A 113582-nucleotide genomic window follows, 5' to 3' on the forward strand; every position below is an offset into this window, starting at 1 on the left:
TGCTAACTCACGATATGCTCGCGGTAATCCGCAATATAAATTTGGAGGGGATTAGTCATGTTAAAACGAGTTTTGAAAATATGTGGCAAAAAGTTTTTTTGGGTGAAATGGTTCGGAGAAAAAACGAGAATGGTGACTTTTAGGTATCAAGAAGAATTTTTTGTTCCGATGGCTATAGTTATTAAGCAGCAGTTCCACCCAGTCCCACACACTTACAACAGATTAACGCAGAAGGGTATTCGTGGATGCTAAAACTTATTTACCAAAACCGCCTGATGAGGCTGGAGGGAAACCAGCCGAAACGCTGTGAAGCGTCGCGGATATCCGCTGCAATTAAATACAACGTCCTTAGTGGGGCAGAAGGGAATTCAGATGATTCGTGCAAGGGTATATGAGGAGCAACAGGGTGGTTCAATTATGGACCATGTTCAGTATTTTACGGACGAGCAAGCAGTTGATGCATTTCGTAAGGAGACAGGATGGCGCGTTGAAGTTTTAAAGGAGCCAATCGAAAAAATTGTGGCAAGTGGGGGAGTGGCTTTTATAGTAACGCTGGAAAAAGAAAATCGACTTCCAGTAATAAAATTGGTTAGCCGCCGCGAAGGTATTAACGCTAAATTCTGTCCACATGCTCGCACTGTAAGCGGTAAAGGGAGTAGGAAGTACGTAAAGGAGATAACCGCCGGATTCGATAAGGCCATGGCTTTATGGAAACTCGAAGGGTTAATAGTTCTCCTTGATCAAGGTAAAGTATGAAGACAAATATTGATCGGATTAGGTTCTATTTTCGAAAAGCAATGCAGTTTGCTATGATACCGTTTCATAAACGGAAGCTTGGCTCATTAAGGTATCACAGGTTGATCGCCTACAAAGAAGCTATGAATAAAAGGATTCATGAAGAGAGAGCTTCTAATCGAACTAAATAGATTGAATATTCTGATTTTTATGTGTTCAGGAAACTTTTCCTTGGCGCTATGAAAGGATTGCTATGAAGAATATTAACTTAACGGAACTGGATGATCTGCCTATGGAGGAGCGGGAAGCAATATGGTGCATATCATCAAAGGGCTTAAGCCGTATGAGCTGCCAGAAGCGAACTTTTACATTATTCATTATGGATTGTTGCGCGGATGGAAGCAGGCGCTTCCAGATTATCAATTCGAGTTTTCTGTTTTTGATGAGATTCAGGAATTACGGCATGCTGGCACAGAAAAATACAGTGCAGCCTCTGCATTCTATGCAGCGCAGTCGGTACTTCCAATCCGGTTTTCGGCAGAAGAAAGAGCGCGGCATTACGATGTTTTGGCAACTGCGGGTTATATCGAAAAGCTCTAATCGTTCAGAATCCGTAGTACATCCGCATTAGATGTGGATGACAATAAAAGTAGAAAAACAACAGAAAAGAGGTGAGCAAGGTTGATGTTTCCAAAGCCGGTAAAGAAGGAAAAAGGAAAGAAGCCATACAATAGCCTTCAACAGAAAAAGAAGGCGAAGAAGCCTTTGTTGGAGTGGAAACAGAACATCCTTGCTCATCATCTTACTAAAGCAGAAGTAATGGACGGTGATGATTTGACATCTAAAGCGTTTAAAATCTGTGGTGATTGCAAATGGTCAGGATTAACGCCTGTTAGAACAAAGAATTGTCCTCAATGTCTCGGAAAGGGAACTTTAGTCAATAACCCTGAAGGTTTGAAGAAGACAAAAGAAAGACTTTGCCTTTGCGGCTGTGGAGGAAAGGTATACACTCCTAAGCGGTTTGTTTCCGGTCATAACGGCCGATTGAATTCTAAGGAAGGCACATATCGGCGCGATGGAAGAGCGTACACGATGATTCACTGCTCTGAATGTAAAAATGATTTCGAACGTCGTGCAGATCAGGTGAATCGTCATGGGAGCAATAATTATTGCAGTAAAGTTTGTATGGGTATTGCTCAAAGTGGAAATCGGTTAGGTGTTCCTATCCCCGCATTGTTGAAAGGAAAAACTAAACAGTGCAAACAATGTTCCAAGGATTTTTATGCCAAACGCAGTTACCTTAAACGGAAGAATGGGAAATTCTGCTCCAAAGATTGCTATGGGAAGTGGCTCATAGATCACCCTATAAAGAATTTCATTAACAATTCTTTAGATAATCGCGGAAGTAAGAATGGTCGTTTTAAACATGGCAAGAGGGTGGGGCATCATATTTCAAAACAATCAGTTAGGAAAACAATATTTGAAAGAGATGGGAACTGGTGTCTTGCTTGTGGAAGACCCGGTCCAGGATTGCATCTTCATAGGGTTATTTATGGTTCACAGGGTGGTACGTATCGAACTGATAATTGTGTTTTGCTTTGCGCTGAACACCATGAAACTATTCATTCAAACAAGAAATTATGGCAACCTTTCCTATTGGCTTTTTTAGCAACTTCTCACACTAACCCAGAAATTACTAGGGAAATCAGATGGGATGTTTCAGACAAGCTTCAAATTGTAGAATTGACAAAAAAACTTGATTTGTATGTTGCTGCAGCTGTATCTGGGGGTCACTTTAATGATTGAGGTGATAGAAGATGGATATTTTTCCTGAAGAACTACATCAAATGGTGATCGATAATCTTAATCTTGTTCGTAAGATAGCCCGTCGTATGAGTTGGCGGCTGCGAGATCCAGCTCTCGACTATGATGATCTATTTTCAGCAGGCTGCATGGGATTGATGCTAGTTCTGCGATTAGAGTACCTCGACATATAGGGCAGCTAGCAGAACGAATCAAACGAATGGATTTAGCATCAATAAATTCAGCTGATCTGTCGGCGCAATTTGGTTGTCCTGTGGAGTACGTGGAACACGCTAAATATTATTTGCAACTGCGAGTGGTGTCTGCGGAAGGAAAAGATGATATGAAATATAGCTTGATAGACTTGTATGCCAGTAAGGAGTTGGATACATCCGAAGTAGTCGTATCTGATTTTCTAAGCCAGTTTCCCGCATCTGGACGCACTCACAAACGTGGACAGATGGTACAACTTATGCTTAAAGGATTGAACGCTTCTCAAGCTGGAAAACGTCTGGGAATAACCAAACAGGCGGGACATGCACATGCATTGGTTATTCGCAAGGCTTGGATTAATTACGAAACAAAATGAAAGGAGAAGAAATATGAATACCATCATCCACCTTTCAGGCAAAAGTTTCGCACATCGTAGTCAAAGGAAGAACTGCTTTCGTTTGAGGAATAAAAGAAAAAACTAAAAACCGTCCAAATGGACGGTGTCGATTATGAGGTTGTCCCTAGGTATCGCTATGATAACCCGTGCTACCATTACACCAACTCTCCGCAAGCCACCAGGGACAACAAGATAATGATTGCGCTCATTAGCAACATTCCCTTCTTAGATAAAGCTTCTAAAAGGTTGGCAACTGCAGCACTTACTAGTCCAGCATAGAGACTTAGCAAGTACACGTTGTGTTCTAATAGAACCGCCAAGCAGGAGAGCATTGGAATCGAACCAATTCCGGTGGCACATGAAAGTGTCGATCCCAATTTTACTGTAGACCAGACCAAAAATCAAGACTGCAGACAGAGAAATGGATAGATGAGAAAACCTCGCCTTTTTGCTTCTAAGCAAAGGCGAGGAGGATTTTCTTTAGAGTTAATTTACTAAGTCGAAGTCACCACAAATGTAATTTACTCCTGTTAAAGTTCAATGTTGAATTCCCCTAATTTATGTTTTGAAGAAAAGATAGGTTCTTTGGCCCAAATCTCTCCCTTAACATAGGCTGATGGGGTTATACACGCTTCGATTTTTTTGAAATATACTTTCACACCAAGCCATTCAGCTATTGAAACATCGCTATCACTATAACATACATTTCCTACAGTAATACAATTCTCGTATTTAACGTCACCATCATAAGACACGACTATACATATTTTGTCGTTATCTTTAATAACAGCAGCAATTTTAAATTTAGACCAACTAGGCCAATCAATTCTTAACAAGGATTCCAGTTCATCTGATTTTAAAATAGTTTCGTTTTTGATACTCACTTTTAAATTACCTCCATATTATTAGTTTTTATTTGCATTCAAACATGCTTAAGTATGTGCAAAAGACAAAAAAAAAATTCATTCCGAGACCTTTTGTAGGTGAAAATATGATCGTTCTAGTCATGGGTCTAGGCAAACAACTTGCCTAGTAGATAATTTCTTCTTGCCATCAAATAAATATGAGGAGAGTGTACAAATGGGCAACAAAGTCACGGAAAGTCAGCTTGAACAAATCAAGCATGCGCTTGGATTAAATTACAGCAAAGAGGCTACGCGGAATCTCTTTTACACTGATGCGAACAACAAGGAATGGAACGATCTTGTGGAAAGGGTCTTCGCTATAAAGCGCCCGGGTTGGGACGATGAATCAGCATATTACAGCGTAACGGAAGCTGGTAAGCAGTTAGTTTAGGGGCTATAGCTCCATACAGAGAGGAGGACACACCAAATGAGCGCACCGCGCATCTTACACTACCCCGGCAGCAAGTGGTCAATGGCCGATTGGATTATTAGCCACATGCCGCCGCATAAGACTTACTTAGAACCATTCTTTGGTTCAGGAGCGGTGTTCTTCAATAAAGAACCAGTCCCCTTAGAAGTGATAAATGACTTGGATGAAAATGTTGTGAATCTATTTCGAATCATTCGTGATCATCCAGACGAATTGGCCAGATTAGTAAACTGGACGCCATATAGCAGACAGGAATATTACGAATCATACGAACTAGAAGGAATCGATGATTTAGAGAGAGCCAGACGTTTCCTAGCTAAGCAATGGATGGCTCGGGGAGCGAGGAGCAGCGATCGAAATGGATGGCGTCATATCATCGACCATAACGGCCCGAGGCCGGTGAGGCAGTGGAATGAAGTCCCAGATAAAATCATGCGGTTAACTAACAGGTTGAAAACTGTACAGTTGGAGCATCAACTCGCTACTCAATTGATATCTCGATATGCAAGGCCCGAAGTGCTTATATATGCCGATCCACCCTATGTACTTAGTACAAGAAGGGGGCGTATGTACAAATGCGAAATGAACGAGGCTGATCATGTTGAGCTATTAGGAACTCTGGATAAACATCCGGGACCAGTTTTGTTAAGTGGGTATGCATGCGAGTTATATGATGACTTGCTGGGACATTGGCGGCGAGAGACGAGAGTTGCGCAAGCGGAATCGGCGGAGAAGCGAGAGGAAATTCTTTGGATCAACCCAATAGCAGCACAATATGGGCAGCAGAGCTTATTTTAACCCCCTATAGAGGGTAAAGGAGGCGGACACACGATGGCAAAGCGATTGAAATTCGCAATGTGGAAAGATCAGGACGGAAACATCATGTCACGATTTACGGATGGCCGCGGTATCAGCACCGACTCATACTGGAGCAGCCCGCCTGCTTCAATAGACCACGTAGGGCCGGAGTATTTAAAACAGCGGCACAGGCACCCGAATGTGGCAAATAAAAATCATGACGAGTTTATCAAGCAGCGGTACAAGGATGAAATGATTCACTTAAAAGAGTAGGCCTGCGGGTCTGCCATCCAATACAGGAGGGAACAAACATGAAAGCTATTACGATCATACAGCCATGGGCTACGCTCATAGCTCTTGGTGAGAAACGTTTTGAAACGCGCAGCTGGACGACGAAACACCGCGGGCCTATCGCTATCCATGCTGGTAAGAAGGTAGACAAAGAGGCTTGCGAGTCAGAGCCTATTAAATCAACGCTCGCTAAGCATGGTTATACGGCAGACAACCTGCCAACGGGAGTTGTTGTTGCAATCACGCAGCTGAGAGAGTGTTGGAAATGGGATGACCACGACAAAGTTCTGTTGCGGAAGCGTCCAGATATCGAATATGAGGTGGTCGGCGTTGTCTATAATCACAAAGTGATCAGCGACACGGAAAGGTCGTTTGGCTGGTATGATGACGGCCGTTACGCATGGGAGCTTACAGAGGTTCAGAGGATTGCGGAGCCGATCCCAGCCAAGGGGCAGCAAGGGCTCTGGAATTGGGACGGTCAGGCTAACGGGTACTAGGAGGACACTTAATAGATAGGTGGTGTTTGGTATGGGTTGTTCAGCAGCAACTGGAACAACATGCTCAATAACTGGCGACAGATGCATGTTTTTTATACCCAGCGGCAAGGCTTGTGCAGCAATATACAACGAAGGTCCCGATACTAGCCATGATAGATGTGAAGAATGTAAGTTCTTTTACTTAAAAGATGGGAAACGGTGTTGTACGTCTAAGCCGTTTTTTCATGAGCCACGAACGGAATATTTGGACGATGACCTAGTGAGTTGTGGTGGGTTTGAAAGAAAAACCGACACAACATATTGAATAATAGGGAGCGTGAATGAATTGGATCTCAAAGTACAGATTGCAGATTTGAATGAGCGTCGTAATTTGTTAGAGCAACTGGTCGGGTATGGTGACCTTATGGCAGAGGCTATTGAAAAAGGGGATTTGGAACGCTACGAAAAAATGGAACGTGATTTTAATAGTATCGTTGAACAACTGGAGTTCGTTGGAAAGCGTACGTAACGTATTGAAAACTCCGAATGTTTGTGGTTAATCCATACTACGAAGGAAAGACGAAGGGGTGAAAATGATTGGCATACACAGTCGAATGGAGTCCATTGCTCAAAAACGATGATTTAAAGCGTAACATGGCCAGGCTTCATGTTACTTTTATGACCCTTGGTTTTATGTCTATTGCTCAGGTTTTAAAAATCGTGATTATTAGCGTTGACAGAGTGGAAGTTTATACGAACAATGGTCAGATTTACTCTTACTGTGCAAGCAACAAACACAATGACCGCTTGGAGCAGTTTGAAGTAAAAGGACCATGCGAGTCTAAGGTGTAAGCTACCGAAGCCAAGTAATTGAATGAATAATCTTAGGTCGGACTGTCTAAATTATTCCCCCACTCTCAGGAAAAAAGCGAGGGAATAAGCTTTTTACTTTAAATATGAACCCGAAAGTAATTCAACTGATTCATTATTGCCAACAACTTTGAAGGAGCAGTCAGGTTCGAGAATGTTTCTTACATAGTGAACAACCATGTAAGCATTCCAATCTGTATTAAACGTAAAATTCGATTTTGTATTCACGATTAGATCTCCATTACTTTTTAAAATTTCAAATAACTGTTCTTCTCGTTTAATTGAATGTTCTCCATAGGCGTTCGAATCTCGTTCATAAGTTATTTTCAGATGTCCCATATAGATTTCACCTCACTTTCAATATAGAATACCTCAATAATAAGCCATAATTTGGGATCTGTAAATTGAACTGTGAAGATGTGGAGACAGAGGTGAGAGTCCTGAAAATACATTTTAAAGGAGCTGTGCGATGGGGAAACGAAAACTAGGGGTTACCGAGAAGTTGCCCGTTGCAGTACCTGAAGAGGATTGAAGAATTACTACACCTAGAGCGGTTTGCAGTAGTTCAACAGTACGTCGTAGACTGTTACACAGTTCGACGAAAGAGCGAGCGGCGATACAACATCTTTGAATAGCAGGTAAACATGACTGGAGGCGAAGCCAGTGGAAGTTGTGCAACCGATACGAAGCGTGGAGAAACTGGAGAGCATGAAGGCAGTGCTTAGGAAACGGTCAGAACGGGATTGGTTTTTGCTAGTCATGGGAATTAACGTGGGGCTGCGGATCGGGGACTTGCTGAAGCTGCACGTCCGCGATGTACGGAATAAATCGCACATTCGCATTATCGAAGGCAAAACGAAAAAGAAAAAGCGGTTCCCAATCAATTCGGAGCTGCGTGAGATCATCAACCAGTACACCAAGGGAATGAAGGATAGCGATCCGCTCTTTAAATCATATCGTACCAAGCAAAACATCGGCAGGGTACAGGCGTACCGTATTCTCAATTACGCGGCAGCCGAAGTCGGTCTGATAGAGATTGGGACGCACACGCTGCGCAAAACCTTTGGCTATCATTTTTATAAACGATACAAAGACGTCGCGTTGCTGCAGGAGATATTTAACCATTCGGCGCCATCGATCACGATGAGGTATATCGGAATTAACCAGGACATTATAGACGAGGCCGTTGGTGGCTTCCACTTGTGAGGTGAGAATATTGGGTGTACCAAGAATACTAAATTACCCTGGAGCTAAATGGAGTATGACAGACTGGATTATTAGTTATATGACAGAACATACAACTTATCTTGAACCTTACTTCGGATCCGGTGCGGTGTTGTTTCGTAAAAGGCCAGTTCCGTTGGAAACAGTAAATGATATTGATGGAGATGTCGTTAATCTATTCAAAGTTGTGCGGGATCAGCCAGAAGAACTGGCACATAAGATCAAGTGGACACCGTACTCACGGGAAGAGTATTACGATTCATATGAACATGTAGAAGATGAATTGGAGCGTGCGAGACGATTTTTAGTAAGGTGCTGGCAAGCTATCGGTTCAAAAACAAGTGACCGGACCGGATGGAAAAGCAACATACAGTATGACAAAGCTCCGAATAAGTCGTGCCCATTGCAATGGCAGGATCTACCGAATGAAATCACTGCAGTCTCTTCCATACTCAGGGATGTACAAATAGAAAGTCAGCCAGCACTTAAAGTTATCGAACGCTATCGTCATCCTGGAGTTTTAATTTATGCGGATCCTCCTTATGTCTTATCGACACGATCAAAACGGATGTATCGGCATGAAATGAATGAGGATGACCACGCTGAACTGCTTGAAGTATTAGACGCTCATTCCGGACCGGTAATATTATCTGGCTATACACATCCGCTGTACGATGATCGGTTGAAGCACTGGCACCGGGAAGAAAGAGCAGCAACGGCAGACCGAGGAAAACCAAGAATAGAAGTATTGTGGATTAATCCAGTGGCAGCAGCGGCCATTGAAGAACGGCAAATGACGCTGTTTTGATGAACATTCTCTGAATACAGAAATACATGGGAGGGATATACCAATGGAGTGCGAAAAATTGCCTCAAGGATTGCGTTGCGCTTATTGCCAAGCCATGGAAAAAGAAAAGCTGAAAAAAGCTAAATACTGGTTTGGCGACGGCGAGTGGGATGTTGATTTAATGATTGCCAGCGGCGCTGTGTCCGAACGTGGCGACTAGGAATTAGGCGACGATAAATCAAAGGAGAGATAAATATTATGACAAGCGAAAAAGTTATGGCGTTCACACCTGATCAAAAATCTGTTTTGCTCAAGACAACTAAAGATATGTTTTTTGCTGTTAAACAGCTTCACGAATGGATCGAAACGGATTCCTTAAGCAAGGAAATGAGCGGTGTTCTTCCGAGCTTAATTGAAAGTCACTTTGCTGAATTATCAAAAAGTCTTAACTATGAAAGTGTTCTGACTAAAGAAAAAGAGGAGCGTCATTTGCAGATTCGTAAAGCGAACGAGCGTATTCGTGAGCTGGAGAAACAACTAGGTGAGGGAAAGCCGATTGATGGTTTAAAAGAGCAGCTAAGATATTTAGCAAATATCGTTTCGGACTGGTGGAACAGATACGGATTCCATCATGTGTCGGATGAGGAATTCACAGAATACGGTCAATACAAAGCACGCTTCTGTTTCATGCTAGACCATATTTCTATGTTTAGCGATACGCCGGAAACTGATAAGAAGAATAAAAAGGACCGTCTCAAACAATTGTCGGATGAAGGTTGGGACATTGTGTATGAAGATAACGGACGGAGCCCCGAATTGCTCGATAATGATAATAACAGAAAGCGTTTGATTGAGTTAATCGAGGGACGCTTCCCTTCTGCAAAAGTAGTAAGAACCCGAAATCATTATTCCAATAAAAGTGGCGAATACAAGTTTAGGGATGTCGAAGTTTATATTTACGATCTGCGGGACATTCCAAGGGGAGGAGAGGGTAACAGTGGGGAAGGTAAACAAAGAGAACTGCGTTGAAGGCGCTTGGGCAGCCTTGGAGCCGCTTGTCGAACATAAGATGAGCGAGTTAATGCATTTCTTTAGCTGCATTGAGTATGATCTCATCTGCGCCGGCATTCAAAAAGCAGCAGCTCAAGGCTATATCTGGGGCAAATTCAATGATATTTATGCCAAGGAGCTTATTAAAGCGAACGTTCCAAAATCTAAGACGGCCAAAGCTAGAAGTATTGTCAGAGTGACGGATCATTGGCGCGAGCAGGCTAAGAAAAACGGCATTCCGATAGCTTCACCTCGTAAGAGAAAGGCCGAGAATCCGTAGTAAAAGAGCAACAAAACGGCTCTATACTAAAAGTAATAAAAAATCGCAAACGTATAGAGGTGAGAGTAATGAACGAAGTCGCCATTATGGACCGGAAGATAGATGAAGATGATACTCGGCAGATTATTCAAATCACTTTTTTTGATGATATTACTGAGGAGGATATTCGTAAGACAAAATGGCTGTTGGGGAAATACACATCTATGGTTGATGTGTGCCGCAACTATGAAATCGCAATGAAAGAACGGGTGAATGGTCTATCTGCATATGAACTCCTCGCAGCTGAAGGGACGGTCGGCAAACGAATAACCGGTCATGAGCTGACAGCGGACGTTACAGCCAATGCAGTCATTCTTAAAGACAAACGAGAGGCTAATTATAAATTCTATGTTTACCTCACCAATATCATCAAGGGCGTAATCAGCAATATTCGGGATGCACACGAAAAACAGGCTGCTGAGTTGCTTTATATTGAGGGGATGAAATACCTGAAGGCTCAGCGCTACATGGAGACAGGTTATAAAAAGGAAATTCCAAGGATAGCAGCAACGACTTTTGCGGACAAGCGTCGCCGGGCGATTGCCACAATAGCGGAAAGTCTAAAGCTTAATTCTACGCTGGACTTCGTTCTAATCGACTACGGACGAGGCCGCAATAAAGATGGGGAGATAGGCTTACGTCTTCCATCTACCGAGTAAGTATCAATACCGTAGCTCAACTGGAATGAAATCAATATAAAATGTTATTATAGGTCGCTCAAATGAGCGGCTTTTTATTTTGAAACAAAGATACTAAAAGAACGTTTGTTCGTGTATAATAACAGCGAGGTGAATGAAATGAGTAACATGACGTTGACTGAACCAGAATGGAAACTGGTAAAAGAATATGTGCTGCTCCCCTTGCTGCTGGATACCGTCAGGAAAAATCAGGAGAGCATTGCGGAAACGAAATGACCAGGGAATTATGTATGAGGTCAGATTAAGGGGCTATGTATCGGAGTATGCGCTGCTGAAGCATACAGTGCGCAATGATATGAGCACAAGGCTGAATCAGTATATCGAATCAATATTCAAGCAAAAAGCGCCTAGCGAATCTTGAATTCGCAGGCGCTTTTTACGTAGTGCATACCATTTATTATTACGGTGAGATCGGTAATCTTCTCTATCACGCCACCGTAGTCAATGATTTCTCCATCTTGCCAAGCTACCACATTGGACTTATTGTGCATAGCAGCTTCAAGGTGAGCGTCAGTTACCAGAGAGGAGCCTGACTTAAACATTATCCAAAAATTTAGCTGTCAACATAATTGCGGCAAAAGCTCCTGCTGCCAAGATGATAGGTAATAAGATTTTCATGCCTAGTGATTCTACAAGCCTCATTCATAACACCTCCTTTAGACCTATTACTTTCGACGCCAAAAGAGGGCTTTCCTTCCTGTTGTCGAATAGAAATTAAAATATGTGAAGATACAGGGGGATTTATGATGAAGAAAACCTTTAGAGATTATCAGCCTTTATTATGGATGGCTATGGGCGTGGTTGGATTATGGCTGCTTTCGTGGATATTTATCCAATCATATTATGGTACAGGAACAGGTGACGGAAGAGGTACGTTTGGAGATATGTTCGGTGCAGTGAACTCCCTTTTTGCTGGATTAGCTTTTGCTGGTATCATCTACACAATAATAATGCAAAGAAAAGATTTGTCTTTACAAACCAAGGCTCTTGAAATTCAAGGTTTAGAGATGGAGCATTTAGTTAAAGAAACAGCCATTATGGCGGAGGAATTGAAAGATCAAAGAGAATTAATGAATATTCAACGGGTTGAAAGCATTGTTTTCAGGCTCATTGATTCCATTTCCGGTTATTCAGAACAAATAGAGCATCCATCGCTTCATCCCGGCTCTAAAGGAATGAAAGCATTGGAATTTGTGCTTAAAGAAACTGATATTCAAGTTGATTCGGGTCAGAATCGTATATCTGCGTTTGAAACTCAGTTTAATGCAGTCAAAAAAACATATGACAGATACTACAGATGTTTTATGTATACAATTTGGTACATCCACAATTCGAGTATCAATGACGAAAGAAAACAAGAATTTTTCGATATTCTTCAGATTAGCATGCAAGATGTAGAAATAAGGATAATTTATGAATTACACTCTGACCACGCCATATATAGATCAAATAATTTATTCATATTAAAGCGCTATGGTTTCAAGGACAGATATGATGAAATTATCGCAAGGCTGCCACAATGAGCAGTCTTTTTCTTTTGGTCAGGAAAAGTTTCCTGACCTTTTAATAACAAGGTGGTGGTGAATATAGATGGGAAGACAACGTGATCCGAAGCGGGATGAAGCCAGAGAGATATATAATGCTGCAGCCGGGCAAATCAATCTTAATGAAATAGCATCGCAGCTTGGCGTGTCAGATGGAACGGTTCGCGGCTGGAAGGCAAAAGACAAATGGGAGAACCTTCTTACTGGAGAAATAATTGAAGTGGAACGGACCGATAAACCAATGGAGCGCTCCAATCCAAAGAAACGGAACGCTGATAAAGAATTTCCGTTGGACAAGATAGATGGGGGTGACGATGAACTATTTATACAAGCAGTACAAATTGTAGCCGAGGCGAAACAAGCCTCGGTTTCTTTATTGCAGAGAAGGTTACGTATAGGACATACGAGAGCTTCTAGGCTTATTGATACGATGGAGCAAATGAAGTTTGTTGGTCCGTTCGTAGGGGATAGACCAAGAGAAGTCTATGTAACCCAAGATACTGTTGAGCTTTTAAAGGAATGGGAAGAAGAAGCGCCAAAGGAACGGAACGTTCCAAATAAACGAATGGAGCGTTCCAATAATACGGAACGTTCCGAAAAACAAATAGAGCGCCCGATTATATCATTTGATTTTGACGATGTGAACGGCGAATTGACTGATAAACAAAGGCTTTTTTGTATCTACTATGTCAGAACGTTTAATGCGACGCAAGCTGCTTTGAAAGCTGGATACAGTCCTGATACTTCACACGTTCAAGGCTCACGGTTGTTGCAAAATGTTAAAGTGAGCGAAGAAGTCAAACGATTAAAAACTAACATGGCGAGTGCTCTATTTATTGATGCAATGGACATACTGAACAAGTATGCTGCTATCGCATTTGCGAACATGAACGATTACGTGGAATTCGGACAAAAAGAAGTTCCGTTATATACCAAGGAAGGACCAGCTCTTGATGAAAACGGTGATGCTTTAACAACAAGACAGAACTACCTAAACTTACGGGAATCCCACGAAGTAGATGGTAGCATGATCAGTGAGGTGAAGGAAGGCAAAGACGGGATCAGCGTCAAACTTCACGACAAGATGAAGGCTTTGGCTGTTTTGTCTAAATATTTTGATCTGCTGCCTGATACTCACAAACGTAGGCTGGAAGAAGAAAAACTCAAAATTGAAAAGGAAAGACTGGAGCTTGATAAACAAAAAGCTGCCGGTGAAGGCGATCTTGACGAAGAACTAATAAATGACTGGGTAAATGGGGTAATGGGCGATGAAGCAAACGGAGAACTTGACCAAACGGATGAAGGCATTCAGCACCAGGATACCGATCTATCGGAAGAGTCCAAAAACCTTCTTTAAAGAAATCCTCAACTTTAACCCGGACGAATGGCAAGATAAAGTATCACACGACATAGCTACTCATCGATTTGTCACTGTGAGGTCGGGGCAAGGGGTCGGGAAGACAGCGCTGGAAGCAGCTATTGCATTGTGGTTCCTTGCTTGTTTTCCTTTCCCAAGGGTGGTTTGCACAGCTCCAACACGGCAACAACTGAATGATGTATTATGGGCCGAAATAAGTAAATGGCAGTCCAAAAGCCCAATTTTAAAGCGTGTCCTGAAATGGACAAAGACGAAGATATACATGCGCAAGCACGAGGAGCGCTGGTTTGCAACGGCAAGGACGGCAACCAAGCCTGAAAACATGCAAGGCTTTCATGAGGATCACATGTTGTTCATCGTCGATGAGGCCTCCGGCGTTGATGATCGAATTATGGCCGCGATATTCGGTACACTATCTGGCGAATATAATAAACTTTTCATGTGTGGGAACCCGACTAAGACAAGCGGGTTCTTTTTTGATTCTCATAACCGAGACAGGGAGATTTATAAGACGCATCAAGTTTCCTGTCTGGACAGCCCACGTACCAGTAAAGATAATATTGCAATGCTCAAGCAGAAATACGGAGAGGGAAGCGATGTATGGCGCGTTCGTGTTGAAGGGAATTTCCCTCGTGGCGAAGCTGGGACATTCATCACTTTGGAAGCTGCAGAGTTTGCGGCGAGAGAAGTAAAGGTGACGACTACTGGTACAACATTAACAGTAGGTTGTGACGTAGCACGCTTCGGTGACGACGAAACATCGATTTACGCAGGGATAGGCAAAAAGACGGTCGGGCAGAAGCATCATCACAAAGAGGACACGATGGTTACTGCTGGATGGGTGGTGCGTTTGACAAAAGATATTTTGGAGCAGCATGCTGAAATTGAGCGGGTAATTATTCGCGTGGATGATACCGGCGTAGGTGGAGGCGTGACCGATCGATTAAATGAGATAGTAGCAGAAGAGGGTCTATATTGGGAAATCGTTCCGATCAATAATAACGGGAGAACACTTGAGGAGCATTATGGAAACTTAGGATCTGAAATGTGGGGAACGATCAGAACGGAGCTTGAAGCGAATATGACAGCTTTTATAAACGGGCTGCAACCAGAATTTGAGCTTCCCGATGATGATACTCTAATCTCACAGCTCTCAACCCGTAAATGGAGAATGACGTCAAAGGGCAAGATCATGCTCGAAAGCAAAGATGATATGAAAAAGCGTGGGCTTAAGTCTCCAGACAGAGCCGACGCTTTCGTTTTGACATTTGGAGAATATTTGATGGAGCCAGATACACATATTATGCTTCCTTCCATAGGTAGTGTGGCAGTGAAAAGATAAATTGACGGAAAGCTGTTGTCAGGCGTGAGGTGGCGGTTACGTAGACTTTTTTATACAGAGAACATCAATTTACAAATGTGATCAGCAAGCAAACCGAAGAGATTGATGCGGAGTTGGCAGCTAAGGATTGACCATACTTTCGGCTACGGTTCTCTGTCCTTCCTTTCCTTCAAGATACTTTTTTACAGCTTGTATTTTTTTCTTGTGCTGTTAATCTGGCCATAAAAAACTGCACCTTCAATGTTAGATCGTGTCTAACAATAGGGGTGCAGTTCAAAACGGGTGGTTATGATTGTGGTGAAAACTTCGTATCGATTTATCAAAACAGTTACGCAATTTATTTACCTTAATTTGAAACTAAACGCACGAACAAAAGCTTCTTAATTCACATGATCTAACAACACAATTTACTTTTATCCTGTGTGAACGCCGACACCGAATATTACTACAATCGTACAACTTTCAGGCTCATAAGGTTCAATTTTCACCTTCACATCAAATTCCATTTGTTCTAATGACGTTTCCTCATTTTCAAATTTACTCGCTGCTTCGAGAAGAACTTTTTCAACTAACGCCCGACCAAACGAACTGTAATCATGTACCTTCAATGCGTGCTCAGTAATGTATTTTTTTGTCAAATCAGCCAAATTTATGACCACCTTTCTTATTTTGCCTTACATAACTAGTATTGTTTATTTTGTGAAAATTATACATATTTATGTATGTATATTTGAATGGGTATTAGAAAATAATATATAAAAAAGGAGTGATAAATAATGGCGAATTTAAATGATATGGTCAGTAATAACGGAGAAATAATTCCATCACGAATTGTTAGTAATTCAATTACTTCTACTGCATCCAATCATGGCGCAGGTATTCCTGAACTTGATTTTACTCGCGAAGTCAAAAAATTACCATCAATAGAAGAAGTGGAGTTAAATCCCCCACAAGATGTTTGCCCACCTGATGAAAGAATAAAGGTATCAGAAACAACAAAGTTTCCTTGGAGGAGCATTTGCAGATTAATAATAACAAGAGAAGATGGATTAGTTGCTGTTGGAACAGGTTGGTTTATCGGTAAAAATACAATAGCTACTGCAGGACATTGCGTTTATAGTGATGATTTAAAAAAATGGCATAAATCAATAATAGTTGTTCCAGGATTAGACCATGATAAGGAACCGTTTGGTAACTTTAAAAGTACTGAATTTTGGTCTGTTAAAGGTTGGACTGAAAATGGAGACATAGAATATGATTACGGAGCTATTTTGTTGGATAATGAAATAGGTGAGAAAATTGGCTATTTCGGTTTTCGGACGGATCCTGATTCTTTGTTACAAAATAAAACAATAGTCAATTCGGGATATCCAACTGATAGAGATGATGTTTTGGTCGATACTCAATGGAGAATGAGCGGAACAATAAAAGCTGATGATTTAACTGAACGGAAAATTCAATATCTAATTGATACTCATGGAGGGAATAGTGGTGGGCCTCTGTGGCTAGAAGATGGATTATATCAGGCTATTTGTATCCATGCGTATGGTGGATGTCCAAATTCAGGAACCCGGATTAACAGAGAAGTTTTTAATAATTTAATGGAGTGGATAGCGATTGGAGATCGATGAAAGATTCTTATATCCAACTCAACTTAATTCCATCAAAAGGTTGAATTTAGTAGAATTGCATATAAATCAATAAACATTCTCCCCCATCGAGGAATGACAAACGAGAGGAAGGAAATAGCTTCAGATTTTTTAAATAGCGTAAAACTGTTAGTTAAAAATAATTTCGTTTTTAGGATTAGCATAGAAGCTGATCCTTTTTTCGTAGGGGTGGTGATTGTATAGCATGGTAAGAGAACTTGGTGATAGTAATAAGATCAATTAAATACTACTGCAAAGCCTATCTTTATAGTCAAAATGGAAAATCCGTAGTAATACTGTAATAAACCAATGATATTATTTAGACATAGAAATATAAATCTTAAGAAGGTCAGGAAACTTTTCCTAGCCTTCTTTTTTGTTAATTAAAGATGTATTTTGTTTGATATAGAGCCACAGAATTTAATCTATGGCCTGCTCTTTTCAATTTCTTCAATGACAACAAGATGAGCCTTAACCATATCGGTTCTTATTTGGACACACATAAAGTGAAATATTGTTATCCAAGCAAATACCGCCGCCATTATATATATGGATTCAACCATGTCACCATATTTTGAAAATGATGAGACTAAGCTCTTCATTGAATCCGCCCAAACTATGTTGTCTTTTTTAAATTCCTCATTACTCAAGACACTAACTAAGGCAGAGTTTGCGGTTAGGATAATCGTGACTAATGCGACCGTAGTTGCGAGAACTATTTTTGAAAAAACGTCCGCTACTTTTTCGATAGGACTGTCTAAACTTATCGATTTTACACCTAAGCTTACGGATCTAAATTCGTCTGGTGTTAAGGCTTTGTAGGCTAAATATCTTTTGTGTTCGGCTTTATACGATTTCACGGGTGGTGAAGTTTGGTGAGCTCCTGTTAGTTGTAGTGGGCTTTTTAACAGGTAGTAACGGCGAACAGTGCCGATTACATCCAGTATCGAACATGCTACTGCAGCTACAATGCTAGAAATGATCATTGACATTCTCCTTTAGTTTTTCTTAATACATCGGAAAAAAATGGGAGGAAGTTTATAGATGTTGGTTCATTGGTTGATGACACGTGCGAAGGAGAACAAACCTGCCACTAATTCACCGAACGTCATTAATCTCTGTATCATGTTTGATTAAGAAGGAATTTGTTACCTCCTGTCGAAGTGTGTTGTAGTGTGGAAAGGAAGGTGATTACAGTGAAGGTATCAGAATTAATTGAAGCTCTCAACCGGGTTTCCGATAAAAATGCTGAGGTGATTATAGAGCACTTCTTAGTAGCGACTAGAACAGATAAAGTTGTTGCTAGTCGTTCAAAGGCGACAGAAGTCCTTGTTCCACCGGATGGTTCAACCGATATGGTTGTAATTAGCAGTGAACAATATGAAGAAGACATTTAAGCACCCACATGGGTGTTTTTTTATTTTTCCGAAATGGTGAGGCGATGAGTAGTTTTAAAATAAATATCCGTAGTGATATCGAAGAAATACCATGTTATTCTTTATTTATAGAAATCCGCAAAGAGAGGCGGTGAAGACTTGAAATGGTATCAGCAAGCTATCTACAGCTTAGCTAATGCAGTGCTTCCGGCAGCGGTGAAGCGTCGGATGATGGGTGTTGGTAGAGCGAGTGTTCCGAAGAATGCGAACCCATTAGGCATATTTAATTGGCTACCGAAGAAATACCAGCAAGCTCATAACATTGATTTGACGAAGCTTCAAAGCTACACGGCAGAGGAATTGCTAGAGCTTCTTATATCTGTACATCCAGACGTATCCTACGCCCTCTATACATACTTGAGGATGGGGGATACGTCTTTAACGTTTACAGCGAAGAAGCCGAACGGAAATGAAGATAAAAGCGGGCAACGTGTAATGGATGAGCTTAAGAGCATGCTGAACACACCGTTGCCGTCACCTGGTTACCAGCATGGGCGCTCGCTGGATAAGCTGGATACGATACAACGTATGATGGTCATGGTGCGCGGTGCTTGTGCAGGAGAGGTTGTCCTGAATGAGCGCTGTAATGATGTAATTGACATCGTACCAGTCGATCCAGCGCTGATTTGGTTCAGGCGAGAAGCTGATACCAATAGGCTTACGCCATGGCAGTATGTCAAAAATCCACGCATGCGCCAAGGCGAGGAATGGTTTGGTCAGTACAAGAAGATCGATACTCCAACATTCATTTATGAAGAATTTGACCCGATGGTGGATGATCCATATGGACGAACTCCGATGCTGCCGGTGCTTCAAGTGGTGTTCTTTCACCTACAAGTGCTTCAGGATCTGAAAGCGGTAGTTCACAATCAGGGTTATCCAAGGTTGGACATCTCCATGATTGAAGAGATTATGATCAAGAGTGCGCCTCAGAATGTGAAAAGCAACCCAGCAGCATTGCAGAAGTGGCTGTCTGAACAAATGAACGAGATGCTTAACCACTTCAATTCACTTAATCCTGATGATGCGCTCATTCATTGGGATAGCGTAAAAGTAGAATATCTCAAGGGTGGTAATAGCGGCCCAATGATCGATATTAAAAAGCTAATCGACATTATTGATACCCAAATGGCAACGTCGCTTAAGACGCTGCTTACCATCCTTTCTAGGCACCAAGGATCGACAGAGACGTACAGCTCAGTCGATACCCAAATATATATCAAAAATGTAGAGTCCGCGCGGAGCGTAACCAAACGTTTCTGGCAGCGGGCTTTTTCTTTGTCTGCAAGGGTGTGGGGAACACAGACAACGGTTGAAGTGGATTACGCTCCAATTGATTTGCGGTCTGAGAATGAGGTTGAGCGGGATAGACGCTCTAAGATTGATAATTTCATCCTTGCAGAAAGTGAAGGATACATCACTCCGAAGGAAACGGCGGAAGAAGTTCGCTGGACTTTGGGGCTCAATCCTAAAATTCCAGCTGAGCTTTTAGGAAGGCTAGAAAAAAAGCATGTTGCAGTAAATGAAAACCAGACTCCACCGGAAGGAGGTGAATAAGCGAAGTGGCAAAACCAACTCCTGAGCAATTAACAAGGATTAATCAATTGGCTCGTGTACCGCTTACTGAGGATGAAGCTTACGTCTTCCCAGCAAAGCTTGTGGGAGATCAAATGATTCCGCGAAGGTTTTACCGTCTTACTCCTAACTTCTTGCGGAAAATGGCCGTGCAGGCCAAAGAAGGAGTTTCTTTGTTGCTTGATCATTCATGGGCTAACTTAGGCATTATGACGATCCCGCTGGGGAGAACCTTCGACAGCCGTTTGCAGATGGATGGAGATGAGCTGGCACTGTATGCAGACCATTACATGAAGTTGGGTCAGGAAGTCGGAGATATCAAGATTGACCAAATAGCTGAAGGTATTGATGCTGGAACTATATTTGATACTTCTATCGGCTTCACAGTACTCAGTCAAACATGTTCCATTTGCGGACAGGAATACTTTGGTGGTACTTGCCCCCATATTCGTGGCAGAGAGTACGAGACAAAGCTCTGCACCATCGATATTAATGACGGCGACCTAATGGAAAACTCACTCGTTTTTGATGGAGCCTATCCAGGTGCTGGGGTAGTCGGAATGAGCAATTCTTCCGAATCACAATCAAATGTAAAATGGGAAGCTTTATCTGAAGATGCGAAGTCACTACCAAGTGGCGGGCGCGTCTTTTATTCGTTTAGCGGCAAATCCGGTTTGGATGGGTTTGTGATACAGCAAGGCAAAAATAATGAGGCCGAAAGACAGGCCGAAGGAGATGACACAGTGACAGATGAACAAAAGGCTGCTGCATTGGCGGCGCAACAAACACAATCAATTTCTTTGACGGTGGCGAATGGACTTCTTGGGCAAGTCCGTATTGCATTAGGTGTTGAAAACGATACGGATATTATCAGCAAACTTGCTGCTTTAAGCGCTCAAGCAGTGGATGGTGCTGCTTATAAGGTGAAGGTAACTGAACAAGCGTGTGGAGCTGGCGTTCGCGCTCTTGGCGAAGCTTTTAATGTGGAAGCAATGAAGACGGCGCTTTCTCATTTGCCGGTATCTGAAATCGAAAAGGTAGCTGCTACCTATGAAGCACAAGCGCAAAGCGCTCTTGGTGGCGGAGGCCGTCATACTCAAGGGGATGATGTTGATCTGCCTGCGGGCGCGTTGGGTGGAGCTGCGCCAAGCAATAAGCAAAATGACGGAGCGGAGAAGACGCCTGAACAACTTCAAGCTGCTGCTCGTGAGGATGCAATAGCTTCTCTGAAGAAGACAGGTCACGGACATCTGATTAAGGAGGGTCAATAATCATGCCATACGCACAATATAATGGCGCACCTGGTCCCGGTCTGGTGCGAACGAAGGAATTTACCGAAGTTCTTGCAGCCACGGAGCTTCAAGCCAAACTACCGGGTGGCGTCCTCTTGGCAATGGGGAATGGTGTTATTAAAAAAGGGACAATCCTCGGCAAGGTTACTGCCACAAGCAAGTTCGTTCCTTACACATCAGCAGCGACAGATGGATCTCAAACGGCAGTTTGTATCTTGGACAACGATCAAGATACAACCATTTCTGATATTGGAGCTTCTGCGTGGATCGCTGGTATATTCACGGAATCAAAATTAACGGGCATTACTTCGGCTGCTAAAACAGCGTTGAAGCTTTGCTATTTTGCATAAGGGGGAAAACGAATTATGGCAATCAATGTACTTGATCCATTGTACTTGACAGAAGTTGTTCAAAATATTCGAACTGATATAAACTCCTTTCGTGGGGCTCAGCTCCTCACTGGCGGCGTCGACCTAAAAACGGAGAGAGGGTTAACCATTGAATACGATGTGACTTACGATGACACAGGTATGACTCCTCCTACATCATTAAACGATCCTTCGCCGATTCATACTCCACCTGTAGTGAAAGAAATGAGTTTTACCAATCAGGAGTGGAGAGAAAAGGTAGTTATTGATCGTGAAAAAATGGCCGTGTTACGAAAGCCTGGTTCTAAGCTGGATCAGCTTTGGGCTGAGGAGTATATGGTTGAACGAATGGTCGGTCTAAATGCTCGTCTTGAAACTCGGTTTGAGTGGATGCGCTGGCAGTCCCTTACGGGCACTCTTGTTATTCCGGCAACTTCAACTAAACCGGCTAGAACAATCGATTACGGTGTTCCGGCAAATAACAAGCCTACAGCGTCGGTTCTGTGGAGCAATACTGCTACTGCAGATCCGCTCAAGGATTTGGATGATTGGATTTTGCGTTTCCGTGGCAGTGGTGCAAGGGCAATAAAAATCATTGCGAATAAAAAGGTTGATACTTACCTCAAGCAAAATGAAAAAATTCGCGAGTTGCTTAAGCATACACATGGGAAAAATGTAGTTACAGCGGACACGCTGGCAACAATCATTGATCAAAACCTAAATGGCCTGCAATATGAAGTTTATGACGGCGGCTATATTGACGACTCCGGTAACTTCTTCCCATTCATCCCTGACAATGCAGTAATTATAGTTGGGCAAGGTATGACTGGATCAATGATGGATCTGGTTACGAGTCCTAACAATTACGAGGATATTTTCACTGGTCACCCTGGTAAGTTTGCATTGCCTAAACTAATTAGCGGTGATCCAGATCAATGGCAAGTTATCAACGGCGCTACCGTGCTGCCGCGTCTTAAATACGTCAATTGGCATATCTTCGCTACAGTGGCGTAAGGGAGGGGCATACCATGACAATCGTAAAAGTGTTGGTTGATGCTGTTGGGGAATACAATGCTGGAGATATCGTAACTGATGCTCCTGATGGTCTGGTGGAAATTGCACTTAAGCAGAGCCGCAATGCAGCCACTGGTGAGCTTATAGCGGTAATCGTAAATAGTAATGAACTTGTAAACGATAACCCGACTGAACGCGAACTTGAGCTGCAGTCCGAACTCCAGAAGGCTAACGACCGCGAAGCGGAACTAAGGGAACAATTGAATACCCTTCAAGCGGATGGTGAATTGAAAGAACTGAAATCAACCGCGAAGGAAATGAAAATCCCTGGTTATACCAAGATGACTGCTGATGAATTACATGTTGCGATCGCTGCTGCAAAAGCGGCTGGCGGTGCCGCTCATGGCGAATAAAATCCTAACAACAGAAACATACCATGATGAAATAAGAGGGCGTCTAGGCGTCGGTGAGGATATTGTATCCAATACCGATATAGACGCTCTTTCTGTTTTGCCGATAGCAGAAGCCAAGGTCATTGCCAGCGTACCTAATTACGCCGAATTGACGGATGACAATGCCATCTACCTATACGCAGCTGCTGTTTTAATGGTGGCTGCTATACTTGCCCCTGCTATGTGGGCGAGGGTTAAGCGAGCGAAAAAGGATTTTGATTTCTCCATTGAGAATCAAGCGGTCGATTGGAACGAGCGGGCAGAGCAATTATCCGGCGAGGCATATGAGTATATTGAGCTTATTGATGATGGGGGCGGCGATAAATCGCCTGCTCCTATTTTTGGTGTAGCGGGGCCAACTCGGTTTAAAGAATCGCTATGTAAGGGGTGAGGAAGTGTTTAGTGAGTTCTCGCACCGTCACACACCTTGTACAATCGGCGAGGAAGAAGAAAAGGTAATCTTATCGCGAGAAACCAAAGCGACGACTGTAATGGGCAAGGAATACGTCTACAACGGCTTGTTTTCTCCTAAGTCGGTTGTTGAATTGGGAGATGTGGTTCAGACGGATGCAACATTCCAAGTCCTGACCATGCGGCTGACAGTGGATCGCGATAAATACTGTTCGTTGTTAAAGAGCAATGTTTCAGTAGAGGTTCAGCGCTATAAGCGAAACTTTGATAAAAACGATAACTCGGTTGGCGATCCGGAATTCATTCCCGTTGCTTCTGATGTTGTCTGTTTTGCACAATTCGTAACAGCTGACTTACGGCGCGAGGAACCTGGGTTGCTGCCATCAACCAAGTATTTACTTGTCATACAGACGACAGTGGATGTTCGCAGGCCACAAGATCCTGATTTAGTGTCTCCAGATCGCATTATGCTGGATGGCCGTCCATATCAGGTTGATGTGGTTGAGGGAGTCAAGTATCCAAACCTATTGAACGTACAACTATCGGAGGATACGCGATGACGAATGGATACGTTGGCTATGATGGAGCGGGAGCTGCGAGAGATTTGAGAAACGCCCTTCTTGCCGAAACTATTTCCCTTGCAAATCTCATTGTGGAGACTGCAAAAGGGAATATCCGTTATTACCCTGCCGTAAGAGATCATGTGCGAGCCCATCTGGAGACCTTAGCTTCAGATATGTTTAATATGAGAATCACGGCAGACTATTGGCAAGCTTGGTTGGAGCAATTCGGTAAAGGTTCCATGATGGCGAGTGCTGCTGATAACCCTGGTTTAACTCGTTATATGTCCTCGGACCTTTGGAACTCTTACCGTTCACGCTCAAGCAAAGCTGTAGCAGGGCGCGGTAAAGGGAAATATCGTTCGATAGATGGAGAAATGCGAATGTCTGGAGGTAGTTACGCAGGCGTGGATTTAGAGGAGTTGGCAGCACGCGGTGATATTGACAGTAGCTTCGGGCCGACGCCCCCAACATTTTTCTTGCGGATCGCTTTGCAAAGTAATCGTCATCGAATTATACAAGGGCTACAACGTGTGATTGAAAACTTCCCATACCATAAATACTTCCGAATGAGGTGAAAAAATGAGCCAAGAGCTTATTGATGGCGTGTATAGCAAATTGAAGCAGGATGTTATATTTATGGCTTTCTTTGCTTTATCCCCGTCTTCCTCCGTCGAGAGTATTACAAACCGATTGATCAGGGAGTTAGAACCTGATGCTACTTTCATAGCCGAGCGGGTTCCTCATGTGCAAATGTATATTCCTCCAGGCAGATTTGGGAGAAACTATTTGGTGTATGAAGGAAAATTCTGTTTTGACTTCTATGCTAAAAGCTCAGCTGATGCTAGAAAAATAGCGCAGCGAGCATTCAAAATATTTCACGATGAATACATTGGAACAGATTCTTTTAATTCGTTTCGATGTCAATTGTCTTATGATACAGACTTCGCCACTGGAATCACCGGCGTAAAAGGTTACAAGGCCATTTACGATGTTGATTACGTGAGAAAGTGAGGTGAATGGTATGAAAGAACAGCAAGAAAACGTCGAACTCTCTGAAGCGATAAAACTCCAGAATGAAAAAATTACTTTAGCCAAGAAGCTGGGTATTTGGCAGTCTTTTAATCCGGTTGAAGGATACCAAGAGAAGAAGGAATACACACGTATCAAAGAGATTGATCAGCGCCTAGCCGAAATCGTTAACGGTTAGGTGTTTTTTATTTCCAGAGGAGGAATTTCAAATGTCTTTATCAAACAAACAATGGGTTGTTGACGATATTTCGGATGCAGCTCTCTTTGATGAGAACGAAAACCCAGTGGGATTTTTTGATCGACTTAACAAAATGACAATCGCAATTGACGCTAAACAGCAGCGCGTGTATGGGGGTACGAGTAAATATGCTTTCCATTTAACGGAGCAGGACGCTGAATCTGGCATCCAATTGGAAAATGCGGTACTGGATTACAACATGCTTTTGGCTGCTACAGGCGCGGAACTGACAAACGGTCAAGCAGTTGTGCCTTTTTTCGAAAAATTGACGGTGCTTTCTGATAGTACGGTTAACATTACGAAAGGCGCTGATATGGTTTCGAATTCCGACAGGGTAATCGTTGTATCAAAAGATCATGCAAATGCTGGGAAAAAATTAGAGCGTGTTGCGGCTACTCCTACAGCTTTGCAGTATACTGTGGCTGCTGGCATTATTACTTTTGGCGATGCAACACTTGTTGGTAAAGATGTAAGAGTATTCGGGGATTACAACTCTATGACTGCCTCTGGCGCCTCAATAACAACAACAACGCGTAATAAAGCATATAAGTTTGTTGCATACGGAAGAGCGCTGGATGATGATCTGAATGAATGGTTCGACGTTGTTGTTATTGTTCACAAAGCACAAATGCTAGGGACTTTTTCTATTGATCAGCAACGGAAATCGGCCACTTCAAATTCGCTGGAACTGGCCGTGCTAGATGCGAATAGAGCTGACAAGAAAGTAATTGACATTATCGCTACGTAAGTTTGGGAGAGACAGTATGTCTCTCTTACAATAAATTAATGGAGGTAGTTGGATTGGAACAAAAGCAAATGGATTTAATTATGGGGATTGGTCCTACAGTACAATTTTCTGCGGATATCAGTAAAACGATTCGGGTAGGAACTATCAAGCAGATTAAAGAGGTAGCAGCGATTTACAACAGTGGTATTTTTCGCATCAAGCCTTCTGTCGCCTTGGCAAAGGAAGAAGAATCTGAGGCGATGGTCAGTAAATGGGTGGAAATACTGAATATGATCTGCATTGATGGCTTTACGCGGGAGGAGTTTGACAACAGCATCCCTGAACTAATGGAATCTGCTGTTGATCGATTTCTCTTCGATCAGCAAGGGGCCTTCTAGTAAATCAAGTGGTAACAGTAAGGAAAGCAAACCTTTATCCATGGCTGAGTTATATGGTCGATTATCGCGGCGGAAATTGACAAAGCCATGGCACGACCACAATTGGTATGAAATTTCGGCAATTATGGACGATATGCACGAGGAAATGAAAGAGAAAATCCGTCTGCATGGCGGAGAAATTGATGAACCTAAAAAATTGACCAGATCCGGAATATCTGAGATTCTTGGATTTTTTAATAGATAGGTAAGGAAAGTTTTCCTTACCGAATAGCGCACTATACTCCGGTATGGTGCGCTTTTTTACGTTACCCAGATCCGAAGCGAATCAGTATAAAAACTGAGTCATAATCAAATCAGGTAAATAGGGACTATAAGGCAGGCCAATGCGGGCTGCCTATTTTGCATGTCCAATAAAGGACGATGATTATATGGATGCTATGAATAAGGATGTAGTTGGCGCAAGGTTACAACTGGATATGACCAAGATAACGCCGGCGTTTAAGGTTATCGACGGCGGTGCCAGAAAGAACGCCGAGTCATTCAAAACCTTAAATGTAGAAATAGACAAAACAGAAAAAAGTTTTACTTCTTTGGCTAAAGCAGCAGACAAGATGGCTTTAACATCTGATGAGCGACGAAAAAAGATTTTGAGTGAATCAAATGCTCTGGTTGCTCAAAGGAAAGCACAAGCCGATCTCCTTGTTGCAAAAAAAGAAGGGTTAAATAAATCAAACCAAATAACAGATGAGAAATTAAAAGCGCAAGAGGCTATTGTAAAAAAACGACATGATTCAATTGAGCAGCAAGAGCAGGCCCATCAGAAGAAGATGCAAGTTTTACAAAACAAGGTTACTACATCCGGAACAACTGCTGCGAAGGCAACAGGGACTGATGATACATCAAGGGAACGAGCTTTGCAATACGAACAACGCGTCCGTAGGCAGTTAATCCTTGATGAACAGCAGGGTGTTAACAAAGCGGCTAGGGAGCGCGAACAAACCCTACAGTATGAACAACGTATCCGGCGAGAGATTGCGAGACAGGAACAAATACAGGCCAATCAAGTGAGTGGCGGAGCGCAAAGCAGTGCGCTACTTGAAAGGGTTAAGAACGCTGCTCTGCACGCAACGGTTTATCAAGGGCTCTATACAGCTTTGCACACAGCACAAGAAGCTTTGCGTGAGGGCTTGGTAGGCATCGAGGCCAATATGGCCGGATACATGCAAACTAATGAAAAATATTTTGTCTCCTTTACCGAAGGCACGCATGAAATGGTAATTAACACTCAGAGGCTGCATGAGGAGACAACGAAATTTATTCATACGGCGCACGATCTGGGCGCGAGTGTGGATGATGTAACCGAGTCAGCTAGGCTATGGGGCCGAATGTACAAGGACGTTGGGATTGTACAAGAGCTTGTCCGGCAATCGACACAGTTATCTGTTGTTGATATGGTATCGCTGGAAGATGCTACGAAGGGTATGGAGAGCGTGCTGTCCCAGTACGGCGTGCAGATCGAGAATAGCAATGAAGCAATGGTCATTGGTAATCGCGTACTTGATTCCTGGTCAAAAGTAGCCCATGATACGATGGCTCCAGCTAATGACTTGGCAGCTGCGTTTCAACGGACAGGTAAAATTGCGCAAGAAACAGGCGTTAGCTTTGACTTTATGAATGGGTTAATCAGTGCTGGTGTGCGAAATACGGCACTCGGCGGGGCGAACTTGGGGAACATGTGGAAAACCGTTCTAGGCACGATCCGTACAGATAAAGCCGTGAGCGAACTCGAACGTCTTGGCGTGAAAACGACTGAAATAGTCGATGGCATGGAAAATTGGCGTAAGGCAGAGGACATCTTACTTGATTTGTCCGTTGCAGTTACAAACAAAAATTATGACTTAACGCAGTCCTATGCGGATATCTCGCGTGGTGTATACCAGTTTGCTAAATTAGCTGCGAGCATGAATGCGGGAGACATCTTGCTGGGAACAGCTGCATCCGTTGGTTCTTCAGGTGCTACCCTTGAGTATCTTAAAGTTCAAATGGACACTATCTCACGTAAAGCGAGTCAGGTCAAAACATCGCTGCTTGAAATATTTAATCAAGCGGGCGACGACGGTTTGAGACGCATGATTAAAAACGTGTTGGATGTACTTGACCGGATGCTTATCGGTCTGACTAAAGTGCCATCAGAAGTTTATGCGGTGACAGCGGCGCTCGGTGGCGCTTTTTTGGCGTTTAAGGCATTGAAAGAGCCGGTTATGACCTTGATTGCAGCGGTAGGAGTACTGACGCGGGCAAAGGCAGTTGATACAGCGGCTACGATAGCATCTACTGCGGCCAATGAGGTGCAAATTATATCTTCTAATGGCGCTACGTTATCCACTGTACAGCGCACGACGGCGACGACAGCAGGAGCGGCGGCGCAATCGGGTATGGCAACTGCTACAGGTGTGGCGACAGCTGCGATGACAACGCAAGCGGCAGTTATGACAGTGGTCACGGGAGGCCTAGTAGTTTTAGGGGCTGCTTTTGCGGGGATAACCTTCGCAATGGGCCAAGAGGAAAAAGCTCGACGCGATCGGCTTCAAAGCATGAAAGACGAGGATTCAGTAAATCAACAGCTTGTCAGCCAGTATGATCGACAAATTGACTTACTGCCTAAACTCGTTAACACCCATAGCTCTTATCAAAAAATGTTAGACAGCGGATCGCTATCAGTTGGCCAGCAAACAAAGGTAAAAAAGCAACTTGATGAGGTTTCCAAAGCACTCGTTATTACAATCGGCGAAGAAGGGGCGGCCCAACTCAAGGCTGCTGGTTATACTGACGAAGCAACCGAACAGCAAATATCAAAATTAAAAGAATTAATTGTTATTAAAAATGAAGCAAGGCAGGCAATGCTTCAAGACCAACGCGATGAAGCATTAGAACAACAGGTGAAGAAGCAAGAAGAATTAAATAAGGCGGTACAAAAATTAACTGAGCTAGAAGCGATCCTTGAAAGGAACAGGAACGGTTCTGCTGAAGGTGATTGGATACGAAGAGTAGAAGCAGCCAGAACTAAAGTGGATGAATTGAAATCTGCCAATAGTCAATTATCTACAACCTTGGCTGATACAAATGTCGCCATCGCGGAGCTTTCAATAGCACAAGATCAACTTGCAGGCTCAGCAGGCAAAGGTACAGAAAGCGTGAAGGACCAGGAAGAGGCTCTTGCTGACCTTCGCGGAGAAATCGAAAACAATGGTTCCGCTATAAGTGAATTAAACGGAGTATTGAAAGACTTGGCTAAAGGGCAGGCCTTGAACGCTGAGAACGCAGCGGATTTAATCATTCAATATCCACAGCTTGCAGACAAGATATACAAGACAGCAGACGGATGGGCCTTTGAGACGGATGCTGTCGAGACTCTGAGGCAGGCAAAGATTCAAAAAGCAATTGATGATGTGAAATCGGAAAAAGCTTCTGAGTCTGCAACTATGCTAGCGACGCAGAACCGAATTAAAGCCTACGGGGTTGAGATGCAAGGCATACGCGATCTGGCAACACTTAAAGCAAAGCTCAATGGTGCAGCTGCAAATCGTGAAACATGGGATAGACTCTCAACTGCACCTACTACCAGTCCGTATGGATTAGATTTAGGCATGTTTAACCCAGCTGAGGGGTTAAAGGATGCTCTTGCTAAGCAAATGGCGGAAGAAGATGCATCGCTAGTTGAAATTGAGGCGTTTTACACCGAATATTTTGCAAAAATGGGTGAGTACGACGCGAAAATTGATGCGCTAGGCAAACTTTATAATGATCCAACATATGGAGCTGGTGGTAGCGGTAAAGATAGTTCTTCGAAATCCGGTTCGGGCGGATCGTCCAAAAAAGAAAAGGACCCGTTAGCTGAAGCTTTCGCGGCTTCGCAAGCCTGGATCGAGCACAAGAAAAAAATGGGCGAGTTGTCTACCGAACAGGAGTTAACAGCTTGGAAAAGAATACAGGCACAGTACAAGGTGGGGACTGAATGGCGCATTAAGGCAGACGAACAAGTTTATGCGTTGCAACAACAGCTTGAAAAGGAAACTTACGATAAATCCATGGCATGGCTAGCTCACAAAAAGGCGACGAGTGAGATGTCAGTCAATGATGAGTTAGCAATTATGCTCAAACTCCAAGCTCGATATGCAAAGGGTACCGAGCAGCGCAAGCAGCTGGATGAGCAAGTATATGCGCTTGAAAAAGCTGCACGACGAGAATCGTTAAGTGATTCCGAGTCGTACTTATCCCATAAAAAAGCCATGGGTCAGTTATCGATCGCAGCTGAGCTGAAGGCTTGGGAAAAGATGCAAGCTCGATACCTTAAAGGCACCGAGGAGCGAGAGCAAGCTGATGAACGGGTTTATGCTCTTAAAAAATCATTGCTTCAGGAATCTATGAGCAACTCCGAATCTTACATTGCGCACGAAAAAGCCATGGGGCGTATGAGTTTAGAGCAAGAACTGATTGCGTGGGAAAGGGTTCAAGCGCGGTACGCCAAAGGGACGGAGCAGCGCCGTAAAGCCGATGAGCAAGTTTATGCGCTGCGGAAGCAACTTATGGAGAAAGAGCAATCCGACATGGAGAAGTTTGTTTCTGACCAAAAACCCTTGCTTGAAAAATTGAAAAATGAAGCGCTGGACAGAATCAAAGCTGAGCGGGATGCATACGTGGAAGCACAAGACGCCAAAATTAAAGCCTTGGATGATTTGCTCGCCAAGGAGAACGAGAGTAATGAGGATGAAGATTACGAAAAGGCACTGGCAGAAAAACAAGCTCGCTTAGCTCTACTGCAATCAGCGGTGGGTCCGGAAGGCATTGCTGAACGCAAGCAGGTCGAGAAGGACATTCAGCAGATGCAGGTTGAGCGCGAACGCATCCTGTATAAACGGGACATAGAGGCGCAAAAAGCGAAGCTGGAAGAAGAGAAGGCCTTGAAATTGAAGGACTACGATCAGCAGATCAAGGAAGCGGAAGACCACTTTGACGAGTTGCTTGCTGCTTTTGATGATTTTTCTTCTTCTGCAGCGGGTATGGCCGAAAGGCTCAAGCAGTTGCAAATCCTTCGCGAAAAAGAAAAAAATGCGGAAATCCTTGCTCAACTGGATCAGTTTATTTTGGAGTATCAGGCCAAAATGAGCGCCATTGAATCGGTGGGGCTCACTCAGGAAGAGAAGGACCTGAAAGAGTATAACAGTAATAAAGATGCTTACGATACTGCCAAGAAGGCGGGCGATACAGCAGAAATGGCACGGCTGACAGCTCGTAACCAGGAGCTGCGGAATCAGTATGGTGTGTCCAAAGACACAGGCAAGCTTCAGCATTTTAGTGGAGGCGGGTACGTTCAAGGGAGAAGGAACGAGGAGGTTCCGGTTATTGCGCATGGTGAGGAACTAATCCTAAACTCAAGCCAGCAAAGTAATCTATTTGATTTGTTGAATTTCAGAGTCCCAGCTATGAATTTCGCAATGCCAACGAGCATGGCTTCTGGTCAGAGTGTTACCAATCACTATTACTACAATTACGACATGTCTGCCGGAGAGGTAAACATTGGAGACGAATTAACAGCGAGGACGTATTGGGGAGAACGAGACGGCCTTGCTAGCAAATTTCAGTCGAGAGCGGGGGATAAGCAAAGATGATTGATGTAACCATAGAAGGAAACGGAATATCGGAAACCTTTGCATCCCTTGGTCTCGGGCTCAAGCGAAGGGATATCCCCGTGCTGCCGGATACGCGGGACTATAACGTAACGCTGTCAGATATGGATGGGGAAATTGATTTCGGCAGCGAATACGGACCGAGGATCATCAACCATGAATGCATTCTAATGGCCGATGATCCGACGACCGACTATCAAGCCAAGGTTATCAGGCTTGCTCAGGTATTTAACGCTAAACGGGGCGACCTGTACATTACGTATTCGGATCTTCCGGATCGACGCTACAAAATGAGGTATGCCGGAACGATGTCGATTGAGAAAATCATTTTCGACGGGAACTTGTCCATCCCAATGAAAATGCATGATCCGTTTCCTGAAGCTTTACGTGACACATCGGTTAATGAGTATGGTCAGGGACTGGAGTACGGTCAAGGTTATGAGTATAGCCCTTACTCCCAGTATGTATCATCCAGCGGCCAGACGTTCGAAGTTGAGAATCGGGGTTCAGTGGAAGTTCGACCAGTCATACGCATATCCGGATCGTTGTCGCAACTGGTGCTTAGTAATGGCGACCAAACCTTTACTTTCGGCGGCGTTATGTCAGCAAGTGACGTGCTGGAGATAAACGCGGAAAAGTACACAATCAAATTAAATGCACTAAACGCCTTCAGCCAAACGAATGGCGTTTTTTTGTTGCTCAAACCAGGTGTTACGACATTCACGCTCAACGCTGTATCTCCTAATGTCTCCATAGAATTTCTTTTCCGACACAAATATCTTTATTAGAAGGAGGACCAAATATGGCTTTCATTCCTAGAAATATTGATAAAGAGCTAGATATGGCCAACTTGGGCAAACACAACGCAAATTATAACGACATTAAGACAGAGTTGAACGCTAACGAAGGAAAAGTTTCAACTGCTCAAGCTAGTATCAACAATCATAAGGCAGATAAAAACAATCCCCACGAGGTGACGGCTGCCCAAATAGGAGCAGAGACGCCAGCGGGGGCGCAGGCTAAGGCAACGGTTGTACAAAACAGCTTAAACACTCACACGGGAAACAGCGCCATTCACACTACACAAGCTGAGCATGACAAGCTTGCAGGGATAGCGGCAGGTGCAGAGGTCAATCAAAACGCCTTTGCATTTGTAGCTGCCGATGGACAATCACAAATTGCAGCTGACGGCAAATCAGCGACGCTAAAATTTAAAAATGGAACCGGGATTACAATATCCACTAATCCGACTACCGGCGAATTAACCATTACGGCAACCGGAACGGCCACGCCGGGGCCACATGCCACAAGCCATGTTACGGGCGGCAACGATGTTATACCGGATGCCGTAGCTGGCGGCAATAGCGGGCTAATGCCTGGAGCGGACAGGGCGGCGATGGCAGGGGCCACTAGTGCGGCAACGCCATCGACTCTTGTTAAGAGGGATGCTGCTGGTCGATTTAAGGTTGCAGCGCCTGCGGCTGCGGATGATGCGGTCAATAAGGCATCTTTAGACAATATGCCATACAACGTTTATCAGCAAGCCGTCATTAATGGTAATTTTGATATTTGGCAGCGCGCGATCAGCTTTACTAACCCTACAAGCTATACGGCTGACAGATACCTTGTAGGGATAGCTGTTACTGGTACGCTTCCAACGTTGACGCATAGCCGTACTCAAATCACAGCGGGAGAAGTACCTGGAGCCTTTTATGCTTATCGTATTGCCTGGGGCGGGGCGGGTAGCGGGTTTGGCGTATCAGATGTTTACAATTTACAGCATCGCATCGAGCATGGGGTGAGGCTGCTGTGTGGTACTGGCAGAAAAATAACAATATCCTTTAAAGCCCGTTCGGACATTGCGGGCAAAAAGATCGGCATTACTGTATCTCAAAACTATGGTTCAGGCGGTTCGCCCAGCGCGGGCGACTCATTGGCCGGAAAGTATTTTGCTCTTACCACTTCATGGACTCAATATACACATACCATTGATACAGCTACCCTATCCGGCAAGGTGTTTGGTACAAATAATGACGATATGTTAGTCCTTGCTCTAGCTACCATGTGGGGATCAACACGCGCAACAGCATATGGCGACACAGTAGCCGAGACTTTTCGAGGCGCGGGATACGCAGAAATTGCGGAGTTACAGGTTAATGCGGGAGATACAGCTTTACCGTTCCAGCCGAGGTCTTTTGCAGATGAATTAGCTTTGTGTCAGCGCTATTATGAAAAAAGCTTTAGCTATGCCATAGCGCCAGCAGACAACATGGGTCAGGTGGGTTACGAGTTACTATTTACCGGATCGTCATTTCAGTATCACACATTCCCCAAAAGCAAATTTTTAGTTGTAAAAAGGACTACTCCCACAATGCAACTCTATAATCCTAGTGCGATTTCAATCGATAAAATCAGGAATGATTCGGCAGGGACAAATATTCCTGGAGCTATCATATCGACAAGTGAAAAAGGCTTTATTATACAGGTCAATAACACGTTAGTAAGCGAAGGGCAATTCTTGAGTGTGCAGTGGACGGCAGACGCCGAATTATAGGAGGGACGACATGGACGGATACAATCACTATTTTAGACTTAATGAAGCGGGCGTAATTGTTTACGGATTTACTGAAGCTTTTGAACAGCCTTTAGAGGGTGACATTCTTGTATTGGATAATGGACCACGACACTTTCACGAAGTGTTTCCTAGCTTGACCAATGATAACGGCCAGTTCCGTTTTAAATGGGTTGACGGCGGGGCTGTCGAACGGACAGCTGAAGAAATGGCGGCAGATATTGCAGAGCAGCCAGCAGCGCCGAAGACATATGAGCAGGAACTCGCCGAACTCAAGCAGGTTGTCGCCGATCTGGTGAGCCTGCAATTGGGGGTGTAACCGATGGATGAGCGCAAGCTGAGATTGTATAGATTTTTATTAGCGATGGAGCGGGTAACTCTGGAAGATATTCCGGAGACTTACCGAGCGGCCCTAACGGCGGGTGAAGACAATGCTTCAGGTACTTGATAAAAATCTTGTGCCGATCGGCGTACTGCCCGATGCGATCGAGGTTGTTCGTAAGCGGCGGCTTAATTCGGATTACGAGCTGAGCTTTTCGCTACCTATGATCAGTGACGATTATGACAAGGCGCAGCCGAAGGGACACATCAAAGACGAGCGCGGCCAGCTGTATGTAATTAATGACAGGTCGCGTAAGCGTGACGGCAAAAAGCGCATGGTGCAGTTTGACTGCATGCATGTCATGTTCAAAATGTCGGATTTCAAATTCCCGTACAGCTCATACATCGATGAGGCATACGGCGTTAATATCGTCACGCTGATCAATAGCATCTCGGCAGCGACGAACGGCAAATTTACCTTTGTCGTCGATAATGGATTTGACCTGAAGGACATTAAAGACTTCGGGCGCGGGAACACGCTAGAAGCTCTTAATTATGTGGTCGATAAATACGGTGCGGAAATCGAGCCGGATAACTTTGTCATACACGTTAAAAAAACTGTAGGCGCGGACAGGGGCCTACAGTATCGGCTTCGCAAAAATATCATTAACATCAACTTTAATGATAAAAGCCGAGCTTTGACCACGAGGTTATTTTCGCAAATGAAAGACGGCCGAACATTTATTGGTCTGTCGGCTTCCAATCTCACATCGGAGGAATATGCGCTCCTCAATGCTGTTCCCGGCGCAATCGTCGGTGGCGTCATCAAGGTCAATTACTTGATATCGCCGTATGCAGCTTATTGGAGCAATACCACAAACACATATTTTGATAACGAACTCATCGATCAGGACATCGAAGATCCACTGGAACTGCTGCTGGCGACGCGTAAGTCGTTAAGAGTACAGGAGGTTCCAGCGCTTGATGTTAGTGTGAGCGTGGCTGATTTACACAAAATAGACCCCGACGAGGAACAAGCGTATATTGGCGACACTGTTCTTTTGTATGATGAAGAAATGCAAATTAAGGGCATACAAGCCCGTGTAATGGAAATCAATGAGTATCCATTTAATCGCGATAAACAGCCTGACGTGAAACTAGCAAATTTCTATTTGCGAGATGATTATGATATTCTTGCGGATTTCAATAAATCCAAGCAACTCGTGGAAAGTATAGTGAGCGGCGGTAAAGTAAGGACTGCGGCGTTTGAGTCGTTTGCTGCTCAGGCGATTACAGATATCAATAATAGTAAATCACAGGTCATATACGACCAGCGCGGTATTGTACTGCAAAGCCTGGTTAATCCCTTGCATCAAGTCGTTGCTTCATCCGTTGGTATCTATATTACTAGGGACGGAGGAGTAACGGCAGACGCTGCCCTTACATCGGCGGGGCTGGTGGCCGAAAAGGTTTATGGCAAGCTGGGGAATTTTATAGAAATCGAAATAGGCATAGGCAATAACGTTTTTAAAGCTAACCAAAACGGCATTCATCTCGGCCACCAAACGTTCGCCAGCTCGCCGTTTCGCGTCAACATGGCAGGCCAGTTATTTGCCAAACAGGCAGACATAACAGGAATGATTCACGCCAAGGGAGGAAGCTTCGAGGGCGACATCACGGCCAGCGGAAGAATTACTGGTGGTACTATAACAGGAGCTCTAATCCAAACAGCAGCTAATGGCGTATACCCAAGAGTTCAATTAAGTACGTCTTCTAATATATTTGGAGCATATGGTAGTGCAAATAACTCGATTGAGATTTCCCCGGGAAATGGAGATAATCCTTCATTATATTTAAGTCAGAACGGGAGTATTGTTGGATATATTAGCTCTTTATTAAATGAAATGAATATTATTGGGGTGACAAGTAATTTAAAGTTAGGTTCAAACTATAATATCGACTTAACTCCCGGTCTTGGCTACAAAGTTAGGGTATCTAATTGGAGCAATATCTATAATACAGACGATAGTCATTCTCTTCAAGAAGCGCTGAACACCTTAACATTCGCTGTTCAATCTCTAACTTCACAATTATCAAACAAAGCAACGAAGGGGAATAGTACGGGCTCTGCTGGTGGACATAATCATGGTATAGCAAACGGAACAAAGCTAATGGTTGATGGTGGAGGCACAGTGACATGGAGTGTAGCTGCGTCGCATGATCACGGACAAACTTAAACGATTATGGTACAATAGTGACAAATTGTCACATATTGGAGGTATTCTCATGAAAAAGTTTAGTTATATGTTAATTGGTGCAGTTGCGGGTGCTGCAATTATGCTAACTGCAAGCGTGTCTGCCGATGGCATTAGCTTGATTGGTAAGAAGGTGCAAAGTGAAGCAGATATTTTGATTAATGGCGCTAGGCTTGATTCTGCTATCATTGTTGATGGTAAGAGTTACGCGCCAGTTCGTTCGATTGGAGAGGCAGCAGGATTTGAAGTGGGATTCAAGGATAAAAAGGTGATTTTAGACACTCCAAAAGTTGAGGAGGAGCAGAGCGTGAGCGAACTTACTTCTACAGAAATTCAGGCTAGAATTGATCGCATTGATGGCCAGATTGAGACCGAAAGGAATAGAATTGAAACAAATAAATTTGCATTAGAAAATTCCACTAACCCAACACAGGAATATAAAGATACACTTAATGGTATTATCGCTACAGCTGAAGCAAGAATTGTTGAACTTGAGAAAGAAAAAGCAGAGTTACAGAAACAATTAGAAAACAGCAGTAAATAAGAAATAATTCTATCCTACAATATAACTATCTAAAGCCCTCGAATTTATTCGGGGGCTATTTCTATTTGATTGATAGGGGAAATGAAGATGGAACAAATTGAAAAGGTATTTAGCTATGAGGGCTCTAAGGTACGCACAATAATCCTGAATAATGATCCGTGGTTTGTGCTTAAGGACGTTTGCAGCATTTTGGATCTCGACCAAGTTGCCGGAGTAAAGCGCAGGCTGTCCGATGATGTGATTACTAATCACCCCATCCCTGATACGGTTGGACGGAATCAAGACACAACCCTAATTAATGAAGATGGTCTGTATGATGTGATTTTGGACAGTCGCAAACCAGAAGCAAAGATTTTTAGGAAATGGATCACCAGTGAAGTACTTCCTTCCATTCGTAAACATGGGGCATACATGACAGAAAGTACTTTGGAGCAAGCCTTAACTAGTCCTGATTTTCTGATTCAGTTAGCAACGAAACTAAAAGAAGAACAGAATGCTCGCAAACAGGCGGAAGCCCAAGTAGCAATTATGCAACCCAAAGCGGATTTCTTCGATACAGTAGCAGATAGCAAAGACGCTATTGATATTGGGACGGCAGCTAAAGTGTTGAAAGTTCCAGGTATTGGACGCAATAATCTCTTCGATATTCTTCGCAAAAAGAAAATACTTATGCCTAATAACCAGCCATTCCAACGTTATGTGGATGCTGGTTATTTTCGTGTGATCGAACAAAAGTACGGGAAACCAGACGGAAGCACACATATCAGCATCAAAACATTGGTTTACCAGAAAGGGTTGGATTTTATCAAAAGGACGCTGGAAGCCGGAAAAGAGAAACAAGCGTGAAGTGTTAGATAGAAAGTAAGTATAGTCGGACGAAAGGGGTGATGGACTTGGCTAAAATCAAAAAGTTGCTAGAACTAAGTGTCGATGTAGATAAGCCAGTGGAAGAAATCAAGGAATGTGTAATTGCTATATCGTCGTTTGCGGGACCCGGGCAGCTACAGGTGCTTAAGGAATTAGAAATATGGCTAGGAGAGACCATAGTTGACGCAGAAAAACAACTTGATGAATTGAAACTAAAAGAAGGTGCTGACAATGGCGGATGAAGAACAAAGGCTCTTATCTTCTGCGCAAATTCTGACAGGAGCAACAACGAGTACAGGAGAGTTAAAAGTGGTTGTTGTATCAGGCGGCGGCTCAAAATCACACACGTTTCATGAAGCTACTACGGCGACAAGAGACGGCGTTCCTTTGGTTGTAGGAAACAAATCAACGCTTGTTATTGAGATTACGGGCACCGCCACAAGCAAGACTCTCGAATTTAAGGCGACAGGTCCTAGTGGCTCCCAATACGCGCTTATGGCATGCAGGGTATCAGACTATACACTTGCTTCTAGTACGACTGGAGGAACGCCAGTCACAGGAGAGATGTGGGAGTTTGGAATACAAGGACTAAACACAGTCTTCATTAAGGTGGTCGCAATTACTGGCGGCAATGTAACCGTCAAAGGGACGGTTACATAATGGACAAGGCAGCTAGGGGAATGGCTGAAAGGGCCATCAAATATGGGAACGTAATGCCGCAGGTGCTTAAGGAGCAAGCTGGGCTTTCAAAGGGTGGAGCAATCGGGATCGGCGACAAGGCCGCATTCGCCATTACCTTTGACGATTCGACGTATTTCATGAAGACCAACATACTCGCCGAAATGCGTTCCCGCTTCTTTCCGTGGACGATGGGCCTTATAACAAATCCAAGCAATGACAATAACAAAACGGTAACCGTTGCCGAATTCAAGACATGGGCTCATCGCTGGGGAATGGAGCCTTGGGCGCACGGCTACAATCATGACACACCTTATAATAGGGATGACCTAACCCGCGAGATTGTCCTTTCAAAAGAAACGATGGAAACATATTGGGGCCTAAAATGCCAAGGATTTATCCAAGTTGGAGCCACACCTTCTGGCGAGTATAAGGATTTGGACAAGAATAAGCTGATTAGCAATTTTTACAGCGAAGCCGGTCGAATGATATATGAAAATCATGCGCATTATTCGGCGTACATCGGGCCAATCATCCGCAGGCTGCCGACAGGTAATTATTTAGGAGCTGCTCGGTACACGGTCACAGCTATGCCGCCCGGGAAGACCAGCGCGCAGCATAGAGACGACACGCTGGCGCAGATTGCGCTTTGCATCAAGTACAAGCTCGCAATGGCCTTCCTAATCCATCCACAGCAGATCGACTACACGAATGCTGGCTCCAGCAATCAAATGTATTTTAGTGACGTCATCATCATTCTGGACGCACTCAAGGCAGCGAGGGACGCAGGCACTGCCGAAATGCTAACTTTGTCCGGTTTGTTATATGCAGATCATAGTACAGTGAGGGTAGATTTAGCTAAGGATAATCTGATTACCTTCGCAGGCGTTTCTTCGGAAACTCCAGGCTTTTGGTCACTCACGAATAGCTCTTATTGGGGAGATAAGATTTTTCATGCTTCCTCACCAATATGGGGAGTTCCGAGTTTTGAGCAAACCAATTTATATGACGTCACTGGGGACAAAAGCCTTGTAGGTCAGATTAATAACCTGTTTGCATTCGCTGGGGAATCGTTCGAGTTGCGTTGTCGTGTACGTTCTACCTCTGCACAGCAACAACGAATCAAGCTGCAGTTAACTGGTTCATCGGGGTTGTTTTTGGATATTCAAGCTGGAGCAACGAATATAAATTTGTGGGGCGAGTTTTACGCGCAACCTGGACAAGGTTCGTTCTTGCGAGTGCCGTTCACTCTCCCATTTGACACAACCTTTTTAAAGATAGCGTTAGGACGTGGAAACGGGGCTGCGGGCAGTGGGAATGGTATTGAGTGGGGGGAATTGAGCATCGTAAAAATTTGAGTGAAAGTAATGATATGAGTTTACTTTTGGCTGTGCTATAATACAGTTAGCAACAGCGTATAATGCAAGGAGAGCCGTGCTAGTAACACGACTCCCTGCGCAATAGCCGCTTTTAAGGCGGTAGGATTTAAAGCTGAATTTTATTCAATTAGACCGTATTCCTTTCCAGGGGGTAGCGGTCTAATTGCGTTTTTTTGACAGTATCATTACGACAAAAGTGCCAGATGCAACTATTAGTAATCCAAAAGTTAGCATTACCATAATTGATTCAAACACGGTCATGGGCATCCCTCCCTTCTAAGAGAGGTAGCCTACCAAACCTTAAGCCAGCCTATTGCCCATTTAGTATAGCATAAATTGTGCTGTCAATATATTCATTTTAAAGCTTCGCTGCGGCGGGGCTATTTTTATTGGTTCAGGAAAAGTTTCCTGACCACAAATTGGAGGGAGTATAAAGCATGTTTAAAGAGATATTTGCGGTAGATGTTACACCAGGTAAGACAATGGCTGCAGCGGTGGGAGCGTTTCTGGCCCCTTGGATTGGATTGTTTTATGGTCCGGACCGGCTGGCACCTATATTGGTTCTTATTGCAGCAATCATACTTGATTGGGTAACGGGGATTGCAGCATCTCAAAAGGATGCGACATATTCTTCTGAATACGGGCGTCGGGGTGTGCTCCGGACGCTTTTTTTATTGGCGCTGCCGGTACTGGCGAACCTGCTTGATACTATGATGGGTGTTCCAGGCTTGTTGTTTTATGCGATTACGCTCGGCATTATCTATCACACATGGCAGTCCTTGACCGCCAACGCTTATCGGGCGGGTTGGGAAAAGTGGATTCCTAAAGCTGTTCTTAGCCAGATTGAAAGTGAGCTAAAGGCAAAATCAAACAGAGCTTCACAGCGCGGAGCTACAAAGGAAGGAAGCGGTACAGATGAGCAGTAATCTTGTTTATTATAGCCAAGAAGATAGCCGCTGGAAGAACGTCATGTATTCAAATCATGGAGACAAGAAACAAACCATAGGTACATCAGCATGCGGACCAACTAGCGCTGCAATGGCGATCAGCTCGCTCACAGGCAAGGAATTGTTGCCGACTACTGCAGCTGCATATGCGGTTAGTAACGGGTATCGAACGTATAATGACGGAACAGCGTGGTCATACTTTGACGCTATCGCTAAGACCTATGGGGTAGAGTGCAAGCAAACATCAAGTTTGGAAGTTGTTAAGACGGCACTCGCTGAGGGGGCGCTTGTTGTTGCGTCCATGCGTCCAGGGCACTTTACTGGCGGGGGACATTATATCCTGCTGGTCGGAGCCGTCAAGAAAAACGGTGTGACGTGGATAGATGTTTTGGACCCTAACCATGACAACACTAAATATGGCTCTGACGGGCTTGTGGATCAGGGTATCCGAAACGATGGCAAGGTATCTGCTAAGGAGTCGGTGTTTAAGGCTGAGGCAAGACAATATTGGGTGTTCACGAAGAAAATAGAGGAGAGTGTGTTAGAGATGAAGGTAGAAGACGCAAATGCGATCATTACATTTCTGAAAGCTGAGTGGGCGGCAGCTCATGCTAAAGGGGATACATTTAGAAAGACGGAGGCCAATCGGCTCGCAAACGTGCTGCGGAAAGCCAGCGGACAAAAAGAGCAATAGGCTGTGTAATCATACAAAAGATAAATGGACATAATATATATTAGGTAATTTGTATAGGTATGGAAGGAGTGGGAACAAAGATGTCGAATAATAAAACTGAGGTAAAATTTAAAGGAGGAATCAAAATGGCAATTAACGATCGTGTTGAAGTAATATCTACAAATAACCTACATCTATACGGAAAAATTGGGACAATTATTGAAATCAAAAGTGATCGAACCGACGTCGATATTAGAATTAAGACTAATGAAGGATATGATGTTTGGATAGATGCAGACGATGTAAGTGTTATTTAATTTAAAAAGTGACAAATTGTATAAATAAAGGTATAATTGACCTAATTTTCGACAAAGGAGGTTAGGTCATTGGACTTTAAGGTGTATCAGGTTACCTATGCTGGTGAATTGGTGACCCGCAGTCAGCAATTATTTGATTATTTAAGAGGATTAGATAAAAGCAGAGGGGAACATGGTCTGCAGTATTGTATAACACAAGAAATAGATTTGGATGAAAATATCATTACTGGATGTATTAGTGAAGAATATTTGCCTAATATTAATTCTGTTGATGATGATAAAACAAGCTTTGTTCCAGATGTGGATCCTTATCTGCATACTTTTTTTGCATTTGATCTTCAAGAGAAGCGACTTTTGCTTCAAAATCGTGACTACCCAGCAAATAATTTGGATAAACACCAAACACGAACGCGCTTGTTTACAACAATAAAACGAGGGTTCGAAGATATTTATAATGCTGAATTTGATTATGTAGATACTTATCGGGAAACAAATGATGATGATTTTCTTGAAGTGTTTAATGATTACAGAATTTCTTATTTACGAGTTAAACTGTTTCCTCAAGGCAGACTACTTGGTGAAGAAACTGAAATCTTTGTAACCGAAAATGAAGATTTAAATGCAAATTGGGTTGAGGGATGGAATTCTGATACAAGTGGTATGCATGAAATTATTCTAAAAGCTCCTGGTCGTAGTGGGGATGGAGATCTGCGTCAATCTCCTATCGCAATGTCATTAATACAACTTCCACTTAAAGAAATAGTCGAGTTGAATTATTGGAATGACGATGAAGTTTCTACAGCAATGTCTCGAACGGATTCTAGAAGATTCCGCGTTGATGGTGTTGATCTTCATACCCAGCCTATTACTGCTATTGCTGAAATTAGCAGGTCAATCTTTCAACGTCGAACAGAACTGAGAGCATTCAGTTTGATAGCTGATATTAATTAATTACTTGTTGGAATATATTATACCATCTAGTGTTTAATTTTTGAAGTTTTAACAAGAAAAGCCCTAGCCATTTGGCCGGGGCTTTTCTCTATTCACACGCTACACCGTCGCCGTCTCTATCCATCTTGCTGCTATAACCCGGGCCGCCCTTATGCAGCGGGGGTCTCCTGCAGCTCATACAACGGTGCAGTTGTTGCATGACAAAAAACAATCACAGATAAGTCGTGGATTGAAGAAGTAACAAAAGGAACGTTGACGCTGTCTGAATTGACTTGGCTTAATACCATCATTTTATCTCGTAAGTAAAGAATAAGCCCTTGAGCTCTAACTCAAGGGCTTATTCTTGTAACTAATCAAAGTAATTATTGAAGTTATGCTCAAATGTTAGCCCACCTCTATCATAGACATTATTATAACATTGTATAACAGCATTTTTAAAAGTATTGTTAACATCACTGACTCTTAATTCTTCTATGTGACCGGACAAGTTTATCCAGTCATACATCCTGAAATAATTATAAAATGAGAGTAAGCAACTAATATTGCGTTCATGTAATATGTTTTGGTAAGCAACTTCATCTGATCTAGGTCCAAATAGCGCTATGTCATTTAAAAATGCCCATTCAACTATGTCTCCAAGATTAATTACTTCATCTTTTTCATGCGATTTTACAAGAATATACATTGAAATGGAGACAAATATAGGAAGGGTAGATAATAGCCTGTACAAAAATAAACCCTCATTTTCTCCAAGTTGGTGACCTTCATAATCTGATATATTTGAGTAATTATTTGTACTTAAATTATTAATCTCCTCCTTTAGGGTTTGACTGATGTGTTCAGTGTGTTGCTGAAAATCTTTAGACAAAGCGGAAGCCATATTATTCACAGCTGTATTAATATCATAAATGGCATTTTGGGTGTTTTCATTTAAATATGAAATAGACTCTTCGATGTCTCCAGAAATTCTATCTAACTTATCAAGCTTGCTTAAATTATTCGCAAAGTCTTCAATTTTAGTAGAGGCATCTTCGAGTTTCGAGTTTGCACTACCGAATGTGATTGATTGAGAAAAAGAATAAATCAACGCGACAATTGCTAAGATGATCCCTATGAGAGTGCCAGCAAAACCAAAGTAGGAGACTAAGTCGGTATCTGTCGCGAAATAAATTACAGTTAAAAATATTACAATCATAAACATCATCAAGATCCAATAAGTAAGATCCTTTTTCTCGATACCCTTAAACACTTTTCAAACTCCTCCTTAATATCGCCATCCAATAGTGAATATTCCTTCTTATATACACATTATTCACATGCTACGCCATCACCATCACGATCAAGCTTGCTACTATAACCTGGATCTCCTCTATAAATAGGATCAGCTCCAGCAGCTCTAACGGCCGTACAGTTCTTGTAATACACAGCAACAACGGTAGGCTCAGTCTTAGGCTCTTTAGTTGGCTTGGGAGTTGAGGTGGGCTTAACCGTTGGCTTAGGTGAAGGTTTTACAGTTGGCTTAGGAGTGGCAGTAGGCTCGCTTGATTCAGGGGCCGTTTTGGTTACCTCAGATCTAGTCACTTCAAACAGTACCTTTGTGCCGTCTTGATAGTCTTCCAACTTGTTGCCTACCCATGATCCAGCCCCACGATTGTCGGAGGGAGTAACATAAGCTATATCAGCTCCATCTCCGCCTTCTTTGCACATGGCCATCGGCCACTCATCCCGATCAAAACCCTTTTTGGTCGGCACACCCTGCAGGGATGCATCCCGGTTAGCCTCAGCTCCGGATCGGTCAATCGTACAAATTGCCGACTTGCCCTTACTGATAGCATCAACGATATGATTAGCGGTTTCAGGATACTTAGATGACGGGAAAGTAATCTTAACGTCATAAACATCATTTGAAGCTGTTGCTATTGAAGGAGTAGGGCTTGGCGTAGCAGTAGGAGAAATACTAGCTGTAGGGATTGATTTTACTTCTACTGCTTCTACTGGAGACTCTGATGGTTTTAGCTCAGCGGTTACAGGAGTTACTGTTTCAGCAGCAGCTATACCGAATGCAATGGATAATATGAAACTGGCTGCCGAAAATATAAAAAGCTTCTTTGCCTTTTTTTTGTTAATCGCGGCAACGATTCCGAGAATAATGAATACAAAAACCCCTGCAAAACTGAAAAATGATAGTAAACCCCACAACACCATACTGTATACATCCCCATTCTGTTTATATGAGACTATTCTACTATATGTGTCGTGATTTGGCGATATGTGGAATAGGAGGGAAGTTGAAGAATATGTGTCTTTTCAGTGGGTATAATTTCCTGATTAATAATGATATAATGTTTTGCGTGATGAAAATAAGAAGTATGGATTGATTAATATAAATAAAGGTAAACGTTTTAAGTATCCTCATTAATCAATTTATTGTAGCTAATTAACGGTCTTCGAAAATGAATATTTTTGATCCGGTAATATAGATATATAAACAAAGGGAGAGTGTCAAAATGAAAAAGAAGGTGCTTTTATTATCATTAGCTATTATGTTGGGTTTAACTGGGATCGTCAGTGCGGCATCCGGATGGGGGAAATATAAGGGTTATGATATTTTTAAGATTATTGTTGATGGGAAGACGATAAAAGCAACAAATGCCCCTGCTATTAGCCTCAATGGAAATATTATGGTCCCTGTTGATATGTTAGAAGATGCTGGGGTGGATTACTCTATAGATGTTAAAACAAAAACAGTTTCAATTGATAGTAGTGTGTCTGAAAGTGAATATATTGAATTGAATAGAGTAATGCAGTCTCATAGGGCTTTTATTATATTCATGGATCAAATTGAATTATCCAGTCTCTCTATTAGCTTATTAAATTCATCGACAACCAAAGATCAATTTAATCTTTCAATGTCTCAAGTCAAAAGAATAGATGTTGACGGATTATATGGCTGGGTAGGCACACTTGAAAATATAGGGGCAGCAGAAAGTAAATCATTCCAAAAAATAGCAGGATATATAGATACAGCTAAGACTTATTTACTATCTGCTGATACACAATCTGCGCATAAACAAATATTGCTTGCAAAATCATCTATGAACACGCTATATAATCAATTGGAAAGTAGATTTTCAGATACATTCGGCAAGGAAAATATTAAGGTGTCAAATTAACATCGTAGTATTATAACGAATATCCGAGGATTTACACATGCATAATTAGCAATGAGTATATTAAGCAGAAAAAGCTCTGCCAACCTATAGAGTTGGCGGAGCTTTTTGCATTCACAAGTCTAAATTGCTTATGAAAGGAAATCCTAATGTTAGGAGGGATGTACAATGTGCGGTCGTTTTACAATTACGTCAAGTTTTGAAGAAGTGGTCGAAGTTTTTTCTGTTGGGAAAACGAATTACGAATACATGAAACGTTACAATGTAGCTCCAACACAAATGGTGCCAGGAGTCATAAACAAAAATGGACAACGAGTAATGGAAGGATTTAAGTGGGGGCTCATACCGTTTTGGAGCAAAGATGCGAAGATCGCATATAAAACGATAAATGCACGGGCAGAAGGTATAGAAAAGAAGCCTGCTTTCAGGCACTTATTGAAACGTAACAGAATTTTGATTCCTAGTGATGGATTTTACGAGTGGCGCCAAGAAGAGGGAGGTAAGCAGCCTTTTAGGTTTCAGCTAAAATCCAAATCCGTCTTTGCCTTTGCGGGCTTGTATGATACCTGGCGCAATGCAGATGGCGAAGAGGTACAAAGCTGCACGATAATAACGACGACACCTAATCGACTAGTATCGGATGTACATAACCGCATGCCGGTAATTTTAACTGGAGACGCTGCTGCCGAATGGATAAATCACGACTTGGAGGACACTGGTGATGTCCTTAATTATCTTAAGCCTTACCCAGCAGAGTTAATGATTAAATATCCTGTTTCTAGGGATGTCGGAAATGTTAGAAACCCCGACGCAGCTTTAATTGAAGAAGTACCACTAAATTCTAAGTAACGCCCGCATCGGCGGGCTTTTATATTTCTTCAAGATCGTTTACTTCATGCTCTACAGTATGCTCCCAGCCACTACCCAATGTCCACGTAACAACAGCTTTGTTTGCTTTGATAGACTTCACAATACCGGGCCTATATCGGCTTGAGAATCCACATGGCTTGACCTTATTACCTTTTTTCATTCTCCAGCTCCGAATCCTAATAATTTAGGTTGTCTCAATAAACCGTTATCGTTAAACTCAAGTGCTGTTACTCTGCAGGGGAAGGGTACGGCCAACCAAGCTACATCGTACCATTTCTTCGCTTCGGAGAAAGGATTGCTCCCAGGATGCTCTTTCAGAAACTGCTCCAGTACGACTTTTGAAGCATTGTCCAAGCCCGATACATGACCTATATAACGATTCTCATAGCGCAATACTAGGCTAGATACGGAACCATCTTTAAGCTTAATCCCTACCACATCCGCGACTAAACGCACTTCTTTACGCTTTTTTAACCAATATCCCTTATGGCGCTTCCCTTCCACATAGGGACTGCTAAGCTGCTTACTTATTATTCCTTCCCATTCCCGACCATTTAACCAATCCCAGAGAGCTGGACCGTCCGAAAGTAGGTCTGAGACTAGCAGGCGGGGGTTGCCCTTAGGCAGGGAGTTAGCAAGGCGATTGTAGCGTTCAGAAAAGGGGAGCTGCCGAATGTCCTTGCCTTCGTGGTATAACATGTCAAAGGCAACGAACATGAGGGATTCGTCAAATTGCTTTTTATTGACGGCGGTCAGCACCCGGCTAAAGTTCGGGCGGGAACCGTCAAAATAGACAATCTCGCCGTCAAGCATGCACGGGCCGATTCGTAGAGTGCGAAGCAGCTCACCAATTTCAGGGAAGCGGGCGTCTTTAGGCTCTAGTCGGCGCGAGAATATCTCTACCCCACCCTTACCATCAAGCCTTACAAGCGTGCGGACGCCGTCCCATTTGATTTGATAGCCCCATTCAGGCCCCGTGGGTATGTCCGACGATGTGATGGGGGCCATGGGCACGGTAGGAAGCTGCATCATGTTCACGCTCCTTTTTTAAAATTAAGGTGCGCTTTTTTTGGAAAGATATTCATTTAGCCTTATAGGACTTATTATTCATTTATCGTAAAATTCTGTCTTGCCAACAGAGTTGAAGTCATGCAATGATGAAATTGTAAATATATTTGCGTTTTTTAAAATACATATAAAGACGGTGGCGACCTGGACACTATTAATTTTCTGATTTTAAGTATGTTTGATGCTCTCGCTGTCGTTGTTCTCATGTTTAAAATTTTTAGGCAGAGTCTATGGGATCACAAATATATAATCGCGTTGTTATGCGCTTTTAGTTCCTGCTCATCTTATTTATTTAGAGTTGTTTTAGAGCTGACGCCTGTATTGGACATGGTGGCGCAAATTGTTATTTTCTTGATATTCAGCCGTTACCTACTAAAGCTTAAATTATTTTATGCAGCACTGATGGTAGCAGCGGGTTTCGGCGTTTTTGTAGCGGTGCAATTACCAGTGTATTACACCGTTACATTATTCGGAGTAAGCGAATCAGTTGCAGCTCGTACCGGAGGATCAGAGGTAGCGATCATACAAATGTTAACTGATAGTGCAGCATTGATTATTGGAGGCACACTTAAACTGTTTAATCTCGGATTTGGATTCGTCGTTATTCCGCCGCATGATTTTAGCATCAGGGAACGTTTCAGTGGCACAAGTAGGCTAATTATCGTTTCTACCACTGCCCTTGCTATCGTTATTACCGCTGCATTATACATAACCGTTCATTTCAATGTGGTAATGTTTATTTATCCGTTATTGTTGTTGTCGTTGCTTGTACTATATTATTTAGCCAGCAGGAGAGAGCGGGAGGATGATAATGATTGAATACATCTCCACACAAATAGCATTGTCGATAAAGAGAGCTGATCCACAGGGCGACGTATCAGTCAATGTAATGGCCTACCAGTTGGGTTATTGGATTAACCCCACATTAATAACTCTCGTTACCTTAAGCGTAGGATGGGCAACAGGCGCATTTCTCGGGACGCTACTGGGAATGATCGTTTTTTGTGTATTGAGGCATCTTACAGGAGGTTTTCATTTCTCGTCATTGACTAAATGCTTTGTAGTCTCGACAATTGTACTGGTTGTCATTCCTCATATTGTTCTGAGTGATTCCCGCGTGGTAGTATTAACTTTGTTAAGTGCAATCATAGTGCTGATTTTTCGGAAGGGGAGCGGTATTCCTTTGCTGCTCGTATTGTCAAATATATTTATCCAATCTGATGTAATTGCGCTCGCATTTCTAGCGCAAATGCTTCTGGTATTCATCCAAGAAAAGAACGGGGGTGTTGGAAATGAAACAGAAACTAGCTCGTAAGCTTTCAAATATCCTTTCAAAAGAAGCGAAAAAGTCGGCTAAGGAAGCAAATTTCAAAATTTTTATCGGAAGCCAGCCGGTACCTAAGGAACTGAAGTAGTGTGAGCCCATGGACATGACAACGGAGATTTTAGGACAACGGGTTTGGGCTGATGAGGAAGAACGGCAGGGCGATCAATTCGATACTTTCAAGATCAGCGATATACAATTGATCGATGTGTTTAAGCCAAAAAAAAATTATGCTGTACCACGGTTCCATACTGTAAAAGGAGCCTATACTGTAATTTTAACGTTGGACGCCTGTAAGCAAATTTTCATGCCGCTGGGTTTTAAAGCGTTGGATAGCAACATTTTGGTAAACGTTAGCCACATTAAATATGTGAAGGTTGAAAGATTTGGTAACACCGCCTTTTTCGATGGTGGAGTAACAGCTAATGTAATTGGACGTAAGCTGTATTTAGTGGAGCACCTAATCAAAAAGGACTGATTCTCGGTAATTCGGGGGTCGGTCTTTTTTTGATCGAAAATTATACAATCGTAATGTATAAAAGTCAAGATATTCCTTGACTAGTGTTGAAATATGGGAGTCGTTCGACACCATACGACAAAAAGGCATATACTCCCTATGCTATATTAAAAATGTAAAACTGAGGGAGACAAATAAACAGTAGATAGATAAATAAAAGGAATGAAAAGACAACTCGGTGAAAATAACAGCATTTCAACACAAGCTACAGCCAACATTTGCAAGATTAAAACGTGAATGGTCTGGGCGCGGCCCGGATGAAATTGAGTTCACGGTAATTGGTAACCAAGCAACTTTATTTTTTGGGTCAACCTTCGGTAAATTCGAGTCCTATTGGCTAGATTTTGCTGATAGGCACAATGTATTTCACATTTTCCTGAGGGAAATGGAAGAAAAAATGGCCGCTGATTTTGAACCTGTATTTAATAGTATTTATCCTGGTCTTTCGATTACGGATATGACGACCTCAGCTGCAGGAGAGAACTTCCGTGATCAGACTACAATCATGAGGTTTAACATGGACCTACAGCACTTGGTTGAAACTAATCAAGTGAATATATAATCGAGAGCTGCTAAGGGACGCGGGTGCCGGAACGGAGATCGACAAAGCGCTGGGAGACCAGTTGTCTTGTCGATCTTTTTTTGTCTAACTTCAATAGAAGAATTTTGATGAAACTACACACAGGAGAGAATATTAATGAAGGAATATGAAATGAGTATAAGCTTTAATTTAAATGAAGAACATTTAAAATTATTGATAAGGGCATACCTTATTGAAAAAAAGATTTTGCTACCTGTAGCGGTTAATGTGGTAACACCAAATGTGATATCTAAGCTAATTATAGATTAAGGTAATAGTGAGTTGAGTGAATAATATAAGTCAAATTAAAGGAAGGGGACTTAAGCTATTTGCCTAAGTCCCAATCTAAAATTTGATTTAATGTTGCCCCCCACTTTGCCCCCCAAATGCCCCCCGGCTTGTGATCGAGTATGAACTTATACGATTAGTATAGAACTGCGTTATGCTAAATCGGCACATAAACACTTGAAATAACCTAGTAAAGTCGTATAGTACCTAAACAAAACGCAAGTCCATCAGTGGGAAAGAGATCAATATTTGACATTGTACTAAAATTAAAAGGATAGTATTTACAAAAGCCCTGTCAGCCATTAGGCTGGCAGGGCTTTTGAGTTTTGTTAGGATACATCGCCATAGGCCACTCGTCGCGGACATATCCCTTTTAAGTGGGCTTATTATAGAGATCGCATTCGTTATTCTCCTCCTAGCGCTTTATACGCTGCCTTCACATCATCCAGTTTATCTTGCTCAACAAGCTTCGCTAATTCCACGTATTTCTGTTTGTCTTCTCCTGTCAATTTTTCCGCTGTCGGTTCTTTTGAACCCGATTTGCTGGGAGCGGTTTCGATCAACTTAAACTCAACTTCACCCTTTTTCAGAGCCATCTGTACTTCGCCTTTGCTGGTAAAAGCCATCTTTCCAGTAGCTATGCGGGTTGGTTCACTACCTGGTGCATCCACATATACAAATACAGATTCAACAACCTGTGACTTTGCAGCAGCAAGAATAGCGGTGTTTCGGACAAGCTTTTGTAACTCTCGTTCATCTTTGCTCGACGTACTCATTGTCACGTACCATATGCCTGATTTATCCAAACGCTCTTCAGTAATTTTAAATTCAGGCAGCTTTGCTTCTTTATATGTTGGTTCTGGCGCAGTTGTTGGGGCAGGCTCAACGCTTGCTGCAGCTTCCGTGGTCGTAGCTTCATTTCCTCTACCACCATTAACAGCACCGGCTACAATAATGACGACAATCGCCCAGAACCACCATTTCTTATGAATCGACTTTTTCTCTCTCATATCCATTTTCCCCCTTGGAATATATGACATCATTCTACTGCAAAATTCGCATCTTGGCGATATGTGGAATAGGAGGGAAGTATGGAATGGAAGAGCCCGGAGGGGTTCTATATCTTCAAACTTACTGAATTTGTTAATTTTTTGTCATTCATCCGTTCTTTTGCTCAGATATAATTTTTATAGGTAGTTGAAAGGGGAGAGTAGGATTGAAAAAAGAGCTAGGTGTAGTGATGTTATTGGGTGCCGTTTTGCTTACAGGATGTGGATCAGAGTCTGCGACGGTTACTCAGGAGACGGGCGAGTCTACAAGTAAACAAGTAACCACACAGCCGGAACAAAATACTGATGAAAAAGTAAAACTTTATGCAACGACCGATGGGATAAAACTAGATATTAACGGTAATGAAAAGGACTTTGATTGGAAATTCCCCGGTGATACGGGAACAAATCCGCAGGTAACCTATACGGATCTTACGGGTGACGGGAAGGAAGAAGCCGTAATTATTATTCAGACTGGAAAAGGGACAGGATTAAATAACTATGATATTCATGTAGTTAATGCCGAGGACTTCTCCGAAATTAAAGTCCAGAATTATGAGGACATTGTCGCCGACCAAATTGATTCGCATGTTGTTAAAAATGGTGATGGTACATTAGGCATTACAGTTAAAACACAAGGGAAAGAATATAAATTCAACTATGATTTTGATCCAGCACCAGATTATAAGCAAGAGGATCTGGCTTTTGGCGGTGTATTTATTTATACATTGGAGAATCAAAAAATAAAATTGAACCTCTCGGGATCTGTTGGTATATCTACCACATATGTGTGTGATTTCAATATTACATATAAATTCGACAGCGCCAAAAATGAATTCGTTGCGGATCAAATTGAAGTGATACCTATTGAAAAATAAAATGATTAAGTTCATCATGAAAGGAAATCCTGAGTGGAGGAGGGATGAACGATGTGCGGACGCTATACGATAACTTCCAATATCGAAGAGGTAGTTGAAGTTTTTTCAGTGGGGAAAACGAATTATAAATATTTGAAGCGTTACAATGTAGCTCCAACACAATTGGTTCCGGGAATATTTAATAAAGATGGTCAGCGTATTATGGAAGGATTTAAATGGGGGCTTATACCGTTCTGGAGCAAAGACGCTAAGATGGCATATAAAACAATAAATGCCCGTTCAGAAGGCATAGAAAAGAAGCCTGCTTTTCGGCACTTATTGAAACGCAACAGAATTTTGATACCTAGTGATGGATTTTACGAGTGGCGTCAAGAAGAGGGAGGTAAACAACCATTTCGCTTTCAATTGACTTCAAAAGGAGTATTCGCTTTTGCAGGCCTATATGATACTTGGCAAAATCCAGATGGTGAAGTAGTGCAGAGCTGCACAATTATTACGACTACACCAAATCAACTGGTTGCCGATGTCCATAACCGCATGCCAGTAATATTAACTGGTTCAGCTGCTCACAATTGGATCGATCAAGATATAGAAGCAACTGAAGATGTTTTAAGCTTCCTTAATCCTTATCCAGCTGAGTTAATGATGAAATACCCTGTTTCCAGGCATGTCGGAAATGTCAGAAATGTTCATGATTCATTAATAGATGAGATAACACTTAACTCTAAATAGTAATCGCCTTTGACGATGGTGGGCTATTACAATTTGCTCCGACAACTGATTAAATTCAACAGATGAAGATGAAATCGGATTTTTCGAGTGGGGAACTCTGTACATGGATCGAATCGCCCGTGGAAACGATACACTGCTGTATGTTTAGTCATCTTAATAGGTGCTGCCGTTGTTCGTATTCTTTAGAAGAAGCATTCCAAAGCATTGACCATAAATCAAAAAAACAGCGGGCTAAGACTTGAAAAGTAAAGTCTTAACCTGCCGCTGTTGTCAACAAACTAAAGACTCCGTTAGCTTCGCAAACCTCACGTGTCCACGGTGATGGGGTTCCGCAATTTATAAATTCCAGTTATTAAAATTCGATTCCTTAGAGGAATGGATTCCTTCTTAATTCAGATACCGACATGACTCGCCCTTTATTCTCCGTTTCATTCGTCATTGATTGAATTTCTGATGAAGTGGAGGAACGTTCATCTTCCTCTTGCAGTACAATCTTGAATGTCCCTTTACCGGGAAGTAAGACTTGGCATAAAGAATTCTCTTTGTTCATGTTTGACAACTGTTCAATTAACTCTTCTGTCTTTTGAACTTCTATCATATGAATCACCTCTCCGTGTAAGATCATGACCAAGTTTGAATGCCTACATTATCCGTTCTCAAATGGGCTCTACGTATATACCCCAATTGCGAATGGGCGAGCTCCAACCGGAACGGTAGCAATCACTGTATTAGTGTCTCCATCAATCACTGAAACGGTATTATCATCCTGATTTGACACATAAATACGATTGGTTAATGGATTGACCCCTACTCCATTTGGATTAGTTCCGACCGGAATGGTAGCAATCACTGTATTGGTTAGTCCATCAATCACAGAAACATTATTAGTATCTCGATTTGCTACGTAGATGGCATTCGTAAACGTATTAACGCCTACTTCGGCTGGAGTAGTCCCAACCGGAACAGTAGCAATCACTGTATTGGTTAATCCATTAATTACAGAGACAGTGTTACTGGTGAAATTTGAAACATAAATACGGTTAGTATCTGGATTGACCCCAATTCTGAATGGATTAACTTGCACTGGAATAGTAGTAATCACAGTATTGGTTTCTCCATCAATTACAGAAACGGTATCCGAATTAAAATTAGCTGCATAAATCAGATTAGTTGATGGATTGGCACCTATCCCCGTTAATAAATTGAGACCCGGAATAATAATGGTATCTATAACCGTATTGGTCAATCCGCTAATTACCGTAACATCTTCAGTTAAGTCCAATGAATTAAAATTTGCCGTATAAATAGCATTAGTAGCTATATTGACCCCTACATCTCCTGCTTCATCCCCAGCTGGTATAGTAGCAATCACAGTGTTACTTTCTCCATCAATAACGGATACGTTGTCGCTGGCTCTGTTTGCTACATAAATACGTCCCGTTAATCGATCGACATCAACTCCCGCTGGATTAACCCCAACTGGAATGGTAGCGATCACAGCATTGGTTGCGCCATCAATCACAGAGACATCGTTACTGTTGAAATTGGCTACATAAATGCGATTGATTGATTGCGATCCTGCTGGTCCTGCTGGTCCTTCTTCTCCTTGAGGCCCTGTAAGTCCTGTAGGTCCTGTAGGCCCTGTAGGTCCTGTAGGTCCTATTTGACCCGTTTCACCCTTTGGTCCTGCTAGTCCAGCAGCGCCAATTACTCCCGCAAGTCCTGCCAGTCCTTGGGGTCCAAGTGCTCCTGCCAGTCCTTGAGGTCCAAGTGCGCCAATTGCACCTACAAGTAATTCTGCTACTCCTTGGGGTCCAATTGCCCCAATTGCTCCTGCCAGTCCTGCCAGTCCTTGGGGTCCAAGTGCTCCTACAAGTCCTTCAGGTCCGGCTTCTGCAATTGCTCCTGCCAGTCCTTGAAGTAATTGCTGTCCTTCTAGCGGGGGACACACCCGTACTGCTTTTTTTATAATTTTTTTTTTAATAACTTGAAGACGACGTTTCTTTTTTTTTTCTTTTGGATGGCACACAATTACTGTTTTCTTTTTACACCGTTTTTTTCTAACCGGACAACTCAACAACGGCACCTCCCTAATAAGTGTATATGAGTCGTTTATTTCAGGCAGGGACTAATAGCCGACTATTGGCTAGACTATAAACTATTTTTAGTATATTGGGCTTTATGGTTGAGTAGTGTTATACCACAATCTCTACTGCCCATTAGTATAATCATCTACACATTAAACTTTTCCAACTGCCTTTATATAGCTAGGAGCACAACGTCCCCGTACCAATAATTGTACTGCAGAAGTATTGAGGGCGGCCTCAATTTGACATTTGGAATTTTATTGAAAAAAAATTGTATTTCCCCCTCTATGCGATCTGCATAATAACAAGGTGTGCGGAATCTGGCCTTGTTCCTCCAGCTAATGGAGTGATCGTGAGTGCCGTGGAATTGCCAGCAGGATTTCGAACTGTGAGTATTGAATTAATGACCGTTGTTTGCACAAGTGCCATTCCTACTATTTGAGAAGTTCCTGTTGCACGCCCGACCACCGTATAGGCCAGATCAGCGCCATTTAGTGTTAAAATCAGTTGACCCGCTTCGTTTACATTTACCTGAAACAAAACCTGATATGTGCCAATTGCAGACAAGTTAAATGAGCTCGCATTTATACGGGTAATTGCAGTCCCACTAACTGGACCATCTTGCGGAAAACTTACATCCGTGTTGGGAGCAACAGTTGCTGCATTATTAGGAGGCATCAAGGCAAAAAAATCTGCAAAGCCTAATACGCCACCAGAAGGTCCCGTTGCTCCTGCTGGACCCACTGCTCCCGTTGCTCCTGCTGGACCCACTGCTCCTGCAGGACCTGCTGGTCCTGCCAGTCCAGCTGCGCCAATCGCTCCTGCCAGTCCTGCCAGTCCTTGGGTTCCAAGTGCTCCTGCAAGTCCTTGAGGTCCAAGTGCGCCAATCGCTCCTACAATCCCTGCTGCTCCTTGGGTTCCAAGTGCTCCTGCAAGTCCTTGAGGTCCAAGTGCGCCAATCGCTCCTACAATCCCTGCTGCTCCTTGGGGTCCAAGTGCTCCTGCAAGTCCTTCGGGTCCAAGTGCGCCAATTGCTCCTACAAGCCCTGCTAAACCTTGGGGTCCGAGTGCTCCTGCAAGTCCTTGAGGCCCAACTTCTGCAATTGCAGCCGCAAGTCCTTGAAGTAATTGCTGTCCTTCAGGCGGTGGACAATTTTTACAAACAATCTTTTTAATTACTCGCTGACGTCGTTTCATTTTTTTCTCTTTTGGATGGCACACCACTATGGTTTTCTTTTTACACCGTTTTTTTATATCAGGACAACTCAATAACTACACCTCCATATAAAGATGGTTCAGTGTACGTGAGTCGTTTTTTTAGGTATGGACTAATGACCTTCAATTGGATAGACTAGAAACTATTTCCTTAAATTTAGGCTTATGGTAGGGTAGTTTTATACCACAAAATCCAACACTCTTTCATTTATGATTACATAATTTAATATTAAGACAACTCAACCTTCCTTCGTCAACCCAAATCACATTTGGGTCTTTTTTTTATACCTTCAGTACCCAGCCTCAGGGAAGTGCTGAAGAAAAGCAAAACATAGCTTTCAAGCGATTAAGGATAATCCACCTCATGCACGCTTTGAACGCTGGGCTGAAGAAGAAACGGAGAGCCTGACCGCAGCACCAAGCTGGAAACGTAACCAACCTTAAGCTTGATACCTACCACGTCCGCGACAATACGGACCTCTTTGCGTTTTTTATACCAGTGTGTATGCTGCTTTGCTTCAACATAAGGACTATCTAGTCGCTTTGAAATTATTCCTTCCCATTCACGTTCCTTTACCCAGTCTCAAAGTGCCGGACCGTCATAAACCAGATCGGTCACAAAAACACGGGGATTTCGCTCAGGAAATTTTTCCTTAAGTCGGGCAAAGCGCTCCTTAAAGGGTAAGGAGCGGATATCCTCTCCTTTGTCGTAAAGCATGTCGAACATTACGAACATAAGGGAGTCGTCAAATTTCTTGCGATTTACACCAATTAAGACGCGCTGAAAGTTTGGGCGAGTCCCGTCAAAATACATAATTTCACCGTCCAGCACGCAAGCGCCAATTCGCAATGGCCTGAGTAAATCAACTATCTCTGGGAAGCGGTCATTTCGGTCCTGTAGGGATGTCAGGCGATGTGATAGGGGCCATGGTCACGTCGGGAAGTTGCATCATGATGCAGTCCTTTAGCCTTGGCTGCCCGTTTTTTCTTTGTTGCGGGCGACTTAGGAGGCGTAGAATGCTTTGTCGCATTCCAAAATCTGAATCGTCTTAGCAGAGTCCGGCTTGATTGCTTCAAGTCTTCCTCTTTGACAATTACAAATTTCCCAGCTTCGTATTCAAAACCCTTCACGATTTCGTTAGGGCCAATCTCTTTATTACAATGTCGGCATGTTTTGCGTAATTTATCGGCATACCACAATCCTTGTGTAAGCTGCGAAATGATATATCATTTACTAGAAAGAAATTCATTTATCATGAAAATCCGTATTGCATTCAGCATGTCCCCATGTAATGATGAGTTTAAAAGATATAGCGGTAGTAGACGTACCCAAGCCACTCACACCATAGAAGATACTAGGGCCGTAAAGGGAGACGATAAAATTTGTTGGAATTCATTTTATTTATGCTTTTCTCCATTGTTGAGGGTTTCGGCATTCTTTACTTAATGCTCAAGATATACCGATACGATGCAGCAAGCTTTTATCCAGCACTACTTGTTGTAACGTTAATGAGTTTGCAAAGCTTTTTTTTGAGGGAGGAACTTTCGCTCGAAAGTATCGTGCCAGTTATCAATATTTTTGTGTTCGTAATATTTCTATCGGTCGTTATCAAGATACCTTTTTTTGCAGCATTAATTATTACTGGTTTGGGATATTTTATTTTCGCCTCTATACAAGGTGCTATTGTTAATACCATACCTTTTTTCTCATTAGCAGAGATTAAAGTGCATCCATATATAGGGTACTTGCTACAGGTCATCACAGCCGGGGTTAACCTTTCTATTGCCTGGGGACTAAACCGTATGCGAATTGGCTTTATGGAGAGCATCTCAGAAAAGATGCGTTTTCCTCATGAACAGAGAGTGGTCGGAGGTTTTATCATTGTGATCTTGCTCGGATTCGGTTTTATACTCCACCAGCGGAGCGAGTTGTTAAATATTATTTACTATTTCCTAGCAGCATTATTTTTCTTTGTATATTCGTACCTCAAGGAGGTTAAGCCCCATGGTGGAAACTATTTCGAGAAGACTAGCAATAAGCATTAAATCAGTCGTTCCGGAGCATCCAGCATCGGAAGCTCGCTTGCAATACGCTTTGTCGTTTATCTTAAACGCTTTATTTATAATTACAGGTGCGCTGCTCATATCATTTTTCACTGGGCGGACAAGCGGCGTTGTAGCAGCGTTGATATCATTTGCGATACTTAGGCAGGTATCCGGAGGCGTACACCTAAAATCGGGCACTATGTGTGTCATAGTATCCGTAGGAGTGGCGACGGCATTGTCTTTCACGCCTAACTTTCCGGGAAAAATGTTGGTGATAATCAATCTCTTAAATCTATTGATTGTATTGATGTTTTCACCAACAGACATAGAAAAACAGTCTCGTATTCCAAAGCGTTATTACCCACTACTTAAGCTTTTATCTGCCTTAATTGTATGTAGCAATCTATTGATAGAATCGTCTATAATTGCATTAACTCTGCTTGTGCAGTGTTTGACTTTAATTCTGGCAAAGGTGGTGAGTACCCATGCTAAAAAATCTAGTATATAAATTGGCTTCATTATTGGACGGCGCGGCTGTTTTTTCAGTAAGAACAGCAAGCTTCCTCTATGTCAATCAGCCAGAAACCCCAGAAGAATTGTTGAAATAGTGGTGAACATCCATGCACTTATACACGATCGATACGTTGACCGTCTCCAAGGACGAGTTAGGCACATTAGGTCTAGGTTCTGTTAAGGTACAGGACATTATAATTATTAAATCCTTATCGGAAAAGAAGCGCATAATCATACACACTCTGACGGATGTTTACTATACTATGGGTACTCTTGTATACTGGGAAACGGCGCTTAACAGCAGCGGGTACAATTTCCTTGTGCTCGATCGTTCAGAAATGATTAATCAAGATAAGGTAATATTGCTGAATCCTAAAACAGGAGATGCTTACTTTGAAAGGATTGTTAATAAACAATCTAAAAAATGCGGCGTAGCATACCATAGAGTCAAAGATTTTGTCGAATTTATGCTGAAGTACAATCCGGAAATTCAACTAATGTAGCCCTTCCTACAGGAAAAGGGCTATTTTTGTGCGGTAAATTAACGTTCTTAATTTGTCAAGACTAATTCGACATAGTGCGACATAATTCACGATCGCCAATTTATATTTACTTCTTCCAGTAAGTCCCTGATAATACAGGTATAAGCCTATTACATCAGGGGGATGCAGGTCATGGAGATAGCAGAATTTGAAAAAAACGCCGCATTAAAGTTTGCTGAGTTCAAAAAGAAATGGTCTGGTAGAGGAGCAATACGAACAACTTTTCGGCTTGATACAGATTCAGCAGTCCTTGTCTTTGAACAGGATTTCACGAATTTGGAATATGATTTATTAGACTTTACAAAGTCTGAAAATCGAATGGACAAATATTTAAAAAGGATTGTGAATGTAATGACAGGGGACTTTAATCCTTTTCTCAATACGTTACATGAAGGTCTGCAAATTACGGCGATGAAGACGACTGTAGAGGGATGGGCATTCAGGTATCAGATCACCACAATGGTGTTTAATAAAAATTTGCGACAACTCGTGCTGTCTGATGATATAGACAAGAGTAAAATCTCAAAAAGCACTAAATAAAAAAGTTGGTGACTGTATGGTAAGAAGCCGGACCGGGCCGACACAATGACGCTGATAAGAAGCGTACTTTGTGTCGGCTTTCTTGCTAGATGGAGGGTTAGCGAAAGGGGGGGATGGATAAAAGAGAATCGTCTTTCTTTCTTGAGTATCTGTTGGATAAACTGACGATCCACTTCCAGTGCCCGTGCAAATTCGGCTTGTGTCATCTTCATGCGCTTTAAGTGTTCGGGCAGCCGGCTATCTCCCAATTCAATGGATGCCACAGGATTCGTCTCCTTTCGTTTGCCTATGGATCAAATTATAAATATAGTTTTAAGGAGATTCTACTAGTCGTTACTTTATATAGAAGATTCTTGATGAAACTACACACAGGAGAGAATATTAATGAAGGAATATGAAATGAGCATAAGCTTTAATTTAAATGAAGAACATTTAGAATTATTGATAAGGGCATCCCTTATTTAAAAAAAGATCGTGCCACCTGTAATGGTGAATGTGGTAACTCCAAATGTAATATCTAAGCTAATTATAGATTAATGGATTATTGAGTCGAGTGAATAATATGAGTCATAATAGAGGGTACTTGAGCTATTTGCTTAAGTACCCTTCTAATATTTGATTATTATTTGTCCCCAAATCCGAGTAGTTTAGGCTGGCGAAGTAGTCCGGAATCAGTAAATTCCAGAGCTGTAACACGAGCTGGGAAGGGGACTGAAAGCCACACAACATCAGATTTTACCATGCCATGAGTTAGCTCTTTAAAAGGGCACTCACCAGGATGATCTACCATAAACTGATGAAGTACTTGCTTGGATGCTTGATCCAAGCCCGAAACGTGCCCGATGTAACGATTTTCATATCGCAGGACAAGGCTTGAAACAAGTCCATCCCGCAGTTTTATGCCGACGACGTCAGCGACTATCCGTACTTCTTTGCGTTTTTTAAACCAATATTGATGTTTTTTCCCCTCCATGTAAGGGCTATCTAATCTTTTCGAGATAATTCCTTCCCATTCACGTTCATTGAGCCAATTCCAAAGTGCTTGTCCATCGGAATGCAAATCGGTTACAAAGAGTCGAGGCGTTTTCTCTGGAAATGAGGCTTTCAGTTTCTCAAAACGTTCTTTATAAGGGAGTTTGCGAATGTCCTCGCCATTCGAATTGATCATATCAAACATTACAAATATAAGGCCATCATCGGGGGTGCGTTTTCGCACCCCTAACTTGGCCCTTTGAAAATTTGGACGCACTCCATCGAAATAGGCGATTTCTCCATCCAAGATACAAGGGCCAACGCGGATCGGCTCTAATAATGCCACTATTTCCGGGAAAGTATGATTACGCGGCTCCAGCCTTCGTCCGAATAGTTCAACCCTCCCTAAACCATCTAAGCGGACCAAAGTGCGCACGCCGTCCCATTTAATTTGATAACCCCATTCGGGTCCTTGGGGAATATTGGAAGAGGTTATTGGAGCCATAGGGACAGAAGGGAGCTGCATGGTCATGATACGTTACCCTTTGCTTTGGCTGTTCTCTTTTTCTTGGTTGAGGGAGCACTTGGAGGCATGGCGGCGGATTTTGTAGCATCCAAGCTTGCTTGTAGCGCGGCCATAAGATCAATGACATTGGTCCTTCCTTCAGCTGTTGGTGCAGATACAATATCAACACTCTGTCCTGCTATTTTTTGTTGAATCAATTCAGTTAATGCGATACGGTAATCGTCCGTATATTTGGCAGGATCAAACGGTTCGCTGAGCTGTTCTACCAGCATCTTAGCCATATCGAGCTCTTTATCATTAATCGTTGTTTGCACAGGTATGTTAGGAACCTGGGATATGGCCCTAATCTCGTCTGGAAAAAACATCGTTTCCAAACATAAGCAATTTCCCACTACTCTGACAGCTGCTAGGCTGCTTTTACTGCGAATAGATATTTTGGCTATGCCGATTTTTCCAGTTTGTTTTATGGCTTCAAGCAACAAGCTATATGCGCCAGCACCTGCCATGTCAGGGGAGAGGTAATAGGCTTTTTGATAATAGACCGGGTCAATTTCGGCCAAGTCTACAAAATCAAGAATCTGAATAGTTTTGGCGGAATCAGGCTTGATAGCTTCAAGCTCTTCTTCTTTGACAATTACATACTTACCTTTTTCATACTCAAATCCCTTAACGATCTCTTCCGGACTAATCTCCTTATTGCAATGACGGCATGTCTTAGCGTAATTAATCGGCATGCCGCACTCTTTATGGAGACTGCGAAATGATATATCCTTGTCTTCCGTTGCAGAGTGCATTTTGATCGGCACGTGCACCAACCCGAAACTAATAGCGCCTTTCCAGACGGTATGCATAATAATTCACTCCTTATTGTTTTATTTTTAGAGTGTACATTTACTGGAAGGATATTCATTTAGCATGAAAATCCGTATTGCATTCAGCATGTCCCCATGTAATGATGAGATTAAAAGATAAAGCGGTAGCAGACGTACCGAAGCCACTCACACCATAGAAGATATAGGGCCGTAAAGGAAGAAGATGAAATTGTATTTAAAATAAATGCTCCTGTACGGGGTGATTTATGTTTCTTATCTAAGTTAATTTATAGTTAAACTAGACCACGAAATGAAATGTCCATATCCTCAGTTGTTGAGTGTATCTTAACAGGTACATGGACCAAGCATAAGATATAGGACGTATTATTCATTTAGCATAAAATTTGATATTGCCAACAGAGTTGACGTCATGCAATGATAAAACTATAATTTTACTTTTCTAAAATTTCATTCAAAGACGGTGGTATTTCCGGATGGATACGATTGGTTATTTAGCCTTTAGCATGCTAGATGCTGTTGCAACGGTTACTCTTATGTTTAAATTTTATCGACAGCCCTTGTTCGCGCATAAAATATCATTGATTTTAATTTGCGCTTGGGTTTCATGCTTATCTTACATAATTCGAGTGGTGCTTGACTTGGGTCCGATGGTTGATATACCTATCCAGTTTGTTGTATATACATTGCTATTTAGATATGCACTGAGTATTAAGGTTTTGTATTCGGGCATGATGGTCGCCGTAGGATTCGCGGCATATGTAAGTTTGCAGTTCCCAGTGTATTTCCTTGCTACGGCCATCGGCATAAATGATGCTGTTGCAGGAATGTCTGGCGGTGTAGCTGTATATACCATTCAGTTGCTAACCGATATTACAGCCTTATTGCTGGGGACATTTTTGAAGAGACGTAACTATGGGTTTTCTTTTATCCAGATTCCTCCTCACGAATTTAGTATTCGAGAGAAGATGTTTACAGGAATAAACAAAATTATTATTATATCTGCCTTGTCAACAGCTATTATCATAACTGCGACCATATATATGACAATTCACTTTAATGCTGCAATCTATGTATACCCTTTAGTTTTAATCACTTTCAGCATTCTTTACTTTTTATCAAGGAGGCGTGATCGGGAAGATGATAGAATATATCTGCAGAAAAATGGCCAATTCAATAAAAAGGGCTGATCCTCAGAGCGACGTATCTGTCAATGTGATGTCCTACCAACTCGGAATCTGGGTAAATCCAACAGTCATAATATCCGTTTCATTAGGCATTGGATGGGCGACAGGCGCTTTCTTATTGACGCTGTTAGGCATGCTTGCCTTTTGTACCTTGCGGCATTATACAGGTGGATTTCATTTTAGCTCTCTAACCGTTTGTGCTGCTGTCTCCATTACGCTAATAAGCATCATCCCACATGTTGTATTAAGCGATTCCCACTTAGTAGTATTGAACTTATTAAACGCGAGCTTATTATTGATTTTTCTGGGAGGGAACGGCGTTCCTTTGCTGCTCGTATTATCAAATATATTTTTTCAATCAGATGTAATCGCGCTTGCATTTTTGGCCCAAATGCTTTTGGTTATTATCGATCAGATTGGAGGTGTTAGAGATGATGCAGAAACTAGCTCGTAAAATTGCGGTGAAGCTGCTAAAAGGTGCTAAACGTTCAGCAGAAGGCAAAAGCTTTAAAACATTCATCGGAGCGCAACCTATCCCGAAAGAACTTCGTAAGTAGATGGTCCGCTAATGAATATGACAACTGAAATTCTTGGACAACGGGTGTATGGCAATGTGATAGACGGGGAGCAATTTGATACATTCAAATTGGGTGAAGTTTTTTTCGTAGATGTTTTCCAGCCTAAGAAAAACTATTCTGTCCCGAGATTTTATACAGCCAAAGGTGTATTTACGGTAATACTGACACTGGAAGGCTGTAAGCAAATATTTTTACCATTAGGCTTTGTTCTATTGGATAGCATTAATCTTGTTAATATCAATTATATTCAAGCTGTAACCGTCGAAAGCTATGCAATCACAGCGCATTTCCCCGGGGGCTATGAAACAAGTGTGGCGAAAGGGAAACTTTATTTGGTAGAACACCTAATACAAAAGAGCTGATCCCATCACGGGATCAGTTCTTTTGTATAAAACATATATCCTCGTAAATGTACAGCAAATTTAGGAGGTTAATAGAACATTTTATTCCATAACTGAGTATTTCGAAGGCTGTTATACAGCGAATGAAGCTAAAGGAAAATTATCTTTAGAGGAACACCTGCTTAAACAGAGCCAATCCAGAAGTGGGTAGAATCATTTTAATACACATTTTCATTATTATGTCAATATAAATCGATACTAGTATAGAATGCGCAAAACGTTTCGACAAAAAACGACAAAATGGTATGGGATCCTGTGATATATTAAAAATGTAAAACAGAGGGAAACAAATATCATTATAGAGACAGAAAGATATTAAAGCAGGAATGATCGAGTTCCAGGCAGCGGGGAGATAAAGCCGCATTCATTTTCGTCTCACAGTCCAGCGAATTGAAACTAGTTTCACTGCGCTATACTGTTGATTACGGGATGTTGAGCTCTTCCTCGCTGGGTTCGATCAGATCCATGACATCAAATGAATGATGAAACAATAGCATACATACCGGTAACCGATTGTAAATTTGGAGAGGGCTGACACGAGTATTACTGATGTAGATATCAGTAGTGCTTTGTGTCAGCCTTTTTATATGGTGGTAGTTATTGTGAAAATCGACACAACTGACCGTGAGGAAACAAAGTTAAGTGAAGTGAGTAGACTCGAGCGTTTTTATATTTTTATTATTAAGTATAAATTCCTATTATATTTTCCGATATAAGGTATATTATGTTGAGCGAAAGGGATCTAAATATGGCAAAACGTAGAAGGAAGAAACAGGAGTTGGACCCAGTACAAGCATTTGTGCTGCTTCTTATGCTGGGTGCAGGTTTTGGTGCGTACAAGCTTGCAAATTCTTTTATTTTTGCGGGTGTGGCATTTGGTGCGGTTATGTTGTTGTATGCAAATGTAGTGATATCAATTGCTCGCAAACGTAATGAACGCCTTAAGCGTTCCGGTATCGCAGAAATAGATAAGATGGAGGGCCGACAGTTCGAGAAGTATCTTGGACATCTTTTAGAGGCTCATGGCTACAAGGTAACGGTGACGCAGCTGCAGTCACATTAGCAAAGTCAAATGCCGTTCGGCTTATTGATCGAGCAGAGCTCATTGAAATGATTTTGAAGATCAATACCGATAAATCAATTCCAACACCACAAACCAATACAGAACAAAACAATACAGAGAAAATAATTACCAATCAAATAAGAAATGAAGTAGCATGTGCAAAATGTGGCCAGCCATTAGTTCGTCGTAAAAGTGCGCGTGGGGAGTTTTTGGGTTGTTCAAGCTTTCCCAAATGTCGTCATACCGAGGCAGTCTGAGGAGGAAGACCGATAGCTGGAAAAAATCCTCTGACTAAATTAAAAAGCTGCATCCAACCCGTTTCTAGTGCGGGCAAGGATGCAGCTTTATTCTTGTATGAAGGGTATGAAATTTCTAGGATTAATGAAAATCACGGAACAAGCCGATGACTTTGCCTAAAATCGTAACGTTCTTCAGGCGGATAGGTTCCATGGTTACATTTTCCGGTTGGAGACGGATATGATCCTTCTCGCGGTAAAAGGTTTTGACTGTTGCTTCATCGTGCTCAGTCATGGCGACCACAATATCACCGTTAGTAGCGGTCTGCTGCTGGCGTACAATAACGTAGTCGCCGTTATGTATGCCGGCTTCAATCATGCTCTCGCCAATGACATTAAGAATGAATACATCATCATCTCCTACGTAATGGGAAGAGATGGGAAAATATTCTTCAATATTCTCAGTAGCGGTAATCGGTACACCTGCAGTAACTTTACCGACGATTGGTACATGGGTAACAGCAGGACGGATAATCCCGTCGACATCTTCCTGATCCAAAATCTCGATAGCGCGAGGTTTAGTCGGATCGCGGCGGATAAGCCCTTTCTTCTCCAGACGGTCCAGATGACCGTGTACAGTAGAGCTTGAAGCAAGTCCAACTGCTTCTCCAATTTCACGTACGGAAGGCGGATAACCCTTCTCGCGAACTTCGTTCTTTATAAATTCCAGAATCGACTGCTGGCGATTGGAAGCTTTGGACAACACGATCACTCCAGTTCACGCACTCCATGATGAGTGCGACATGAATTTTGATTGAAACTTTGATCCATGCACTTCATCTGAAGTGCAATATGAGTATTTATTTCTCAAATTATAACATGGAACCGCCGTTCGTACAAACATAAGTTCCTAAAAACAAAAGTTCGCATTGTCTGTTGACCACAAACAAATGTTCGTGTTAATATCGAAACAGAACAAACGTTTGGGAGTGAGGGCAATGATCATTTATCCAGAATCCTATCAATCTATTTTCTCAGAGAAAGCGCCTGTTAAGGCGGCAAAGATGAAATGGCAAATCAGCATGGCTGGATTTAGCAACTATGCTTTGAAGTTGGCGGTGTGTCTGACTCTGTTTATCGTATTGTTTTCTGGTTTTTTATTGGTGCGCACAGAAGCTTCAGTGAATCATGTTGCGCCAGCGTCTGCTGGAGAACAGACGGTAGTGGTTGCGCAAGGCGATACATTATGGGAGCTTGCACGTAAATACTCGGACAGTTCTGATGATATACGCTGGTCCGTTTATCAAATACGGGAACGCAACCAGCTGTCGTCGCCAGATATATGGCCTGGGCAGAAGCTGGTCATTCCTTCTCCATAGCTTCATTAAGAAGCATGCCTCTATACTATACGCAAGCTGTTTGCATGACGGAAATCATGTAGCTGTTCTTCGTAACTTTTGAAGCGTGAATACTCGACCTAAATACAGAATAGATCGGAACAATGATAGCATTATCGTTGTACGATCTATTCTGTATTTAATTATAGCCCCATTTTCTTGAAATATAGGAAAGGATATGATTTTCTCATCCATTCTCTATATTTCTCGGACTGAAACGCGCTGCGCCGCCAAAGGACGGCGACAGCCGTTTCACCTTGACAACAGCGTATTGGTAATGTCAAAGTAGAAAGAGTTTGGGAAAAGTACAGCAAGTGAGGTGAGCAATCAATGGAAGAGCTTATTGCCAGAATTAATGAATTATCCCGTAAAAATAAAACAGTCGGTTTGACGCCCGAGGAACTGACGGAACGGGCTGAGCTGCGCAGTAAATATATGGAGCAGTTTAAAAGCAATTTTCGCCAACAGCTTGATACGATTAAATTCGTAGAAGATGAAGAGAGTGAAGCGGGAGACGAGAAGCCACAGCATTAATTATTTTAATGGGAGAGGCGGTCATCATTTTATGAAATACCAACTGCTTGGACGTAGTGGACTAGCTGTTTCTGAACTTTGTCTTGGAACGATGACATTTGGCAATACAACGAATGAGCAGGATTCGCTTGAGATGATCAATCGTTTTGTGGAGCGCGGCGGCAATTTTCTCGATACGGCGAACGTTTATGTAAGCGGACGCTCTGAAGAGATCGTCGGAAAAGCGATTAAAGGCCGTCGTTCTGAGATGGTCGTTGCTACAAAGGTTAGAATGACAACATCTCCTGATATTAATGGAGTAGGGCTGTCCCGCAAGCATATTATGGACGGCGTGGAAGCGAGCCTCAAGCGACTGCAAACCGATTACATTGACTTGTATCAGGTTCATGTATGGGATCATGCTACGCCGATTGAAGAGACGCTGCGGACGCTCGATGATCTTGTCACATCAGGCAAGGTGCGTTACATCGGCTGTTCTAACTTTTTTGCATGGCAGCTTATGAAATCTTTGGCATGGAGCGATGCTAATAGGTATGTACGCTTTGTTTCGCTGCAGCCTCAATATAGCCTCGTTAGTCGCCAGATGGATCGCGAAATGATGTCGCTTTGCCTAGAAGAAAACGTTGGCGTTATTCCATGGGCTCCGCTTGGTGGCGGTTTTCTGACCGGCAGGTATGATCGCACAGAGCCGACAGAGGGCAGATTGACAAGCAAAGTAGGCGAAAGTGCTTGGGCAAACCGGGCAAATGAGCAAAACTTTGCTGTTTTGGATGCTGTATTAGCAGCTGCCAAGGAACTTGATAAAACACCTGCTCAAGTTTCACTGAATTGGCTGCTGCAAAGGGAGGGCATTACGTCCCCAATCTTTGGTGCTAGTACGCTTGCGCAATATGAGGATAATATGGGAGCTGTCGGCTGGACGATGCCTGAAGAAATATGGAACCGTCTGGATGAGGTCAGCGCGCTTGCCGAAGACTATCCGAATCGTTTTATTGCAAAATTCAAACGTCCGTTTTAACGAATTACTGTGAAACCTGGAGATATACGGTGTCAGCCTGCATCACTTGTCTGACTTGATTTATTAAGCGTGATTTTGTGCTGCAGCCATAATAAGGAGGAACGAATTTGTCACGTACATGGGAGCGCAAGGTGCGCCGAAATACGAACCAAATTAACAAAAATCGCAAAAAACAAGGCGGCCCAAGCTTTAAACCAGCTGGCCCCCAATCAGATCGTTTTGTTGGCCGCAGCTATATTGCGCCGATTTTACTCCTGCTGTTTATTGCCATGTACGTTATACTTGCCCAAATGGACCCGCAATTTAAATTCGATACCTTGCTAGGTGTGACAATTGGCTGCTATGTATTTCTGGCAATTGTATTTTTCCTGCGGCGCCCGTATATTACAATCGGTAAAAACTATGTTCAAACACGCAAGATGACTGGCGACAAGCGTCTAGGTGCAGAAGCGATCAAGACGATTCGCGTACAGCCTGGCTATGTGACGATTGAACCGCAAAAAGGATCGACGTGGGCTTTTTCGCGAGTATTTCATCGTTATCCAACGGATGAAATCAGCGCAAGATTAGAGCAATTTGCCAAAGATAACGGCATAACATACGAACAAAAATAAAACGACCAGGAGCGTCAGTGAACAATGGCAAAGCTAGCGGTATTATTTGATTTGGATGACACACTGCTATGGGATGACCGTAGTGTAAAAGAAGCATTTGATGCGACCTGTCAAGCAGGTGCGGAAGCAGCGGGCGTAGATGCGGTAGAGCTGGAGGAAGCTGTTCGCAAGGAAGCTCGCAGCTTATATGAATCGTATGAAACGTTCCCTTTCACGAAAATGATCGGAATTAATCCTTTTGAAGGCCTATGGGCTAACTTCCGTGAGGGAGAACAGGAGGAGTTCAGAAAGCTGGAGCAGCTTGCACCCGCTTATCGTCGTGAAGCATGGACGAAAGGGCTAAAAGCGCTGGGCGTAGACAATCCAGAGCTTGGCGCCATACTGGCCGAGCAGTTTCCGGCAGAGCGCAGAGCGCGCCCGATTGTATATGATGAAACGTTTCGATTGCTAGATGCGCTAAAAGGCAAGTATAAGCTGCTGCTGCTAACGAACGGCTCACCGGATTTGCAGCAGGAGAAGCTTACAGGCGTTCCACAGCTTGCGCCTTATTTTGACCACATCATTATTTCGGGCGCTTTCGGTGAAGGCAAGCCGGCCGCTTCGATTTTCCGCCATGCGCTGGAGCGCCTTGGTATTGAACCGGAGCAGGGTATAATGGTTGGGGACAAACTGACTACGGATATTTTAGGTGCAAATGCCATTGGTATGGATTCGGTATGGATTAATCGCCATGGCGCTGTTCGGTCGGATGAAATTGTGCCTACATATGAAATTAAGCATTTAGAGGAATTGCTGCCGCTGCTGGGATAGTCGCGCATACTCGCGCCATTACTGCTGCAAAAGCATAAGAAGAAGCCCCTTGGTCCATTGGACATGGCTCAAGGGGCTTCTCTGTATAATGACGCAATTCAATGAAGGAACGATCAAGCTTTAGTGAAAGCAGGGTCTTCGAACGGGTGGGCAATCCAGCCCTCCGTTTCAATAAACAGGCGAACAGCAACGATTTGACGGTTATCCATCAATGTGAAGAAGTGAGGAATTGTTTCTGGAACCGAAATAACGTCTCCCGCTTCCAGCTCAACGTCGAAATAACCGACTTCTTCGCTGCCTTTAATAATAAAGATTCCGCGTCCAGCTGTAATCGCCCGCACTTCATCTTCTGTGTGCGTATGCACTTGCTCAAAACGTTTTAAAATATCATCAAGACCTGGGGTAGCATCTGAAAGGGCAACGATATCCCATGTTTTGTAACCGCGACGCTGGGCAAGCTCGCGAATTTCTACATCGTAAGTAGCGAGAATTTCCGCTTTCTCTTCATCGGATAATACAAATTTATCTTGCAGATGGCCTGGCAACTTGCTAGCATCCCAGTGTTCATAAAGCACTTCTTGGCTTTCTAAAAACGCGCGAACGTTCTGCTCGCCAGATATTCTTTCCTCAGTATTGCGAATTCTAATCTCAGCCATCACAATTCCCTCTTTTCCTATTGAAATTAAATGTTATATTAAATATATAATGATTATAATGCAAAAACAAGCGATTGTCGATTGCAATTGCTTTTCACATTGCGTCGATTCTGTTAAACTGAACTTTAGTGATTTTCACAGGAAGGGTGCACATAATTGTCGAAACCAACCATACAAGAAATGATGCAAAAGCGGATATTGATTTTGGACGGCGCAATGGGAACGATGATTCAGCAAGCCGATCTTACCGAGGATGATTTTGGCGGTGAGGATATGGACGGCTGTAATGAAATACTCGTGTTGACGCGTCCTGATGTCATCCGTACTATACATGAACAATATTTAGAGGCAGGCACGGACATTTTGGAAACGAATACGTTCGGAGCAACTAGCGTCGTGCTGGCTGAATACGATATACCGGAAAAGGCGCGCGAAATCAACCTGGCTGCGGCGAAAATTGCCCGTGAAGCGGCGGATAAATATTCGACGCCTGAGCATCCGCGTTATGTGGCAGGAGCGCTTGGTCCGACGACGAAGACGCTTTCTGTAACAGGCGGGGTTACTTTTGAAGAGCTTGTGGACAGCTACTACGAGCAGGTCATTGCGCTCATGGAAGCAGATGTAGATGCGCTGCTTCTTGAAACCTCCCAGGATACACTTAATGTAAAAGCGGGGAGCATCGGCATTCGCAATGCGTTTGAGACGATGGGTCGTGAGCTTCCGATCATGATTTCGGGAACGATTGAGCCTATGGGAACGACGCTTGCGGGCCAAAGCATTGAATCGTTTTATATTTCGCTGGAGCATTTGAAGCCAATATCTATGGGGCTAAACTGTGCGACAGGTCCTGAGTTTATGCGTGACCATATTCGTACGCTTAGTGAAATTGCCAATTCGGCAGTAAGCTGTTATCCGAACGCGGGCTTACCGGATGAGAACGGTAATTATCATGAGTCGCCAGAATCGCTAGCGAAAAAAATGTCTGCTTTTGCCGAGCAGGGCTGGCTTAACATTGCTGGCGGCTGCTGCGGTACGACGCCGGACCATATCCGCGCTCTTGTCGAGACGATGGCGAAATATCCGCCGCGTACCAAATATGGCGAGCATCCTGCAGCAGTATCCGGCATTGATACCGTCTATATTGAGCCGGAAAACCGCCCAATTATGATAGGGGAGCGCACGAACATTTCCGGCTCGCGGAAGTTCAAGCGTCTGATCAAAGAAGAGAAGTTTGACGAAGCTTCGGAAATTGCCAGAGCGCAAGTAAAAGGCGGAGCCCATGTCATTGACATTAACTTGCAGGATACGGATATTGATGAAGCGTACGCCGTTCATCATTTTTTGCCGCAAGTTGTCAAGAAAATTAAAGTGCCGCTCATGCTTGATTCGACGTACGATCATATTATTGAGCTGGGCCTTAAATATTCGCAAGGAAAAGCGATCATTAACTCCATTAACCTGGAGGATGGCGAAGCCAAGTTTGAAAAGATTCTTCCGCTTATCCATCAATATGGCGCAGCTGTCGTCATGATACTAATTGATGAGCGCGGTCAGGCGGTTAGCCGTGAAGCGAAGCTCGAAGTGGCAGAGCGTTCCTACCGTTTGCTTGTTGATAAGTATGGCATGAACCCGGAGGATATTATTTTTGACCCGAATATGTTCCCGGTTGGCTCTGGTGACCCGCAATATATTGGCTCCGCAGTGGAGACGATTGAGGGTATTAAACTAATCAAAGAAAAATATCCGCTTGCCAAAACGATTCTAGGCCTGAGCAACATTTCCTTCGGCTTGCCGGATGCGGGTCGCGAAGTATTGAACTCGGTTTATTTGTACCATTGTACAAAAGCGGGACTTGATTATGCGATTGTGAACACCGAGAAGCTGGAGCGTTACGCTTCGATTCCTGAAGAGGAGCGCAGACTGGCGGAGGAATTGATTTTTAATACGACAGACGAGACGCTGGCTGCTTTCGTTGCCGCCTTCCGCGAGAAGAAAGTGGTCAAGAAAGAGAAAATCTCCAACCTGACGCTGGAGGAAAGACTGGGTTCTTATGTCGTTGAAGGTACGAAGGAAGGACTAATTCCTGATCTGGATTTGGCGCTTGCCAAATATACGGCGCTGGAGGTCATCAATGGACCGCTCATGCGGGGGATGGAAGAGGTCGGCAGACTGTTTAATAATAATGAGCTCATTGTGGCGGAGGTACTGCAAAGCGCAGAGGTCATGAAAGCTTCGGTTGCTCATTTGGAGCAGTTTATGGAGAAGGATGAATCGTCCGTAAAAGGGAAAATTATATTGGCGACGGTAAAAGGCGATGTGCATGACATCGGCAAAAACCTCGTTGAAATTATTTTGTCCAACAACGGTTACAAGATTATTAATCTCGGCATTAAAGTACCGCCTGAGAAGCTTATAGAAGCTTACCGCAATGAGAAGGCGGATGCGATTGGCCTGTCGGGCTTGCTTGTCAAATCGGCGCAGCAGATGGTCATTACAGCGCAGGATATGCGCAGCGCAGGCATTGACGCGCCAATTCTGGTCGGTGGTGCGGCGTTGACCCGGAAATTTACAAAGACACGGATTGGTCCCGAGTATGACGGCTTGGTGCTGTATGCGAAGGATGCAATGGACGGGCTTGATATTGCCAATAAGCTGATGGATAAAGACCACCGTCAACGGATGGAAGATGAGATGGCGGAATACAAAGCATCGGGCGGCGAAGAAGAGGTTCAAAGCAAAGAGCTGCCTAAGCTTACCCGAATCGAGCGTTCAAAAATTTCAGTAGACGCGCCGGTGTACATTCCGCCTGATTTGGATCGCCACATTTTGCGCGATGTTCCGCTGCCGCATATTATTCCTTATATCAATATGCAGATGCTGCTCGGTCATCATCTAGGACTGAAGGGCAACGTGGAAAACCTGCTGAAGGAAAAGAACGAGAAGGCGGTTCATCTCAAAGAAACGGTTGACGGCATTTTGCATGAAGGAACGACGAACGGGATTTTGAAGGCTAACGGCATGTACCGCTTCTTCCCGGCGCAGTCCTCAGGCAACGATATTATTATTTACGACGCTAACGATCAGACGAAGGAAATCAAACGTTTCACCTTCCCGCGCCAGCAGGTAGAGCCATTCCTTTGTTTGGCGGATTTCCTGAAGCCTGTAGATAGCGGCATTATGGATTATGTCGGTTTCCTTGTAGTAACGGCAGGCGAAGGCATTCGCGATTTGGCGGGGCAATGGAAGGATCAAGGCGATTACTTGCGTTCGCACGCGCTGCAATCGGTGGCGCTTGAAGTGGCGGAAGGACTCGCTGAGCGCGTCCACCATATGATGCGGGATATTTGGGGCTACCCGGATCCGCATACGATGACGATGAAGCAGCGCCACGGCGCACGTTATCAAGGGATTCGCGTATCGTTTGGCTATCCAGCCTGTCCGGATCTGGAAGATCAAGGGCCATTATTTGAGCTGATGAAGCCGGAGGATATTGGCGTTGAGTTGACGGAAGGTTTCATGATGGAGCCGGAAGCATCGGTATCTGCAATGGTGTTTTCCCATCCGGAAGCGCAATATTTTAACGTTGAGAAGGTTGAACGTTAGGTGCATAAATAGCATCATGAATAGCAGGGAGAGCCTCCGCAAAATCGTTTTTAGCGATTGGCGGAGGCTTTATCCTATTTTTGAACAGGAGGCGGTAGGGGCATGGAAATTTGGTTTCTTGGAACAGGTGCGGGACGGCCGTCGAAAGAACGCAATGTAACGTCGATTGCGCTGCGGCTGCCAGAGCCGGATGGCGGGCTTTGGATGTTCGATGCAGGCGAAGGCACTCAGCATCAAATGATGCGATCCCCGCTGAAAATGGGCAAGCTGAATGCACTATTCATTACGCATCTGCATGGTGATCATACCTTTGGGATTCCAGGTCTGCTTAGCACAAGATCTTATTCCGGCGGCAAAGGTCCGCTCCATTTGTTTGGTCCTGTAGGCATTGAAGAGATGGTGCGAACCGCGCTGCGGCTGAGCGGAACCCATATTGACTATGAGCTGATCATAACCGAGATCCAAGGGGATGGCGTTATTCATGAGGATGAGCGATTCGTTGTGGAAGCTTGGTCATTGGATCATCGCCTGCCCTGTTATGGCTACCGCTTGCTGGAGCGAGATTGTCCGGGCAAGCTTAATACAGAGCGTTTGAAAGCGCTGAGTGTTCCGTCAGGGCCGCTATATGGCAAGCTCAAGCAGGGCGAGGATGTGCAGCTGGCAGATGGCACGACGGTGCGTGCTGCTGAAGTAGCTGGAGCTCCATTAAAAGGAAGAATCATTGCAATTGCTGGCGATACCAGCCCATGTGCCAACATGGCCCGGCTTGCTGAAAATGCAGATTTGCTCGTTCACGAAGCGACGTTTGCTGCAGGACAGGAAGAGAAAGCGCATGAATATGGGCATTCGACGACGATTGAAGCAGCGCAGGCCGCTAAAGATGCAGGTGTGCAGCAGCTGATTATGACGCATTTCAGCTCGCGTTTTCTACTTGAGGATATGCCGATGCTGAAAGAAGAGGCCCAGCGTATTTTTCCGCAATCCGAAGCGGCCTATGATCTGTTCCATGCCAAAATAGCAAGGCGCAGCGACTGCTAGCCTTAGGGGACTTCCGTCCAGTCTGCTACACCCTAAGTCCCTCTTACGAAATCAACATATGCTGAAAATAATGCGTTGACATTCCCCCCGTATGATGGCTGTGAACAGCAGTATACACATCGGGAGGCTGATACGTGATGGATACAGCAAGCCATTTATTGTTCGGCGCAACACTTGGGGGACTCGCGATGCTCGACCCTGCGCTCGCTGCGCAGCCAGCCGCGATGCTTGCCGTATGGACAGCAACGCTGCTCGGCAGTCATGCGCCGGATTTTGATACGGTGATGCGCTTTAAAGGGCAAGCGGCCTATGTGCGCCATCATCGCGGCATTACGCATTCACTGCCTGCGCCAGCCATTTGGTCGCTGCTGGGCTTGCCGATTGCGTGGCTTTATGGTGTGCCAGAGCTTGCCTGGCAGGTTGTAGGCTGGATGTTCGTTGCGGTCTGCTTTCATGTATTGCTGGACCTGCTCAATTCCTTTGGCGTGCAATGCGCCAGACCTGTAACGCAGAAATGGCTGCATTTAGATACGTTATGCTTATTTGATCCGTATTTGTTTGTTTTGCATGTATCTGGCTGTATCCTTTGGGCGTTAGACCTAGCCGAGCCAGGCCCGATGTTTGCTATCATTTACGCTATGACGGCTCTCTATATCGGATGGAGGCTGCGAGTAAGCCGTAAGGTGAAACGGCTGCTGCGAGAAAGCTTCGGCCTCCGTACGGGCATAACGCTCGTACCGTCACTGCTAGGCTACAGCTGGCAGTTTACAGCAGACTGCGGCGACCATTATGCAGCGGGCACGGTTGCCGGAGGTTTGGTTAAGATAGAGACGACAGTGAGCAAGCTGGATGACGCGGAATTGGTTCCAGTTGTGCGTGCGGCGATGAACGAGGAAGGCGTGAAAGCTCTATTGTCATTTTCCGAGCGGGTTCATGTGAATGTGCAGGAAAAGCTCGATGGTTACGAAGTGACCTGGAGCGATGTGCGTTTTTGGAATAAGCAGCAAATGCCGTTTGGGGTAGCTGTGACGCTCGATGCGGATATGAAGGTGCTGAATCACCGACTAGGTTGGAATAAAAAAACGTGGGAGCCTCCCCACGTTTAGTGAAATATTTTGAGAAAAAGCACGTATAGCGCTCCTCCAAGGGCGCTATATTTTTTTGTCAACAAATACAGTCGAGATGACCGATAGGATGGAGACGAGCACAATCAACGTCAGAAAGCTGATCAGCTGCACCATGCCTGGCAGGAACACCGTCACTATAATGAGAAAGCCGCCCCAGAAAAATATTTTGGCCGAAAGCTGATGTGTTTTGCGCCATACATGCTCGTTATTCAGCGTTATCGGTGTTTTGATGCCGATAAAGCGATTGGGCTTCATACGTGGCAAATAGTTCCCGATCGTAATGAACAAAATGCCGATAAACGGGATGACGACCATCTGAATATCAAGCTCGACGCTATAGCCATATGCGATGATAAAGCCTTGAATGGCGGCTAGGCCAAGCATCAGCACTTGATTGATAATATCGGTGCTTTTAATCGTGCTGGAGCTTGCAGCCATTTTGGGATCGATTTTCGGCAAATATTTAAACATCAGAGTAAGCAGCACCATCAAAGCCGGGATGAAAAATAAAGCAAACATTTTGCCGGCATAACGGTCAGGCTCGCCAAACGCATTCCAATGTACGGGCATAGTGGCAGGCAGAGAAGAGTAGAAGATTAACCCGGCAATAAATGATAGTGCGATAATGAGCCAAGTCCAAAAATTCTTTTTCATCATTCATCGTTCCTTTCCAAGTCAGGTCATAAATCGGTTGATGTTCATTGAAACGAAGCAATCCATTTGAGTAAATCCTGAAAGACGGTCGTATTCAGCGAGTAGTAAATATGCTGCCCTTTGCGCTCGTCCGATACTAGCTCAGCCTGCTTCAGCAAGCTTAAATGATGGGAAATGCTCGGCTTGGTCATGTGAAAATGGTCAGCAATTTCCCCCGCTGTCAAGTCCTGTTCTCTTAACAAATCAAGTATGGTGCGTCTTGTAGGATCGGATAACGCTTTAAACGCCTGGTTAATCGACAATGAGGGATGACCTCCTTTCGATATTTAGATAATTATCTAACAATCTAATATAATCACATTGTAATGGCTACGCCTTAAGCTGTCAATAAACGGATACCCAAAAAATAAAATTGCAGGCCGAACATGTATTCTTGTAAAATGAAAGAAACGAGTGTACTAGAAAAGTCAGGATACAAGGAGAGAAACAGTCATGAACCGCTGGACGGGAAAGACCTCGGGACTCGAGGAGTGGCTGGAGCTGCTGAAGCACGATCAGGACATAACGGACAATATTACCCACTGGCGGACCATTCCGCCTCGCGAGGCCTGTACCGCAGCATTGCCTGCGGATCTGCATCCTAAGCTTGCGGAAGCGCTGCGCTCAAAGGGAATTAATGAACTATATACGCATCAGGAAACGGCCTATCGGTTCGTTCGAGAAGGCCATAGCGTTGTAGCGGTCACCCCGACTGCCTCTGGCAAAACCTTATGCTACAACCTGCCGGTGCTCCAGTCTTTATTAGAGGATGAGGAAGGCCGGGCTCTGTATTTGTTTCCAACGAAGGCGCTGGCGCAGGATCAGGTGGCTGAGCTTCAGACGCTTGCCGACCTGATGGACGTCGACCTCAAGACGAATACATACGACGGGGATACCCCTCCGACTGTGAGGCAAGTGATCCGCAATGCTGGACATATCGTCGTAACGAATCCGGACATGCTGCATTCGGCGATTTTGCCGCATCATACGAAATGGGTTAAGCTGTTTGAAAATATTAAATATATCGTGATCGATGAGCTTCACGCTTACAGAGGCGTGTTCGGTAGTCACGTTGCCAATGTTATCCGCAGGCTCAAAAGAATTTGCCGGTTTTATGGGTCTAATCCGCAATTTATTTGTGCATCAGCGACCATTGATAATCCTGCCGAGCATGCAGCAAAGCTAATAGGCGAGCCTGTGCGGCTCGTCGATAATAATGGCGCGCCAACGGGCGAAAAGCATTTTATTTTTTATAATCCGCCTGTTGTGAACAGGCAGCTCGGCATTCGCCGCAGCAGCGTGCTGGAGACGAGGAAGCTGGCAGGCTTGCTGCTGCGGCAAGGCGTTCAGACGATTGTGTTCGCCCGCAGCCGGGTGCGCGTGGAGCTGCTGCTGACCTATTTGCAGGATATCATTAAGGACAAGCTCGATGCGAAGACGATTCGCGGCTACCGCGGCGGGTATTTGCCCAAGCTGCGGCGGGAAATTGAGCGCGGCCTGCGCAGCGGCGAAATTCGCGGCGTCGTCAGCACAAATGCGCTGGAGCTCGGCATTGACATTGGCCAGCTTCAAGCTTGCGTGCTGAACGGTTATCCGGGCACAGTAGCCAGCACCTGGCAGCAATCGGGTCGTGCGGGGCGCCGGCAGGGCAGCGCGGTTACTTTTTTAGTGGCAAGCAGCAATCCTTTGGATCAATATATGATTCAGAATCCTGACTTTTTCTTCAATCGCCCGCCAGAGCGCGCGCTTATCCATCCTGATAATTTGCTCGTGCTCATTGATCATGTGAAATGTGCGGCATACGAGCTTCCTTTTGAAGAGGGCGAGAAGTTTGGCGAGGAATCGCTTGCGGATATGATGGAGTTTTTAACGGAGGAAAAGGTGCTTCACCGTGCGGGCAGCCGCTGGTATTGGATGGAGCAATCGTTTCCCGCCCATAACATTTCGCTGCGTTCTGCAGCGCAGGAAAACTTCGTCATCATTGATATGACGGAGGGCAGCCGTGTACTCGGCGAAGTTGATCGCTTCAGTGCCCCAACGCTTATTCACGAAGAAGCGATATATATCCACGAGGGCGTGCAGTATCAGGTCGAGAAGCTGGATTATGCTGAGAAGAAAGCTTATGTGCGCAAAGTCGATGTCGATTATTACACCGATGCGAATCTCGCAGTGGAGCTGAAGGTGCTTTATGTAGACAAGGAGCGCGAATCGGGCGAGCTGACGAGGCAGTATGGAGAGCTGGCGCTGAATGCCAAGGCGACGATTTTCAAAAAAATTCGGCTGCGCAGCCATGAAAATATTGGCTCTGGCCCGATTCATTTGCCGGAGGAGGAGCTGCATACGAGCGGCTATTGGTTCTCGTTCAGCGAAGAGGCTGCTGCGCGCAAAAGCAAAAATGAGATGCAATACGCACTGCTGGGCATTGCGAATGTATTGGTTCATATTGCACCGCTCTATCTGATGTGCGATCCCTATGATATTCGCGTCGTGCCGCAGGTGAAGGCTGTGCATACACAGAAGCCGACGATTTATTTTTATGACCGGTACCCGGGCGGCATTGGACTGAGCGAAAGACTGTTTGAGGTGCATGATGAACTGATCCGTCAGGCAAAGTCGCTTATTCGCGGCTGTACTTGCTTGAGCGGATGCCCAGCCTGTGTGGGGCCGATTGAAGAGGTCGGACTGCTCGGCAAGGAGCAGGCGCTTAAGCTTCTGGAGGAAGCGGAGGGAAATACATGAGCAGTTTGCGAGAGCGAATGAATCGTCTGCGCAGCAGCGCAGCTGGATCAGCAAGCAGCACAGGCGAAGCGATAGAAAGTGCAGGGCAGCAGACTTCTAAAGTGCCTGATTTAGAAGTCTCTCTAGAAGCCTCTTTAGAAGGTAATAAAGAAGTCACAGAGACAGAAGCAGAAGTAGAATTAGAAACAGAAGCGGGCGCGGAGCAGCTTCCAGATAGCTGGCTCGCCATGGGCGTCAAGCTGCAAACGAATGAGGTAGGAACTTTTTTGCTGCGTGAAGTGAAATATCCTGCGGCCCATCAGCATGGCATTCATCGGCTTTCGGAACTTCAGGAAGCCAGCAAAGGGCTATCCGCTTTTCACGGGGAGCAAATTGGCGCAGAGCATTTGCTCATTCTGGATTTGGAGACGACCGGCCTTGGAGTCGGGACAGGAAATGTGCCGTTTATGGTGGGCATTGCCTATTGGCAAGGGCAGCAGTTTATTGTAGAGCAGGCGCTAATTCGCCATCCGGCAGAGGAACGGTCGATGCTGGCCTATTTGAAGGAAAAGCTGACGGCTTATGCGTATCTGGTAACGTATAATGGACGAACGTTTGATTGGCCCGTTATGCTGAACCGATTTATATTGAATGGCTTCGGCAGCAAAGTGTGGGCGCCGCTGCATCTGGATTTTCTGCATCCTGCACGCAGCGTTTGGCGCAATACGCTTGCTTCATGCAGGCTAAGCCATGTGGAGGAAGAGCGGCTTGGCATTGAGCGTGTGGATGATGTCCCGGGCTCGCTTGCCCCGCAGCTGTATTTTCAATATTTAGCTGATCAAAATCCGGAGCCGCTGGAAGGCGTATTCCGCCATAATGAAATCGACATGCTTTCTCTTGCGAGCTTAGCGATCCGATTTGGGCATTTGTTAAATGGCGAAGCGGGCTGCGGCCCGCTGCCGATGCCGGAAGAGCCGGAGGAAATCGTGCGAACAGGGCTGTGGCTGGAGAAGATGGGACAGGCGGAGAAGGCGGAACGATTATTTGCGGTGGCAGAACAGCTTCCGGGTATGACGCTTAATGCATTGCTGCTGCTCGCGGCACGTGACAAGAAGGCTGGAAATTGGCGGCGAGCTGTGTTATTGTGGCAGAAGGCTGTAATGTTGCCTCACAAATTTGGGGCAAGCGATGACAGCGCCTTTATCGAGCTCGCTATGTATTACGAACATAAGCTGAAAGATTATGATTCGGCTTTATTATATGCGGACGAAGCGCTGCAGATGGCGCTTAGCCATCCGCTTCGGGGGCGTCAAACTGCCAAGCAGCGGGCGGAGCTTGCAGAGCTTCGCAAGCGGTCATTGCGCTTGCAGGGCAAGATAGGAAGGAAGCTGGGGAATCATGGGACATAATTTGCCTGAAATGCGGGGCCTGCTCATCGATCTCGATGGCACGCTTTATCATGGAACTAGAAGAATTGAAGGTGCAGATGCTTTGCTGCGCAAGCTTAAGGAGCTAAATCTTCCTTATCGGTTCGTTACCAACAACTCTTCGGCTACGCCGGGGGATGTAGCGGAGCGATTGAACAGGATGGATATTCCGGCGGAGGAGCAGGATGTGTGCACATCAGCGCAGGCTGCTGCTGAATATGTGGCTTCTGTAAAGCCGGGGGCTTCTGTTTTTGTTATTGGAGAGGCTGGCTTGCGCGCAGCTATTGAAGAAGCCGGCTTGCGGCTAACGGAAGAACAGCCGGATTTTGTTATTCAAGGTATCGACCGTGAGCTTAGCTATTCGAGGCTTTCGCTTGCGGTTCGCTATATTCATGGCGGAGCTCCGTTTATTTTAACGAACCCTGATTTGCTGCTTCCATCGGAAGGCGGTTTAATGCCGGGGGCTGGTTCAATTGGAGCGATGCTGCAAGCAGCAGGGGGCAAGGAGCCGATTGTCATTGGCAAGCCTTCATCGATTTTGATGGATTATTCCTTAAAGCAGCTCGGCCTTCCGGCTTCGGACACATGGGTAATCGGTGACAATCTGGCTACGGATATTGCAGCTGGCCGCGCTTCGGGCTGTGGGACGCTGCTCGTTTTGACAGGACTTACAACGGAGCAAAATTATAAGCACTATTCGGAACGCGCAGGCTGCGAACCGGATAAAATATGTAGAAATTTAGATGAGCTGATCTCTTATATTACGGAAACTGCAAACAGCTGACATAGGGATAGCGTACAGACAGGAAGGAAGCGAACAGCAATGCCGGAATTGCCGGAAATCGAAAATTATCGCGTATTATTAACAGAACGGCTCGCAGGAGACCGAATTACAGGCACACAAGTGCTGCAAGAGAAGTTTCTAAATGTTTCCGCTGAGCAGTTTGACGAAGCGCTAACGAATAGAACGATCTGGTTTGTGGAGCGTCGTGGCAAGCATTTGCTTCTGCATCTAGACAATGGCAAACGTTTGCTTGCGCAGCTTCATGCGGGTGCGTCCCTGTTTTATGGGCAAGGCGAGGAACGCCCGCAGAGCGAGGCGCAGATCGTCATTCATTTGGAAAAGGGCAGCCTTTATGTTGCAGGAATGCGCCAGGGCTTTGTTCATCTTTTATCGGTTAAAGAAACGCAGCAGGTGCTGGCAGAGCTAGGGCCTGATCCTTTAGATAAAAGGCTGACGCTTGAAAAGTTTGTTCAGCTGTTCCGTAAAAAACGCGGAGCTTTGAAGGCTGCTTTGGCTGATCAGCAAGTAATTAGCGGAATCGGTTCCTTTTATGCCGATGAAATTGCATTTGCTGCCGCTGTGCGTCCGGATATCAAAATTCCGCTTATTCAAGAAGACGCATGGCAGCGTCTATATGAGGCGATGCATGTGGTGCTGAAGGATGCGGCGGCTAAGGGAGGCAGCATGGAGCAGCCCCTTACGATGGACGACAAGCTGACAGGCGGCTACTATACACAGCGCCGTGTCTACGAGCGTGCAGGGGAAGCATGCGGTACTTGCGGTTCTCAGATTGAAGTCGTTGGCACTGCTGCGCGCAAGGCATTTGTCTGTCCTTCCTGCCAGCCGGAGCAAGTGGAAAGCTAAAAGTCGCGAACGGGGGAATCGTTCATGATACATCTTTTTTTAGACGATTACAGGCATTGCCCAAAGGGATTTGTACTGGCTTTGACAGCTGAGCAATGCAAGCAAATGATTGATACGGAAGAAATTGATATTTTATCGCTTGATTATGATTTAGGCTGGAACCAGGATACGGGTGCGGAGGTTGTTCGCCATATGGTGAGTACCGGACGTTATCCAAAGCAGGTTTTCCTGCACACTTCCAGCGCAGCAGGACGGGTACAAATGTATCAAATGCTGTACGCCAATGCACCGAAGGAAACGAAAGTGCATAATGGGCCGATGCCGTTCTCGCTGCTGGAGGAAATTGCTTCATTGTAAAGGTTTGTGTGATGTTAGGGAGGTGGCGTTATGAGCCGGTGGATTGGTACGGCTAATCAAGGATATGCTGCCTATGCGGTAGAAGAGCTGAGGCGTTTATTAGGACAGCTGAAAGTGACGCAGCTTGCAGCTGGAGAAGTGTTTTTGTTTGAAAGTCCGCTTTCAAGGGAAGAAACCTTGGAAGCGGTTCAGCGGCAGCTGCCGATTTTTTTAAGGCATTTGCAGCCGGTTGACCGCGTCATTGAGGCAAGCGGCGATGCGGATGATTTGGAAGAGCTGTCCAGAGTGGTGCGGAATGCACAGCTTTCTTTTGTGGACAAGCAGGTATCGATTCATTTGCGCAAGGCGAAGGTTACCGTCTATCCGTATTCTGCGGCAGATACGAAAGCGGTGCTGGATGCGGTGCTTGAGGAAATCGGAGCCGAATCTGCGAGACAATCGCCGGATATGATTATTGCGATTTATGCTGCTGCAAGCCAGCTTTATGTCGGCTGCGGCACACCAGTGGAGATGTTATCCGATTGGCCGGGCGGCGCTGTGCGTTTTCAACGGGAGGAAGGGCAAATTTCCCGGGCGAAGTTTAAGCTGCTGGAGGCGGAACGGGAGTTTGGTCTGCACTATGAAACTTTCCAGCAGGCGCTGGACATTGGTGCGGCACCGGGAGGCTGGACGTCGCTGCTGCTGGAACGAGGTCTCCGAGTGACGGCCGTCGATCCTGGCGAGCTGCATCCTTCGTTAAATGGCCATCCTGCATTAACCTACCATAAGCGTAATGCGTCGGATGTGAAGCTGCCCGCAGAAGCTTATGATTTGCTCGTCTGCGATATGAGCTGGAGCCCGATGCAAATGAGCAGGCTCGTGCTTGATCTACAGCAGTCCTTAGCGCGTGAAGCTACAGCGATTATTACCATTAAGCTCATGCACCGCAAGCCGCTGCAAACGATTCGAGATGTGTCAGAGCGGCTCAGCTCCGCTTTTACGATTGAGAGGGCCAAGCAGTTGTTCCACAATCGCGATGAAATTACATTATATTTAAAATATCGCAAGGCTTAGTTATAGAAGCAATTCGTGATGAGCGCTCCAACCGGGGCGCTTATTGTCGATAAGGGGGCAGTTCCTTTGCGTAATATGAGAGCGCTTTATGCGAATTTGCGTATTAAACATAAGCTGTTCCTTCTCCTCTCCGCCGTGCTATTAACCGTTGCGGTACTTGGCGGCGTTCTTCAGCAATATGCCTTCGACATCTACGATCAGAAAATCTATGAGCAATCTGCCAAAGCGTTAAGTCTCTCTGCTGTAAGCATTGAGAATGAGCTTCGAAAAATCGAGCAGTTGTCCTATACGATTGCAACAGACACCAAAGTACAGGAATATTTGCGGACTATTAAGAGCGGTGGAACGGAATACGATAACTATGTGCTTCAAATGAATATACAGGACCGCGTCGTTAATTTGGGCGGCTTGGATAAATATATTCATTCCGTTCAGCTATATGATGTGCATGATAAGGCTTATGCAACCGGCGTGCGCACGATAAATTTATCCAGTTCCAGACTGGAGCGGCTCAAGCTGGAAACGAAGCGAAATGAAGGGGGCAATACGTGGGTAGCGCCTGGCGAAGGCGACAGCTCGCTATCGGCAGCCCGTGAAATTCGCAGCTATAAAAATTTGGATATGGATTATTTAGGCACCATTGTCGTGCGCGTAGATGCGGTCAAGCTGTTCCATGACTTGTCGGCTGGCCTTGACAGCAGCGGAGCTAATATGATGATTGCCAGAGGTGCAGAATTAATTTATCCAGACAAGGCTATTTTTTCTGTCGAAGAGCTCTTAAGTTTGACAGATGGGTCAAGCGGATACCGCATTATGGAGCGGGAAGGCAATTCTTTTTTTGTCACCTACGTCGCTTCCAGCCGCATGAATTGGTATTATTATACGATCATCTCGTTTGATGATATTTTTCGCAATTTAGTTTGGGTCAAAAATTTCGTTATTGCCGCTTTTGGCTTGCTGTTTATTATTTCAGGCATATTTGCGCTGCGCGTCGCTAATGGGATTACTAAACCGATTGAACGGCTTAATGCCAATATGAAGCGCATTCAATTAGGGTATTTCGATTATGTTGAGGACCCGGCGGAGCGGGCGCTTGCGATGGATGAGGTAGGCCAAATGCAGCGAAACTTCCGTATCATGGTTGAACGCATCAATGAGCTGATTCATGAAAACTATGTCAAGCAGCTTGCGATTAAGGATACGCAGTTCAAGGCGCTCCAGGCGAACATTAATCCGCATTTTTTGTACAATACACTTGATTCGATTAACTGGAGCGCCAAAATGAGCAATCAGCTGCAAATTTCGCAAATGGTGGAAGCGCTCGGCTCCTTGCTTCGCACATCGATCAACTTGAAGGAGTCGATTATTCCGCTGCGCAAGGAACTGGAAATCGTCAATCATTACATTACGATTCAAACGTTCCGCTTTGAGGAGCGCCTCGACTTCAAGCTTGATGTTCCAGAGGAGCTGCTCAGCTGCGGTTTGCCAAAGCTGGCGCTGCAGCCGCTGATTGAAAATGCCATCCATTATGGATTGGAAGAAATGATTGACAGCTGTACCATTAGCATTCAGGCTTATATAGAGGAAGGGTACCTGTATATCGTTGTGCGGGATAATGGTCCCGGCATGGAGCAGGCTTATGCGGATAAGCTGTTAAGCGGCGAGGTGAAGACGAAAGGAACAGGGCTTGGGCTGCGAAATATTGATGAGCGCATTAAGCTGCTGTATGGCGAGGAATATGGCCTTCATGTGAGCAGCCAGCCGAATGAAGGGGCAGCGGTCAGCCTGAAGCTGCCTTATGAAAGGAAGGATTAGTTTGTTCAAAGTGCTGTTGGTAGACGACGAACGTATTATTTTGGAAGGCATTTCACAAATTGTTCCATGGACAAGCTCTGGCGCAGAGTTGATCGGCACTGCCCGAAATGGTTTGGAAGCGTTGACTTTTATTGAAGAACAACAGCCTGACATTATTATTTCAGATATCAAGATGCCAGGCATGGACGGACTTCAGCTTGTAGAGCGGGTAAAAGAGCTGTATCCGCAAATGGCATTCATTTTGCTTTCTGGGTTTAGTGAATTTGATTACGCGCGCACCGCGATGGCTTATGGAGTCAAACATTATTTGCTTAAGCCTTGTAATGAGACGAAGATTACGGAGGCGCTCATCGAGGTTATCGAAGATCTCCAGACGCAGCGCACGCAGCATCAATTCGTTCAAACGATTCAAAGCGAGCTGACCAGGGTGCTGCCCCATGCGAAAGCGCAATTTCTTAAAGAGCTCGTTACGAATAAAACGTATGGCAAGCGCGATTGGGATACGTATCGCCGGATGTTTCATATTACGCATGACACATTGCCAATCAGGCTCATCTTGATGCAGGTGGAAGGGATGTTTGAATACGAGCATATTTTTGCCCTGACGAACATTGCCGAAGAAAAGCTTGGCGAGGAAATTGTGCTGCTCAGTACAACGATCGGTCGGCACGTCCTGCTGCTTATTCAGGAAACAGAGCAGGAGGAGCAGCTGTTCTCCCGGCTGTCAGGCATGAAGTGCACCTTCACTGATTTTTATAAGCTTGAAACGACGATTGCCGTCAGCGGTGCTGGAGAAATTACGGATGCACGCAAAATGTACCGCGAGACGCTTGAATGCCTGAACTTCCGCTTTCATGTAGGAGAGGGCGCGATTATTACGCCTCAGGATCTTTCTACCGCAGCAGCAGTGCTGCCTTCGAGCTTCGATTATGACGAGGAGCAGCTTGGCATGGAGCTGAAAGCGGGGAACTGGGAAGCCGCGAGCGAGGAATTGGCCCGTTTTTTTCAATTGCTTGCCGATCAGCGCATGGATACGGTGCTGACAAAATCATATGTCATCCCGCTCTTTGTTACCATCTCCCGGCAAAGCGCACCGGATCGGTTAAACGATTATTTGCAAATGCTGGCACGGCTTGATGAGCTGGAGACGCTGAAGGCTATTGAAGCTTTCGTGAGACAAGCAGCTAAAGACATATGCGAGGCGAATTTTGATTCATTTGCCAGCAAGCAATCGACGGTTATAAAAAAAATGATCGAAGTTATCGCATCCAATCTCGCTGATCCGGCATTGTCGCTCAACTGGGTAGCGAATGAAATTTTATATATGAATGCGGATTATTTAGGCAAGCTTTTCAAGAAAGAAACGGGTGAGCGCTTCTCAGCCTACGTCATGAAGCTGCGTGTAGAGAAGGCGATGGAGGAAATTATGCGGACGGAGGACGTTAAAGTTTTCGAGCTTGCGGAGCGTTTTGGCTTCGGAGACAACCCGCAATATTTCAGCCAAGTTTTTAAAAAACATACCGGCTATACGCCATCCGACTACAAGAGATCACTATAAACGTATAGTGATCTCTGTTTTTTTAACAAAAAAAGCGGTTTTCTTTATTAAGAAAACGCATACAAAACGCTATACTTTGATTTGTAAGCAACATAAATAATCACTAAGAAGAAATAAGGGGGAATACGAAATGAAGAAGCAAGCTAAAAAAGTTGTTCTCGCCCTCATGGCGTCCGCACTCATGCTGGCTACCGCTTGTGGCAGCAACGCAGGAACGAATTCGGAAACAGGCACTAATGCAGGAACGAACAGCGGTGGCGGCGACAAGCCGATAACGCTTCGCATGGCATGGTGGGGTTCTGAAACGCGCCACGAATACACGAAAAAAGTCATTGACCTTTACAAAACGAAAAATCCAAATGTAACGATTGAAGTTGAATATGCAAACTATGATGATTATTGGAAAAAAATCGCTCCGCAAGCAGCAGCTAATGAGCTTCCGGACATTATGCAAATTGATACCGGCTACTATGCACAGTATGCAGGCAAAGGCCAACTGGCAGACCTGACTCCATACTTCGGCAAAGAAATTGATGTAACCAACATTTCTGAAAATGCTTTGAACGGTGGTAAATTGGGCGATGGCGTGTTCGGGATGAACCTTGGCGTCAACTCTCTCGGCTTCCATTACGATCCAGCAACGCTAGCTAAAGCTGGCGTAGACAGCATCCCGGAAAATTGGTCGTGGGATGATTATCTGTCCATCGCGGCGAAAGCGAAAGAGAACGGCATTTATATCGACAGCGGCATGCGCGCAGAAGTATTCTTCGGCTACTACCTCCGTACAGTAGGCAAGAAGCTTTACAATGAGGCAGGCAATGGACTTGGCTATGAAGATGACCAATTGTTCGTAGATTTCTTTGGCAAACTGGCTGATCTTGTGAAATCCGGCGCAGCGCCAACTCCAGATACACTCGCTCAAATTAAGGGTGTTGAAGATGATATGACGGTGAAAGGCACGCAAATCGGCGTATGGCAGTGGTCCAACCAGTTTGTTGCCCTTCAGCAAGCGGTTAACCGTCCAATGAAATTTGCTCCAGCGTTAAACCCAGGCGCTAAAGAAGGTCTGTACCTGAAGCCAAGCATGTTCTTCTCAATTTCGAAAAACTCGAAAGCGAAAGAAGAAGCAGCGAAATTTATCAACTTCTTCGTTAACGATACAGAAGCAAACAAGCTGATTCTTGGCGAGCGTGGCGTTCCAGTATCCAGCGTTATTAAAGAAGAGCTTAAACCGCTATTGTCCCCAGAGCAAGTTCAAGTATTTGATTATGTAGCTTGGTCGGAAGAAAACAGCTCCCCAATGGATCCAGTTGATCCAATCGGTGCTATCGAAGTATTTGCATCGCTGAAAAGCTTGACGGAGCAACTGAACTACGGACAAATTTCGGCAGAAGATGCTGCTAAGAAATTTAGAAGTGAAGCAGAAAACGTATTGAAGAAAAATAAATAAAAGTTGGAAAAGCGGGCGATGGCGCTTATAAGATGGCCTATCGCCCTTCCCTTAAACCGACTTAATAGACTTCACTAGGAGCAGGAGCTGGTAACGATGAAATCATTGTCCTTCCGTAACAATCTCGTTGGATACACGTTTATATCACCGTTTGTCATTGGCTTTCTAATTTTCACCCTCATACCTGCAGCCGCGTCCCTTTATTTCTCCTTTACGGATTATGATTTGCTGTCATCGCCCAGCTGGATAGGGCTTGAAAATTATACGTCCATGTTTACTTCGGATGACCGCTATTTGCAATCGCTTAAGGTTACGATGCTTTACGTGTTTCTGGGTGTTCCACTGCGGCTGATTTTCGCTTTATTCGTCGCTATGATCTTGAATACAACCTCGAAAGCTGTCGGGTTATATAGAACGGTGTATTACTTGCCTTCCATTATTGGAGGAAGCGTCGCAGTATCGATTATGTGGCGGAACCTGTTTGGCGATCAAGGGATTATCAATGTGATGCTTAATTCGTTAGGCGTAGACAGCGTACGCTGGTTCGGTGATCCAAATGCCGCATTGTTCATGCTCGTCACGTTATCGGTATGGCAGTTTGGTTCCTCGATGTTGATTTTCCTGGCGGGACTGAAAAATATCCCGAATGAATTGTACGAAGCATCCGGTGTTGACGGTGCGGGCTTCTTTACAAAGTTTTTCCGCATCACCTTGCCAATGCTGACGCCGATTATTTTGTTCAATCTGATTATGCAATTAATTAGTGCATTCATGACCTTCGTTCCGGCCTACATTATTTCCAAAGGTGAGGGCGGTCCGCTAGATGGCACGCTGCTGTACTCCTTGTATCTGTTCCGTCAAGCCTTCGTATTCTTCGATATGGGTTATGCTTCTGCAATGGCATGGGTCATGCTCATCATCGTTGGTATTTTGACAGCAGTCGTATTCGCAACATCCAAGCTATGGGTTCACTATGAATCGGAAGGAGGCCGCTAAACATGATATTGAAAAAATTTAAGTGGCCGATTTATCACATTTTCGTTGGCCTGCTGGCGATCGTTATGGTGTATCCCGTTATTTGGCTGCTCATGAGCTCTTTTAAGCCTAGTAATCTTATTTTCACAACTTCCAGCTCGCTCATTCCTGATCCATGGATTTGGAGCAACTACGTTACAGGTTGGATTGGGTCCTCTGGGCAATCATTTATGGGTTTTATTACAAACTCGCTGAAAATCGTTATTTTCTCGACGATCGGTGCCGTATTATCATCAGCTTTTATCGCCTTCGGTTTTGCTCGTCTGCAGTTTAAGGGCAGAGCGATCTGGTTCGCGGTGATGATGGTTACGCTGATGCTGCCGCATGACGTTGTACTCGTTCCGCAATACATTATGTTTTCCAAGCTGGGCTGGATCGGTACGATTTCACCGATTGTTGTACCTCAATACTTTGGTGTTCCGTTCTTCATCTTCCTGATGGTTCAATTTATTCGGACCATTCCAAGAGAGATGGATGAAGCGGCTACGATTGACGGAGTTGGGAAGTTCGGATTGTTTTTACGCATTATCCTGCCGCTCATTATTCCGGCGCTGGCAACAGCTTCGATTTTCTCCTTCTACTGGCGTTGGGAAGATTTGATGGGACCATTGCTTTATCTGAATAAACCAAGCTCTTATACCGTATCGCTCGGTTTGAAAATGTTCCTCGATAGCGAAAGTGTATCCAACTGGGGTGCCATGTTCGCAATGTCGATCGTAAGCTTGATTCCGGTTTTAGGCGTATTCTTCTTATTCCAGCGCTATATCGTTGAAGGAATAAGCACAAGCGGGTTGAAATAGTGACGATGAATAATGAGGAGACGATTGAAATGCCACAACTGCAATTTGATGAACAACATTTACGCGAAGTGATCGATAAAGTCGTAGACCGTACATTCCGCATGGATTTTGGCTGGGATTGGCCCGGCGGCGTCGCATTTTTCGGTGTATGCGAAGCTTATGAGGCAACGGGGAATGAAAAATACTTAACGCTGCTTAAAGAATGGGTGGACGAGAAGCTTGAGGATGATCTTCCTAAGCTGTCGGTTAACGGCGTATCGATTGGTCACGCTCTCATTACGTTATATAAGGCAACCGATGACCGCAAGTATTTAGATATTGCGATCAAAATGGCAGATTATTTGCAAAACGATGCGGTACGGTTTGCCGAAGGCATTTTCCAGCATACGGTTAATTCTGAAACGTACAATTTCCCTGAGCAGGCTTGGGTCGATACGATGATGATGGCGGGTTACTTCCTCATTCGCATGGGCGAGCTTCTGGGACGGGAAGACTATTTGGAGGACGGCTTGCTGCAATACCATGGTCATGAGCGTGTATTGCAAGACCCTGTCAGCAACTTGTATTATCATGGCTGGGATAATATTGCGCAAAACCATATGTCGAGCATTTTCTGGGCACGCGGCAATGGCTGGGCTGCGCTTACGATGGCCAAAGCGCTCCCGCTCATTGCCGTACAGCACCCATCCTTTATGATTATTGAAGGGTCGCTGCGCGATCAGGCCGCTACGCTGGTGCGCCTGCAATCAGAGAAGGGACTCTGGCATACGATTGTGACCGATCCTACTTCCTATGAGGAAACTTCCGGTTCGGCAGGCATCGCGGCAGGCTTGTTCACTTTCGGGTCGCTGTACAATAAATATATCCAGAAGTCGATCGACGGTATTTTGGAGCAAATTACCGAAGATGGCGCTGTACAAGGCGTATCGGCTGGAACGGCTGTTATGAATGATGCGGAAGGCTATAAAGGAGTATCCTACAAACGGATTCAAGGCTGGGGCCAAGGCTTGACACTCGCTTTCCTGGCTGCGGTGCTGCAATCGAAAAAACGCGAGTTTTCGTAAGAGACAGCCTGTGCGATAGCTGGACAAAAAAATGCAGTAAAAAACGCTTCTCCACTTAAGGTGGGGAGGCGTTTTTTACTGCATGCTTATTTACTCAGTCAAAGCCTTCTCTGCTGCAGGAGTAATGCCGCTCTGCAACTTAAACAGCGGGAGGAGTATAGCTACACCTAGTAGGAAAAATAAACCTGCAATGATGTACATAGGCACGAGTGAAATCGCATTTTTCATCAAGCCCGACAACATCATCGTAACGACCATCGAGCCCATGAACATAGGTGTTAAGATGCCATTTACGCGACCGATAAACGACTCCTTCGTGTTTTGCAAAATTAAAGTGTTAATTCCGATTTGGATGCAAGGCAAAGCTAAACCGCTAATAAATTGAAGGCTAAGCGTGAACCAATAATCCTTCGAAAATCCCATTCCGATCATCGCGATACTATCGATTGTCATGCCAAGCGCTATTAGCTTCTGCGGCGATAGTTTACTGGAGAAGCTCATCGCAAGCACGCCGCCGATAATCATGGCTATCCCATTTACTAATAGAAACCACTGCAAATAATCCTCCGGTTTCCCAAGCCGCTCTGTAATAAGGAAGATACCCATTGGCTGAATTAAGCCAAGACCAAGCCCAGCAGCAATGAAGCCGCCGCCAAGTGTACGCAGTATTTTACTGGACCATACGTAGCGAAAGCCCGCTTTAATGTCTTCTAGCACGCGGGATTGCTGCTGCTGCTCTCCAGCATCATCTCGATCACGAGGCAGGAAAGCTAGCGAAACAGCAGATAACAGAAAGGCTGCGCCCATTACGCCAATGGCCGTCTCGATGCCATAGCTTTGGTAAACAAACGTACCAACGACGGGGCCGAATATCATAAAGACGGCGAACAGTGTCTGATAAAGCGACATACCCGTCTGGACTAGATGTTCGGGTACATGCAGCTTGAACAGCTTCATGCCAGCAGGCTGAGAAAATTGCGACAAAATAGCTGAAATTAAGGTGGCAAAAAAGACGGCATGCCAAGTTCCATTTTCCATGGCGAATAATACGGCCAAAATGGATACGGCGCTTAACAGGTCGCACCACACCATCGTCTTCTTCGGCCTCCAGCGGTCGGCGAACGTCCCGCCAATAAACGAAAATACGAAGATTGGCGCGAACTCCGCAACGGATATGAGCGATACGGCGAATGCATCATCATTAGTCATTTTTTTTACATAAAGCAGAACCGCGATATTTCGTACCCAGATGCCGATTTGCAAAAATAAAGTGGACATCAATATTGCTTGTACAAATCGATTGCTTAACAGCGATAATGCTGAAGCAGGTTGATTGGCTGTCATCCTTTTCACCTATCCTTTTTCACTTTTTAAGCAGCGTTGTATTCAATGGAAATTTTACAGGACATTCCAATGTGAAAAAAGGCTCCCTAGAACGAAAGTGTACTCCGCCTTAAGACGGATAAATGGGAGCTTCTGGCATCTAAACGGTATATCCATTACTATATTATTTTGTATTTCTAGCAGGTAAATATAGTATTTTTGTCGAAATTTCATGGATGTTGTTGAAATCTATCGAATACAGACAAGGGGCTTGTTTACATGCATTTGTTTTTGAGAAAAAAGACGTTATTATGGCTGCTTATTTTGGCGATTGTGCTGCCTACTCTAGTTGCAGCGAGTGGAGGGGGCTCCAAGCAAGCGATTATAAATCCAAAACAGCTCTACAGCTATGAAATAATGACGCGTGATATAAAGAAGCTCGATGAAGCTTATCCTGAGCTGATCCGTTATCGGAGCCTCGGAAAAAGTGAATATGGGCGCGAGCTGTGGGTAATGGAAATTGGCAATGGGCCTGTTAATGTATTGCTGAATGCATCCCATCATGCAAGGGAATGGATGACGACCATTACGGTCATGAATATGGCGGAAACGATGGCTGCAAGCGCAGCTAAGCAGGGAGTGTGGAAGCAGCTTAATACGGCTGATTTATTCGATCACATCACGTTTCACATTGTGCCTATGGTTAATCCCGATGGCGTAACCCTCCAACAAAAAGGGCTAGCTGCTTTTCCGCAGCAAAATCATGCCGAATTAATCAAAATGAACAAAAATAGCCGGGATTTCAAGCGCTGGAAAGCTAATGGCAAAGGTGTCGATTTGAACAGGCAGTATCCCGCCGATTGGGACACGATACGCCAAGCCGAATATGCGCCTTCCTATAAAAATTATAAAGGCAAAAAGCCGCTGGAAGCGAAAGAAGCCCAGCTTATGTACAATTTCACCAAACAAATAAAGCCGGAAATCGCAATATCCTATCACTCGTCCGGTGAAATCATATTTTGGAATTTTAAGACGAAAGCATCTAATTTGCCAAGAGACCGGGCATTTGTCCAAGCTTACGCAGCCATGACGGGCTATCGGGCGGTAGCTCCAGAAGCTAATCCTTCGGGGGGCGGTTTTACCGATTGGTTTATTACCGAGTTCGGCAAACCGGCCCTTACGCCAGAAATAGCTCCTGCTGTAGGGGAGACGAATGTACCGCTTAGCTACTGGGATCGGATCTGGAAGCAGCACAAGGACACGATGTGGCTTATTGGGACGACGGCTTACGAGCAAGCGATGCTGACAGAAAAAGCAAAAAAAGCGTCTGCCACCATTGAGCTGACCTCGCCAGCGACATCTTATCGTTATCCGGTTCTGAACAGAGAAACAGCTAGCAGCGTAAAATCAGGTGTCTATAAGGTGACGAGGGAAAAAGGAAGCTGGTATGAGATCCAAATAAGCGGGCAAGGGAGCAGATGGATAGCTAAAAGCGTGGCGAATCCGTGGAGCAAGCCAGTTCCAACTCCAACATCAAGTACAAGTCCAAACCCGACACCGACTGCAAGTCCTATTGTGACTCCGCCTTCACCTAGCCTGGCGGCACCGATTGCGTCGGAGCCATCAGCAGAGCAGGCGTCGACTGCTCCTTCAGCAACTGAAATTCCAATAGTGGAGGGGGCGCCGGTGGAAGATTCGGGATCGAGCGTGATTCCAACACCGATTCCAGCCCCCAGCTCAACTTGAAACTAAAACCATTCAAGGTGAAACGGCTGTCGCCGTCCTCTGGCGGCGCGGCGCGTTTCATTTCGAGAAATATAGAGTGAGGATAGAAAAATTATATACTTTCTTATATTTTTAGAAAGCATGCAGAGAGCGAATGAGCAACACCCTGCATGCTTTTTTGCTGCGCTTTTTTTGGCGGGAAAAGGACCGGATTGGGGGTATAACCGCTATAATCCTTAGCTCACATTTGGCTGTAACCCTTGCGCCACAAGGGATTGCGCCACAACATATGGCGTGGTGATTATAGGCAAACCGCCCCAGCGGAGTTTACGATAAAAGGGTAACAAGCGCACCTAAATGAATTCCAAATTCGGGAGGTCAAAGCATGAGAAAGAAACAAGCGGCAACAACATTTCGCGTCTTATGTACAACGACATTAGCAGGCTGCATTTTGGCAGGCTGTGCATCAGGCTCAGGCGTGAACGAGGGAAGCGCAACTTCAGGCACCAATCAAGGAGGCGCACCTACGAGCGAAACACAAGCTCCTTTTAAACTGACAATAATGACAAACTTGCATACACCGGAGGTTCCTACGGATGCCATTGAGAAAATGCTAGAGGAAAAAACGAACACGGATTTGACGATTAACTGGGTGCCAGACGGCAGCTATGAAGAAAAACTAAACTCGTCATTTGCAACCGGTTCCTTGCCTCAGGCCGTATACATGAAAAATCAGACGACCTACATTTTATTCCGCGACGCCATTCGCAACAATCAATTTTGGGAAATTGGCCCATTCATTAAGGACTACCCGAATTTAAGCAAGCTCGATGAGCTGGTTGTGAAAAATACAGCGGTAGACGGCAAAACGTATGCCATCTATCAAGAGCGTCCGCTATCGCGCCAAGGCATTATTTTCCGCAAAGACTGGGCGGATAAGCTAGGGCTCGCTGCACCAAAAACGACAGATGAGCTTTACAATATGCTGAAGCAGTTTAAGGAAGGCGATCCGGACGGCAACGGCAAGGCCGACACGATGGGTCTGACCGACCGCAGCGATTTGGTGTATGGCGCATTTAAGACGGTCGCCTCATATTTTGGCACACCGAACAACTGGGGCTTGGCAGATGGCAAGCTGCAGCCGGAATTTATGTTCCCGCAGTATAAAGAAACGATGGATTTCTTCAAGAAGCTGTATGACGAAGGCCTAATCAATAAAGATTTCCCGGTTACGAGCAAGGAAGATCAGCAAAATCTGGTCATCACAGGAAAAGCGGGCATGTACATTGGCTCGATGGCGGATGTGCAAAGCTTGCATCAAAAAACCGTCGAAATTAATCCAAATGCCCTTTACGATGTAGCGAACCACATTAGCGGACCGGACGGCAATGCGGGCATTTGGTCGATTCCAGGTTATGGAAACCTAGTATTGTTCCCGAAATCGTCCGTTAAATCGGAAGAAGAGCTGAAAAGCATCCTGGCTTTCTTTGACAAGCTGATGGAGCCAGAGCTGGCTAACCTTGTGAAATGGGGAGTTCCAGACAAGCATTACACCATTGTTGAAGGCGGCTTAGTCCAAAAAATCGAAGATACAAAGATGACAGACCGCGAGCAAAAGCCATATGAAATTTTGCAAGTGGGCGGCGAAAGCACGATTGATATGCTGCGTGCCTACAATAAGCTTCCAGCTAAAGCAAAAGCTGAAGAACTTATTATCGAAAACAACAGCATGCTGATTAACGATCCAACAGCAGCGCTTGATTCCAAAACATTTGGCTTGAAGGGCGTAGAGCTTCAGCAAATTATTAACGATGCGACATACCGCTATATTTTGGGCAATCTGGACGCGGCTGGATTTGATGGTGAAATCGAGCGTTGGAAAAAAGGCGGCGGCGAGAGCATCATCACGGAATACAATGAATCTTTGGCTAAATCGCAATAGGGCAGTAGGAATAGAACTCCTGTAAAAACAGGGAACCGAAAGGATGTTTCACATGAGCAGCAACTCAGCTTCGGCAGTAGCAGCCGTTAAGCCGGACATGAAGAAGCATGACCTTCGCCGGCGCATATTGAAAAACAAAGCCATCTATCTCATGATTTTGCCGGGACTGCTGTATTTTGTCTTATTCAAATATTTCCCCATGTGGGGGCTTGTGATCTCCTTCCAGGAATACCGTCCATACGACGGTATTCTCGGAAGTGATTGGGTAGGCTTCAAGCATTATCAGCGCTTGTTTACCGAGCCGATGTTTTGGACGATTTTTCGCAATACGATCATCTTGTTTCTGATGAACTTAATTTTCTTTTTTCCCGTCCCTATCATACTCGCGATTTTGTTAAATGAAGTAAGGCTGCAAGCCTTCAAGCGTTTTGTGCAAACGATTGTGTACATTCCGCATTTTATGTCCTGGGTTATCATCGTATCGATTTCCTTCGTCATGGTCACAATGGATGGCGGGATGATCAATGAGGGCCTTGATGCGATGGGCATGCAGAAAATCAACTTTCTGCTAAGCGATGAATGGTTCCGGCCCATGTACATTGTGCAGGTCATCTGGCGTGAAGCAGGCTGGGGAACGATTGTGTACCTGGCGGCCATCGCGGCCATCGATCCACAGCTGTACGAAGCATCGCGGATGGACGGTGCCAACCGTTTCCGCCAAATTTGGCATATTACATTGCCGTCGATCCGCAGCGTTATTGTAATCCTGCTCATTTTGAAAATTGGCGATGTGCTGGAGCTAGGATTTGAGCATGTGTATTTGCTGCTTAACGCGATGAACCGGAATGTGGCGGAAATCTTTGATACGTATGTGTATACAGCAGGGCTTAAACAGGGGCAGTTCAGCTATAGCACCGCGGTAGGCTTCTTCAAATCCTTCGTCGGTTTGGTATTGGTAATGTCTGCGAACTGGCTGGCCAAAAAATTCGGCGAAGAGGGCGTTTATTAAGCTCCACGTTTGCCGCCGAAGCAACATCTTGAGGAGGAAAGGCTATTATGGTGCATGACAAAACGATTGGCGGCCGCCTATTTGATGGCGCTGTCTATGTAATATTATTTTTAGTTGCGTTAGTGACGATTCTTCCTTTCCTGCATATTATTGCCGGATCGCTAACGACGGTTGATGAGCTGGCGCAAAAGCGATTCGTCCTGTTTCCAACGAAAATTAGTTGGGATGCGTACACCTATATTTTCTCAACCAATACCATTTTTCGAAGTATGCTGGTTTCGATTGGAGTTACTGGTTTTGGTACGCTGTTCAGCATGATACTTACATCATTGATGGCCTATGGCTTGTCAAGACGTGATCTGGTTGGTCGCAAGCAGCTGATGTTTATGATTGTGTTTACGATGCTGTTCAGCGGCGGGATGATTCCGACCTTCATCGTCGTGAAGTCGCTAGGGATGATCGACAGTTATGCGGCGCTAATTGTGCCAACGGCGATTAATGCGTTTAACCTGATTATTTTGCGCAGCTTCTTTCAAAATTTGCCGGATGGTCTTGAGGAGTCGGCAAAAATCGATGGCTGCACGGATTGGGGTATTTTATTTCGCATTGTCATTCCGCTCTCCATGCCGGCAATTGCAACGATTTCCCTCTTTTATGCCGTAACGTATTGGAACACATATTTGCCAGCGATTTTGTACATTGATAGTGCTGAAAAGTGGCCGATTCAAGTGTTGCTGCGGCAAATTGTTATTTTGGCAAGCGGCTTGACGGCGGATTCATCGGGCTTCTCGGGTGATTTCGTTACACCTCCAGATCAGACGATCAAAATGGCCGTCATCGTGGTAGCGACCGTTCCGGTACTGCTCGTGTATCCATTTTTGCAAAAGTATTTTGATAAAGGCGCTTTACTGGGCTCGGTGAAGGGGTAGTCTGCCTGCAGACACTTCCCTTCGGGGGTTCACAGTTTGTCATCCTTGTATCCTATATGAAGAGAGGTTGAAGTCAAATGAGTCTATCCACTTTAGCTGAAACGATGCGTGTACGCGATGCGTTAGCGCTGGAATGGGGCGTTGCCGCCTGCGATTCCTTAATGGCGAGATTTCCCCAAGCGCATGACTTGCCTCCAGCAAACCGCTGGCATTACCATCAAGGTGTGTTTTTGTATGGTATGCTCAAGGTATGGGAGCAAAATGGCGACGAGCGATATTTGCTTTATATTAAAAGCTACGCGGATGCCTTGATCGATCCATATGGGAATCTAGCTTTTGAACGCGGCGAGCTGGATGCGATAATGGCAGGGCTGATTTTGTTTACGCTGGACGAGCAGTTTGATGATCCACGGTATCGGCTGGCGGCAGATCGCCTGCTCGGACTGTTCGGAACGCTCAATCAGACGTCGGAGGGAGGCTTCTGGCATAAGGATAAATATCCTTATCAAATGTGGCTGGATGGCCTCTATATGGGCGGCGTATTTGCAATGATTTATGGTGCGAAATATGACAAGCCGGAGCTACTGGATATGGCGCTCAAGCAGGAGCGATTAATGAATCGGCATATGAAGGATACACGTACAGGATTGCTGTATCATGCGTGGGATGAGACGCGAAGCATGCCATGGGCTAACCCGATGACGGGATGCGCACCCGAGTTTTGGGGCCGGTCACTCGGCTGGTATGGGATGGCGCTTGTCGACTTTCTCGATGTAGTGCCAGCTTCTCATCAAAGCAGAGCTGTCATCGAGCTGGAGGTTGCAGCGCTTGTTGAAGCGCTCGCCGAGTTCCAGGATGAAAACAGCGGATTGTGGTATCAGGTTGTCAATAAAGGCAAGCGTGAGGACAATTGGCTGGAAACCTCGTGTACAAGCCTCTTCCTATATACGATAGCGAAAGCGATCAAGCATGGCTGCATTCCGAAGGCTTACTCAGAAATTGCAGCAAAAGGCTATGAAGGTCTGCTCCGTACGCTGCGTTCCGATGAGGCGGGGCTGATTGTAACTGGCATCTGCATCGGAACGTCGGCGGGGGATTATGACAACTACGTGACACGGCCAACAAGCGAGAACGATTTGCACGGTGTAGGTGCTTTCGTACTCGCTTGTGTAGAATTGGATGGCATACTCGGTTTGCAGTCTGCTCAAGCACAAAAGGAATAGGCACTTAGGCTGGGAAGCAGAAAGTAGTCACCCCGGCTGATGCAGCTCCCGGTATTTGCCGGGAGTTGTTCCTTCGAACTTGCGGAAGGAGCGAATGAAATTTTGCGGATTCGTATATTGCAGCCGCTCGGAAATTTCCTTGACCGATATGTTCGTATCCTGAAGGAGGCCAAGCGCAATGCGATGACGGTGTGCCGCCAAATATTCACTGAAGGAAGTACCTGTTTCCTTGCGGAATACGCTGCTCACATAGTTCGCATTGTAATGCATGCTGGCCGCGATGGCTTCCAGTGTAAGCTCCTGGTCATACTGCTGGTGAATCAAATGAATGATCTCTTCGGAAATATTTTTATACTGTGAATTGGTTCGCTCCTCAACGGATACGATAATCGGTTCCACAATGTTTTGAAGAAACCAGTTGCGAACTTCCTTCGGAGAGTGCGGCTGGAACAAATATTCAAACAAGGAAGAATGGTCGCCAAGCTCCATCTCGTGAATGCCGAGCGACTGGGACAGATGAATCAAATCAATTAACAGCCGTGCAGTCGTCAGCTCAAAATCATGGGCGCTCAGCTGCTGCTTAAACACCGCTTCGAACAGCTCCGCCAGCGCTTCGTCGCTTTTGGCCCGATCCCCAAGCTTAATAGCATCATTCAATTCGGTCTGCAGCCGTACTGGATAAGAGGTGTTGAAGCTCAGCTTCTGCGGCAGATCCCGATAAAACATCGCCGACGAGTCGCCAAACCGCTTTAAATGCTTATAAGCCTCCATACTTTCCTCAAGGGCTGTACCCGCTGATTTCAGCTTGTCATGGTAACCGCTAAAGCCGAAGCTGACTGACAGATTCAGCACTTCTTTTACGGTGTGCGCAATTTGCTCAGCGAGTGGAACCAATTGGGCAAAAAAAGCATCCTGATTATGCTCACGGTTCAGCAGCAGTGTATTTTGCGACTGCTCGTAGACGATAGGCGCCAGCCTGTCGCTCGCATCAACCAATTCCTCCACAATATTATTCACGGCGAACAGCAGCAAATCCGTATCGCCCTTCGAATAGCTCGTCCCTTCAAAAAAATCAATGCGCAGCGTCATAACAGCATATCCTTTAAATGACGTAGGGAAAGCCAGCGTCTTAAGCCGTTCTTCAATGCTCCGGCTGTTGCTTTTTCCTTGGTAGAGCTCCATCATAAACAACGTGCGCAAGCTGTCAATCTGATTGTTCATCGTGCTTTCCAGCTCGCTTTTCTCGCGAATAACATGCCGGATTTGATCCGCAATATAGACGAAGCCGTCGCGGCTTGGTTTATCATGCTTGGACGGAAACAGCTGGAAGACGCTCACAAACAGCTGTTCAATCGGCTTGTACAAGCGTTGGGAGCCGAACCACGTCACTAGCAGCGTTATGGCAAGCAGCGTTAGGCAAATAATTACAGTAAACCAGCCAATGGCACGGGATTGCTTTGACAACGCATGGAGCGATGTAATGGAAGCGTACGTCCAGCCATTATAATCAGACTTGCGGTAAGATACCGTATAGTCTGTCCCTTCGAGCTGCGTATCAAATTGGGCAAAGGCTAAGTCCGATTCGGCAATATCCTGATAAAGCGCGGCAAATAAGCCATCAGACGGCAGCAGCTCTTCATTTTGCCCAAACAGCAGCTCGCCTCTATCATTAAATACGAGTACGGCCTCGCTATTTTTGTCAAAGGAAAGCAGCTCGTTCAAATAACAGGAAGGGATCGTCGATACCGCAAGCCCATTTTTGGTTGAAGCCGTCAGCGGCAGCTTCTTTACGAGGCTGATGCCGTATGTACAACGACTGGAAGATTGCCCTAGCAGCACGGTATTGCTGACAGGCTCCGTAATCCATTGCGAATCGAAAGGAAGCTCCTTATATTGAAGCAGCCTGTCTTTTTTGTCCAAATCACTCAGCCGGTATAAGCCGGAGTTGTCAATATACCAATTTTCAAGAGTGCTTAACAAAATAATATTTTCAATTCCTGTATCAAATGTCTGTAAATGGTTGACTTCTTGCTTGATTTGGTTAAATAATTGAAATTGTTCCACATTAAGCGGTTCCAAAATGGCAGACTTCAAAAAAGATGAATTGACGAAATATGTCATGGAATGGTCTACAGTGCGCATGACCTGTTCCACATTCATTTGCATCTGCTCCAGCTGTAACAGTTTGGATGCGTTTACATTCTGTTGAATGGTGTCGGAGGATTTCATGTAGGAGAATAGTCCAACAATAATGACTGGCAACGAACTGATTAGAAAGCCGAACAGCAAAATGCGCAAAAAATACCGATTAGGTGGGGCTGCCATCATATCTCCTCCAAAACTATTGCGAGCCACTCGCTGCACGGCTTCGCAAACTATAATTACTAGGGTATTATACCAGAAAGTGGGTCATGTTGCCTATGAATTTTGTGAAGAGACAGATTCATCGCTGCGCGAAATCGGTTTTAACGGCGTTAGCATTCGGAGCAGCTTTGCTTATGGCATCCTGCCAACTGCTCGATGAGAGCGGGAGCGCCCTGACCATGGAAGCGCCGCTTGCTTTAACTTGGACGGCCGTTCAGTACACAACGAGCCCCCCGTCTGATGTCGTGCTGGGCCATATTGAGGAAGCGACCAACACGAAGCTGTCCATTATATGGGTTCCTGATGCGATGAAGGAGGACAAGCTGAATATTGCGCTAGCCTCAGATGCGTTGACAAAAATCGTCACGATTCAGGACATTCGCAATTCTGCTTTTTTGAGTGCGGTTCGTGCCGGGACTTTTTGGGAAATCGGCCCCTATTTATCGCAATTTTCAAATCTGAACGCGATGGACAAAACCATTTTGCAAAATACATCAATCGATAACAAAATATATGGCATTTATCGTGAGCGAGACTTGTCCCGGCAAGGCATTATTTACCGCAAGGACTGGCTCGACAAGCTGCATCTGGAGACGCCGACGGATCTGGAAAGCCTATATAAAGTAATGGAGGCATTCACGAAAAATGATCCTGATGGCAATGGCATAAATGATACCTATGGCCTAACGGATCGCAACGATTTGAAGTTTGGCGCTTTTCAAACGCTGGCCTCGTATTTTGGCGCGCCAAATGAGTGGGGCTGGATGGAGGGAAGTCTGCAGCCGGCATTTATGTTCAGCGCATACAAGGATACGATGAAATTTATGCGGAAGCTGTATGAGGAAAAATTGATGAATGAGCAGTTCGCAGTCACTAGCAAACAGCAGCAATGGGAGGAATTTACGGAGGGGCGTGCGGGCGTTTATATCGGCAATATGGATGATGCCCGAAATTTATATAAGGCGCTCATTCAGCGCAACCCGAAGGCTGAGCTTGATTTGCTGAACCGGATCAACGGGCCTGACGGCAAGCCGCATGTATGGTCGCAGGCGGGGCATAACGGCATATTCGTATTCCCAAAATCGCAGGTGAAAAGCGAGGCTGAGCTGCTGCGTATTCTTGCCTTTTTTAATCGGCTTGCTGATCCAGAGCTTATTTATATGCTGAATTATGGCGTTGAAGGCATTCACTACAAGCTGGAGAATGGGGATATGGTTGAGCTGCTCTCCAATGAAAGCGAGCGATGGGAGCAGGAGGTGCGGCCGCTTATTTCGCTGATGGGGGTAAGGGCGCTTGCTATTCGGCCTCAGGGTGATCCGCTTAGGGAAAAAAGCGACCGTTTGACAGAGGAAAATCGCAGCTTTCTCGTTATTAACCCTGCAGCCTCGCTTGATTCTCCTACTGCTAACGAGCGTGGCGGCGAACTGAATATTATTATTCAAAACGCGACTAATTCCTTCATTCTTGGCTTGCTTGACGAGCAAGGCTTCAACAAGGAAGTACAGCGGTGGAAGCTGCTTGGCGGCGATCAGATTATTCAGGAGCTTAATGCGGGATATGCAGGAAGATCGTAATATTTGCTTAGTGAATAATGCTCAAATAGTCATTCATTTTTTTATGTTTGCATGTTATACTAGGCGTTAAAACTTAGCGTTTTTTCTAAGGATTATAAATAAGCGTCCTTATAATGTTAACTGAATATAAGTATGGGAAAGCATCCCGGCTGAAAGACGAACGCCATTCGTCTGTCCAGTCGGGATTTTTTGCATTCATACGGAAAGGGTGGGATGAATGGAAGGAAGCGGAGCGGAGGTTGAACTCCCGCTTTGGGAGACGGGTTCAATAATAGCGGATCGCTATGCAATTATCTCAGTGCTCGGCAAGGGTGGAATGGGCATCGTATATGCGGTGGAAGATCGAAAGCTGCAAGGCAAGCTGCGGGCCATTAAAATTACGCCTATATCTATAGAGGAGGTTGCGGGCGGGACTCATTCGTTTAACGCAGAAGCAGCCATGCTGGTGCGGTTAAATCATCCGAATCTCCCTCATATAGTGGATGCGTTTCCGATACATAAACAATCTGTCTATGCAGTTGTGATGGACTTCATTCATGGAGAAACGCTTGCAGCACAGTTTCAAAAACGACAGCGCCAAATAACACTGTTAGAGGTGACCCAGCTTGGACTTCAGTTGTGTTCGGCACTTAACTATCTGCACCGTCAAACGCCGCAAATGGTTCACCGGGATTTAAAACCATCTAATGTCATGATAGAGGATGGGAGCGGACATTTGCGCCTGATTGATTTTGGCATTGCAAGGCAGGTTAAGGCAAATGGCGAACAAGATACGGCAAAGCTTGGAACGCTGGGCTTTGCTGCTCCCGAACAATACCAGGGCAGCGGCCGAAGCGATTCCCGAACCGATGTATATGGGCTTGGCGCACTGCTCTATTATTTGGCGAGCGGGGGCGAGTACTATGAGCCTGTACCCGTTGTTCCACGCCTAGAGTCTCATTTCAAGTGGAAGGGGCGAATGAAGACAGAGGGCTCTGCCATGCTGGCTCATGTACTTAGCCGGATGCTCGCCTATCGGCTTGAGGAGCGCACCGCAAATATGGAGCAAGTAGAGCGCGAACTGCTGGCTATCGTTCAACTGAGTGGCGATCATGTCCGTCTGTCATCGGGCTTCCCAGGCAGGCAAGGTCACATTAGCGCGGCAAATGGAATAACGATTGGCGTGTGGCCATTGTCACCCGGAGCGGGGGCAACCTTTGCAGCTATTACATTAGCCAAGCTGCTTGGTCAAGGGGGATTGAGCTGTCTTGCAGCTGAATTTCCAAGTAATCGGCCGGAATGGCATGCGCTCCTGCCCTCCCAATATGCGAGTGGAAGGCAGGTCTTCCATCATTATTGGACTTGGCAGGAAGGCGTTATTCAATGGCTTGCCCAAAAACCTGCCCAAATGGAGCAAGAAACGTTCGACTTGGAAAAATGGGAGCTTTATTTGCATCAGCGGCATTATGATGTGAAAATTGTCGATGTTTCCAGCTTCAATGAGCCGGCAGCAGGCGAGTGGTTAACTCGGTGCCAACTGGTCTGTATAGTCGCCGATCCTTTTCCGGCAAAATGGCAGCAGCCACAGCTGCGCCGCCTTCAAACGCTTCAGCAGAAGCTGAATGCTCAGGAAGGTCGTCTCGTATGGCTGGCGAATAAGGATAACCGCTTCGTGGAGCGGGAGCAATGGCTGCAATTACTGCCGGAGCGGCCACTAGCAGCGCTGCCTATGCTGCCAGCAGCTGAATGGCTTAAAGTGCTTTGGAGCGGCAAATGGGTGACGGAGGACAAACGGCTTTGCATGCCTGTAAAGCAGTCATTTGATCCGCTGCTTGTGTTAATTAGCCGAATGCTGAATAAGGGGAAAGGGAAATGAGGATGCCGAAGATGCCGAAGATGCTAGACAGTACCCTTCAAGAGACAAAATCCGCATTGATTTTTACACAATAGCGCAGCTCTTGTGGTACAATAGGTCGGGCATAAACATATATAAGCTTAAAAACGACAAGTATTGCGTACCGACACGAAGACCGAATAGGCTAGGTGTTGCGGGCGTTTTCATACGATGAGGCTTTGTTTGTCATACACCCAACACGGGAATGGAGCAAATCCTCGCGATAAACAAGTGCATGAATGGAGCTAAGTAGAAATGAGTTTATTAACAGTAGAGCAACTATCCCATACGTTTGGCGACCGCGTTTTGTTCAAAAACGTATCGTTCCGCCTGTTGGCTGGCGAGCATGTTGGCCTTGTAGGCGCTAACGGAACGGGAAAATCGACAATGATGAACATTTTGACCGGAAAGCTGCTGAAGGATGAAGGCAAAGTAGAATGGACACCACGCGTGCGCTATGGCTATCTAGATCAGCACACGAAATTAACGCCAGGCAAGACGATTCGCGATGTGCTGAAGGATGCATTTTCACCGATGCTGCTGCTGGAGCAGGAGCTGAATGATATCGCGCTGCAAATGGGCGATGCCGATCCGGATACGCTGGAGCAGCTGCTCGAGCGGATGGGCGAAATTCAGGAAGAGCTGGAAATTGGCGATTTCTATTTAATCGATGTCAAGGTCGATGAGATGGCGAATGGGCTAGGACTGAATGCGGTTGGGCTTGAACGCGACGTAACGGCTTTGAGCGGCGGACAGCGGACGAAAGTTTTGCTTGCCAAGCTGCTTCTAGAGAAGCCGACCGTCTTATTGCTCGATGAGCCTACGAACTATTTGGATGAAGAGCATATTAATTGGCTCACGAACTATCTGAAGTCGTACCCTTATGCGTTCGTCCTGATTTCCCATGATACGGGCTTTATGAACCAAGTGGTAGATATCATTTACCATTTGGAGTTTGCCAAGCTGACGCGTTATTCTGCCAACTATGAGAAATTCCTTGAGATGGCAGATATGAACAAAGCCCAGCATATTGATGCCTACGAGAAGCAGAAGGATTTTATCAAGAAGCAGGAAGACTTTATTTCGCGAAATAAAGCGCGTGCTTCGACTTCTGGACGGGCGAAGAGCCGTGAGAAGCAGCTTGACCGGATCGATCGTATTGACAAGCCGGAGGAAGCGGCTAAGCCGACCTTTGGTTTTAAAGAGGCCCGTACTAGCGGTAAAACGGTATTCGAGGCGGACGGTTTGTCCATTGGCTATAATAAGCCGCTGCTGCCTAAGATGAACATGCTCATTGAGCGCGGTGACAAAATTGCCATCGTAGGCTGCAATGGTGTGGGCAAATCAACGCTGCTCAAAACGATTCTTGGCGTTGTTCCGGCGCTAGACGGTAAAGTTTATCGCGGGGATTATTTGCATCCGGCCTATTTCGAACAGGAAGCCAAGGCGCCTACGATGACGCCGCTGGATGATGTATGGAATGAATTTTCGCATATGACGCAAAGTGAAGTTCGTGGAGCTCTTGCCCGTTGCGGCTTGAAAAATGAGCATATTACGCGGGCGCTCAACCAATTGAGCGGCGGCGAGCAGGCGAAGGTTCGTCTTTGCAAGCTGATGCTGCGCGAAAGCAACTGGATTTTGTTCGATGAGCCAACGAACCATTTGGATGTCATTGCAAAAGCCGAGTTGAAGCGCGCGCTTAGCGTATTCAAAGGCACCGTCGTTCTCGTATCCCACGAACCTGATTTTTACGAGGATTGGGTTACGAAAACTTGGGATGTCGAAAGCTGGTCCATGCAAACCCAAATTTAATCGGGTTGCAGCCTGAAATATAGGAAAGTATATGATTTTGCCATCCTTTCTCTATATTTCTCGGAATGAAACGTGCCGCGCCGCCAGAGGACGGCTTTCGGCCGTTTCACCTTGATCGTAATAACGCTTGAAGAAAACAAGCAAGCCGGACTGCAAGCGGCAGTAGTCCGGCTTGCTTGCATTTCAATTGAATATTCCTTTATGATGAGTACAAAACGGGTCCATGCAGACTATTTGCTAAGGTAGGTGAACGCTTAAGATGAAAGAACGTGTCCTGGTAGTAGAAGATGAAGCAGGCATATCCCGCATTTTACAGCTTGAGCTTGAGCATGAAGGTTATACAGTAGGCACGGCTTTGGACGGACGGACAGGCTATGAAATGGCTTCGTCAGGGGAGTGGGAGCTCGTGCTGCTTGATGTCATGCTGCCGGAGCTTAACGGTATTGAGGTGCTGCGCCGTCTGAGACAGGCGGGCAATGCAGTTCCAGTCATATTGCTTACAGCGAGAGATACCGTTCCCGATAAAGTAAGCGGCTTTGAGCATGGAGCTAACGATTATATTACGAAGCCGTTTGCGATGGAGGAGCTGCTGGCGCGCGTTCGCAATATTTTGCGCATATTCCAGCAAAATCCCCGTGAATCCGAAGGCTCGGATATGATTAAGGTAGGCGATTTGACGATTGAATTGCGTACGCGCAAAGTTTTCCGCAAAGATATTATAATCGAGCTGACGCCGCGAGAATTTGAATTGCTCGTTTATTTGGTTGAGAACAAAAATGAAGAGAAATCCCGTGAGGATATTCTCTCCGAAGTATGGGGATATGATTTTATCGGCGAGACGAATCTGGTCGATGTGTATATCCGTTACTTGCGGCAAAAGCTGGACAAGGGCTACCGCCACAAGCTTATTCATACCGTTCGGGGTGTTGGTTATATGGTCAAGGAGCCTGACGCATGACGCTGCGTAAACGATTTACGCTCTTCACGATTTTCTGGCTCATTTTTATATTGATTTTGTTTAACATTTTCGTTTATTTTTATGTCATTAAAATTACGACAGAAAGCGAAGAGCGCGTCATCGCGAACAAAGTCAATCTCATGCTGGAAAATCCGCAAATCCAAAGCGGCAAAGGGCTTAACAATTCGGATTTGCTTAGTGAATATTATAATGTGAATGAAATGATTCGCATTGTGCAGCCAGATAGCAAGGTCGTCAATATTACAGGCTCGGACCCTGTGCTGCTGGGGCTTCCAGCAGCTTTCGACAGCCAGCATGATACCGGAATGATTTCGAAGGGCGGCGAACGTATTTTGTATATGCGCGTTCCCCTATACGATGGGACCGAAATCGTCGGCATGCTGGAAATTAACAGAGTACTTAACGAGCTGGACAATTATTTGCAAATTTTAGTGGCCGCTCTCACGGTAACAAGTGCGGGTGCGATTTTGTTCGCGATATTCGGTACGTATTGGTTTACGTCCAGACTGACAGCGCCCATCCAGCAAATGGTCACGACGATGCGAGAAATCGACCGAAGCGGGAAGCTGCGGGTTATTGAGACGACCAGCCACGAGGAATCCGCGGAGCTGCAGCAGCTGATCCGAGCTTTCAATCAGATGATTGAGCGGCTCGATCGTACGTTCGAGAAGCAGAAGCAGTTCGTGGCAGACGCATCTCATGAGCTCAAAACGCCGCTGACGGTCATTTCCAGCTACGCCAATATGCTTAAGCGCTGGGGACGCGACGATGCCGCAGTGCGAGATGAAGCGATTGAAGCGATTGACCGAGAAGCGAAGCGGATGCAAAATTTGACCAAGTCCATGCTTACGCTTGCTGAAGCTGAGCAAGAGGATTGGCTGAAGCAGGAGCAGTTCGATGTCGTTCAGGCTATTGATGAGCTGGCAGGCATGCTGCAGACGACGTTTCATCGTCCGATTCGGATTAAAACAAGCTCGAAAATCATCAGAATGTATGGCGATAAAGAAAAAATTAAACAACTGTTCGTCATTTTGCTTGACAATGCCATAAAGTATAGTAAGGATTCGATTGATGTTTCGGTTAGCCAAGTGAAAACAATCGTCAAGATTGAAGTCAAGGATAGAGGCGTAGGCATTCCAGAGAGTGACCTGCCGCATTTGTTTGAACGTTTTTATCGGGTCGACGGTGCTAGAAGCCGTGCGACTGGCGGGGCCGGACTCGGTCTTTCCATTGCGAAGCGAATTGTTGATTTGCATGATGGCAAGGTAGATGTATTCAGCCAGCAGGATATTGGCACGACGATTACATTGCAATTTAAACAACGAAAGTAACGGTAGGAGGGTCGGTTTTGAAATATAGAGTAGCGGCCGTTCAATACAAATTGGCCGACATCAGCTCATTTGAGCAATTCGCCGAGCAGGTCGCGCATTATGTGCGCAATGCCTCAGAATACGGCACACAGTTTCTGTTATTTCCTGAGTTTTTTACAACGCAGCTGTTGTCCATCAGCGACAACAGCGGCAAACCCTTATCATTTGACAAACTCCCGAGTTTTACAGCTGCCTATGAAGAACTGTTCGCCAAGCTGGCGGCGGAATACAATATGCACATTGTAGCAGGAACCCATGTCGTAGAAGCGGAAGGCGGCAAGCTTCGCAATGTTGCGCATTTGTTTCATCCGGATGGTAAGATCGACCGTCAGTCGAAAATCCATTTGACGCCAACGGAAGTGAGCGATTGGGCGATGTCGCCGGGAGAAGGGCTGGAAGTGTTCCAAACCCCATATGGCACGATTGCCATGTTAACCTGCTATGATATCGAATTTCCGGAAATTGTGCGGATGGCGAGGGCAAAAGGGGCGGACGTCATTTTTTGCCCATCCTGTACGGATGATCGCCATGGCTTTTATCGCGTTCGATATAGCGCTCATGCACGGACGATAGAGAATCAAGTCTATGTGGTGACGACTGGTACAGTGGGCTCGCTGCGGAAGGTCGATTTTATGCGGGCCAACTTTGGGCAGGCGGCGATTTTGTCGCCAAACGATATCCCCTTTCCGCCGGGCGGCATTTTGGCAGAAGGAATCATTAATGATGATATGCTCGTTGTGGCTGATCTTGATTTGAAGCTGCTGGAAGATGTGCGGACCGCAGGCTCCGTTACGACATGGCGGGACCGTCGCACCGATCTTTATACCGATTGGTATTAAAGCTTTCCCTGGCAGAAGGGATGTGGCATTATTCGTAAGCAATTATATGTATATCATGAGGGCGTACCAGTAGAGGCAGTAATAAGACAATACACGGAGTTGGATTTTGAAGGGCTGATTGATGTGCAGCGCGAAAGCTTCCCGCCACCATTTCCTGCGGAATTATGGTGGAGCAAGGAGCAGCTTGCCGAGCATGTTTCCCGGTTTCCCGAAGGAGCGCTTTGCGCTGAAGTTGGTGGCAGGCTTGTCGGCTCGATGACAGGCCTTATCGTTCATTTGGACGATTACGGACATTCGCACAGCTGGGAAGCGATTACGGATAATGGTTTTATTCGCAATCATAACCGCAGCGGCGATACGCTTTATGTGGTAGATATTTGTGTAATTCCAGAGTACCGAAAGTCGGGCATTGGAAAATGGCTAATGCAGACGATGTATGAGACGGTCGTGCACCTGCAGCTTGAAAGGCTGCTTGGCGGCGGGCGGATGCCCGGCTATTATCGCTATGCAGAAGAAATAACACCGGAAAGTTACGTTAGCGGGGTCGTAGCTGGAAAATACAGCGACCCTGTTCTTTCATTCCTGCTCCGCTGCGGCCGTACGCCGACAGGCATAGCGGCAAATTATTTGGAAGATGAGCAGTCCTGTGGCTATGCCGCACTGATGGAATGGCGCAATCCATTTTTTGCTGCCGATTAAATAACAACCGATACATAAGGAGAGGGGATATTTTATGCTGTACCATCGAATTACCTCCATTGATGACCCTTATTTTGCTGAGCTGCATAAGCTGCTTCAAACGATTTTTCCGCCGGAGGAAGTGCTGGCTTATGAGCTGTGGAGAGAACCGCTTGAGGATGCTGGCATCCATGTTTATGTTGCGGTAGAAGATGGCAAAGTAGTAGGCTCCACCGAATATCGTTATTATCCTGAGCTGCGCGTAGCGATGACTGACTTCACTATTATCGGACAAGCGGGCAAGGGCATTGGCCGCTTCCTGCTGCGTGCTAGAGAAAAGGATTTGGCGCGTCTGGCTGAACAATCCGGTACAGAATCAATCGGAATGTTCGCGGAAATTTATAACCCCTATGAAACGAAGGAGCAGCATGCATTTGGCGGCGTAACGCCCATGAATCCATTTGTGCGCCGCGAAGTATTGTCGCATATTGGGTATAACCGATTGGATTTCCCATATGTGCATCCTTCTTGGGATCATGAGGGTCAAGCGGTAACAGGACTTCAGCTCAGCTTCCTGCCTGCGGATGAAAATATGGCATTTTTGCCGGCTTCGCTCATCGTAACTTTCCTTGAAGGCTATTATGAGGCGCTGCCTAACAAGCCGCAAGCTTGGCTGGATATGATCAATCAGTTGCGACAGCAGGAGCAGGTC

The 113582-nt window shown here is 44.9% G+C and carries 126 protein-coding genes (1 of these 126 cut by a window edge); 103 read left to right on the top strand and 23 right to left on the bottom strand.

The window, feature by feature from the left end; translation table 11 throughout:
* Positions 1 to 372: 372 nt before the first annotated feature.
* From AC50Y5_RS08875 to AC50Y5_RS08890, 4 genes are all read left to right on the top strand, one after another.
* On the top strand, positions 373 to 756 hold the full coding sequence (locus AC50Y5_RS08875; protein ID WP_494859920.1) for a hypothetical protein: 384 nt from the start codon (positions 373 to 375) through the stop codon (positions 754 to 756).
* Positions 757 to 1047: 291 nt separating this feature from the next.
* Positions 1048 to 1335 carry a hypothetical protein gene (locus AC50Y5_RS08880; protein ID WP_494859921.1) on the top strand — a complete coding sequence of 96 codons (288 nt, stop codon included), beginning with the start codon at positions 1048 to 1050 and terminating at the stop codon, positions 1333 to 1335.
* A gap of 84 nt (positions 1336 to 1419) precedes the next feature.
* Entirely contained in the window at positions 1420 to 2541 is a 1122-nt protein-coding gene (locus AC50Y5_RS08885) for an HNH endonuclease (RefSeq protein ID WP_494860680.1), read from the top strand.
* Positions 2542 to 2758: 217 nt separating this feature from the next.
* Positions 2759 to 3127, top strand: coding sequence for a hypothetical protein (locus AC50Y5_RS08890; RefSeq protein WP_494859923.1), 369 nt, complete (start codon positions 2759 to 2761; stop codon positions 3125 to 3127).
* Positions 3128 to 3678: 551 nt separating this feature from the next.
* Here the strand turns inward: AC50Y5_RS08890 and AC50Y5_RS08895 are convergent.
* Complete coding sequence (locus AC50Y5_RS08895) at positions 3679 to 4032, bottom strand: hypothetical protein (RefSeq protein ID WP_494859925.1); 354 nt, start codon at positions 4030 to 4032, stop codon at positions 3679 to 3681.
* Between the two features lie 196 nt (positions 4033 to 4228).
* Here AC50Y5_RS08895 and AC50Y5_RS08900 point away from each other — a divergent pair, with 196 nt between their 5' ends.
* The 6 genes from AC50Y5_RS08900 (at position 4229) to AC50Y5_RS08925 (ending at position 6900) form a co-directional block, all read left to right on the top strand.
* Entirely contained in the window at positions 4229 to 4444 is a 216-nt protein-coding gene (locus AC50Y5_RS08900; protein ID WP_494859927.1) for a hypothetical protein, read from the top strand.
* Positions 4445 to 4480: 36 nt separating this feature from the next.
* Positions 4481 to 5281 (top strand): DNA adenine methylase, encoded by an 801-nt coding sequence (locus AC50Y5_RS08905; protein WP_494859929.1) that lies wholly within the window; start codon positions 4481 to 4483, stop codon positions 5279 to 5281.
* A gap of 33 nt (positions 5282 to 5314) precedes the next feature.
* A complete protein-coding gene (locus tag AC50Y5_RS08910; protein ID WP_494859931.1) occupies positions 5315 to 5554 on the top strand; it encodes a hypothetical protein in 240 nt (79 codons plus the stop codon).
* Between the two features lie 38 nt (positions 5555 to 5592).
* A complete protein-coding gene (locus tag AC50Y5_RS08915; RefSeq protein ID WP_494859933.1) occupies positions 5593 to 6069 on the top strand; it encodes an ASCH domain-containing protein in 477 nt (158 codons plus the stop codon).
* A 325-nt stretch (positions 6070 to 6394) separates the two neighbouring features.
* Complete coding sequence (locus tag AC50Y5_RS08920) at positions 6395 to 6577, top strand: hypothetical protein (RefSeq protein WP_494859935.1); 183 nt, start codon at positions 6395 to 6397, stop codon at positions 6575 to 6577.
* Positions 6578 to 6645: 68 nt separating this feature from the next.
* Entirely contained in the window at positions 6646 to 6900 is a 255-nt protein-coding gene (locus tag AC50Y5_RS08925; RefSeq protein WP_494859937.1) for a hypothetical protein, read from the top strand.
* 93 nt (positions 6901 to 6993) lie between these two features.
* Here the strand turns inward: AC50Y5_RS08925 and AC50Y5_RS08930 are convergent, their stop codons facing one another.
* The gene (locus tag AC50Y5_RS08930; protein WP_494859939.1) at positions 6994 to 7257 is read right to left on the bottom strand and encodes a hypothetical protein; all 264 of its coding nucleotides are present in this window, start codon (positions 7255 to 7257) and stop codon (positions 6994 to 6996) included.
* 324 nt (positions 7258 to 7581) lie between these two features.
* Between AC50Y5_RS08930 and AC50Y5_RS08935 the strand changes: the two genes are divergently transcribed.
* The 10 genes from AC50Y5_RS08935 (at position 7582) to AC50Y5_RS08980 (ending at position 15260) form a co-directional block, all read left to right on the top strand.
* Complete coding sequence (locus AC50Y5_RS08935) at positions 7582 to 8124, top strand: site-specific integrase (protein WP_494859941.1); 543 nt, start codon at positions 7582 to 7584, stop codon at positions 8122 to 8124.
* Between the two features lie 10 nt (positions 8125 to 8134).
* The gene (locus AC50Y5_RS08940) at positions 8135 to 8950 is read left to right on the top strand and encodes a DNA adenine methylase (RefSeq protein ID WP_494859943.1); all 816 of its coding nucleotides are present in this window, start codon (positions 8135 to 8137) and stop codon (positions 8948 to 8950) included.
* A gap of 43 nt (positions 8951 to 8993) precedes the next feature.
* On the top strand, positions 8994 to 9149 hold the full coding sequence (locus AC50Y5_RS08945; RefSeq protein ID WP_494859945.1) for a hypothetical protein: 156 nt from the start codon (positions 8994 to 8996) through the stop codon (positions 9147 to 9149).
* A gap of 38 nt (positions 9150 to 9187) precedes the next feature.
* A complete protein-coding gene (locus AC50Y5_RS08950; RefSeq protein ID WP_494859947.1) occupies positions 9188 to 9958 on the top strand; it encodes a hypothetical protein in 771 nt (256 codons plus the stop codon).
* A complete protein-coding gene (locus tag AC50Y5_RS08955; RefSeq protein WP_494859949.1) occupies positions 9927 to 10259 on the top strand; it encodes a hypothetical protein in 333 nt (110 codons plus the stop codon). Before AC50Y5_RS08950 ends, AC50Y5_RS08955 begins: the two co-directional genes overlap by 32 nt.
* Before the next feature lie 68 nt (positions 10260 to 10327).
* Positions 10328 to 10957 carry a hypothetical protein gene (locus AC50Y5_RS08960; protein ID WP_494859951.1) on the top strand — a complete coding sequence of 210 codons (630 nt, stop codon included), beginning with the start codon at positions 10328 to 10330 and terminating at the stop codon, positions 10955 to 10957.
* Positions 10958 to 11222: 265 nt separating this feature from the next.
* The gene (locus tag AC50Y5_RS08965; protein WP_494860682.1) at positions 11223 to 11357 is read left to right on the top strand and encodes a hypothetical protein; all 135 of its coding nucleotides are present in this window, start codon (positions 11223 to 11225) and stop codon (positions 11355 to 11357) included.
* A 382-nt stretch (positions 11358 to 11739) separates the two neighbouring features.
* Entirely contained in the window at positions 11740 to 12519 is a 780-nt protein-coding gene (locus AC50Y5_RS08970; RefSeq protein ID WP_494859953.1) for a hypothetical protein, read from the top strand.
* A gap of 67 nt (positions 12520 to 12586) precedes the next feature.
* Positions 12587 to 13897, top strand: a complete 1311-nt coding sequence (locus AC50Y5_RS08975; protein ID WP_494859955.1) for a terminase small subunit — start codon at positions 12587 to 12589, stop codon at positions 13895 to 13897.
* Complete coding sequence (locus AC50Y5_RS08980; RefSeq protein ID WP_494859958.1) at positions 13809 to 15260, top strand: DEAD/DEAH box helicase family protein; 1452 nt, start codon at positions 13809 to 13811, stop codon at positions 15258 to 15260. The genes AC50Y5_RS08975 and AC50Y5_RS08980 overlap by 89 nt, the downstream gene beginning before the upstream one ends.
* A gap of 413 nt (positions 15261 to 15673) precedes the next feature.
* Here the strand turns inward: AC50Y5_RS08980 and AC50Y5_RS08985 are convergent, their stop codons facing one another.
* Entirely contained in the window at positions 15674 to 15907 is a 234-nt protein-coding gene (locus AC50Y5_RS08985) for a hypothetical protein (protein ID WP_494859959.1), read from the bottom strand.
* A gap of 129 nt (positions 15908 to 16036) precedes the next feature.
* Here AC50Y5_RS08985 and AC50Y5_RS08990 point away from each other — a divergent pair, with 129 nt between their 5' ends.
* A complete protein-coding gene (locus AC50Y5_RS08990) occupies positions 16037 to 16891 on the top strand; it encodes a trypsin-like serine peptidase (RefSeq protein ID WP_494859961.1) in 855 nt (284 codons plus the stop codon).
* 443 nt (positions 16892 to 17334) lie between these two features.
* Here the strand turns inward: AC50Y5_RS08990 and AC50Y5_RS08995 are convergent, their stop codons facing one another.
* Entirely contained in the window at positions 17335 to 17895 is a 561-nt protein-coding gene (locus AC50Y5_RS08995; protein WP_494859963.1) for a hypothetical protein, read from the bottom strand.
* Positions 17896 to 18105: 210 nt separating this feature from the next.
* Here AC50Y5_RS08995 and AC50Y5_RS09000 point away from each other — a divergent pair, with 210 nt between their 5' ends.
* The 24 genes from AC50Y5_RS09000 to AC50Y5_RS09115 all read left to right on the top strand — a co-directional run bounded on the left by AC50Y5_RS09000 (position 18106) and on the right by AC50Y5_RS09115 (position 40694).
* A complete protein-coding gene (locus AC50Y5_RS09000) occupies positions 18106 to 18306 on the top strand; it encodes a hypothetical protein (RefSeq protein WP_494859965.1) in 201 nt (66 codons plus the stop codon).
* A 138-nt stretch (positions 18307 to 18444) separates the two neighbouring features.
* On the top strand, positions 18445 to 19902 hold the full coding sequence (locus tag AC50Y5_RS09005; RefSeq protein WP_494859966.1) for a hypothetical protein: 1458 nt from the start codon (positions 18445 to 18447) through the stop codon (positions 19900 to 19902).
* 5 nt (positions 19903 to 19907) lie between these two features.
* The gene (locus AC50Y5_RS09010; protein WP_494859967.1) at positions 19908 to 21191 is read left to right on the top strand and encodes an HK97 family phage prohead protease; all 1284 of its coding nucleotides are present in this window, start codon (positions 19908 to 19910) and stop codon (positions 21189 to 21191) included.
* A 2-nt stretch (positions 21192 to 21193) separates the two neighbouring features.
* On the top strand, positions 21194 to 21562 hold the full coding sequence (locus AC50Y5_RS09015; RefSeq protein ID WP_494859968.1) for a head decoration protein: 369 nt from the start codon (positions 21194 to 21196) through the stop codon (positions 21560 to 21562).
* Between the two features lie 15 nt (positions 21563 to 21577).
* Entirely contained in the window at positions 21578 to 22594 is a 1017-nt protein-coding gene (locus AC50Y5_RS09020; RefSeq protein ID WP_494859969.1) for a major capsid protein, read from the top strand.
* Between the two features lie 14 nt (positions 22595 to 22608).
* Entirely contained in the window at positions 22609 to 23007 is a 399-nt protein-coding gene (locus AC50Y5_RS09025; RefSeq protein ID WP_494859971.1) for a hypothetical protein, read from the top strand.
* A complete protein-coding gene (locus AC50Y5_RS09030; RefSeq protein WP_494859973.1) occupies positions 22946 to 23437 on the top strand; it encodes a hypothetical protein in 492 nt (163 codons plus the stop codon). The genes AC50Y5_RS09025 and AC50Y5_RS09030 overlap by 62 nt, the downstream gene beginning before the upstream one ends.
* A gap of 4 nt (positions 23438 to 23441) precedes the next feature.
* Positions 23442 to 24017, top strand: coding sequence for a hypothetical protein (locus AC50Y5_RS09035; protein ID WP_494859975.1), 576 nt, complete (start codon positions 23442 to 23444; stop codon positions 24015 to 24017).
* On the top strand, positions 24014 to 24595 hold the full coding sequence (locus AC50Y5_RS09040; protein ID WP_494859977.1) for a hypothetical protein: 582 nt from the start codon (positions 24014 to 24016) through the stop codon (positions 24593 to 24595). The genes AC50Y5_RS09035 and AC50Y5_RS09040 overlap by 4 nt, the downstream gene beginning before the upstream one ends.
* A gap of 4 nt (positions 24596 to 24599) precedes the next feature.
* The gene (locus AC50Y5_RS09045; protein ID WP_494859979.1) at positions 24600 to 25031 is read left to right on the top strand and encodes a hypothetical protein; all 432 of its coding nucleotides are present in this window, start codon (positions 24600 to 24602) and stop codon (positions 25029 to 25031) included.
* 10 nt (positions 25032 to 25041) lie between these two features.
* On the top strand, positions 25042 to 25227 hold the full coding sequence (locus AC50Y5_RS09050; protein WP_494859981.1) for a hypothetical protein: 186 nt from the start codon (positions 25042 to 25044) through the stop codon (positions 25225 to 25227).
* Positions 25228 to 25258: 31 nt separating this feature from the next.
* On the top strand, positions 25259 to 26035 hold the full coding sequence (locus AC50Y5_RS09055; protein ID WP_494859983.1) for a YomU family phage tail tube protein: 777 nt from the start codon (positions 25259 to 25261) through the stop codon (positions 26033 to 26035).
* Positions 26036 to 26088: 53 nt separating this feature from the next.
* Entirely contained in the window at positions 26089 to 26412 is a 324-nt protein-coding gene (locus AC50Y5_RS09060; protein ID WP_494859985.1) for a hypothetical protein, read from the top strand.
* A gap of 428 nt (positions 26413 to 26840) precedes the next feature.
* A complete protein-coding gene (locus AC50Y5_RS09065) occupies positions 26841 to 32081 on the top strand; it encodes a phage tail tape measure protein (RefSeq protein WP_494859987.1) in 5241 nt (1746 codons plus the stop codon).
* Complete coding sequence (locus tag AC50Y5_RS09070; RefSeq protein WP_494859989.1) at positions 32078 to 32887, top strand: phage tail domain-containing protein; 810 nt, start codon at positions 32078 to 32080, stop codon at positions 32885 to 32887. The genes AC50Y5_RS09065 and AC50Y5_RS09070 overlap by 4 nt, the downstream gene beginning before the upstream one ends.
* 14 nt (positions 32888 to 32901) lie before the next feature.
* Entirely contained in the window at positions 32902 to 34653 is a 1752-nt protein-coding gene (locus tag AC50Y5_RS09075) for a hypothetical protein (RefSeq protein ID WP_494859991.1), read from the top strand.
* Positions 34654 to 34663: 10 nt separating this feature from the next.
* Positions 34664 to 34990, top strand: coding sequence for a hypothetical protein (locus AC50Y5_RS09080; RefSeq protein WP_494859993.1), 327 nt, complete (start codon positions 34664 to 34666; stop codon positions 34988 to 34990).
* A gap of 3 nt (positions 34991 to 34993) precedes the next feature.
* Entirely contained in the window at positions 34994 to 35119 is a 126-nt protein-coding gene (locus AC50Y5_RS09085) for a hypothetical protein (protein ID WP_494859995.1), read from the top strand.
* Positions 35103 to 37229, top strand: coding sequence for a phage tail spike protein (locus AC50Y5_RS09090; protein ID WP_494859997.1), 2127 nt, complete (start codon positions 35103 to 35105; stop codon positions 37227 to 37229). The genes AC50Y5_RS09085 and AC50Y5_RS09090 overlap by 17 nt, the downstream gene beginning before the upstream one ends.
* A gap of 49 nt (positions 37230 to 37278) precedes the next feature.
* A complete protein-coding gene (locus AC50Y5_RS09095; RefSeq protein WP_494859998.1) occupies positions 37279 to 37791 on the top strand; it encodes a hypothetical protein in 513 nt (170 codons plus the stop codon).
* A gap of 87 nt (positions 37792 to 37878) precedes the next feature.
* Positions 37879 to 38637, top strand: a complete 759-nt coding sequence (locus AC50Y5_RS09100; protein WP_494860000.1) for a phage antirepressor KilAC domain-containing protein — start codon at positions 37879 to 37881, stop codon at positions 38635 to 38637.
* A 47-nt stretch (positions 38638 to 38684) separates the two neighbouring features.
* Positions 38685 to 38900 (top strand): hypothetical protein, encoded by a 216-nt coding sequence (locus AC50Y5_RS09105; RefSeq protein ID WP_494860002.1) that lies wholly within the window; start codon positions 38685 to 38687, stop codon positions 38898 to 38900.
* A complete protein-coding gene (locus AC50Y5_RS09110; protein WP_494860004.1) occupies positions 38890 to 39318 on the top strand; it encodes a hypothetical protein in 429 nt (142 codons plus the stop codon). Before AC50Y5_RS09105 ends, AC50Y5_RS09110 begins: the two co-directional genes overlap by 11 nt.
* Positions 39318 to 40694 carry a polysaccharide deacetylase family protein gene (locus tag AC50Y5_RS09115; RefSeq protein WP_494860005.1) on the top strand — a complete coding sequence of 459 codons (1377 nt, stop codon included), beginning with the start codon at positions 39318 to 39320 and terminating at the stop codon, positions 40692 to 40694. Before AC50Y5_RS09110 ends, AC50Y5_RS09115 begins: the two co-directional genes overlap by 1 nt.
* Before the next feature lie 180 nt (positions 40695 to 40874).
* Here AC50Y5_RS09115 and AC50Y5_RS09120 read toward each other — a convergent pair whose 3' ends face one another.
* Complete coding sequence (locus tag AC50Y5_RS09120) at positions 40875 to 40982, bottom strand: putative holin-like toxin (protein WP_494860007.1); 108 nt, start codon at positions 40980 to 40982, stop codon at positions 40875 to 40877.
* A gap of 170 nt (positions 40983 to 41152) precedes the next feature.
* Between AC50Y5_RS09120 and AC50Y5_RS09125 the strand changes: the two genes are divergently transcribed.
* The 4 genes from AC50Y5_RS09125 to AC50Y5_RS09140 all read left to right on the top strand — a co-directional run bounded on the left by AC50Y5_RS09125 (position 41153) and on the right by AC50Y5_RS09140 (position 43603).
* Positions 41153 to 41641 (top strand): phage holin family protein, encoded by a 489-nt coding sequence (locus AC50Y5_RS09125; RefSeq protein WP_494860009.1) that lies wholly within the window; start codon positions 41153 to 41155, stop codon positions 41639 to 41641.
* Positions 41631 to 42356 (top strand): C39 family peptidase, encoded by a 726-nt coding sequence (locus AC50Y5_RS09130; RefSeq protein WP_494860011.1) that lies wholly within the window; start codon positions 41631 to 41633, stop codon positions 42354 to 42356. The genes AC50Y5_RS09125 and AC50Y5_RS09130 overlap by 11 nt, the downstream gene beginning before the upstream one ends.
* A gap of 125 nt (positions 42357 to 42481) precedes the next feature.
* Positions 42482 to 42652 carry an ATPase gene (locus AC50Y5_RS09135; RefSeq protein WP_494860013.1) on the top strand — a complete coding sequence of 57 codons (171 nt, stop codon included), beginning with the start codon at positions 42482 to 42484 and terminating at the stop codon, positions 42650 to 42652.
* 69 nt (positions 42653 to 42721) lie between these two features.
* The gene (locus AC50Y5_RS09140) at positions 42722 to 43603 is read left to right on the top strand and encodes a hypothetical protein (protein WP_494860015.1); all 882 of its coding nucleotides are present in this window, start codon (positions 42722 to 42724) and stop codon (positions 43601 to 43603) included.
* Between the two features lie 88 nt (positions 43604 to 43691).
* Here the strand turns inward: AC50Y5_RS09140 and AC50Y5_RS09145 are convergent, their stop codons facing one another.
* The 3 genes from AC50Y5_RS09145 to AC50Y5_RS09155 all read right to left on the bottom strand — a co-directional run bounded on the left by AC50Y5_RS09145 (position 43692) and on the right by AC50Y5_RS09155 (position 45808).
* On the bottom strand, positions 43692 to 43802 hold the full coding sequence (locus AC50Y5_RS09145) for an excalibur calcium-binding domain-containing protein (RefSeq protein ID WP_494860017.1): 111 nt from the start codon (positions 43800 to 43802) through the stop codon (positions 43692 to 43694).
* Positions 43803 to 43952: 150 nt separating this feature from the next.
* Positions 43953 to 44852, bottom strand: coding sequence for a hypothetical protein (locus tag AC50Y5_RS09150; RefSeq protein WP_494860020.1), 900 nt, complete (start codon positions 44850 to 44852; stop codon positions 43953 to 43955).
* A 59-nt stretch (positions 44853 to 44911) separates the two neighbouring features.
* A complete protein-coding gene (locus AC50Y5_RS09155; protein ID WP_494860023.1) occupies positions 44912 to 45808 on the bottom strand; it encodes an excalibur calcium-binding domain-containing protein in 897 nt (298 codons plus the stop codon).
* 302 nt (positions 45809 to 46110) lie between these two features.
* Between AC50Y5_RS09155 and AC50Y5_RS09160 the strand changes: the two genes are divergently transcribed.
* Both AC50Y5_RS09160 and AC50Y5_RS09165 read left to right on the top strand, forming a co-directional pair.
* Positions 46111 to 46776 (top strand): hypothetical protein, encoded by a 666-nt coding sequence (locus tag AC50Y5_RS09160; RefSeq protein ID WP_494860028.1) that lies wholly within the window; start codon positions 46111 to 46113, stop codon positions 46774 to 46776.
* Between the two features lie 165 nt (positions 46777 to 46941).
* Positions 46942 to 47622, top strand: coding sequence for an SOS response-associated peptidase (locus AC50Y5_RS09165; protein ID WP_494860032.1), 681 nt, complete (start codon positions 46942 to 46944; stop codon positions 47620 to 47622).
* 177 nt (positions 47623 to 47799) lie between these two features.
* Here the strand turns inward: AC50Y5_RS09165 and AC50Y5_RS09170 are convergent, their stop codons facing one another.
* On the bottom strand, positions 47800 to 48675 hold the full coding sequence (locus AC50Y5_RS09170; RefSeq protein ID WP_494860034.1) for an ATP-dependent DNA ligase: 876 nt from the start codon (positions 48673 to 48675) through the stop codon (positions 47800 to 47802).
* A gap of 357 nt (positions 48676 to 49032) precedes the next feature.
* Here AC50Y5_RS09170 and AC50Y5_RS09175 point away from each other — a divergent pair, with 357 nt between their 5' ends.
* From AC50Y5_RS09175 to AC50Y5_RS09200, 6 genes are all read left to right on the top strand, one after another.
* Positions 49033 to 49530 carry a hypothetical protein gene (locus AC50Y5_RS09175; protein WP_494860036.1) on the top strand — a complete coding sequence of 166 codons (498 nt, stop codon included), beginning with the start codon at positions 49033 to 49035 and terminating at the stop codon, positions 49528 to 49530.
* Entirely contained in the window at positions 49523 to 50026 is a 504-nt protein-coding gene (locus tag AC50Y5_RS09180) for an accessory gene regulator B family protein (RefSeq protein WP_494860038.1), read from the top strand. Before AC50Y5_RS09175 ends, AC50Y5_RS09180 begins: the two co-directional genes overlap by 8 nt.
* Entirely contained in the window at positions 50004 to 50126 is a 123-nt protein-coding gene (locus tag AC50Y5_RS09185) for a hypothetical protein (protein ID WP_494860040.1), read from the top strand. Before AC50Y5_RS09180 ends, AC50Y5_RS09185 begins: the two co-directional genes overlap by 23 nt.
* 15 nt (positions 50127 to 50141) lie before the next feature.
* Positions 50142 to 50513, top strand: a complete 372-nt coding sequence (locus AC50Y5_RS09190; RefSeq protein WP_494860042.1) for a dipeptidyl aminopeptidase — start codon at positions 50142 to 50144, stop codon at positions 50511 to 50513.
* Between the two features lie 217 nt (positions 50514 to 50730).
* Positions 50731 to 51114, top strand: coding sequence for a hypothetical protein (locus AC50Y5_RS09195; RefSeq protein ID WP_494860044.1), 384 nt, complete (start codon positions 50731 to 50733; stop codon positions 51112 to 51114).
* Positions 51115 to 51249: 135 nt separating this feature from the next.
* Positions 51250 to 51402 (top strand): hypothetical protein, encoded by a 153-nt coding sequence (locus tag AC50Y5_RS09200; RefSeq protein WP_494860046.1) that lies wholly within the window; start codon positions 51250 to 51252, stop codon positions 51400 to 51402.
* Between the two features lie 422 nt (positions 51403 to 51824).
* On the opposite strand, the gene AC50Y5_RS09205 is transcribed toward AC50Y5_RS09200, so the two are convergent.
* A complete protein-coding gene (locus AC50Y5_RS09205) occupies positions 51825 to 52430 on the bottom strand; it encodes a hypothetical protein (RefSeq protein ID WP_494860048.1) in 606 nt (201 codons plus the stop codon).
* Between the two features lie 206 nt (positions 52431 to 52636).
* Here AC50Y5_RS09205 and AC50Y5_RS09210 point away from each other — a divergent pair, with 206 nt between their 5' ends.
* Together AC50Y5_RS09210 and AC50Y5_RS09215 are read left to right on the top strand one after the other, a co-directional pair.
* Complete coding sequence (locus AC50Y5_RS09210; RefSeq protein WP_056040806.1) at positions 52637 to 53347, top strand: hypothetical protein; 711 nt, start codon at positions 52637 to 52639, stop codon at positions 53345 to 53347.
* 51 nt (positions 53348 to 53398) lie between these two features.
* Positions 53399 to 54079 (top strand): SOS response-associated peptidase, encoded by a 681-nt coding sequence (locus tag AC50Y5_RS09215; protein ID WP_056040804.1) that lies wholly within the window; start codon positions 53399 to 53401, stop codon positions 54077 to 54079.
* Positions 54080 to 54446: 367 nt separating this feature from the next.
* Here the strand turns inward: AC50Y5_RS09215 and AC50Y5_RS09220 are convergent, their stop codons facing one another.
* The 5 genes from AC50Y5_RS09220 to AC50Y5_RS09240 all read right to left on the bottom strand — a co-directional run bounded on the left by AC50Y5_RS09220 (position 54447) and on the right by AC50Y5_RS09240 (position 58581).
* Positions 54447 to 54677, bottom strand: coding sequence for a hypothetical protein (locus AC50Y5_RS09220; RefSeq protein ID WP_056040802.1), 231 nt, complete (start codon positions 54675 to 54677; stop codon positions 54447 to 54449).
* 69 nt (positions 54678 to 54746) lie between these two features.
* Entirely contained in the window at positions 54747 to 56156 is a 1410-nt protein-coding gene (locus AC50Y5_RS09225) for a YVTN family beta-propeller repeat-containing protein (protein ID WP_494860051.1), read from the bottom strand.
* Between the two features lie 295 nt (positions 56157 to 56451).
* The gene (locus AC50Y5_RS09230; protein WP_494860053.1) at positions 56452 to 57363 is read right to left on the bottom strand and encodes a collagen-like protein; all 912 of its coding nucleotides are present in this window, start codon (positions 57361 to 57363) and stop codon (positions 56452 to 56454) included.
* A gap of 601 nt (positions 57364 to 57964) precedes the next feature.
* Entirely contained in the window at positions 57965 to 58291 is a 327-nt protein-coding gene (locus tag AC50Y5_RS09235) for an ATP-dependent DNA ligase (protein ID WP_081419032.1), read from the bottom strand.
* Positions 58288 to 58581 (bottom strand): Ku protein, encoded by a 294-nt coding sequence (locus AC50Y5_RS09240; RefSeq protein ID WP_494860055.1) that lies wholly within the window; start codon positions 58579 to 58581, stop codon positions 58288 to 58290. Before AC50Y5_RS09240 ends, AC50Y5_RS09235 begins: the two co-directional genes overlap by 4 nt.
* A gap of 183 nt (positions 58582 to 58764) precedes the next feature.
* Between AC50Y5_RS09240 and AC50Y5_RS09245 the strand changes: the two genes are divergently transcribed.
* From AC50Y5_RS09245 to AC50Y5_RS09265, 5 genes are all read left to right on the top strand, one after another.
* Positions 58765 to 59427, top strand: coding sequence for a hypothetical protein (locus AC50Y5_RS09245; protein WP_056040796.1), 663 nt, complete (start codon positions 58765 to 58767; stop codon positions 59425 to 59427).
* Complete coding sequence (locus AC50Y5_RS09250; protein ID WP_056040794.1) at positions 59387 to 59935, top strand: accessory gene regulator ArgB-like protein; 549 nt, start codon at positions 59387 to 59389, stop codon at positions 59933 to 59935. Before AC50Y5_RS09245 ends, AC50Y5_RS09250 begins: the two co-directional genes overlap by 41 nt.
* Positions 59913 to 60035, top strand: a complete 123-nt coding sequence (locus AC50Y5_RS09255) for a cyclic lactone autoinducer peptide (RefSeq protein WP_081419031.1) — start codon at positions 59913 to 59915, stop codon at positions 60033 to 60035. The genes AC50Y5_RS09250 and AC50Y5_RS09255 overlap by 23 nt, the downstream gene beginning before the upstream one ends.
* A 12-nt stretch (positions 60036 to 60047) precedes the next feature.
* Entirely contained in the window at positions 60048 to 60443 is a 396-nt protein-coding gene (locus AC50Y5_RS09260) for a LytTR family transcriptional regulator DNA-binding domain-containing protein (protein ID WP_494860058.1), read from the top strand.
* Positions 60444 to 60614: 171 nt separating this feature from the next.
* Positions 60615 to 61022, top strand: coding sequence for a hypothetical protein (locus AC50Y5_RS09265; RefSeq protein WP_056040790.1), 408 nt, complete (start codon positions 60615 to 60617; stop codon positions 61020 to 61022).
* A 622-nt stretch (positions 61023 to 61644) separates the two neighbouring features.
* On the opposite strand, the gene AC50Y5_RS09270 is transcribed toward AC50Y5_RS09265, so the two are convergent.
* Positions 61645 to 62526 carry an ATP-dependent DNA ligase gene (locus tag AC50Y5_RS09270; RefSeq protein WP_494860060.1) on the bottom strand — a complete coding sequence of 294 codons (882 nt, stop codon included), beginning with the start codon at positions 62524 to 62526 and terminating at the stop codon, positions 61645 to 61647.
* The gene (gene ku / locus AC50Y5_RS09275; protein WP_494860062.1) at positions 62523 to 63371 is read right to left on the bottom strand and encodes a non-homologous end joining protein Ku; all 849 of its coding nucleotides are present in this window, start codon (positions 63369 to 63371) and stop codon (positions 62523 to 62525) included. Before ku ends, AC50Y5_RS09270 begins: the two co-directional genes overlap by 4 nt.
* Before the next feature lie 455 nt (positions 63372 to 63826).
* Between ku and AC50Y5_RS09280 the strand changes: the two genes are divergently transcribed.
* The 6 genes from AC50Y5_RS09280 (at position 63827) to AC50Y5_RS09305 (ending at position 66836) form a co-directional block, all read left to right on the top strand.
* Positions 63827 to 64540, top strand: coding sequence for a hypothetical protein (locus AC50Y5_RS09280; protein ID WP_494860064.1), 714 nt, complete (start codon positions 63827 to 63829; stop codon positions 64538 to 64540).
* Entirely contained in the window at positions 64491 to 64991 is a 501-nt protein-coding gene (locus AC50Y5_RS09285) for an accessory gene regulator B family protein (protein WP_494860066.1), read from the top strand. The genes AC50Y5_RS09280 and AC50Y5_RS09285 overlap by 50 nt, the downstream gene beginning before the upstream one ends.
* Positions 64969 to 65094, top strand: coding sequence for a hypothetical protein (locus tag AC50Y5_RS09290; protein WP_494860068.1), 126 nt, complete (start codon positions 64969 to 64971; stop codon positions 65092 to 65094). The genes AC50Y5_RS09285 and AC50Y5_RS09290 overlap by 23 nt, the downstream gene beginning before the upstream one ends.
* Positions 65095 to 65105: 11 nt before the next feature.
* Positions 65106 to 65477, top strand: coding sequence for a dipeptidyl aminopeptidase (locus AC50Y5_RS09295; RefSeq protein WP_494860070.1), 372 nt, complete (start codon positions 65106 to 65108; stop codon positions 65475 to 65477).
* A gap of 787 nt (positions 65478 to 66264) precedes the next feature.
* Positions 66265 to 66579 carry a restriction endonuclease gene (locus AC50Y5_RS09300; RefSeq protein ID WP_494860072.1) on the top strand — a complete coding sequence of 105 codons (315 nt, stop codon included), beginning with the start codon at positions 66265 to 66267 and terminating at the stop codon, positions 66577 to 66579.
* Positions 66580 to 66626: 47 nt separating this feature from the next.
* Positions 66627 to 66836, top strand: a complete 210-nt coding sequence (locus tag AC50Y5_RS09305; RefSeq protein WP_494860074.1) for a topoisomerase DNA-binding C4 zinc finger domain-containing protein — start codon at positions 66627 to 66629, stop codon at positions 66834 to 66836.
* A 121-nt stretch (positions 66837 to 66957) separates the two neighbouring features.
* Here AC50Y5_RS09305 and lexA read toward each other — a convergent pair whose 3' ends face one another.
* Entirely contained in the window at positions 66958 to 67578 is a 621-nt protein-coding gene (gene lexA / locus AC50Y5_RS09310; RefSeq protein ID WP_046232543.1) for a transcriptional repressor LexA, read from the bottom strand.
* Between the two features lie 235 nt (positions 67579 to 67813).
* Between lexA and AC50Y5_RS09315 the strand changes: the two genes are divergently transcribed.
* From AC50Y5_RS09315 to AC50Y5_RS09335, 5 genes are all read left to right on the top strand, one after another.
* Positions 67814 to 68194 carry a LysM peptidoglycan-binding domain-containing protein gene (locus AC50Y5_RS09315; RefSeq protein ID WP_056040776.1) on the top strand — a complete coding sequence of 127 codons (381 nt, stop codon included), beginning with the start codon at positions 67814 to 67816 and terminating at the stop codon, positions 68192 to 68194.
* Positions 68195 to 68542: 348 nt separating this feature from the next.
* The gene (locus AC50Y5_RS09320; RefSeq protein WP_056040774.1) at positions 68543 to 68746 is read left to right on the top strand and encodes a DUF896 domain-containing protein; all 204 of its coding nucleotides are present in this window, start codon (positions 68543 to 68545) and stop codon (positions 68744 to 68746) included.
* Between the two features lie 31 nt (positions 68747 to 68777).
* Positions 68778 to 69764, top strand: a complete 987-nt coding sequence (locus AC50Y5_RS09325; RefSeq protein ID WP_494860077.1) for an aldo/keto reductase — start codon at positions 68778 to 68780, stop codon at positions 69762 to 69764.
* A 107-nt stretch (positions 69765 to 69871) separates the two neighbouring features.
* The gene (locus tag AC50Y5_RS09330; protein WP_056040770.1) at positions 69872 to 70378 is read left to right on the top strand and encodes a hypothetical protein; all 507 of its coding nucleotides are present in this window, start codon (positions 69872 to 69874) and stop codon (positions 70376 to 70378) included.
* A gap of 24 nt (positions 70379 to 70402) precedes the next feature.
* Positions 70403 to 71188: an HAD family hydrolase gene (locus AC50Y5_RS09335; protein ID WP_494860079.1), complete on the top strand. Its 786-nt coding sequence runs from the start codon at positions 70403 to 70405 to the stop codon at positions 71186 to 71188.
* 113 nt (positions 71189 to 71301) lie between these two features.
* Here AC50Y5_RS09335 and AC50Y5_RS09340 read toward each other — a convergent pair whose 3' ends face one another.
* The gene (locus tag AC50Y5_RS09340) at positions 71302 to 71844 is read right to left on the bottom strand and encodes a 1,2-dihydroxy-3-keto-5-methylthiopentene dioxygenase (protein WP_056040766.1); all 543 of its coding nucleotides are present in this window, start codon (positions 71842 to 71844) and stop codon (positions 71302 to 71304) included.
* A gap of 180 nt (positions 71845 to 72024) precedes the next feature.
* On the opposite strand from AC50Y5_RS09340, the gene metH reads away from it, so the two are divergent.
* The 3 genes from metH to AC50Y5_RS09355 all read left to right on the top strand — a co-directional run bounded on the left by metH (position 72025) and on the right by AC50Y5_RS09355 (position 77591).
* Positions 72025 to 75447, top strand: a complete 3423-nt coding sequence (gene metH / locus AC50Y5_RS09345; RefSeq protein WP_442952556.1) for a methionine synthase — start codon at positions 72025 to 72027, stop codon at positions 75445 to 75447.
* Between the two features lie 102 nt (positions 75448 to 75549).
* Entirely contained in the window at positions 75550 to 76485 is a 936-nt protein-coding gene (gene rnz / locus AC50Y5_RS09350) for a ribonuclease Z (RefSeq protein ID WP_494860081.1), read from the top strand.
* A 137-nt stretch (positions 76486 to 76622) separates the two neighbouring features.
* Entirely contained in the window at positions 76623 to 77591 is a 969-nt protein-coding gene (locus tag AC50Y5_RS09355) for a metal-dependent hydrolase (RefSeq protein WP_494860685.1), read from the top strand.
* 45 nt (positions 77592 to 77636) lie between these two features.
* Here AC50Y5_RS09355 and AC50Y5_RS09360 read toward each other — a convergent pair whose 3' ends face one another.
* Positions 77637 to 78269 carry an SdpI family protein gene (locus AC50Y5_RS09360; protein WP_494860083.1) on the bottom strand — a complete coding sequence of 211 codons (633 nt, stop codon included), beginning with the start codon at positions 78267 to 78269 and terminating at the stop codon, positions 77637 to 77639.
* Positions 78270 to 78310: 41 nt separating this feature from the next.
* Positions 78311 to 78568 carry an autorepressor SdpR family transcription factor gene (locus AC50Y5_RS09365; RefSeq protein WP_056040756.1) on the bottom strand — a complete coding sequence of 86 codons (258 nt, stop codon included), beginning with the start codon at positions 78566 to 78568 and terminating at the stop codon, positions 78311 to 78313.
* Between the two features lie 190 nt (positions 78569 to 78758).
* Between AC50Y5_RS09365 and AC50Y5_RS09370 the strand changes: the two genes are divergently transcribed.
* The 12 genes from AC50Y5_RS09370 (at position 78759) to AC50Y5_RS09425 (ending at position 93230) form a co-directional block, all read left to right on the top strand.
* Positions 78759 to 81044: a DEAD/DEAH box helicase gene (locus AC50Y5_RS09370; RefSeq protein WP_056040754.1), complete on the top strand. Its 2286-nt coding sequence runs from the start codon at positions 78759 to 78761 to the stop codon at positions 81042 to 81044.
* A complete protein-coding gene (locus AC50Y5_RS09375) occupies positions 81041 to 82432 on the top strand; it encodes a ribonuclease H-like domain-containing protein (protein WP_494860085.1) in 1392 nt (463 codons plus the stop codon). The genes AC50Y5_RS09370 and AC50Y5_RS09375 overlap by 4 nt, the downstream gene beginning before the upstream one ends.
* A complete protein-coding gene (locus tag AC50Y5_RS09380; RefSeq protein WP_200931671.1) occupies positions 82422 to 83234 on the top strand; it encodes a TIGR01457 family HAD-type hydrolase in 813 nt (270 codons plus the stop codon). Before AC50Y5_RS09375 ends, AC50Y5_RS09380 begins: the two co-directional genes overlap by 11 nt.
* 39 nt (positions 83235 to 83273) lie before the next feature.
* The gene (locus AC50Y5_RS09385; protein ID WP_056040750.1) at positions 83274 to 84098 is read left to right on the top strand and encodes an Fpg/Nei family DNA glycosylase; all 825 of its coding nucleotides are present in this window, start codon (positions 83274 to 83276) and stop codon (positions 84096 to 84098) included.
* 24 nt (positions 84099 to 84122) lie between these two features.
* The gene (locus AC50Y5_RS09390) at positions 84123 to 84455 is read left to right on the top strand and encodes a cyclic-phosphate processing receiver domain-containing protein (RefSeq protein ID WP_494860088.1); all 333 of its coding nucleotides are present in this window, start codon (positions 84123 to 84125) and stop codon (positions 84453 to 84455) included.
* A gap of 30 nt (positions 84456 to 84485) precedes the next feature.
* Positions 84486 to 85508, top strand: coding sequence for an SAM-dependent methyltransferase (locus tag AC50Y5_RS09395; protein WP_056040746.1), 1023 nt, complete (start codon positions 84486 to 84488; stop codon positions 85506 to 85508).
* A gap of 75 nt (positions 85509 to 85583) precedes the next feature.
* Positions 85584 to 87323, top strand: a complete 1740-nt coding sequence (locus AC50Y5_RS09400; protein ID WP_056040871.1) for a cache domain-containing sensor histidine kinase — start codon at positions 85584 to 85586, stop codon at positions 87321 to 87323.
* 10 nt (positions 87324 to 87333) lie between these two features.
* A complete protein-coding gene (locus AC50Y5_RS09405) occupies positions 87334 to 88881 on the top strand; it encodes a response regulator transcription factor (RefSeq protein ID WP_327204946.1) in 1548 nt (515 codons plus the stop codon).
* Positions 88882 to 89011: 130 nt separating this feature from the next.
* Complete coding sequence (locus AC50Y5_RS09410) at positions 89012 to 90331, top strand: ABC transporter substrate-binding protein (protein WP_056040743.1); 1320 nt, start codon at positions 89012 to 89014, stop codon at positions 90329 to 90331.
* 96 nt (positions 90332 to 90427) lie between these two features.
* Positions 90428 to 91327, top strand: a complete 900-nt coding sequence (locus AC50Y5_RS09415) for a carbohydrate ABC transporter permease (protein ID WP_056040740.1) — start codon at positions 90428 to 90430, stop codon at positions 91325 to 91327.
* Between the two features lie 2 nt (positions 91328 to 91329).
* Entirely contained in the window at positions 91330 to 92166 is an 837-nt protein-coding gene (locus tag AC50Y5_RS09420; protein WP_056040738.1) for a carbohydrate ABC transporter permease, read from the top strand.
* A 29-nt stretch (positions 92167 to 92195) separates the two neighbouring features.
* Complete coding sequence (locus AC50Y5_RS09425; protein ID WP_056040736.1) at positions 92196 to 93230, top strand: glycoside hydrolase family 88/105 protein; 1035 nt, start codon at positions 92196 to 92198, stop codon at positions 93228 to 93230.
* Positions 93231 to 93320: 90 nt separating this feature from the next.
* Here AC50Y5_RS09425 and AC50Y5_RS09430 read toward each other — a convergent pair whose 3' ends face one another.
* The gene (locus AC50Y5_RS09430) at positions 93321 to 94574 is read right to left on the bottom strand and encodes an MFS transporter (RefSeq protein WP_494860091.1); all 1254 of its coding nucleotides are present in this window, start codon (positions 94572 to 94574) and stop codon (positions 93321 to 93323) included.
* Between the two features lie 258 nt (positions 94575 to 94832).
* Here AC50Y5_RS09430 and AC50Y5_RS09435 point away from each other — a divergent pair, with 258 nt between their 5' ends.
* From AC50Y5_RS09435 to AC50Y5_RS09455, 5 genes are all read left to right on the top strand, one after another.
* Positions 94833 to 96299 (top strand): M14 family metallopeptidase, encoded by a 1467-nt coding sequence (locus tag AC50Y5_RS09435; RefSeq protein ID WP_494860093.1) that lies wholly within the window; start codon positions 94833 to 94835, stop codon positions 96297 to 96299.
* A gap of 364 nt (positions 96300 to 96663) precedes the next feature.
* Entirely contained in the window at positions 96664 to 98220 is a 1557-nt protein-coding gene (locus AC50Y5_RS09440) for an extracellular solute-binding protein (protein WP_056040730.1), read from the top strand.
* A gap of 97 nt (positions 98221 to 98317) precedes the next feature.
* Positions 98318 to 99229 carry an ABC transporter permease gene (locus tag AC50Y5_RS09445; protein ID WP_494860688.1) on the top strand — a complete coding sequence of 304 codons (912 nt, stop codon included), beginning with the start codon at positions 98318 to 98320 and terminating at the stop codon, positions 99227 to 99229.
* Between the two features lie 47 nt (positions 99230 to 99276).
* Positions 99277 to 100158, top strand: coding sequence for a carbohydrate ABC transporter permease (locus tag AC50Y5_RS09450; protein ID WP_056040726.1), 882 nt, complete (start codon positions 99277 to 99279; stop codon positions 100156 to 100158).
* A 77-nt stretch (positions 100159 to 100235) separates the two neighbouring features.
* Entirely contained in the window at positions 100236 to 101381 is a 1146-nt protein-coding gene (locus AC50Y5_RS09455; RefSeq protein WP_494860096.1) for a glycoside hydrolase family 88/105 protein, read from the top strand.
* Positions 101382 to 101408: 27 nt separating this feature from the next.
* Here the strand turns inward: AC50Y5_RS09455 and AC50Y5_RS09460 are convergent, their stop codons facing one another.
* Complete coding sequence (locus AC50Y5_RS09460) at positions 101409 to 103709, bottom strand: helix-turn-helix domain-containing protein (RefSeq protein ID WP_081419027.1); 2301 nt, start codon at positions 103707 to 103709, stop codon at positions 101409 to 101411.
* Between the two features lie 170 nt (positions 103710 to 103879).
* Here AC50Y5_RS09460 and AC50Y5_RS09465 point away from each other — a divergent pair, with 170 nt between their 5' ends.
* The 8 genes from AC50Y5_RS09465 to AC50Y5_RS09500 all read left to right on the top strand — a co-directional run.
* Positions 103880 to 105319, top strand: a complete 1440-nt coding sequence (locus tag AC50Y5_RS09465) for an extracellular solute-binding protein (protein ID WP_081419040.1) — start codon at positions 103880 to 103882, stop codon at positions 105317 to 105319.
* Between the two features lie 217 nt (positions 105320 to 105536).
* A complete protein-coding gene (locus AC50Y5_RS09470) occupies positions 105537 to 107174 on the top strand; it encodes a serine/threonine protein kinase (RefSeq protein WP_494860099.1) in 1638 nt (545 codons plus the stop codon).
* A gap of 273 nt (positions 107175 to 107447) precedes the next feature.
* Positions 107448 to 109004: an ABC-F family ATP-binding cassette domain-containing protein gene (locus AC50Y5_RS09475; RefSeq protein ID WP_494860100.1), complete on the top strand. Its 1557-nt coding sequence runs from the start codon at positions 107448 to 107450 to the stop codon at positions 109002 to 109004.
* A 259-nt stretch (positions 109005 to 109263) separates the two neighbouring features.
* Positions 109264 to 109962, top strand: coding sequence for a response regulator transcription factor (locus tag AC50Y5_RS09480; protein ID WP_046232574.1), 699 nt, complete (start codon positions 109264 to 109266; stop codon positions 109960 to 109962).
* Positions 109959 to 111314 carry a HAMP domain-containing sensor histidine kinase gene (locus tag AC50Y5_RS09485; RefSeq protein WP_056040715.1) on the top strand — a complete coding sequence of 452 codons (1356 nt, stop codon included), beginning with the start codon at positions 109959 to 109961 and terminating at the stop codon, positions 111312 to 111314. The genes AC50Y5_RS09480 and AC50Y5_RS09485 overlap by 4 nt, the downstream gene beginning before the upstream one ends.
* A gap of 17 nt (positions 111315 to 111331) precedes the next feature.
* Complete coding sequence (locus AC50Y5_RS09490; protein WP_494860103.1) at positions 111332 to 112192, top strand: carbon-nitrogen hydrolase family protein; 861 nt, start codon at positions 111332 to 111334, stop codon at positions 112190 to 112192.
* A gap of 27 nt (positions 112193 to 112219) precedes the next feature.
* Positions 112220 to 112891: a GNAT family N-acetyltransferase gene (locus AC50Y5_RS09495; RefSeq protein WP_494860690.1), complete on the top strand. Its 672-nt coding sequence runs from the start codon at positions 112220 to 112222 to the stop codon at positions 112889 to 112891.
* Positions 112892 to 112925: 34 nt separating this feature from the next.
* A protein-coding gene (locus AC50Y5_RS09500; RefSeq protein WP_056040709.1) for a GNAT family N-acetyltransferase crosses the window boundary here: on the top strand, positions 112926 to 113582 show its 5' portion. 18 nt of this gene lie beyond the right edge of the window; only the first 657 of its 675 coding nucleotides appear in the window; it begins with the start codon at positions 112926 to 112928; its stop codon lies off the right edge, out of view.

This window comes from Paenibacillus sp. JT22N7 (assembly GCF_059383875.1).

Excerpts from the sequence above, each read along its gene's own strand:
- AC50Y5_RS08950 (WP_494859947.1), top strand. The coding sequence starts at position 9,188 with ATGACAAGCGAAAAAGTTATGGCGTTCACACCTGATCAAAAATCTGTT.
- AC50Y5_RS09485 (WP_056040715.1), top strand. The coding sequence starts at position 109,959 with ATGACGCTGCGTAAACGATTTACGCTCTTCACGATTTTCTGGCTCATT.
- AC50Y5_RS09280 (WP_494860064.1), top strand. The coding sequence starts at position 63,827 with ATGGATACGATTGGTTATTTAGCCTTTAGCATGCTAGATGCTGTTGCA.
- AC50Y5_RS09120 (WP_494860007.1), bottom strand. The coding sequence starts at position 40,982 with ATGCCCATGACCGTGTTTGAATCAATTATGGTAATGCTAACTTTTGGA.
- AC50Y5_RS09415 (WP_056040740.1), top strand. The coding sequence starts at position 90,428 with ATGAAATCATTGTCCTTCCGTAACAATCTCGTTGGATACACGTTTATA.
- AC50Y5_RS09475 (WP_494860100.1), top strand. The coding sequence starts at position 107,448 with ATGAGTTTATTAACAGTAGAGCAACTATCCCATACGTTTGGCGACCGC.
- AC50Y5_RS09400 (WP_056040871.1), top strand. The coding sequence starts at position 85,584 with ATGAGAGCGCTTTATGCGAATTTGCGTATTAAACATAAGCTGTTCCTT.
- AC50Y5_RS09295 (WP_494860070.1), top strand. The coding sequence starts at position 65,106 with ATGAATATGACAACTGAAATTCTTGGACAACGGGTGTATGGCAATGTG.
- AC50Y5_RS08960 (WP_494859951.1), top strand. The coding sequence starts at position 10,328 with ATGAACGAAGTCGCCATTATGGACCGGAAGATAGATGAAGATGATACT.
- AC50Y5_RS09125 (WP_494860009.1), top strand. The coding sequence starts at position 41,153 with ATGTTTAAAGAGATATTTGCGGTAGATGTTACACCAGGTAAGACAATG.
- AC50Y5_RS08990 (WP_494859961.1), top strand. The coding sequence starts at position 16,037 with ATGGCGAATTTAAATGATATGGTCAGTAATAACGGAGAAATAATTCCA.
- ku (WP_494860062.1), bottom strand. The coding sequence starts at position 63,371 with ATGCATACCGTCTGGAAAGGCGCTATTAGTTTCGGGTTGGTGCACGTG.
- AC50Y5_RS08975 (WP_494859955.1), top strand. The coding sequence starts at position 12,587 with ATGGGAAGACAACGTGATCCGAAGCGGGATGAAGCCAGAGAGATATAT.
- AC50Y5_RS09315 (WP_056040776.1), top strand. The coding sequence starts at position 67,814 with ATGATCATTTATCCAGAATCCTATCAATCTATTTTCTCAGAGAAAGCG.
- AC50Y5_RS09145 (WP_494860017.1), bottom strand. The coding sequence starts at position 43,802 with ATGCAACAACTGCACCGTTGTATGAGCTGCAGGAGACCCCCGCTGCAT.
- AC50Y5_RS09265 (WP_056040790.1), top strand. The coding sequence starts at position 60,615 with ATGGAGATAGCAGAATTTGAAAAAAACGCCGCATTAAAGTTTGCTGAG.
- AC50Y5_RS09110 (WP_494860004.1), top strand. The coding sequence starts at position 38,890 with ATGGCGGATGAAGAACAAAGGCTCTTATCTTCTGCGCAAATTCTGACA.
- AC50Y5_RS09255 (WP_081419031.1), top strand. The coding sequence starts at position 59,913 with ATGCTAAAAAATCTAGTATATAAATTGGCTTCATTATTGGACGGCGCG.
- metH (WP_442952556.1), top strand. The coding sequence starts at position 72,025 with ATGATGCAAAAGCGGATATTGATTTTGGACGGCGCAATGGGAACGATG.
- AC50Y5_RS09080 (WP_494859993.1), top strand. The coding sequence starts at position 34,664 with ATGGACGGATACAATCACTATTTTAGACTTAATGAAGCGGGCGTAATT.
- AC50Y5_RS08965 (WP_494860682.1), top strand. The coding sequence starts at position 11,223 with ATGTATGAGGTCAGATTAAGGGGCTATGTATCGGAGTATGCGCTGCTG.
- AC50Y5_RS09340 (WP_056040766.1), bottom strand. The coding sequence starts at position 71,844 with ATGGCTGAGATTAGAATTCGCAATACTGAGGAAAGAATATCTGGCGAG.
- AC50Y5_RS09250 (WP_056040794.1), top strand. The coding sequence starts at position 59,387 with ATGGTGGAAACTATTTCGAGAAGACTAGCAATAAGCATTAAATCAGTC.
- AC50Y5_RS09030 (WP_494859973.1), top strand. The coding sequence starts at position 22,946 with ATGAATTACATGTTGCGATCGCTGCTGCAAAAGCGGCTGGCGGTGCCG.
- AC50Y5_RS09045 (WP_494859979.1), top strand. The coding sequence starts at position 24,600 with ATGAGCCAAGAGCTTATTGATGGCGTGTATAGCAAATTGAAGCAGGAT.
- AC50Y5_RS09135 (WP_494860013.1), top strand. The coding sequence starts at position 42,482 with ATGGCAATTAACGATCGTGTTGAAGTAATATCTACAAATAACCTACAT.
- AC50Y5_RS09470 (WP_494860099.1), top strand. The coding sequence starts at position 105,537 with ATGGAAGGAAGCGGAGCGGAGGTTGAACTCCCGCTTTGGGAGACGGGT.
- AC50Y5_RS08880 (WP_494859921.1), top strand. The coding sequence starts at position 1,048 with ATGGTGCATATCATCAAAGGGCTTAAGCCGTATGAGCTGCCAGAAGCG.
- AC50Y5_RS08995 (WP_494859963.1), bottom strand. The coding sequence starts at position 17,895 with ATGATCATTTCTAGCATTGTAGCTGCAGTAGCATGTTCGATACTGGAT.
- AC50Y5_RS09040 (WP_494859977.1), top strand. The coding sequence starts at position 24,014 with ATGACGAATGGATACGTTGGCTATGATGGAGCGGGAGCTGCGAGAGAT.
- AC50Y5_RS09200 (WP_494860046.1), top strand. The coding sequence starts at position 51,250 with ATGAAGGAATATGAAATGAGTATAAGCTTTAATTTAAATGAAGAACAT.
- AC50Y5_RS09385 (WP_056040750.1), top strand. The coding sequence starts at position 83,274 with ATGCCGGAATTGCCGGAAATCGAAAATTATCGCGTATTATTAACAGAA.
- AC50Y5_RS09205 (WP_494860048.1), bottom strand. The coding sequence starts at position 52,430 with ATGAGAGAGAAAAAGTCGATTCATAAGAAATGGTGGTTCTGGGCGATT.
- AC50Y5_RS08915 (WP_494859933.1), top strand. The coding sequence starts at position 5,593 with ATGAAAGCTATTACGATCATACAGCCATGGGCTACGCTCATAGCTCTT.
- AC50Y5_RS09130 (WP_494860011.1), top strand. The coding sequence starts at position 41,631 with ATGAGCAGTAATCTTGTTTATTATAGCCAAGAAGATAGCCGCTGGAAG.
- AC50Y5_RS09430 (WP_494860091.1), bottom strand. The coding sequence starts at position 94,574 with ATGACAGCCAATCAACCTGCTTCAGCATTATCGCTGTTAAGCAATCGA.
- AC50Y5_RS09425 (WP_056040736.1), top strand. The coding sequence starts at position 92,196 with ATGCCACAACTGCAATTTGATGAACAACATTTACGCGAAGTGATCGAT.
- AC50Y5_RS09260 (WP_494860058.1), top strand. The coding sequence starts at position 60,048 with ATGCACTTATACACGATCGATACGTTGACCGTCTCCAAGGACGAGTTA.
- AC50Y5_RS09370 (WP_056040754.1), top strand. The coding sequence starts at position 78,759 with ATGAACCGCTGGACGGGAAAGACCTCGGGACTCGAGGAGTGGCTGGAG.
- AC50Y5_RS09305 (WP_494860074.1), top strand. The coding sequence starts at position 66,627 with ATGATTTTGAAGATCAATACCGATAAATCAATTCCAACACCACAAACC.
- AC50Y5_RS08930 (WP_494859939.1), bottom strand. The coding sequence starts at position 7,257 with ATGGGACATCTGAAAATAACTTATGAACGAGATTCGAACGCCTATGGA.
- AC50Y5_RS09285 (WP_494860066.1), top strand. The coding sequence starts at position 64,491 with ATGATAGAATATATCTGCAGAAAAATGGCCAATTCAATAAAAAGGGCT.
- AC50Y5_RS09465 (WP_081419040.1), top strand. The coding sequence starts at position 103,880 with ATGGCATCCTGCCAACTGCTCGATGAGAGCGGGAGCGCCCTGACCATG.
- AC50Y5_RS08900 (WP_494859927.1), top strand. The coding sequence starts at position 4,229 with ATGGGCAACAAAGTCACGGAAAGTCAGCTTGAACAAATCAAGCATGCG.
- AC50Y5_RS09020 (WP_494859969.1), top strand. The coding sequence starts at position 21,578 with ATGGCAATCAATGTACTTGATCCATTGTACTTGACAGAAGTTGTTCAA.
- AC50Y5_RS09155 (WP_494860023.1), bottom strand. The coding sequence starts at position 45,808 with ATGGTGTTGTGGGGTTTACTATCATTTTTCAGTTTTGCAGGGGTTTTT.
- AC50Y5_RS09335 (WP_494860079.1), top strand. The coding sequence starts at position 70,403 with ATGGCAAAGCTAGCGGTATTATTTGATTTGGATGACACACTGCTATGG.
- AC50Y5_RS09015 (WP_494859968.1), top strand. The coding sequence starts at position 21,194 with ATGCCATACGCACAATATAATGGCGCACCTGGTCCCGGTCTGGTGCGA.
- AC50Y5_RS09395 (WP_056040746.1), top strand. The coding sequence starts at position 84,486 with ATGAGCCGGTGGATTGGTACGGCTAATCAAGGATATGCTGCCTATGCG.
- AC50Y5_RS09070 (WP_494859989.1), top strand. The coding sequence starts at position 32,078 with ATGATTGATGTAACCATAGAAGGAAACGGAATATCGGAAACCTTTGCA.
- AC50Y5_RS09440 (WP_056040730.1), top strand. The coding sequence starts at position 96,664 with ATGAGAAAGAAACAAGCGGCAACAACATTTCGCGTCTTATGTACAACG.
- AC50Y5_RS09325 (WP_494860077.1), top strand. The coding sequence starts at position 68,778 with ATGAAATACCAACTGCTTGGACGTAGTGGACTAGCTGTTTCTGAACTT.
- AC50Y5_RS08885 (WP_494860680.1), top strand. The coding sequence starts at position 1,420 with ATGTTTCCAAAGCCGGTAAAGAAGGAAAAAGGAAAGAAGCCATACAAT.
- AC50Y5_RS09355 (WP_494860685.1), top strand. The coding sequence starts at position 76,623 with ATGGATACAGCAAGCCATTTATTGTTCGGCGCAACACTTGGGGGACTC.
- AC50Y5_RS09480 (WP_046232574.1), top strand. The coding sequence starts at position 109,264 with ATGAAAGAACGTGTCCTGGTAGTAGAAGATGAAGCAGGCATATCCCGC.
- AC50Y5_RS09180 (WP_494860038.1), top strand. The coding sequence starts at position 49,523 with ATGATTGAATACATCTCCACACAAATAGCATTGTCGATAAAGAGAGCT.
- AC50Y5_RS08910 (WP_494859931.1), top strand. The coding sequence starts at position 5,315 with ATGGCAAAGCGATTGAAATTCGCAATGTGGAAAGATCAGGACGGAAAC.
- AC50Y5_RS09190 (WP_494860042.1), top strand. The coding sequence starts at position 50,142 with ATGACAACGGAGATTTTAGGACAACGGGTTTGGGCTGATGAGGAAGAA.
- AC50Y5_RS09435 (WP_494860093.1), top strand. The coding sequence starts at position 94,833 with ATGCATTTGTTTTTGAGAAAAAAGACGTTATTATGGCTGCTTATTTTG.
- AC50Y5_RS09360 (WP_494860083.1), bottom strand. The coding sequence starts at position 78,269 with ATGATGAAAAAGAATTTTTGGACTTGGCTCATTATCGCACTATCATTT.
- AC50Y5_RS09460 (WP_081419027.1), bottom strand. The coding sequence starts at position 103,709 with ATGATGGCAGCCCCACCTAATCGGTATTTTTTGCGCATTTTGCTGTTC.
- AC50Y5_RS09170 (WP_494860034.1), bottom strand. The coding sequence starts at position 48,675 with ATGATGCAGCTTCCTACCGTGCCCATGGCCCCCATCACATCGTCGGAC.
- AC50Y5_RS09450 (WP_056040726.1), top strand. The coding sequence starts at position 99,277 with ATGGTGCATGACAAAACGATTGGCGGCCGCCTATTTGATGGCGCTGTC.
- AC50Y5_RS09290 (WP_494860068.1), top strand. The coding sequence starts at position 64,969 with ATGATGCAGAAACTAGCTCGTAAAATTGCGGTGAAGCTGCTAAAAGGT.
- AC50Y5_RS09215 (WP_056040804.1), top strand. The coding sequence starts at position 53,399 with ATGTGCGGACGCTATACGATAACTTCCAATATCGAAGAGGTAGTTGAA.
- AC50Y5_RS09115 (WP_494860005.1), top strand. The coding sequence starts at position 39,318 with ATGGACAAGGCAGCTAGGGGAATGGCTGAAAGGGCCATCAAATATGGG.
- AC50Y5_RS09220 (WP_056040802.1), bottom strand. The coding sequence starts at position 54,677 with ATGATAGAAGTTCAAAAGACAGAAGAGTTAATTGAACAGTTGTCAAAC.
- AC50Y5_RS09050 (WP_494859981.1), top strand. The coding sequence starts at position 25,042 with ATGAAAGAACAGCAAGAAAACGTCGAACTCTCTGAAGCGATAAAACTC.
- AC50Y5_RS08890 (WP_494859923.1), top strand. The coding sequence starts at position 2,759 with ATGGATTTAGCATCAATAAATTCAGCTGATCTGTCGGCGCAATTTGGT.
- AC50Y5_RS09375 (WP_494860085.1), top strand. The coding sequence starts at position 81,041 with ATGAGCAGTTTGCGAGAGCGAATGAATCGTCTGCGCAGCAGCGCAGCT.
- AC50Y5_RS09075 (WP_494859991.1), top strand. The coding sequence starts at position 32,902 with ATGGCTTTCATTCCTAGAAATATTGATAAAGAGCTAGATATGGCCAAC.
- AC50Y5_RS09410 (WP_056040743.1), top strand. The coding sequence starts at position 89,012 with ATGAAGAAGCAAGCTAAAAAAGTTGTTCTCGCCCTCATGGCGTCCGCA.
- AC50Y5_RS09300 (WP_494860072.1), top strand. The coding sequence starts at position 66,265 with ATGGCAAAACGTAGAAGGAAGAAACAGGAGTTGGACCCAGTACAAGCA.
- AC50Y5_RS09455 (WP_494860096.1), top strand. The coding sequence starts at position 100,236 with ATGAGTCTATCCACTTTAGCTGAAACGATGCGTGTACGCGATGCGTTA.
- AC50Y5_RS08905 (WP_494859929.1), top strand. The coding sequence starts at position 4,481 with ATGAGCGCACCGCGCATCTTACACTACCCCGGCAGCAAGTGGTCAATG.
- AC50Y5_RS09160 (WP_494860028.1), top strand. The coding sequence starts at position 46,111 with ATGAAAAAGAAGGTGCTTTTATTATCATTAGCTATTATGTTGGGTTTA.
- AC50Y5_RS08980 (WP_494859958.1), top strand. The coding sequence starts at position 13,809 with ATGAAGCAAACGGAGAACTTGACCAAACGGATGAAGGCATTCAGCACC.
- AC50Y5_RS08875 (WP_494859920.1), top strand. The coding sequence starts at position 373 with ATGATTCGTGCAAGGGTATATGAGGAGCAACAGGGTGGTTCAATTATG.
- AC50Y5_RS09165 (WP_494860032.1), top strand. The coding sequence starts at position 46,942 with ATGTGCGGTCGTTTTACAATTACGTCAAGTTTTGAAGAAGTGGTCGAA.
- AC50Y5_RS09230 (WP_494860053.1), bottom strand. The coding sequence starts at position 57,363 with ATGAAACGACGTCAGCGAGTAATTAAAAAGATTGTTTGTAAAAATTGT.
- AC50Y5_RS09185 (WP_494860040.1), top strand. The coding sequence starts at position 50,004 with ATGAAACAGAAACTAGCTCGTAAGCTTTCAAATATCCTTTCAAAAGAA.
- AC50Y5_RS09090 (WP_494859997.1), top strand. The coding sequence starts at position 35,103 with ATGCTTCAGGTACTTGATAAAAATCTTGTGCCGATCGGCGTACTGCCC.
- AC50Y5_RS09055 (WP_494859983.1), top strand. The coding sequence starts at position 25,259 with ATGTCTTTATCAAACAAACAATGGGTTGTTGACGATATTTCGGATGCA.
- AC50Y5_RS09270 (WP_494860060.1), bottom strand. The coding sequence starts at position 62,526 with ATGACCATGCAGCTCCCTTCTGTCCCTATGGCTCCAATAACCTCTTCC.
- AC50Y5_RS09100 (WP_494860000.1), top strand. The coding sequence starts at position 37,879 with ATGGAACAAATTGAAAAGGTATTTAGCTATGAGGGCTCTAAGGTACGC.
- AC50Y5_RS08970 (WP_494859953.1), top strand. The coding sequence starts at position 11,740 with ATGATGAAGAAAACCTTTAGAGATTATCAGCCTTTATTATGGATGGCT.
- AC50Y5_RS09085 (WP_494859995.1), top strand. The coding sequence starts at position 34,994 with ATGGATGAGCGCAAGCTGAGATTGTATAGATTTTTATTAGCGATGGAG.
- AC50Y5_RS09320 (WP_056040774.1), top strand. The coding sequence starts at position 68,543 with ATGGAAGAGCTTATTGCCAGAATTAATGAATTATCCCGTAAAAATAAA.
- rnz (WP_494860081.1), top strand. The coding sequence starts at position 75,550 with ATGGAAATTTGGTTTCTTGGAACAGGTGCGGGACGGCCGTCGAAAGAA.
- AC50Y5_RS09095 (WP_494859998.1), top strand. The coding sequence starts at position 37,279 with ATGAAAAAGTTTAGTTATATGTTAATTGGTGCAGTTGCGGGTGCTGCA.
- AC50Y5_RS09380 (WP_200931671.1), top strand. The coding sequence starts at position 82,422 with ATGGGACATAATTTGCCTGAAATGCGGGGCCTGCTCATCGATCTCGAT.
- AC50Y5_RS09420 (WP_056040738.1), top strand. The coding sequence starts at position 91,330 with ATGATATTGAAAAAATTTAAGTGGCCGATTTATCACATTTTCGTTGGC.
- AC50Y5_RS09390 (WP_494860088.1), top strand. The coding sequence starts at position 84,123 with ATGATACATCTTTTTTTAGACGATTACAGGCATTGCCCAAAGGGATTT.
- AC50Y5_RS09065 (WP_494859987.1), top strand. The coding sequence starts at position 26,841 with ATGGATGCTATGAATAAGGATGTAGTTGGCGCAAGGTTACAACTGGAT.
- AC50Y5_RS08945 (WP_494859945.1), top strand. The coding sequence starts at position 8,994 with ATGGAGTGCGAAAAATTGCCTCAAGGATTGCGTTGCGCTTATTGCCAA.
- AC50Y5_RS09445 (WP_494860688.1), top strand. The coding sequence starts at position 98,318 with ATGAAGAAGCATGACCTTCGCCGGCGCATATTGAAAAACAAAGCCATC.
- AC50Y5_RS09025 (WP_494859971.1), top strand. The coding sequence starts at position 22,609 with ATGACAATCGTAAAAGTGTTGGTTGATGCTGTTGGGGAATACAATGCT.